Origin of the sequence: Sphingomonas zeae (assembly GCF_014197135.1) — a bacterium.
GTDB lineage: Bacteria > Pseudomonadota > Alphaproteobacteria > Sphingomonadales > Sphingomonadaceae > Sphingomonas > Sphingomonas zeae.
Genome location: NZ_JACIFA010000004.1, coordinates 1 through 115,343, shown reverse-complemented (window position 1 = coordinate 115,343; position 115,343 = coordinate 1). Strand labels below are relative to the sequence as shown.

General features: G+C 66.3%; 101 protein-coding genes (1 of these 101 running past the window's edge). 45 read left to right on the top strand and 56 right to left on the bottom strand.

The genetic code is table 11. The features are described from left to right. From GGR45_RS07570 to queF, 5 genes are all read right to left on the bottom strand, one after another. On the bottom strand, positions 1-463 hold the 5' portion of the coding sequence (locus GGR45_RS07570; protein WP_175311691.1) for a glycoside hydrolase family 130 protein. The gene continues 821 nt to the left of window position 1, outside the view; the window shows 463 of its 1,284 coding nt (coding positions 1-463); its start codon is at positions 461-463; its stop codon lies beyond the left edge, outside the window. Positions 464-523: 60 nt separating this feature from the next. Then, entirely contained in the window at positions 524-2,794 is a 2,271-nt protein-coding gene (locus GGR45_RS07565) for a glycosyltransferase family 4 protein (protein ID WP_175311692.1), read from the bottom strand. 211 nt (positions 2,795-3,005) lie between these two features. Beyond that, positions 3,006-3,893, bottom strand: a complete 888-nt coding sequence (locus tag GGR45_RS07560; protein WP_175311693.1) for a SurA N-terminal domain-containing protein — start codon at positions 3,891-3,893, stop codon at positions 3,006-3,008. Between the two features lie 222 nt (positions 3,894-4,115). Beyond that, positions 4,116-4,889 (bottom strand): PEPxxWA-CTERM sorting domain-containing protein, encoded by a 774-nt coding sequence (locus tag GGR45_RS19895; protein ID WP_285138735.1) that lies wholly within the window; start codon positions 4,887-4,889, stop codon positions 4,116-4,118. A 118-nt stretch (positions 4,890-5,007) separates the two neighbouring features. After that, positions 5,008-5,448: a preQ(1) synthase gene (queF, locus tag GGR45_RS07550; protein WP_175311694.1), complete on the bottom strand. Its 441-nt coding sequence runs from the start codon at positions 5,446-5,448 to the stop codon at positions 5,008-5,010. 21 nt (positions 5,449-5,469) lie between these two features. On the opposite strand from queF, the gene GGR45_RS07545 reads away from it, so the two are divergent. From GGR45_RS07545 to GGR45_RS07520, 6 genes are all read left to right on the top strand, one after another. Beyond that, positions 5,470-7,002, top strand: coding sequence for a cryptochrome/photolyase family protein (locus GGR45_RS07545; RefSeq protein WP_175311695.1), 1,533 nt, complete (start codon positions 5,470-5,472; stop codon positions 7,000-7,002). 207 nt (positions 7,003-7,209) lie between these two features. After that, a complete protein-coding gene (locus GGR45_RS07540) occupies positions 7,210-8,055 on the top strand; it encodes a sulfurtransferase (RefSeq protein WP_175311696.1) in 846 nt (281 codons plus the stop codon). A gap of 4 nt (positions 8,056-8,059) precedes the next feature. Beyond that, complete coding sequence (metC, locus tag GGR45_RS07535) at positions 8,060-9,256, top strand: cystathionine beta-lyase (RefSeq protein ID WP_175311697.1); 1,197 nt, start codon at positions 8,060-8,062, stop codon at positions 9,254-9,256. After that, on the top strand, positions 9,253-10,545 hold the full coding sequence (locus GGR45_RS07530) for a mechanosensitive ion channel family protein (RefSeq protein WP_175311698.1): 1,293 nt from the start codon (positions 9,253-9,255) through the stop codon (positions 10,543-10,545). Before metC ends, GGR45_RS07530 begins: the two co-directional genes overlap by 4 nt. 197 nt (positions 10,546-10,742) lie before the next feature. Next, a complete protein-coding gene (locus GGR45_RS07525; protein WP_175311699.1) occupies positions 10,743-11,579 on the top strand; it encodes a TorF family putative porin in 837 nt (278 codons plus the stop codon). A 136-nt stretch (positions 11,580-11,715) separates the two neighbouring features. Further along, on the top strand, positions 11,716-12,867 hold the full coding sequence (locus tag GGR45_RS07520) for an energy transducer TonB (protein WP_217497971.1): 1,152 nt from the start codon (positions 11,716-11,718) through the stop codon (positions 12,865-12,867). 204 nt (positions 12,868-13,071) lie between these two features. Here the strand turns inward: GGR45_RS07520 and GGR45_RS07515 are convergent, their stop codons facing one another. From GGR45_RS07515 to GGR45_RS07485, 7 genes are all read right to left on the bottom strand, one after another. Beyond that, positions 13,072-13,485, bottom strand: a complete 414-nt coding sequence (locus GGR45_RS07515; RefSeq protein WP_175311700.1) for a DUF3035 domain-containing protein — start codon at positions 13,483-13,485, stop codon at positions 13,072-13,074. After that, entirely contained in the window at positions 13,478-13,984 is a 507-nt protein-coding gene (lspA, locus tag GGR45_RS07510; protein WP_175311701.1) for a signal peptidase II, read from the bottom strand. The genes GGR45_RS07515 and lspA overlap by 8 nt, the downstream gene beginning before the upstream one ends. Next, positions 13,977-16,808: an isoleucine--tRNA ligase gene (gene ileS / locus GGR45_RS07505; protein WP_175311702.1), complete on the bottom strand. Its 2,832-nt coding sequence runs from the start codon at positions 16,806-16,808 to the stop codon at positions 13,977-13,979. Before ileS ends, lspA begins: the two co-directional genes overlap by 8 nt. A 35-nt stretch (positions 16,809-16,843) precedes the next feature. Beyond that, on the bottom strand, positions 16,844-17,782 hold the full coding sequence (locus GGR45_RS07500; protein WP_175311703.1) for a bifunctional riboflavin kinase/FAD synthetase: 939 nt from the start codon (positions 17,780-17,782) through the stop codon (positions 16,844-16,846). 33 nt (positions 17,783-17,815) lie between these two features. Next, positions 17,816-18,880, bottom strand: a complete 1,065-nt coding sequence (locus GGR45_RS07495) for a GGDEF domain-containing protein (RefSeq protein WP_175311704.1) — start codon at positions 18,878-18,880, stop codon at positions 17,816-17,818. Positions 18,881-19,020: 140 nt separating this feature from the next. After that, the gene (locus tag GGR45_RS07490) at positions 19,021-19,488 is read right to left on the bottom strand and encodes a dihydrofolate reductase (RefSeq protein ID WP_175311705.1); all 468 of its coding nucleotides are present in this window, start codon (positions 19,486-19,488) and stop codon (positions 19,021-19,023) included. Continuing rightward, entirely contained in the window at positions 19,485-20,279 is a 795-nt protein-coding gene (locus GGR45_RS07485; protein WP_175311706.1) for a thymidylate synthase, read from the bottom strand. The genes GGR45_RS07490 and GGR45_RS07485 overlap by 4 nt, the downstream gene beginning before the upstream one ends. Positions 20,280-20,380: 101 nt before the next feature. On the opposite strand from GGR45_RS07485, the gene GGR45_RS07480 reads away from it, so the two are divergent. Then, on the top strand, positions 20,381-20,773 hold the full coding sequence (locus tag GGR45_RS07480; RefSeq protein WP_175311707.1) for a JAB domain-containing protein: 393 nt from the start codon (positions 20,381-20,383) through the stop codon (positions 20,771-20,773). Between the two features lie 149 nt (positions 20,774-20,922). Here GGR45_RS07480 and GGR45_RS07475 read toward each other — a convergent pair whose 3' ends face one another. The 7 genes from GGR45_RS07475 to GGR45_RS07445 all read right to left on the bottom strand — a co-directional run bounded on the left by GGR45_RS07475 (position 20,923) and on the right by GGR45_RS07445 (position 29,422). Continuing rightward, complete coding sequence (locus GGR45_RS07475; protein WP_175311708.1) at positions 20,923-21,663, bottom strand: TorF family putative porin; 741 nt, start codon at positions 21,661-21,663, stop codon at positions 20,923-20,925. Continuing rightward, positions 21,660-22,106 carry a hypothetical protein gene (locus GGR45_RS07470; protein ID WP_175311709.1) on the bottom strand — a complete coding sequence of 149 codons (447 nt, stop codon included), beginning with the start codon at positions 22,104-22,106 and terminating at the stop codon, positions 21,660-21,662. Before GGR45_RS07470 ends, GGR45_RS07475 begins: the two co-directional genes overlap by 4 nt. Before the next feature lie 125 nt (positions 22,107-22,231). Then, positions 22,232-22,966 carry a class I SAM-dependent methyltransferase gene (locus tag GGR45_RS07465; RefSeq protein ID WP_246358109.1) on the bottom strand — a complete coding sequence of 245 codons (735 nt, stop codon included), beginning with the start codon at positions 22,964-22,966 and terminating at the stop codon, positions 22,232-22,234. Between the two features lie 28 nt (positions 22,967-22,994). Continuing rightward, positions 22,995-24,122: a peptide chain release factor 2 gene (gene prfB, locus GGR45_RS07460; protein WP_175311711.1), complete on the bottom strand. Its 1,128-nt coding sequence runs from the start codon at positions 24,120-24,122 to the stop codon at positions 22,995-22,997. 64 nt (positions 24,123-24,186) lie between these two features. After that, a complete protein-coding gene (locus GGR45_RS07455; RefSeq protein ID WP_246358108.1) occupies positions 24,187-26,676 on the bottom strand; it encodes a penicillin-binding protein 1A in 2,490 nt (829 codons plus the stop codon). 66 nt (positions 26,677-26,742) lie between these two features. Then, complete coding sequence (trhO, locus tag GGR45_RS07450) at positions 26,743-27,696, bottom strand: oxygen-dependent tRNA uridine(34) hydroxylase TrhO (protein ID WP_175311712.1); 954 nt, start codon at positions 27,694-27,696, stop codon at positions 26,743-26,745. A gap of 490 nt (positions 27,697-28,186) precedes the next feature. Continuing rightward, positions 28,187-29,422, bottom strand: a complete 1,236-nt coding sequence (locus GGR45_RS07445) for an N-acetylmuramoyl-L-alanine amidase family protein (RefSeq protein WP_175311713.1) — start codon at positions 29,420-29,422, stop codon at positions 28,187-28,189. A 484-nt stretch (positions 29,423-29,906) separates the two neighbouring features. Here GGR45_RS07445 and GGR45_RS07440 point away from each other — a divergent pair, with 484 nt between their 5' ends. Continuing rightward, a complete protein-coding gene (locus tag GGR45_RS07440) occupies positions 29,907-32,573 on the top strand; it encodes an Rne/Rng family ribonuclease (protein WP_246358107.1) in 2,667 nt (888 codons plus the stop codon). Positions 32,574-32,781: 208 nt separating this feature from the next. Here the strand turns inward: GGR45_RS07440 and GGR45_RS07435 are convergent, their stop codons facing one another. Then, positions 32,782-33,237: an Lrp/AsnC family transcriptional regulator gene (locus tag GGR45_RS07435; protein ID WP_042489617.1), complete on the bottom strand. Its 456-nt coding sequence runs from the start codon at positions 33,235-33,237 to the stop codon at positions 32,782-32,784. A gap of 113 nt (positions 33,238-33,350) precedes the next feature. Between GGR45_RS07435 and GGR45_RS07430 the strand changes: the two genes are divergently transcribed. After that, positions 33,351-34,565 carry a methionine gamma-lyase gene (locus GGR45_RS07430; RefSeq protein ID WP_175311714.1) on the top strand — a complete coding sequence of 405 codons (1,215 nt, stop codon included), beginning with the start codon at positions 33,351-33,353 and terminating at the stop codon, positions 34,563-34,565. 394 nt (positions 34,566-34,959) lie between these two features. Here GGR45_RS07430 and uvrA read toward each other — a convergent pair whose 3' ends face one another. Then, positions 34,960-37,860 carry an excinuclease ABC subunit UvrA gene (uvrA, locus tag GGR45_RS07425; protein WP_175311715.1) on the bottom strand — a complete coding sequence of 967 codons (2,901 nt, stop codon included), beginning with the start codon at positions 37,858-37,860 and terminating at the stop codon, positions 34,960-34,962. Between the two features lie 149 nt (positions 37,861-38,009). Between uvrA and GGR45_RS07420 the strand changes: the two genes are divergently transcribed. Next, a complete protein-coding gene (locus GGR45_RS07420; RefSeq protein ID WP_175311716.1) occupies positions 38,010-39,518 on the top strand; it encodes a S10 family peptidase in 1,509 nt (502 codons plus the stop codon). Between the two features lie 82 nt (positions 39,519-39,600). Next, positions 39,601-40,803, top strand: a complete 1,203-nt coding sequence (locus GGR45_RS07415; protein ID WP_175311717.1) for a M24 family metallopeptidase — start codon at positions 39,601-39,603, stop codon at positions 40,801-40,803. Positions 40,804-41,041: 238 nt separating this feature from the next. On the opposite strand, the gene GGR45_RS07410 is transcribed toward GGR45_RS07415, so the two are convergent. After that, positions 41,042-42,055: a 4-hydroxyproline epimerase gene (locus tag GGR45_RS07410; RefSeq protein ID WP_217497973.1), complete on the bottom strand. Its 1,014-nt coding sequence runs from the start codon at positions 42,053-42,055 to the stop codon at positions 41,042-41,044. A gap of 45 nt (positions 42,056-42,100) precedes the next feature. Between GGR45_RS07410 and GGR45_RS07405 the strand changes: the two genes are divergently transcribed. Continuing rightward, the gene (locus GGR45_RS07405) at positions 42,101-43,366 is read left to right on the top strand and encodes an NAD(P)/FAD-dependent oxidoreductase (protein ID WP_175311718.1); all 1,266 of its coding nucleotides are present in this window, start codon (positions 42,101-42,103) and stop codon (positions 43,364-43,366) included. Between the two features lie 45 nt (positions 43,367-43,411). Here the strand turns inward: GGR45_RS07405 and GGR45_RS07400 are convergent, their stop codons facing one another. Both GGR45_RS07400 and GGR45_RS07395 read right to left on the bottom strand, forming a co-directional pair. Then, entirely contained in the window at positions 43,412-43,612 is a 201-nt protein-coding gene (locus GGR45_RS07400) for a hypothetical protein (protein ID WP_175311719.1), read from the bottom strand. Positions 43,613-43,767: 155 nt separating this feature from the next. Further along, a complete protein-coding gene (locus tag GGR45_RS07395; protein ID WP_175311720.1) occupies positions 43,768-44,238 on the bottom strand; it encodes a hypothetical protein in 471 nt (156 codons plus the stop codon). A gap of 151 nt (positions 44,239-44,389) precedes the next feature. On the opposite strand from GGR45_RS07395, the gene GGR45_RS07390 reads away from it, so the two are divergent. Further along, the gene (locus GGR45_RS07390) at positions 44,390-47,776 is read left to right on the top strand and encodes a chromosome segregation SMC family protein (RefSeq protein WP_175311721.1); all 3,387 of its coding nucleotides are present in this window, start codon (positions 44,390-44,392) and stop codon (positions 47,774-47,776) included. Positions 47,777-47,815: 39 nt separating this feature from the next. Here GGR45_RS07390 and GGR45_RS07385 read toward each other — a convergent pair whose 3' ends face one another. The 3 genes from GGR45_RS07385 to pdxH are packed head-to-tail and all read right to left on the bottom strand — an operon-like array spanning position 47,816 to position 50,150. Further along, positions 47,816-48,619 (bottom strand): PhzF family phenazine biosynthesis protein, encoded by an 804-nt coding sequence (locus GGR45_RS07385; protein WP_175311722.1) that lies wholly within the window; start codon positions 48,617-48,619, stop codon positions 47,816-47,818. Beyond that, positions 48,619-49,572, bottom strand: coding sequence for a cation diffusion facilitator family transporter (locus GGR45_RS07380; RefSeq protein WP_175311723.1), 954 nt, complete (start codon positions 49,570-49,572; stop codon positions 48,619-48,621). Before GGR45_RS07380 ends, GGR45_RS07385 begins: the two co-directional genes overlap by 1 nt. Continuing rightward, positions 49,569-50,150 carry a pyridoxamine 5'-phosphate oxidase gene (gene pdxH / locus GGR45_RS07375; RefSeq protein WP_175311724.1) on the bottom strand — a complete coding sequence of 194 codons (582 nt, stop codon included), beginning with the start codon at positions 50,148-50,150 and terminating at the stop codon, positions 49,569-49,571. Before pdxH ends, GGR45_RS07380 begins: the two co-directional genes overlap by 4 nt. 96 nt (positions 50,151-50,246) lie before the next feature. Between pdxH and ku the strand changes: the two genes are divergently transcribed. From ku to GGR45_RS07355, 4 genes are read left to right on the top strand one after another with little or no spacing between them, the layout of a single operon-like run. Beyond that, complete coding sequence (gene ku, locus GGR45_RS07370) at positions 50,247-51,134, top strand: non-homologous end joining protein Ku (RefSeq protein WP_175311725.1); 888 nt, start codon at positions 50,247-50,249, stop codon at positions 51,132-51,134. Continuing rightward, positions 51,127-53,565 carry a DNA ligase D gene (gene ligD, locus GGR45_RS07365; RefSeq protein WP_175311726.1) on the top strand — a complete coding sequence of 813 codons (2,439 nt, stop codon included), beginning with the start codon at positions 51,127-51,129 and terminating at the stop codon, positions 53,563-53,565. The genes ku and ligD overlap by 8 nt, the downstream gene beginning before the upstream one ends. Before the next feature lie 23 nt (positions 53,566-53,588). After that, entirely contained in the window at positions 53,589-56,069 is a 2,481-nt protein-coding gene (locus GGR45_RS07360) for a circularly permuted type 2 ATP-grasp protein (RefSeq protein WP_175311727.1), read from the top strand. Beyond that, positions 56,066-56,959: a transglutaminase family protein gene (locus tag GGR45_RS07355; protein WP_175311728.1), complete on the top strand. Its 894-nt coding sequence runs from the start codon at positions 56,066-56,068 to the stop codon at positions 56,957-56,959. Before GGR45_RS07360 ends, GGR45_RS07355 begins: the two co-directional genes overlap by 4 nt. A 109-nt stretch (positions 56,960-57,068) precedes the next feature. On the opposite strand, the gene GGR45_RS07350 is transcribed toward GGR45_RS07355, so the two are convergent. After that, positions 57,069-57,299 carry a hypothetical protein gene (locus tag GGR45_RS07350; RefSeq protein WP_175311729.1) on the bottom strand — a complete coding sequence of 77 codons (231 nt, stop codon included), beginning with the start codon at positions 57,297-57,299 and terminating at the stop codon, positions 57,069-57,071. A 100-nt stretch (positions 57,300-57,399) separates the two neighbouring features. On the opposite strand from GGR45_RS07350, the gene GGR45_RS07345 reads away from it, so the two are divergent. The 6 genes from GGR45_RS07345 (at position 57,400) to GGR45_RS07320 (ending at position 62,410) form a co-directional block, all read left to right on the top strand. Continuing rightward, positions 57,400-58,350, top strand: coding sequence for a DnaJ C-terminal domain-containing protein (locus tag GGR45_RS07345; RefSeq protein WP_175311730.1), 951 nt, complete (start codon positions 57,400-57,402; stop codon positions 58,348-58,350). A 7-nt stretch (positions 58,351-58,357) separates the two neighbouring features. Beyond that, on the top strand, positions 58,358-59,329 hold the full coding sequence (locus GGR45_RS07340) for a YihY/virulence factor BrkB family protein (protein ID WP_175311731.1): 972 nt from the start codon (positions 58,358-58,360) through the stop codon (positions 59,327-59,329). A gap of 8 nt (positions 59,330-59,337) precedes the next feature. Then, entirely contained in the window at positions 59,338-60,129 is a 792-nt protein-coding gene (fabI, locus tag GGR45_RS07335; protein WP_175311805.1) for an enoyl-ACP reductase FabI, read from the top strand. 186 nt (positions 60,130-60,315) lie between these two features. Beyond that, a complete protein-coding gene (locus GGR45_RS07330) occupies positions 60,316-60,861 on the top strand; it encodes a GNAT family N-acetyltransferase (RefSeq protein ID WP_175311732.1) in 546 nt (181 codons plus the stop codon). After that, a complete protein-coding gene (gene aroC / locus GGR45_RS07325; RefSeq protein WP_175311733.1) occupies positions 60,858-61,925 on the top strand; it encodes a chorismate synthase in 1,068 nt (355 codons plus the stop codon). The genes GGR45_RS07330 and aroC overlap by 4 nt, the downstream gene beginning before the upstream one ends. A gap of 62 nt (positions 61,926-61,987) precedes the next feature. Continuing rightward, positions 61,988-62,410 carry a hypothetical protein gene (locus tag GGR45_RS07320; RefSeq protein ID WP_175311734.1) on the top strand — a complete coding sequence of 141 codons (423 nt, stop codon included), beginning with the start codon at positions 61,988-61,990 and terminating at the stop codon, positions 62,408-62,410. A gap of 131 nt (positions 62,411-62,541) precedes the next feature. On the opposite strand, the gene GGR45_RS07315 is transcribed toward GGR45_RS07320, so the two are convergent. After that, entirely contained in the window at positions 62,542-63,831 is a 1,290-nt protein-coding gene (locus tag GGR45_RS07315; RefSeq protein ID WP_175311735.1) for an adenylosuccinate synthase, read from the bottom strand. 112 nt (positions 63,832-63,943) lie between these two features. Continuing rightward, a complete protein-coding gene (locus tag GGR45_RS07310) occupies positions 63,944-65,050 on the bottom strand; it encodes an ATP phosphoribosyltransferase regulatory subunit (protein WP_175311736.1) in 1,107 nt (368 codons plus the stop codon). A 234-nt stretch (positions 65,051-65,284) separates the two neighbouring features. Between GGR45_RS07310 and GGR45_RS07305 the strand changes: the two genes are divergently transcribed. Further along, positions 65,285-66,130: a hypothetical protein gene (locus GGR45_RS07305; protein ID WP_175311737.1), complete on the top strand. Its 846-nt coding sequence runs from the start codon at positions 65,285-65,287 to the stop codon at positions 66,128-66,130. 233 nt (positions 66,131-66,363) lie between these two features. On the opposite strand, the gene serA is transcribed toward GGR45_RS07305, so the two are convergent. Continuing rightward, positions 66,364-67,941, bottom strand: a complete 1,578-nt coding sequence (serA, locus tag GGR45_RS07300; protein ID WP_175311738.1) for a phosphoglycerate dehydrogenase — start codon at positions 67,939-67,941, stop codon at positions 66,364-66,366. Between the two features lie 81 nt (positions 67,942-68,022). Continuing rightward, positions 68,023-69,180 (bottom strand): phosphoserine transaminase, encoded by a 1,158-nt coding sequence (locus tag GGR45_RS07295; protein WP_175311739.1) that lies wholly within the window; start codon positions 69,178-69,180, stop codon positions 68,023-68,025. A gap of 305 nt (positions 69,181-69,485) precedes the next feature. Here GGR45_RS07295 and GGR45_RS07290 point away from each other — a divergent pair, with 305 nt between their 5' ends. Genes GGR45_RS07290 through GGR45_RS07275 form a run of 4 tightly spaced genes read left to right on the top strand, consistent with a single transcriptional unit; the run spans position 69,486 to position 71,839 of the window. Then, positions 69,486-69,992: a DUF2975 domain-containing protein gene (locus tag GGR45_RS07290; RefSeq protein WP_175311740.1), complete on the top strand. Its 507-nt coding sequence runs from the start codon at positions 69,486-69,488 to the stop codon at positions 69,990-69,992. Then, positions 69,992-70,213, top strand: coding sequence for a helix-turn-helix domain-containing protein (locus GGR45_RS07285; protein ID WP_175311741.1), 222 nt, complete (start codon positions 69,992-69,994; stop codon positions 70,211-70,213). Before GGR45_RS07290 ends, GGR45_RS07285 begins: the two co-directional genes overlap by 1 nt. A gap of 42 nt (positions 70,214-70,255) precedes the next feature. Continuing rightward, positions 70,256-70,918 (top strand): extensin-like domain-containing protein, encoded by a 663-nt coding sequence (locus GGR45_RS07280; protein WP_175311742.1) that lies wholly within the window; start codon positions 70,256-70,258, stop codon positions 70,916-70,918. Positions 70,919-70,951: 33 nt separating this feature from the next. Beyond that, on the top strand, positions 70,952-71,839 hold the full coding sequence (locus tag GGR45_RS07275; protein ID WP_175311743.1) for an LOG family protein: 888 nt from the start codon (positions 70,952-70,954) through the stop codon (positions 71,837-71,839). Between the two features lie 112 nt (positions 71,840-71,951). Here GGR45_RS07275 and GGR45_RS07270 read toward each other — a convergent pair whose 3' ends face one another. Beyond that, positions 71,952-72,350 carry a hypothetical protein gene (locus GGR45_RS07270; RefSeq protein WP_175311744.1) on the bottom strand — a complete coding sequence of 133 codons (399 nt, stop codon included), beginning with the start codon at positions 72,348-72,350 and terminating at the stop codon, positions 71,952-71,954. 114 nt (positions 72,351-72,464) lie between these two features. On the opposite strand from GGR45_RS07270, the gene GGR45_RS07265 reads away from it, so the two are divergent. From GGR45_RS07265 to GGR45_RS07250, 4 genes are read left to right on the top strand one after another with little or no spacing between them, the layout of a single operon-like run. Next, positions 72,465-73,811 carry a M48 family metalloprotease gene (locus GGR45_RS07265; protein ID WP_175311745.1) on the top strand — a complete coding sequence of 449 codons (1,347 nt, stop codon included), beginning with the start codon at positions 72,465-72,467 and terminating at the stop codon, positions 73,809-73,811. Next, the gene (locus tag GGR45_RS07260; protein WP_175311746.1) at positions 73,811-74,518 is read left to right on the top strand and encodes a DsbA family protein; all 708 of its coding nucleotides are present in this window, start codon (positions 73,811-73,813) and stop codon (positions 74,516-74,518) included. Before GGR45_RS07265 ends, GGR45_RS07260 begins: the two co-directional genes overlap by 1 nt. A gap of 35 nt (positions 74,519-74,553) precedes the next feature. Then, positions 74,554-75,486, top strand: coding sequence for an ABC transporter ATP-binding protein (locus GGR45_RS07255; RefSeq protein ID WP_175311747.1), 933 nt, complete (start codon positions 74,554-74,556; stop codon positions 75,484-75,486). Next, positions 75,483-76,244, top strand: coding sequence for an ABC transporter permease (locus tag GGR45_RS07250; protein WP_175311748.1), 762 nt, complete (start codon positions 75,483-75,485; stop codon positions 76,242-76,244). The genes GGR45_RS07255 and GGR45_RS07250 overlap by 4 nt, the downstream gene beginning before the upstream one ends. Before the next feature lie 99 nt (positions 76,245-76,343). On the opposite strand, the gene GGR45_RS07245 is transcribed toward GGR45_RS07250, so the two are convergent. Next, complete coding sequence (locus GGR45_RS07245) at positions 76,344-77,093, bottom strand: CPBP family intramembrane glutamic endopeptidase (protein WP_175311749.1); 750 nt, start codon at positions 77,091-77,093, stop codon at positions 76,344-76,346. Between the two features lie 133 nt (positions 77,094-77,226). Beyond that, complete coding sequence (gene glpX, locus GGR45_RS07240) at positions 77,227-78,189, bottom strand: class II fructose-bisphosphatase (protein WP_175311750.1); 963 nt, start codon at positions 78,187-78,189, stop codon at positions 77,227-77,229. Between the two features lie 153 nt (positions 78,190-78,342). On the opposite strand from glpX, the gene GGR45_RS07235 reads away from it, so the two are divergent. Beyond that, the gene (locus GGR45_RS07235) at positions 78,343-79,086 is read left to right on the top strand and encodes an ATP-binding cassette domain-containing protein (protein WP_175311806.1); all 744 of its coding nucleotides are present in this window, start codon (positions 78,343-78,345) and stop codon (positions 79,084-79,086) included. After that, positions 79,083-80,624 (top strand): glycine betaine ABC transporter substrate-binding protein, encoded by a 1,542-nt coding sequence (locus tag GGR45_RS07230; RefSeq protein WP_175311751.1) that lies wholly within the window; start codon positions 79,083-79,085, stop codon positions 80,622-80,624. The genes GGR45_RS07235 and GGR45_RS07230 overlap by 4 nt, the downstream gene beginning before the upstream one ends. Before the next feature lie 390 nt (positions 80,625-81,014). On the opposite strand, the gene dapD is transcribed toward GGR45_RS07230, so the two are convergent. Together dapD and GGR45_RS07220 are read right to left on the bottom strand one after the other, a co-directional pair. Next, positions 81,015-81,842, bottom strand: coding sequence for a 2,3,4,5-tetrahydropyridine-2,6-dicarboxylate N-succinyltransferase (dapD, locus tag GGR45_RS07225; RefSeq protein ID WP_175311752.1), 828 nt, complete (start codon positions 81,840-81,842; stop codon positions 81,015-81,017). Between the two features lie 2 nt (positions 81,843-81,844). Continuing rightward, complete coding sequence (locus tag GGR45_RS07220; protein ID WP_175311753.1) at positions 81,845-82,507, bottom strand: pyrimidine 5'-nucleotidase; 663 nt, start codon at positions 82,505-82,507, stop codon at positions 81,845-81,847. Between the two features lie 167 nt (positions 82,508-82,674). On the opposite strand from GGR45_RS07220, the gene GGR45_RS07215 reads away from it, so the two are divergent. Continuing rightward, positions 82,675-84,960, top strand: coding sequence for a S8 family peptidase (locus GGR45_RS07215; RefSeq protein ID WP_246358106.1), 2,286 nt, complete (start codon positions 82,675-82,677; stop codon positions 84,958-84,960). A 49-nt stretch (positions 84,961-85,009) separates the two neighbouring features. Continuing rightward, positions 85,010-86,011: an LLM class flavin-dependent oxidoreductase gene (locus GGR45_RS07210; protein WP_175311754.1), complete on the top strand. Its 1,002-nt coding sequence runs from the start codon at positions 85,010-85,012 to the stop codon at positions 86,009-86,011. A gap of 231 nt (positions 86,012-86,242) precedes the next feature. On the opposite strand, the gene GGR45_RS07205 is transcribed toward GGR45_RS07210, so the two are convergent. The 3 genes from GGR45_RS07205 to GGR45_RS07195 all read right to left on the bottom strand — a co-directional run bounded on the left by GGR45_RS07205 (position 86,243) and on the right by GGR45_RS07195 (position 88,680). Beyond that, complete coding sequence (locus GGR45_RS07205; protein ID WP_175311808.1) at positions 86,243-87,553, bottom strand: sensor histidine kinase; 1,311 nt, start codon at positions 87,551-87,553, stop codon at positions 86,243-86,245. A 70-nt stretch (positions 87,554-87,623) separates the two neighbouring features. Then, complete coding sequence (locus GGR45_RS07200) at positions 87,624-88,316, bottom strand: response regulator transcription factor (RefSeq protein ID WP_175311755.1); 693 nt, start codon at positions 88,314-88,316, stop codon at positions 87,624-87,626. 46 nt (positions 88,317-88,362) lie between these two features. Next, the gene (locus GGR45_RS07195; RefSeq protein ID WP_175311756.1) at positions 88,363-88,680 is read right to left on the bottom strand and encodes a PepSY domain-containing protein; all 318 of its coding nucleotides are present in this window, start codon (positions 88,678-88,680) and stop codon (positions 88,363-88,365) included. 113 nt (positions 88,681-88,793) lie between these two features. Between GGR45_RS07195 and GGR45_RS07190 the strand changes: the two genes are divergently transcribed. Then, on the top strand, positions 88,794-90,578 hold the full coding sequence (locus GGR45_RS07190; protein WP_175311757.1) for an ABC-F family ATP-binding cassette domain-containing protein: 1,785 nt from the start codon (positions 88,794-88,796) through the stop codon (positions 90,576-90,578). 15 nt (positions 90,579-90,593) lie between these two features. Here GGR45_RS07190 and GGR45_RS07185 read toward each other — a convergent pair whose 3' ends face one another. The 4 genes from GGR45_RS07185 to GGR45_RS07170 form a co-directional block, all read right to left on the bottom strand. Continuing rightward, a complete protein-coding gene (locus tag GGR45_RS07185) occupies positions 90,594-91,913 on the bottom strand; it encodes a TadE/TadG family type IV pilus assembly protein (protein ID WP_246358105.1) in 1,320 nt (439 codons plus the stop codon). A 5-nt stretch (positions 91,914-91,918) separates the two neighbouring features. Continuing rightward, a complete protein-coding gene (locus GGR45_RS07180) occupies positions 91,919-92,461 on the bottom strand; it encodes a TadE/TadG family type IV pilus assembly protein (protein ID WP_285138743.1) in 543 nt (180 codons plus the stop codon). Next, positions 92,458-93,036: a TadE/TadG family type IV pilus assembly protein gene (locus GGR45_RS07175; protein ID WP_175311758.1), complete on the bottom strand. Its 579-nt coding sequence runs from the start codon at positions 93,034-93,036 to the stop codon at positions 92,458-92,460. The genes GGR45_RS07180 and GGR45_RS07175 overlap by 4 nt, the downstream gene beginning before the upstream one ends. A 63-nt stretch (positions 93,037-93,099) precedes the next feature. Further along, entirely contained in the window at positions 93,100-93,843 is a 744-nt protein-coding gene (locus tag GGR45_RS07170; protein ID WP_175311759.1) for a dienelactone hydrolase family protein, read from the bottom strand. A 190-nt stretch (positions 93,844-94,033) separates the two neighbouring features. Between GGR45_RS07170 and GGR45_RS07165 the strand changes: the two genes are divergently transcribed. Both GGR45_RS07165 and GGR45_RS07160 read left to right on the top strand, forming a co-directional pair. Continuing rightward, positions 94,034-94,813, top strand: coding sequence for an SDR family oxidoreductase (locus GGR45_RS07165; protein WP_175311760.1), 780 nt, complete (start codon positions 94,034-94,036; stop codon positions 94,811-94,813). Between the two features lie 40 nt (positions 94,814-94,853). Then, positions 94,854-96,077 (top strand): threonine synthase, encoded by a 1,224-nt coding sequence (locus tag GGR45_RS07160; protein WP_175311761.1) that lies wholly within the window; start codon positions 94,854-94,856, stop codon positions 96,075-96,077. 40 nt (positions 96,078-96,117) lie between these two features. On the opposite strand, the gene GGR45_RS07155 is transcribed toward GGR45_RS07160, so the two are convergent. The 3 genes from GGR45_RS07155 to GGR45_RS07145 are packed head-to-tail and all read right to left on the bottom strand — an operon-like array spanning position 96,118 to position 99,754. After that, positions 96,118-97,368 (bottom strand): arsenic transporter, encoded by a 1,251-nt coding sequence (locus tag GGR45_RS07155; protein ID WP_285138750.1) that lies wholly within the window; start codon positions 97,366-97,368, stop codon positions 96,118-96,120. Next, positions 97,365-98,471 carry a metallophosphoesterase family protein gene (locus tag GGR45_RS07150; RefSeq protein ID WP_175311763.1) on the bottom strand — a complete coding sequence of 369 codons (1,107 nt, stop codon included), beginning with the start codon at positions 98,469-98,471 and terminating at the stop codon, positions 97,365-97,367. Before GGR45_RS07150 ends, GGR45_RS07155 begins: the two co-directional genes overlap by 4 nt. Further along, positions 98,468-99,754 (bottom strand): MFS transporter, encoded by a 1,287-nt coding sequence (locus GGR45_RS07145; protein WP_175311764.1) that lies wholly within the window; start codon positions 99,752-99,754, stop codon positions 98,468-98,470. The genes GGR45_RS07150 and GGR45_RS07145 overlap by 4 nt, the downstream gene beginning before the upstream one ends. Positions 99,755-100,019: 265 nt before the next feature. Here GGR45_RS07145 and GGR45_RS07140 point away from each other — a divergent pair, with 265 nt between their 5' ends. Beyond that, the gene (locus GGR45_RS07140) at positions 100,020-100,370 is read left to right on the top strand and encodes a VOC family protein (protein ID WP_175311765.1); all 351 of its coding nucleotides are present in this window, start codon (positions 100,020-100,022) and stop codon (positions 100,368-100,370) included. A gap of 78 nt (positions 100,371-100,448) precedes the next feature. After that, positions 100,449-101,015, top strand: coding sequence for a phosphoribosyltransferase (locus GGR45_RS07135; protein WP_175311811.1), 567 nt, complete (start codon positions 100,449-100,451; stop codon positions 101,013-101,015). A 30-nt stretch (positions 101,016-101,045) separates the two neighbouring features. On the opposite strand, the gene GGR45_RS07130 is transcribed toward GGR45_RS07135, so the two are convergent. Further along, complete coding sequence (locus GGR45_RS07130) at positions 101,046-101,225, bottom strand: hypothetical protein (protein ID WP_175311766.1); 180 nt, start codon at positions 101,223-101,225, stop codon at positions 101,046-101,048. Positions 101,226-101,404: 179 nt separating this feature from the next. Between GGR45_RS07130 and GGR45_RS07125 the strand changes: the two genes are divergently transcribed. After that, a complete protein-coding gene (locus tag GGR45_RS07125; protein ID WP_175311767.1) occupies positions 101,405-103,549 on the top strand; it encodes a TonB-dependent receptor in 2,145 nt (714 codons plus the stop codon). 134 nt (positions 103,550-103,683) lie between these two features. Here the strand turns inward: GGR45_RS07125 and GGR45_RS07120 are convergent, their stop codons facing one another. Continuing rightward, on the bottom strand, positions 103,684-105,450 hold the full coding sequence (locus GGR45_RS07120; RefSeq protein ID WP_175311768.1) for an aspartyl protease family protein: 1,767 nt from the start codon (positions 105,448-105,450) through the stop codon (positions 103,684-103,686). Between the two features lie 180 nt (positions 105,451-105,630). After that, positions 105,631-106,485: an MBL fold metallo-hydrolase gene (locus tag GGR45_RS07115; RefSeq protein WP_175311769.1), complete on the bottom strand. Its 855-nt coding sequence runs from the start codon at positions 106,483-106,485 to the stop codon at positions 105,631-105,633. 140 nt (positions 106,486-106,625) lie between these two features. Here GGR45_RS07115 and GGR45_RS07110 point away from each other — a divergent pair, with 140 nt between their 5' ends. Then, the gene (locus tag GGR45_RS07110) at positions 106,626-107,045 is read left to right on the top strand and encodes a DUF4383 domain-containing protein (protein ID WP_175311770.1); all 420 of its coding nucleotides are present in this window, start codon (positions 106,626-106,628) and stop codon (positions 107,043-107,045) included. Positions 107,046-107,066: 21 nt separating this feature from the next. Here GGR45_RS07110 and GGR45_RS07105 read toward each other — a convergent pair whose 3' ends face one another. The 3 genes from GGR45_RS07105 to pncB form a co-directional block, all read right to left on the bottom strand. After that, a complete protein-coding gene (locus GGR45_RS07105; RefSeq protein WP_175311771.1) occupies positions 107,067-108,161 on the bottom strand; it encodes a Gfo/Idh/MocA family protein in 1,095 nt (364 codons plus the stop codon). Between the two features lie 94 nt (positions 108,162-108,255). After that, a complete protein-coding gene (locus GGR45_RS07100) occupies positions 108,256-108,762 on the bottom strand; it encodes a hypothetical protein (RefSeq protein ID WP_175311772.1) in 507 nt (168 codons plus the stop codon). A 95-nt stretch (positions 108,763-108,857) separates the two neighbouring features. Further along, positions 108,858-110,162: a nicotinate phosphoribosyltransferase gene (gene pncB / locus GGR45_RS07095; RefSeq protein ID WP_175311773.1), complete on the bottom strand. Its 1,305-nt coding sequence runs from the start codon at positions 110,160-110,162 to the stop codon at positions 108,858-108,860. Between the two features lie 124 nt (positions 110,163-110,286). Between pncB and GGR45_RS07090 the strand changes: the two genes are divergently transcribed. Continuing rightward, positions 110,287-112,374 (top strand): DUF3857 domain-containing protein, encoded by a 2,088-nt coding sequence (locus GGR45_RS07090; protein ID WP_246358104.1) that lies wholly within the window; start codon positions 110,287-110,289, stop codon positions 112,372-112,374. 80 nt (positions 112,375-112,454) lie between these two features. Then, positions 112,455-113,045, top strand: coding sequence for an NADPH-dependent FMN reductase (locus GGR45_RS07085; RefSeq protein WP_175311774.1), 591 nt, complete (start codon positions 112,455-112,457; stop codon positions 113,043-113,045). On the opposite strand, the gene GGR45_RS07080 is transcribed toward GGR45_RS07085, so the two are convergent. The 3 genes from GGR45_RS07080 to GGR45_RS07070 form a co-directional block, all read right to left on the bottom strand. Continuing rightward, the gene (locus GGR45_RS07080) at positions 113,042-113,752 is read right to left on the bottom strand and encodes a VIT1/CCC1 transporter family protein (protein WP_175311775.1); all 711 of its coding nucleotides are present in this window, start codon (positions 113,750-113,752) and stop codon (positions 113,042-113,044) included. The genes GGR45_RS07085 and GGR45_RS07080 overlap by 4 nt on opposite strands. 476 nt (positions 113,753-114,228) lie before the next feature. Beyond that, positions 114,229-114,555, bottom strand: coding sequence for a hypothetical protein (locus tag GGR45_RS07075; protein ID WP_175311776.1), 327 nt, complete (start codon positions 114,553-114,555; stop codon positions 114,229-114,231). A 217-nt stretch (positions 114,556-114,772) separates the two neighbouring features. Then, a partial coding sequence (locus GGR45_RS07070; RefSeq protein ID WP_221235828.1) for a hypothetical protein occupies positions 114,773-115,343 on the bottom strand: 571 nt, incomplete at its 5' end.

Here is a 115,343-nt window from a genome sequence, read left to right as displayed (position 1 = left end):
CGCGAAAGGCGACCGAGGAGATATGCCCCTCCCCCACCGCGCGCATCGACATCAGGATACGCTGCGACCCCGGCTGGATGCCGGTCTGATCGAAATGCGGCACCGCCGACGGGTTCATCAGTGCGGCGGCGGCATAGCTATACTCGTGACAGAAATAGGCGCCGATCAGTTGGCGCTTCTCGTCGCCGATCTTTGAGCCGTCGAGCTTCAGCAGATCCTCGATCTGGTCGTAGCGGGTCATGAAGACACGCCGCGTCTGCCAGTGCCGTGCCTCGAAATCCTTCAGCACGGTTTCCAGCTGGTCGCGGGCTTCCTGCGGGGTCATGGCGAGCACCTCGCCGACCAGCCGCTCGGTCCGGCTGGGCGGTGCGCCGTTGCCGCCGCCCCAGGCGATATGAAAGGGCCGCACCACGACACGCGAAGGATCGGCATGAAGCCGCAGCCGGTGGTTAAACAGATCCATCGCGCTACCGTCTCACCACTTTACCAAAACGCTCATCACACCCCCGAACATGACAGCATGTCAGGCAATGTGACGATCGGCTCCTGCCATGGATGACGCGGAATGGCAAAGCCTAGCGATCGCGCAATTGGCGAGTTGCAGCGCCAGGATCGATTCGGCACCCTGATTTCGGTTGAGGCCGGTCGGCATCAGCCCGTCGAAACAGCCGCCGTCCTGCGCCGTCGCCAGCGGCAGGTCGAGGTCGTTGGCTCCCAGGAACCAGCCATAGGCCCGCTCACCCTCCGCGATCCAGCGCGGGTCGCGGGTCGCGACATAGGCCGAATGGCACGCTTCGACGGTGGCCTGCGCTTCCAGCGGCTGCTGGTCGAACTGCAACGGCTCGGCATAGGGACGACCGAAGCTTTCGCTGCCGACGGCGCGGAAGCGACCCTCGGGCGAGGTTTGCTTGCCGACGATCCATTCCAGCGTCGAGATACCGCAATCGATCAGGTCCTGCCGGCCCAGCGCACGCCCCGCCTCGATCAACGCCTGCGGCACGCGGGCATTGTCATAGGCGAGCACGATCTCGAACCATTGCCATTCGGGCCGCCGCGCTTCCTCCAGCAGGGCCAGATGCAGCGGGGGCAGCTTTTCGAGAATGGCGCGCGCCAACTGATGCCCCGGCCGCGCCTCCAGCATCGCCGCCGCACCCAGCATCGCAAAACCCTGTGCACGAAGCGACCCCAGGTCGAGTGCCAGAGACGCGGTGGCGTCGAACCACATCTGCGCCCAGTCGCGATGCTTGGCCATCTGCGCGTCGCGGGCGGTCACACCCAACGCCCAGAGCGTGCGGCCGTTGGAGTCCTCCGACCCCACATCCTCGCACCAGCTACGGTCGAAGTGCATGAAGTTGCGATAGCGCCGCGCCTCCGGGTTCCAGGCATATTGCAGGAACGAGGCGTAGATGGTCGTCCACTTGTCGCGCGTGACCGGATCGATGTCGGGTGCCTGCGTCATGAAGATCAGCGCGCGGGCATTGTCGTCGATGCAATAGCCATGGCGACGATCGGGGATCGAATAGATGGCGTGCTGTAACATGCCGGTCGAGTCGCTCATCCGTTCGACGGCGGCCATGTCGGGCTTGAGCGGCTTGATGCTGCTCTGGGGGGCGCCCGCAATTCGGCGCGGACGCGCGGTGATCGCAGCCGCCATCTGGACCAGCGCGGCCTCGGCCAGACGCGGCCAGATCATGGTGCGGCCACGGGCATAGGCCCGCTGCGACAGGTGATTGCGCGCCGCCTCATCGGAGAGCAGCCGGTCGATCTCACGCGCAAAGGCCCCGGCATCGCAAAAATCGACCAGGACACCGTGGTCGTCCGCCAGGATCTCGGCGGCATGGACATAAGGGGTGGAGATCACCGCCTTGCCCACGCCAACCGCATAGGACAATGTTCCGCTCGTGATCTGGGCGGGGTTCGTATAGGGCGTGGCATAGATGTCGGCTGCCTGGAGATAGTCGAGCAGTTCGTCATGCTCGACAAAGGCGTCGACGAAGGCGACATTGTCCGCGACGCCGCGCGTCTCGGCCAGCGCCTTCAGCCGGTCACGATAGGCCTCACCCTCATGCGCGATGAGGTTGGGGTGGCTGGCGCCCAACACGACATAAAGCAGTTCGGGATGATTCACGGCGACGGCGGGCAGCGCCTCGATGATCGTCTCGATCCCCTTGTTCGGCGCGAGCAGGCCAAAGGTCAGCACGACCTTGCGCCCCTCCCAACCGAAACGCGGCTTCAGCGCGTCGGGCGCGATGAGTTCGCGGTCGGGCACGCCATGCGGGATCATCGCGATCTGTCGCGGGTCGGCCCCATAGACGCGCTGAAGGATATCGCGCCCCTTGTCCGCCATGACGATGATCCGGGCGCAGCGCCGCAACAGCCCCTCCATCACCCGGCGCTCGTCCGTCGAGGGCTTTTCGAGAACCGTGTGGAGTGTGGCGATCACGGGCAATGTGGTGCGATCGAGCAGCGCCAGCAGATGCTCGCCCGCAGCGCCGCCATAGATGCCATATTCATGCTGCACCCAGATCGCCTGCGCGCCGCTCGCCTCGATCCGGCGGGCCATGTCGACATAGGCGCCGCGGTCGTTCTGCGGGATCGCAGCCGTTACCGCCGGGGGATAGGCATAGCGGCCGGGATGGTCGTCCATCGCATAGACGTCGACTGCCAGGTCGGGAAAGCGATTGCGCAACGCGGAATAAACATCGGTGGTGAAGGTCGCGAGCCCGCATTGACGAGGCAGGAAATTGCCGATCAGCGCCAATCGTTCGATCACGGTTCCGTTCGCATCCACCATATCGCATGTCCTTGCAAGCGCGAGGAAAGCGGCAGATCCGCAATTCCCCTCGCGTACCACTCAACACCTTGGGGCGGGGAAGGTTGCAGGGCGTGTTACATATTTGCTGCACTGCAAACATGGATGAGCGAAAGGTGACGCTACGGAATGGTCGATCGCGAGAGGGGTGGCGCGGTGCCCGGCCCAAGGGCCGACGGCACCGCGCGGCGGTTCAGCGGGCCGCGCCCGAGGTTGCCGCACCGCCCGTGCGACTCGTGGCATCCTGGATCGCCTTGCTATCGGCGGGGGTCTTGCTGTCGGGCTTGTATCCGGCCTGATAAGTGATCGTGGCGTCCTGGCGCGCCTTTTTCAGCGTTTGGCCCATGGCATCGGCGATCGCCTTGCGCCGCAGGATCTCGCCCGCCAGGTTGCGTGCGGCGTTGCCCGTCATCGGTGTCGGAATGCGCTGGATGATCGCATTGGCGGTATAGAGCCCGTTATAGGGCAGCAGGATGGGATCGCCCGAGGGCTGCTTGGCGATCTGCCCCGCCACCGCGGGATCGAGGAAGGCCGAGTCGATCAGCACATGGTCGCGGGTGAAGGGCGTGGCATTGTTGGTCAACGCGGCCGCTAGGGCATCCAGTGTCTTGTTCTGGCCGAGCTGCAGCAACGCCTCGGTGCTCGCGGGCTTCGCGAACCGGATCTGGTCGACATAGAATTTCTGGCGCTGGGCGAATTCATACGGATGTGCCGCGATATAGCGATCCACCGCCTCGACCGTCGGCAAGGGCACGGAATTGGCGAGCTTCTTTGCCAGCAACTCGACCAGCAGCCTCTGCTCCTCCCGATCGCGCTGCACGCCGAATTCGGGAGACTTGTCGATCCCCATCTTCTTGGCCGCCTGGGCCAGCAGGGTGCGGTCGACGATCTGCGGCAGGATCGTCTTGCGATAGGCCACATGATCGACGTCCGAGGGAGCATCGGTCAGTTCGGCATCCAGCCCCTGGGTCGTGATCGCCTGGCCATCAACCGTGGCGACCGCCTGACCCTCAGGTTTGGACTGGCAACCCGACAGCGCCAGCATGGCGAGAGGGACAGCGCCCCAGAGCAGATGTTTCACGCGACGACTCCATTATTCACGACTGCGCCCGCTCCATACAGAATGCGATTTCGACGATCGGCCGACTGGCGGCCAAGTGCCGCCGTTCCTGCCGCCCAAGCGGTTTCGATAGTGTTAGCCAAGGGGGCGATTTTGGATTTCCAACAGAAAAACCGGCCGCCCATCGGGCGACCGGTTTTTCTGTTTTCGCAAAGGCGCCTTTCGGTGCCCGCGTGGGATCGATCAGGCCATCACGGCGCGCGGGGCGTTGCCGCGGCGACGCAGGGCATAACCCACCAGCACCAAGCCGAGCAGCATCATCGCCCAGGTCGCGGGCTCCGGCACCGCGACCGGAACCGAGGCCGCGCCGTTGCTGCCGTGGCCGGTATAGGTGGCCACCGCTGTGCCGACGCCGGTCGTCGGATCGATGGAATAGATGCTGGTGCCCTTGACACCGAATAGCGCGTCGGCGGTCGACGCCAGGCCGAACGCGTCGGTCAGGCCACCGATCACGCTGGCCGCGCCGGTCGTGGGATTGACCAGTGCCAGACCCAGATTGCTGGCGAGATACAGCTGGCCCTTGAAGAAGGCGAGGTCACCCGCGGATTGGGCAATGCCCATCGACCCGATCAGGCTGGCCTGACCGCTCGTCGTATTGATCTTGTAGAGCTTGTTGTCGCCCGAGCCATACAGCGTGCCGTCCGGACCGAAGACCAGACCGTTCACGAACGATCCCAGCGAACCCAGCGTCGCGGTCGCGCCGGTCGATTGCGAAATCTTGAACAGCGTGCCGCCGTCGACGCCGAACAGGTCGCCGCCCGCGTTCAGCGCGATGTCGAACATCGTGGTGTTGGTCTTGCTCAAAAAGGTCGAAGACTTGGTCACCGTGTCATAGGACACCAGGCTGCCGTCCGAATCGTTGATCAAAATGGTCGGATTGGCACTCGCGGTACCGGCCGCCCCCAGACCAACCAAAGTAGCCGCCATCATCGCGATGTATTTGACGAACTTTTTCACAGCCCTGTTCCCTATACGCATCGCAAGGATGCCGTCACGGCCCGCCGACTATCCTGACCGACGATCGCCTTCAAATATTTCTGATGTTCCATTTAGGGATCGTGGCGACGCCCAGCCGTCATCCCCGGCCGCGATAACCAGGAACCCCTTGATCGGGCAGCCAAAGATCGGCGGGCGGAGCGGACGACTGCCAGAACACGTCGATCGGGATTCCCCCGCGCGGATACCAATAACCGCCAATGCGCAGCCAGACCGGCCTCATTTCCTCGAACAGACGCTCGCCGATGCCGACGGTGCAGTCTTCATGGAAACCGGCATGATTGCGAAAGCTGCCCAGGAACAGCTTCAGCGATTTCGACTCGACGATCGTCTCGCCGGGCACATAGTCGATCACCAGATGCGCAAAATCCGGCTGGCCCGTCACCGGGCAAAGCGAGGTGAACTCGGGGGCCGCGAACCGGATCAGATAGGTGCGCCCCGGGCGGGGGTTGGGAACATAATCGAGCACCGCCTCTTCCGGGGAAGCGGGCAGTGCGCTGGTCTGGCCGAGATGCTTCATGAAAGGCCATGTAGGACAGCCATGCCGAAAGCGCCAACGCTGATCCCCATTCTCGGCGATCAACTGTCGACGAATCTCTCGTCGCTGGAGGGCGCGGACCGCAAGACCACCGTCCTCCTGATGATGGAGGTGGCGGACGAGACGGCCTATGTCCGCCACCATAAGGCCAAGATCGCCTATATCCTGTCCGCGATGCGTCACCATGCCATGGCCCTGCGCCAGGCGGGCTGGACAGTCGACTACGTCAATCTTGACGACCCGGACAATGCCGGCAGCTTCACCGGCGAGGTTGCTCGCGCGGTCGAACGCCACGCCCCCGAGCGCATCGTCGTGACCCAGGCGGGCGAATGGCGGGTCGCCGCGATGCTGGAGGCGTGGGAGACGATGTTCGGCATCCCCGTCGACATCCGCCCCGACACCCGCTTCATCGCCAGCCTGGCCGAGTTTGAGGACTGGGCGAAGGACCGCCAGGAACTTCGCATGGAGTATTTCTACCGGCTGATGCGGCGCAAGACCGGCCTGCTCATGAAGGGCGACAGGCCGGAGGGCGGCAAATGGAATTACGATGCCGACAACCGCAAGCCCGCGCCCAGGAAGGACACACCGCCCGAGCCGTTGAGGTTCGCGCCGGATGCCACCACTCGCGAGGTGCTGGAACTGGTCGCGAGTCGCTTCGACAACCATCCCGGCTCGCTCGACGGTTTCGCCTATGCCGTGACCGCCGAAGAGGCGCGAGCCCAGGCCGAGGCGTTCATGGCGCATGGCCTGCCCAGGTTCGGCGACTATCAGGATGCTATGCTGACCGGCCAGCACCAGCTCTGGCATTCGGTCCTGTCGCCCTACATCAATTCGGGGCTGCTCGACCCGCTCGACCTCTGCCGGATGGCGGAGGGGGAATATGAGGACGGCCATGCCAGCCTCAATTCGGTCGAGGGCTATATCCGCCAGATCATCGGCTGGCGCGAATATGTGCGTGGGCTCTATTGGCACGTCGGGCCGGACTATGTGGAGCGCAACTTCCTGCGCGCGCACCGGCCGCTGCCCGGCTTTTACTGGACGGGCGACACCGACATGCACTGCATGGCGCAGGCGCTGGGCCAGACGCTCGAAACCGCCCACGCCCATCATATCCAGCGGCTGATGGTGACGGGCAATTTCGCCATATTGATCGGCGCCGACCCGGTCGAGGTGCACCGCTGGTATCTGGAAATCTATATCGACGCCTATGAATGGGTCGAACTGCCCAATGTCGTCGGCATGAGCCAGTTTGCCGATGGCGGGATCATCGCGTCCAAGCCCTATGTCTCGTCGGGAGCCTATATCAACCGCATGTCGGATTATTGCAGGCACTGCCGATACGACGTGAAGAAGCGGGTCGGCGAGGATGCCTGCCCGTTCAACGCGCTCTATTGGGATTTCCTGGCGCGGCATGAGGCGCGGTTCGAGGGGAATGTCCGGATGGCGATGGCGTATCGGAACTGGAACCGGATGGCGGAGGACGACCGTAAGGCGGTGCGAGCGCAGGCGGCGGCGTATTTGGAGGGGTTGGAATAGCCGGATTCCCGTGGCCCCACCCTCACCTCTAGCCGCTCCCCTCCCGTAAACGGGAGGGGATGGGGGAGGGCGCGGAGTCTCACAGAGAACTATCGCCTGCGGCCCTCGCCCCTCCCCAACCCCTCCCCCTGCCGGAAGAGGGGCTTAAGCTTGCGACCCCGCCCCCATCGCGCCTAGGTACGGACCCACCGACCGAGGAGCCTGCCCATGCCGCCCATCCTAACCCCGGACGAACTGGCCGCGATCGCGGGCGAGGCGGATGTGCGCATCCTCGACGTCACCTATTTCCTGGACGATCCGACCGGCCAGACCGCGCGGCGCGGGTTCGAGGACGCGCATATCCCCGGCGCGCGCTTCGTCGCGCTGAGCGGCTTGGCCGATCCCGACAGCGATCTGCCGATGACGCTGCCGCAGCCCGAGCATTTCGCCCATGCGATGAGCGAGGTTGGTGTAGGCCATGCCGACCGGATCGTCCTGTACGATCGCTCGCCGCTGCATAGCTCTGCGCGGGTCTGGTGGCTGCTGAGCCTGTTCGGCGCAAAGTCGGTGGCGCTGCTCGACGGCGGGCTGGAGGCATGGCGCGCCGCCGGTCATCCGGTGATGGTCGGCCCCGTGGGAGCACCTGAAGCGCCCGGCCTGTTCGTCGCCACCGCCGATCTCACCCGTGTACGCAGCCTTCGCGAAGTCCGCACCCATGTCGAGGCGGGCGATGCGCAGATCGTCGACGCCCGCTCCCCCGGCCGCTTCGCGGGCGCAGAGCCGGAACCACGCCCCGGTGTCGAGCCCGGCCATATCCCCGGAGCGCTGAACCTGCCCTATTCCAAGCTGTTCGAGGGGGACGGCCGCTGGAAATCGCCGCAAGCCATTGCCGAAGCCTTTGCCGCCGCCGGGGTCGATCCGGCCAGGCCCATGGTCGCCACCTGCGGTTCGGGCATCACCGCCTGCGTGCTCGCCTTCGCGGCGGAGCGGATCGGCGGGACGATGCCGGTCTATGACGGCAGCTGGACCGAATGGGGCTCCGACCCCAGCACCCCCAAAGCGAAAGACGCTTGAAACGATGACCGACGACGATCTGCCCATCAAGCCTGCCACCCGTCTGGTCCAGGCGGGCCGCCGCGCGGAATGGACCAAGGGCGTGGTCAACGTTCCCGTCTGGCGCGGCTCGACGGTGCTGTACGACAATGTCGCGCATATGCGCGCCACGGGCGCGGGCGATCTGCACGAAAAGCTGTTCTACGGCCGCAAGGGGCTGCCGACCCAGTGGTCGCTGGCCGATGCGCTGACCAGCCTGGAGCCGGGCGCTGAGGCGACGTTCCTCTATCCTTCCGGCGTGGCGGCGATCGCGGCGGCGCTGCTGTCGGTCCTGTCACCGGGCGACGAGCTGTTGCTGGTCGACAGCGCCTATGACCCGACGCGCGGGCTGGCGACCGGCCTGCTGACGCGGATGGGAGTCACGACGCGCTTTTACGATCCGCTGGTCGGCGCGGGGATCGCCGAGCTGATCGGCCCTGCGACCAAGGCCATCTTTCTCGAAAGCCCCGGCTCGCTCAGCTTCGAGGTGCAGGACATTCCCGCCATCGTCGAAATCGCCAAGGCACGCGGGATTACGACGATCCTCGACAATACCTGGGCGACGCCGCTGTTCTTCCCGGCAATCGAGAAGGGCGTCGATCTGACGGTGCTGGCCTGCACCAAATATGTCGTCGGCCATTCGGACGCGATGCTCGGCTCGGTGACGGCTGCCCCGTCGCACTGGGCGGCCTTGCGCGACACGAGTTTTCAGCTCGGCCAGGTCGCCAGCCCCGACGACGCCTATCTGGGCAGCCGGGGGCTTCGCACCATGGGCGTCCGCCTTGCCCAGCATCAGCAGAGCGCACTGGCCATCGCCAAATGGCTCGCCGAGCAGCCGGGCGTGGCGCAGGTGCTGCACCCCGCTCTCCCCTCCTGCCCCGGCCATGACATCTTCGCGCGCGATTTCCTGGGGTCGAGCGGGCTGTTCGCCTTCGTCCTCGACGGCGGCAACGACGCCGCGCGTACCGCGATGCTCGATGGCCTCGCGCATTTCGGTCTTGGATTCAGCTGGGGCGGCTATGAGAGCCTGGCCATCCCCGCCGACCCGCACCGCTATCGCAGCGTGACCAAGCGCGACTTCGCCGGGCCGCTGATCCGGCTACAGATCGGGCTGGAAGATACGGACGACCTGATCGCCGACCTCGATCGTGGGCTCGCCCGGTTTCGCGCGGCACGCGGATGACGCTGTTCGAATGGCTTCAGGCGAGCGGTATCGAGTTACCGACGCGCAGGGAGGCCATGGAAGCCGGGGTCGCCGGCGTCCTGACGCTGGCGATGCTGGCGGGCGGCGTGGTCGCGGGGCGCAAGCTCGGTCCGCATGTCGCCGCGCTGGTCCAGCGTTTCGCTGCGTCGCATGGCGAGGCGCTGCAGGTCCGCATCTGCGCGATCACCCGGCATCTGGCCGCCGCCATCCTGTTGATGACGCTGGGTGCGCTCTGGCCTTGGGATTCCCTGGCGGGCGTGCCGATCGGGCTGGCGCTGGGGGCGTCGGTGGCGCGGGCGGGGTTCCAGCTGCTGCGCGGGCTGGGCCTGCCCCGCTGGCTGGCCTGGATCTTCGCCACCGTCTGTTTCGTCGCGCTGTTCAGCCGCGAGATCGGCGGGCTGGAGCCGGTCAGCCGCCTGGCCGAGCAGATCGGTTTCACCGTGGGGTCGCGGCGATTCTCGGTCATGCTGCTCGTCACGATGCTGGTCACGGTGGTCGCGATCCTCGCCGTCACCCGCGCCGTCACCCGGATCACCGAGCAATGGATCGGCCATGCGCGCGGCCTGGACCCGACCCAGAAGCTGCTGGCGCAGAAGCTCGCCAGCATCGCCATCGTCGTCATCGCCTTCTTCTTCGCGATGGATTTGCTGGAAATCGACCTGACCAGCCTGGCGCTGTTCTCGGGCGGCTTTGGCCTGGCGATCGGTTTCGGACTTCAGAAGACGATCGGCAATCTGATCGCCGGGATCATCCTGCTGATGGACCGCTCGATCAAGCCGGGCGACGTCATCGCGCTTCAGAACGAGATCGGCTGGGTCAACAAGATCGGCGTGCGTGCCGTCTCGATCATCACCCGCGACGGCAAGGAGCATCTGATTCCCAACGAGAATCTGATGACGCAGGAGGTGGAGAACTGGTCCTATTCCGACCGCAACGTCCGCGTCCGCATTCCCGTATCGATCGCCTATGACAACGACCTCCGCCTCGCGCAGGAGCTGATGCTGCGCGCCGCACGCGAATCGCCGCGTGTCCTGAAAAGCCCCAAGCCGACCGTCTGGCTGATGAGCTTTGGCGATCATGCCCTTCAGCACGAGATATTGGCATGGATCAGCGACCCCGAAAGCGGCGTCGGCAATGTCCGCTCGGACGTGCTCAACCGGTTATGGTTCCTGTTCAAGGAACATGGCATCGGCCTGCCCTATCCGCAACGCGACATCCATATCCGCTCGCTGCCCGGCGACCCGCGCCATGAGAATCTTGACACCTGATCTGTGTTATTCGCGCAACATCCCGTTACGCGAAAGCCATGAGGCGTTCGATTATACTTGTGCAGCGCATCATGCCCTGCCAATCTTTCAGACCTCGCAACGGCAGACGGCTCGCCGGGTTCGACCCGACACGATAGAAGCCGCACCGGTGTGAGATTGCAGGTGAGAACATCGAATTTCCGTTTGAAAGGGAAACGATGCGCTTCTCCACGATCCTCCTTGGTGGCCTCTCGCTGGTCGCCGCGACGCCCGCCTTTGCGCAGGATAGCAGTGCGGACACCGCGCCGCCCTCGCCGATCACAATCAGCGGCAGCGCCGCGATCCTGACCGATTATCGCCTTCGCGGCGTGTCGCAAACCAACAAGAATGCCGCCGTCCAGGCCGCGCTGACCGTCGCGCACGAAAGCGGCTTTTACATCGGCACCTTCGCATCGAACCTGGCGGGCTGGGGCACGTTCGGCGGCGCGAACATGGAACTGGACGGCATTGTCGGCTACAAGCACAGCTACGGTACCGCGACCGCCGATGTCGGCGTGACCTGGTACACCTATCCGGGTGGTGCGTCCGAGACCGATGTGGTCGAGTTCTTCGGCCGTCTGTCGGGCACGGCGGGGCCTGCGACGCTGACCGCCGGCGCCTATTACGCGCCCAAGCAGACCTCGCTCGGCAATTTTTCCAACACCTCGTACAGCCGGGGCCAGCGCTGGGATAATATCTATCTGACCGGCGACGGGGCGGCTGGCATTCCCGGCACGCCGATCACCGCCAAGGCGCATATCGGCTATTCCAAGGGCAATCCGGGCCTCGGCCCCAACGGGACCAGCCTGTCGCCGACCGGCAGCTATTGGGACTGGTCGCTGGGCGCCGATGTCGCGGCGTACAAGAACCTGACCTTCAACGTGTCGTACATCGACACCGACATCACCAAGTCCAAGGCGGCCTATATCCAGCCGAACTTCTCGCAGGGTCAGGTGCCGGGGGGCGCTTCGATCTCGGATGCGACGGTGGTGTTCTCGCTGACCGCCGCTTTCTAAGGCGCCATGGCTTTTCGGGGGTAAACGGGCGGTGCCGGTCTCGGCGCCGCCCTTTTCCATGGGTGGCGGAGAAGCCCACTCGCCTCGGGCCAACGCCGCGCCTAAGCTGATGCTCTCTTGCCGTGGAGTGCGTCCGATGATCCGATTCCGCCACCCCGCCTTCTCGCTCGGCCTGCTGGGCGCCATTGCCATTCCCTCCGCCTCGGCCTGGTCGCTTCAGACCGTGCCTCCCATCGTGCAGGTGAAGCCCGGTGCCTCCGGGCGCGTGCTGGTCCAGTGGGAGCCGGGCGAGATACGCTGCAACGGGACGCCGATCACGGGGCAACCGATTCGGCGACCATGGAATCAACTTGGCTGGGCCGGCAATCAGGCGCAGCGCGCCGTGACCATCCGCTTCGCGATCGATGCGACGGGGCGTCCCGTCTCGCTGGCACGTGAGACGACCAGCTTTGTGCCGCTGTCCGAGGATGTCGAGCCCGCGCTCGCCGCCAGCCGCTTCGCCGCGCAGAAGCCGCAACAAGGCTGCACCGTCACCTATGTGATGCGCAGCAGCCCGCTGGCGGAGGCACAGGTGCCCGAACTCATGTCCTACACCGTGCATCCGCTGTCCGGGCGCCTGCCGGAGGAGGGATGGCAGCGGATACGCGATGCGGGCGGCACCTGTCTGAACGAGCCGCAGCCGCAACCGCTCGAGCGCCATTTCCCCGACTTCGCGACGATTCCAGCCACGCCCGGCGTGCGGGACTGGTCGATGATCCGCTACGACATCGACGCAGCAGGCCGGACGCGCGGGGCGGCGGTGCTGGTCGGGACCGGCAATCGCGCGCTGGATGGGGCGGGCGTGAAGGCGATCCGCGAATCGCGCTTTACCAAGGGCGCCCGGACGGGGTGTTTCTATCCCTATTGGCGCGCGGCGGCGAAGCTGCCCGCGCCCGACATGCCCGAATCGATCCGCACCACCAAGGTCGAGGGCAACTGCCCCGACGAGCATGGCTGGTCCGTCCCGCCGCAGCTTCGCTTCCCCGAACCCTATCGCCGCCGCTCGATCGAGGGCTGGGCGGTCATCAGCTATGACGTCGCACCTTGGGGCCAGACGGGCAATTTGAAAGTAATCGCGTCCCAGCCCTCCGACGAATTCGGGACGCAGGCGATGGCGATGATCCGCAGCGCCAAGCTGCCGAGCAGCCAACAGGGCTATACCGGCTGCGTCGACCGGGTCCGCTTCAACATGGGGCCGGAGGTGTCGCCCGGTGTCGGCGGCGAAGGCGCGCCGGTACCTGCGGTGTAACCAGATCCTCCCCGGTACGGGGAGGTGGCAGGCCGAAGGCCTGACGGAGGGGGGCTTCGGCAAAGGTCGTACCTTGCCGCACGCCCCCTCCACCATGCTGCGCATGGTCCCCCTCCCCTTGCAGGGGAGGAATTGAACAGCCCAACGAAAAAGGGCCGGGAAGGCGATCCGCCCCCCGGCCCTTTTCCTAACCCTTGTACGGCGTCACTTGGTCGCGGCGCGCGCGTCCTGGCCATCGCCTTCGGGGGCGGCGACGATGTCGCGGGTGGTCGCGCCCTTGTCGACGACATTGGTGCCGGGATCGCCGACCGAGGAGCGGATGCCCGCATCGGCGCTGTCCGCCCCGGCATTCTGCACCAGACCATATTCCGACTGGCTGCGCGCCGCCTGACCGCCGAACAGCGCGTCGAGCGTCTGCTGCTGACCACCGCGCGTCTGCACGGGCGCGGCACCCGGCTGCGGCGGGACCAGCGCGAAATCGGGCGGGATCACCAGCGAGGGCTGGCGCGCGACGGCGAATTCGTCGGGACGCGCCCGGTCCAGGCCACGACCGGCCCCACATCCCGTCAGCAACGCGGCGCAGGACAGACCTGCGATGACGGGCACCAACTTACGCATTGCTCTTCTCCACGGGAGCGGGCCGGTCGCGCACGAGAAGCGCGCGCGCCAGCAGAACCAGAACGCCTATCGTAATCGCTGCGTCAGCGACATTGAAGACCAAAAACGGACGCCACTCGCCGAAGTGCAGATCGGCGAAGTCCACGACATAGCCGAAGCGCACCCGGTCGAGAATATTGCCCAGCGCACCGCCCAGCACGCAGCCCAGCGCAACCTGATCGACCGGATTGCGCTCGCGCGTCATCCAGAAGGCCACGGCCAGTGCGATCGCGCCGGTCATCGCGACCAGCGCCCAGCGCGAGGCATTGCTGTCGGCGGTCAGCAACCCCAGCGAAATGCCGTAATTGGGCACGAAGCGCAGGTTGAAGATGCTTACCACCTCGCGGACATCGCCGAGCGACCGCAGGCCCATCGGCCCGGTAATCGCCCATTTGATGACCTGATCGAGCAGGAACAGCGCGAGCGCCGTCACCAGCCCCAACTTCGGGAGTTTACCCATGCGCGACCACCTCGGCACAACGGCCGCATAGCTCGCGGTCGACCGCCACGTCGGGCAGGTGACGCCAGCAGCGACCGCATTTGTGCTTGTCCGTCCGGGTCACGGAAACCGTCTCGGCCAGGCTTACGTCCGCCACGATGAACGCCTCGGCCAGCGCGTGCGGCTCCAGCGGCAGGGACGGCACCGTCACCTCCGCCTCGTTGGACGAACGCACGGTCTTTTCGCGGCGCAGCGGCTCGATCGCCTCGGTCACTTGCGCGCGAAGCCCCCGGATCTCGGTCCAGCGCGCCATCAGCGCCTCGTCCTCGCCCAGCTGCGGCAGCTCAGGCCATTCGAGCAGATGGACCGAGCCATCCTCCGACGGGAAGCGCGACTGCCACACTTCCTCGGCGGTGAAGCACAGGATCGGCGCGGCATAACGCACCAGCGCGTGGAACAGGATGTCGAGCACGGTGCGATAGCTGCGACGCTTGGGATCGGTCGCGGCGTCGCAATAAAGCGAGTCCTTGCGGATATCGAAGAAGAAGGCCGACAGGTCTTCGTTCGCAAAATCGGTCAGCGCGCGCAAATAGCGGTTGAACTCGAAAGCCTCGGCCGCACGGCGCAGCTCGGTGTCGAGCGCGGTCAGACGTGCCAGGACATAACGCTCCAGCTCGGGCATCGCGTCGAACGAGCTACGCTCTTCCTCGGTAAACCCGTCGAGCGCGCCGAGCAGATAGCGGAAGGTGTTGCGCAGCTTGCGATAGCTGTCCGATGCGGTGGCGAGCACCTCCTTGGCGATGCGGACATCCTCGAAATAATCGGTCGAGGCGGTCCAGATGCGCAGGATGTCGGCACCCGACTCGCCGATGATCTTCAGCGGATCGACGACATTGCCCAGCGACTTGGACATCTTGCGCCCCTGCCCGTCGAGCGCGAAGCCGTGGGTCAGCACCGCGTCGTAGGGCGCACGGCCACGCGTACCGCACGACTCCAGCAGCGACGACTGGAACCAGCCCCGATGCTGGTCCGAACCTTCGAGATACAGGTTCGCGCGTGTGCCCTCGCCGTACCGCGCCTCGATCACGAAGGCATGGGTCGAACCGGAGTCGAACCACACGTCGAGAATGTCGTTGACCGGCTCGAAATCGGCGAGGTTGTAGTCGGCCCCGAGCAACGCCTGATGGTCGGCGGTAAACCACGCATCCGCCCCGCCTTCGCGGAAGGCGGCGAGGATGCGCGCGTTGACGTCCTTGTCGGCGAGATATTCGCCGGTCTGACGGTTGACATAGAGTGCGATCGGCACGCCCCAGGCGCGCTGGCGGCTGATGACCCAGTCGGGACGCCCCTCGACCATCGCACGGATGCGGTTGCGGCTACGCTCGGGCACCCAGCGGGTCCGCTCGATCGCGTCGAGCGCGGTCTGGCGCAGCGTCGCGCCATTGCCCAGCGGCACGGTGAGCAGCGGCGTCACGCCCGAGATCGGGTCGACATTGGCCATCGCCATCTCTGGGATCAGCGACGTGTCGGCGCGGTCCATCGGGATGAACCATTGCGGCGTGGCGCGGAAGATCACCTTCGCCTTGGAGCGCCAGCTATGCGGATAGCTGTGCTGGAAATCGTCCGAGGCGGACAGCAGCGCGCCGACTTCGCGCAGGTCCGAACAGATCGGGCCGTCGGCGGCGACGAACTTCTTGTTGATGACGCTGCCCTGGCCGCCCAGCCACGCCCAGTCCGGGCGATAGGTGCCATCGCCCTGCACCGCGAAGACCGGATCGAGCCCATGCGCCTTGCACAGCAGGAAGTCGTCCTCTCCGTGATCGGGGGCCATATGGACCAGGCCCGTACCCGCGTCAATGGTGACGAACTCGCCCGCCAGGAACGGCCGGGGCTTGGCGAAGAACCCGCCCAGCTTGTGCATCGGGTGAAGCGCGGTCGCGCCCTCCAGCACCGGGCCTTTCGCCAGCGCGATAAAGCCCTTCATCGTGATGCCGGTGCGCTTGGTGAAGGCGGGCAGCAGCGGCTCGGCGACGAGGTAACGGCGGCCATCGCACTCGAAATGCAGATAGTCGATCGCCTCGCCATAGCTCAGCGCCTGGTTGACCGGGATCGTCCAGGGCGTGGTCGTCCAGATCACCGCCAGCGCGCCGACCAGGTCGGGATATTCGGGGCAGGATGCAACCTCGAAGCCCACATCGATCTGGGTCGAGACGATGTCCTCATATTCGACCTCGGCCTCGGCCAGCGCGGTCTTTTCGACCGGCGACCACATGACCGGCTTGGCGCCGCGATAGAGCTGGCCCGATTCGGCGAACTTCAGCAGCTCGCCCGCAATCACCGCCTCGGCGTCATAGGTCATGGTCAGATAGGGGTTGGCCCAGTCGCCCATGATGCCCAGACGCTCGAACTGCGCCTTTTGCGTGCCGACCCAGGTGTCGGCATAGGCGCGGCACTCGGCGCGGAACTGCGCGACCGGCACCTCGTCCTTGTTCAGCTTCTTGGCGCGATAGGCTTCCTCGACCTTCCACTCGATCGGCAGGCCGTGACAGTCCCAGCCCGGGACATAGGGCGCGTCCTTGCCCATCAAAGTCTGCGACCGGACGATGATGTCCTTCAGCACCTTGTTGAGCGCATGGCCCATGTGAATGTCGCCATTCGCATAAGGCGGGCCATCATGCAGGATGAACCGTTCCCGCCCCTCACGCTCACGGCGCAGGCGGTCGTACAGCCCCATTTTGGCCCAGCGATCGAGGATCGCCGGTTCCTTGGCGGCAAGCCCCGCCTTCATGGGGAAATCGGTCTTCGGCAGGAAGACGGTGTCGCGGTAATCGGGCGCGTCGGTCATAGAGGACACGCCCTTAACGACTTTAGGTTAACACGTCATGCCGGATTATGCGATGCCAGGATTTGGCGGGCACGGGCGCAGTCCTGGTCCATCTGCGCGACCAGCGCGTCGAGCGAGTCGAATTTCGCCTCGGGCCGCAGATAGTCGATCAGTTCGACCGACAGACGCTGTCCGTACAGATCACCGCTAAAGTCGAAGAAATACGGCTCCAGCAATTCCTTGGACGGGTCGAAACTAGGCCGGATGCCCAGATTGGCCGCACCGTCCAGCACCCGTCCGTCGTCCAGCCGCCCACGCACCGCATAGATGCCATAAGCGGGACGGAGATAGGAGCCCATGTCGAGATTGGCGGTCGGATAGCCGATGGTGCGGCCCAGCTTGTCACCATGCTGCACCACGCCCTGAATCGTGAAGGACCGGGTCAGCAACCGCGCCGCCGTCTCCGGGTCTCCGGCCGCCAGGGCGGCGCGAATACGGCTGGACGAAATCGTCTCCCCGTCCAGCATCACCGGCGCGACGGCGTCGGTCGAAAAGCCATGCGTCCGCCCCCAGGCGCGCAAGGCACTCACGTCGCCACTGCGCGCGCGGCCGAAGGTGAAGTCCGCGCCCGTCACCACCCCACCGACCCGCAGGGCGGCAAGCAGGCGCTGCTCGACGAAATCCGCCGCCGACAGCGCAGCCAGCTCGGCATCGAAGCGGAACACCACCATCGCATCGGCCCCGGCAGCGGCGAACAGTCGCTCGCGCTGGTCGAGCGTGGTCAGGCGAAAGGGGGCCGCATCGGGCTTGAAATAGCGGATGGGATGCGGATCGAAGGTCGCGACCAGCGCGGGCCGCCCCTCGGCGCGCGCACGCGCGACGGCCGCACCGACCACCGCCTGATGCCCGAGATGGAAACCGTCGAAATTGCCCAGCGCGACGATTCCGCCCGCCAGATGCGCTGGGATCGGTCCCGCGCCGTCAACACGCTGCATGGCCGTGCGCTATAGCAGGCCGCGCCGAAATGGCTAGGCGCGGGACAGGATACGGTTGCCCACGCCCCGGCTCGCCATCTCGCGCAGCGCATCGGCGCGGGCAAAGGCGTCATCCACCGCCGGACCGATCCCGGTCGCGATCCCGCCCGACATGGTCACCAGGCCAATCGGCTCACCCGATCCGCGCAGCCGTAGCGTGCGCCCCTGCATCGCCGACCGCGCATCCTCCATCATCCGGGTGATCGCCGACATCGGCCCGCCGCGCAGGATTACCGCGAAGACATCGTCCTGCCAGCGAACGATTTCCGCCCCCTCGCACATCTGGCGTAGCGTGGTGGCAAAGGCGCGCAGCACATTGCCGGCGACGGTCCGGCCATAGCGCTCCTGGATATCGTCCAGATCGTCCAGCCCACATGCCGCGATGATATAGCCATGGGCCTCATCGGCCATCTGTTCGATCAGCGGTTGCGCGCCGGTGCGGGTCATCAGGCCGGTCAGCCGATCGATATCGCCGTCCTGCGGCGTCTGTTCGATACGGGTGCGCAGGGTGGCGATATTGCCCGACAGCGCCTCCAGCGCGCTTTCCGTCCGCGCGATCCGCGCGATCAATTCTTGCAGGAGTTGCGTGATCGCGCCGGATTCGGCGGATCCGCCCTGTTGCTGGTGATGGGCTAGGGACAGGGCAGCGACATCGCTGGTGAAGGCGTTGGTGATCTCACGCGCATCGGTCGTCAGCGCCTCCAACTGTTCGGCATGATCGCCCAGATCACGCTCCAGCTGCGCCTGCGCCGCGCCCGGACGGCGATCCGCGGCGACGGCTTGTTGCTCGCGGACCAGCGGCATCAATTGACCGACGTCGTTGCTGGTCAAGCGGACGCCCCCATCGGTTCGCCGCGCGACCTCCTGCCCCAACGGGCCATAAGGATGGAGCACCGCCTGCAAGGCCAGCGCATAGCTGTCTGGCGTGCGCGCCAGGCAATGGTCTTCGAGAAAAGCGAGCGCATCCTGGTCAGCACCGGAAAAGCCCGGATCATCAACGCCCCTGTCGTCGCGATCAGAGTCGAACCCAATCCTGCCCCTGTCCATGGTCATCGACATGATCTGCCCAAATGATCATGCGGCGCTTGCCGCATCTCCTCCTGGCAGATCGTTTACGCTGGCGATGACGACAAATGAAGCCATGACGCCTACAAAATTGATGGTTAATTCGTTAACCAGTTCTTTTAATCATATGAGCATCAGCGGATCAGGGTCACGAAGGAATAGGATGGCCGACCATTTTCGGCGGGCCAATATTTCCGATCGACTTCGCGCCATCCGATGAAATCTGGAACGACCGTGTCCCCATCGGGTTCGCAGTCCACCTCGGTCAGTTCGACCCGGTCGGCCCCGTCCCGAAAAAGATCGAAGACTTGCGCGCCGCCGATCACCGCGACATCGCCCTGCCCCGCCAGCGCCAGCGCGCCAGCAACGTCATGCGCCACCTCGGCTCCGGGTGCCGCCCAGTCGCGGTCCCTGGTCAGGACGATGTGCCGCCGCCCGGGCAAGGGCGCAGGAAAGCTCTGGAAGGTCTTGCGGCCCATGATCATCGGCTTGCCCATGGTCATCGCCTTGAAGTGCTTGAGATCGGCGGGCAGATGCCAGGGCAGCCCCCCGTCGCGCCCGATCACCCCGTTGCGCGCGCGGGCGAGGACCAGCGTTATCATATCGCGACCGGCGCCTTGATATGGGGTTGCGCGACATAGTCGTGCAGCACGAAATCCTCCGGCTCATAGCCGTTGATCGCATCGGGCCGACGCAGGATTTCCAACCGGGGCAGCGCCCCCGGCTCGCGGCCCAGCTGCGTCTTCGCCTGTTCCAGGTGGTTGAGGTACAGGTGGCAATCGCCACCGGTCCAGATGAACTCGCCCACCTCCAGATCGCATTGCTGCGCCAGCATATGGGTCAGCAGCGCATAGGAGGCGATGTTGAACGGCACGCCCAGAAAGATATCCGCCGAACGCTGATAGAGTTGCAGCGACAGGCGGCCGTTCGCGACATGGGTCTGGAACAGGCAGTGGCAGGGCGCCAGCGCCATGGCGTGGAGATCGCCGGGGTTCCACGCCGACACGATCTGACGCCGCGAGGCGGGCTGGGTACGGATCTGCTCCACCAGCTCGGCGATCTGGTCGATATGGCGGCCATCGGCGGTCGCCCAGTCGCGCCATTGCTTGCCATAGACGGGGCCGAGATCGCCCTGCTCGTCGGCCCATTCGTCCCAGATGCTCACCCGGCGCTCCTGCAACCAGCGGACGTTGGTGTCGCCGCGCAGGAACCAGAGCAGCTCTACGATGATCGAGCGCAGATGCAGCTTCTTGGTGGTCAGGACCGGAAAGCCCTTGGCCAGATCGAACCGCATCTGGTGGCCGAAAACCGACAGCGTGCCGGTGCCGGTCCGGTCCATCTGCTGCACGCCCTGGGTCAGGACCCGGTCCATAAGATCAAGATATTGCCGCATGGCGGTAGGCGTAGCGCTGTGCGTGGCCCGAGCCAAGCCGCCGTATCGGAATCGGATGGAACCAGGCGTGCATCCCGTCGCGACGTTCGACAGGGCTGGAGGTGTCCCGCTTAGCCCGCCCTCTCCCTCGCATCGCCACGCGCCAGGATATGCTGGCGCTGTTCAACTCGCTGGACCGCGAGGACAAAGAGGCGATGGGGATCGCTTATCTGGGTTCGGAACGGATGCTGTTGGGCTTGCGCCATGTCGCGGGCTTTGGCGATTCGGTGGCAGTCCCGGTCGCCCGGATTGCCCGAGATGCGATCATGCTCGGGGCGAGCGCGGTGGTGATGGCGCACAATCACCCCGATGGCGACACTCGCCCCAGCGCCGCCGACCTGTCGCTGACCCGGCGGCTGGCACGAGGACTGGCGGCGCTCGACGTCATGCTGCTGGATCACCTGATTTTGGGATGCGGTTCCGTCCTAAGCCTGCGGGAACAGGGAATGCTCTGAAAGCCTTCCTCCGGTGAAAGCCCCTCCTCCCGGCAGGGGGGGGGTGGGGTGGGGGCTAGGCCACGGGCGACATCGCTTGGGGCATTTCCCTCCCCCACCCCCTCCCGCTTGCGGGAGGGGAGCGGCTTTGGCCGAGCGCCTGGAATGACTTAGAAGCCGAAGCGCACCCGCCCGACGATCCGATCCCCCGAATGCCGCGCATCGGCCAGCGGATAGATCGACGCCGCCCGCTCCGACACATCGGTCCCGACATAGTCCAGGCCCAGCGTCACCGGCCCGGTGACATGCTGCACCCCGATCCGCCAGTCGCTATAATCGCCACCGGGGCGAAGCCGCGCGGCGCGGAAAGGATCGTCGGTCTTGCCGGTCGAATGGCCGACACCCGCCAGCACCGTCCAGGGCGTGCCGGGTATCCCCGCCTGCGCGCCCGCATGAAGATAGAGATTGTCGCCACCGATCGCGCTTTGCGACGGCGCATAGTCCGCACCCACGTCCACCTGCACCGGACCCAGCGTATAGGCTGCCGAGCCGCCCAGTTCGACATAATCGGCGTTGAAACCCGCCCCGCCGAACAGATGCCCGGTCACGCGCCCGCGCATCGTCACAGGGCCGAACATCGTCGACGCGCCGATGCTCAGGTCTCCCACCACGCCCGCACCGCCATGCCGGGCCGATTCACGAAGCGCCACGATACGACCGCTCGCCTCGAACGGCCCTTGGGTCGCGAAGATATCGGCGGAGGGCGACACACGCCCCCCGCTCCAGCTCAGGCCCCGGCGATTTTCGTCGCTATTCAACTCCACGCCGATGGCGGGACGCTCCTGCGCCCAGAGGGGCAAGGCCGGCGTCGCCGCCAGAAGCACGCCCAAAGTCAGTCTTTTCAAAGTCATCCGGTACGCGTCTCGCTATGAAGTCCATCCAGTTCGCGGCGCAGCTGGCCATGGTCTTCCTGAACCACCGCCTGAAGGTGATCGCGTACAGCATCGCGGCGGGCGGCGACTTCCTGGGCGATCGCCGCACGGTTGGCGCTGCACCAGCCGGGGCGGCTGCCCTCGATCACGCCATCGCGGCCGGCGCTGCGCGCCAGGGTCGTACCGCTGCTGCCGCGCGCTTCACGGTGGATCGTGACATTGGCGCTCCACACACAGCGCAGCGTCGAGGGTCGACCGCCGGTCGTCACCGCGCCGATCTGCTTATGGGCCACGCCGACATCGGCGCTGTAGCGAACCGCGACCGGCCCCGAATGATGGTCGAGCTGTACGCGATGTTCGAGCGCCCCGTCCGAAGCGACGGCGCCGCCGAGCGCGAGCCCGGCGATCAATAGCATGTTCATCATCATCTCCTTCTGCGGGACCCCGGCTTATTCTGGCCGGTAGCCTATCGGCACCCTTCGGGGCCGATACCGGATCAATGCATGACAAAGCTGTCAGGTTGCAAATGCGTCGCCGCCGCGCCGACTTAATTGCCCTGCAGACGGCAGGGACGAATGGCCTTGGGATCGGGACGCGGACCGGTGGCGCGGAAGGTCGCCAGATAGCCCCCTGCCGAGGGCATGTTCTCGAACGAGACCTGGGTGAAGCCGACCGCCTCGAACTCGCATTTCAGCAGGGCAGGCGGGGTGCCGTGCGCCTTGGTGCGGCGATTGGCGTCGACCACCACGACCAGCCCGTCGGGCTTCAGCGCGGGGAACAACCGCCACAGGAATTCATAGGGCTGATCGATCTCGTGATACATATGGACCATGAGGACGCGGTCGAAGCTGCTCGGCGGCAGCTTGGGATCGGCAGGCTCGCCCAGGCGGACGCTGACATTGTCCAGCCGCTCGCGCGAGACACGCTCGGCCAGACGGTCGCGCCAAGCGGCGACGATGTCCTCGGCCAGTACGCGGCCGTTCTTCCCGACCCGCTGCGCCAGGCGAACGGTATAATAGCCCTCGCCCGCGCCGATATCGGCGACGGTCATGCCGCGGCGGATCTTCGCCCGGTCCATGACCTGATCCGCCTCGCGCAGCCGGTCACGCGCATCTTCGCTGGACCAGCGCGACGAGACGACATCGGCGACCGGACGATCCGCCGCCGGAAAGGGGCCGACCTTGTCGTCGTCGGCATCGTCATGCTGCTGGATGAGCGGCTTGGAACCGTCGCACGCCGCCACCGCGCCCCCCAGCGCGATGACGAGGGCTACCGCCGCCATGATGGGTCCCGCCCCCCGGACACGCATGTTAGTCGACATCCTCCACCGCGACCGCTTCACCGGTCACGCGCTGCGACAGCGCCGCCGCCATGAAGGCGTCGAGATCGCCGTCCAGCACGTCGCCCGGCGCGGTCGAGGTGGTGCCCGTGCGCAGGTCCTTCACCAGCTGATAGGGCTGGAGCACGTACGAGCGGATCTGATGGCCCCAGCCGATATCGGTCTTGGTCGCATTCTCGGCATTGGCCACCGCCTCGCGCTCGGCCAGTTCACGCTCGTACAGGCGTGCGCGAAGCTGGTTATACGCCTCGGCCTTGTTCTTGTGCTGCGACCGCTGGTTCTGGCACTGCACCACGATGCCGGTGGGCAAGTGGGTGATGCGGACCGCCGAGTCGGTGGTGTTGATGTGCTGACCGCCCGCACCCGACGCCCGGTAGGTGTCGATGCGCAGCTCGCTTTCGTTGATCTCGACCTCGATATTGTCGTCGATCACCGGATAGACCCACACGCTCGAAAAGCTGGTGTGGCGACGCGCAGCCGAGTCGTAGGGGCTGATCCGCACCAGCCGGTGCACGCCCGATTCGACCTTGGCATAGCCATAGGCGTTTTCGCCCTTGACCAGCAGGGTCGCGCTCTTGATTCCGGCCTGTTCGCCCGCATGATAGTCGATCAGCTCGACCTTCATGCCATGGCGTTCGGCCCAGCGCGTGTACATCCGCTGGAGCATCCCGGCCCAGTCCTGACTCTCGGTCCCGCCTGCGCCCGCGTTGATCTCGATATAGCTGTCATTGGCGTCGGCTTCACCGGCCAGCAGCGCCTTGATCTTGTCGGCCTCGGCGCGTCTGGCAAGCTCTCCCAGGCTGGCGACGGCCTCCTTCTCGAGTTCCTCGTCGCCTTCCATCTCGGCCAGCTCGATCAGTTCGACCGTGCCCGACAACTCGTTCTCGATCGCGCGGGTGGCGGTGATGGCTTCGTCCAGGCGACGACGCTCGCGCATCACCGCCTGGGCCTGTTTGGGGTCGTTCCACAGCGCCTGGTCCTCGACGCGCGCGTTCAGCTCGTCCAGGCGGCGCAGCGCGCGGTCCCAGTCGAGGAAGCGGCGCAGCAGCTCCAGGGCATCCTTGATCGTGTCGACATGAGCCTGCGCTTCAGCGCGCATGAATATTCTCCGAATCGGTCGTGCGTCCGCCCGGCGGGCGGAAAAATGCTATATGGGAAGCGGGCTAGTAGATTCCGCCTTCCCTTTGCAAGAAATCGCTGTCGCGCGGCGGCGCGGGCTTGGCCGGGCCGGTCGGCGTGCCCGGCGCTTCGGCGGCGGCGCGGCGCGCGCGGCGGCGCGGTTCGCTCTCGGGCTTGAACGCTTCCCAGATCACGGCGGGCTTGGGATCGTCGCCGGTCGGGAAGGTGCCATAGACCGGTCGGCCGCTCGCGCGGTCGATGCGGACCATACGGATGCCGGGCGGGGCGCGGAAGGGCAGCTTGTCGAGCCCTTCATAGGCCTTTTCGGCAAATTGGCGGAAGATCGGCACAGCGATCGTCCCGCCCTGCGCATAACCGCCCAGCGAGCGCGGATGGTCGTAGCCGATATACAGGCCGCCGACGAACTGCGGCGTGCCGCCGACGAACCAGACATCGGTGGGGCCGTTATTGGTGCCGGTCTTGCCGAACATCGGGCGGTTCAGGTCGCGCAGGCCCGTGGCGGTGCCGCGCTGGACCACGCCCTCGGTGATATGGACCATCTGATAGGCGGTCATCGCGTCGAGCACCTGGCGCTGATGCGGCACCGGGCGCGGCATCGGCTTGCCGTCATAATCGGCGGCGTTGCAGCGGTCGCAGGCGCGCCAATTCTCCGGCCAGATCACCTTGCCATGCCGGTCCTGCACGAAGTCGATCAGCGAGGGATCCCCGCCGCGCCCGTTATTGGCGAGAATCGCATAGGCGTTGACCATCTGCCCCACCGTCGTCTCGCCCGCGCCCAGCGAATAAGCGAGATAGGGCGGGAAGTCGCCGATCCCCATCTGCTTGATCATGGCGACGACATTCTTCATGCCAACGGTCGATGCCGTCCGCACGGTCATCAGGTTGCGTGACTGCTCGATACCCCAGCGCATCGTGTGCGGCCCGGCGCCCGCCGAATTGCCGAAGTTGCGGAAGCACTTCGTCCCCAGCCCCGCGCCCTGGTCGACGCAGAACGGCCCGTCGACGATGATCGAGGCGGGCGTCATGCCATGGTCGAGCGCAGCGGAATAGACGATCGGCTTGATCGTCGAGCCCGGCTGGCGCTGCGCCTGGGTGGCGCGATTGAAATCGCTGAGGCGGAGATCGAAGCCGCCCTGCATCGCCAGCACACGTCCCGTCGCGGGCTCCTCGACGACGAAGCCGCCCGAGATACGCGGGATGGAGCGCAGCTGGAACTGGTCGCCCGCAGGCGACACGGCGATGATGTCGCCGACCTTCATCGCGCTGAACGCGGTCGCCGCCGTGCCCCGGCGCGGCATCTGCGCGAAACTGCGCGGCAAGATGCCAGTGCGGCCATTGGCGAAGCCGATGGTTGCCTCGCCTGCGTCCTTGGCAATCACGATCCCCACGCGCCAATCGCGATAGTCGAGCCCGATATTGGTGTTGAGCAGCACCTGTTGCCAGTTGTCGTCGCCGATAGCCTCGTGCCGGATCGGCCCCGACCACCCGCGCCCGCCCTCGAATCGGACCAGTCCGTCGCGCAGCGCCTCGGCCGCCAGATCCTGGAGCCGGGTGTCGAGCGAACTGCGCACCCACAGTCCGCCCTCATAGACGCTGTTTGGCCCGCTCTCCGCCTTTTCGCCGTAACGCTTGATGAGCTGGCGACGCAGCTCCTCGACGAAATAGCCGCCGACCTGCGCATATTTGGGCGTGCGGCGCAGCACCGTTCCCAGCGGCTCGGCCATCGCCGCATCATATTGCGCGCGCGTGATGAAGCTGTTGCGCAGCATCTCGCGCAGCACATAGGCGCGGCGCTCCAGCGCGCGGTCGGGGTGGCGGACGGGGTCGTAATTGGCCGGTCCCTTGGGCAACAGCGCCAGATAGGCCATCTGCCCCAGCGTCAGTTCGTCCAGTTCCTTGTCGAAATAGGCATGGGCCGCCGCCTCGACGCCGAACGCGTTCCGACCCAGCGCGATCTGGTTGAGATACAGCTCCAGGATCTGCGGCTTGGTCAGCGTATCCTCGATCTTATAGGCGAGGATCGCCTCCTTGATCTTGCGGGTCGGCGAATAGGCGTCGCCGATCAGCAGGTTCTTGGCGACCTGCTGGGTGATGGTCGAGCCGCCGCGCGCGCGCCGCCCGGTGCCCCATTTCTTGGCATAGTCGAGGACCGCACCCGCCAGGCCCGGATAATCGACGCCGCCATGTTCGAAAAAGCTCTTGTCCTCGGCGGCCAGGAAGGCGCGGACGAGCAGCGGCGGATATTCGTTGAACGACAGCTCGACCCGCCGTTCGCGCGCATAGGACTGGATCGGGGCGCCATCGATTCCGCGCACATGCGTGGGCAGCGGCGGCTCATAGGCCTTGAGCGCATCGACCGAGGGCAGGTCGCGGATGAACACGAACCAGAATACGCCGCCGCCGATCGCCGCCAGCAGTGCAAGGACGACAAACAGCCGCACCCACCAGCGGCGCCAGAGCGGGCGGCGCGGCGTTTCGGCGGGTTCGGAAGGGGAAAAGGTTTCGACGGCCATGGCTTTGCGGGGCTTCGTGTAGCAGGTTCGCCCCGGCTTGCCACCCGCCTGGGAATGCGTTGCGCGTCAGAGAGGCTGCGGTTCGTCGCGCATATCGTCGTCGGAGGTATAGCGCGCGCCGACATGCGCCTGTCCGCGCGCCGCCGCCAGCTGCTCCTGCCGATGGCGTTCGGCATAGGCGGCCAGCCGCTCCGCGTCGCGCGTGCCGTGGCAGGCGGGACAACTCACCCCCTCGACATAAAGCGGCGAGGCGCGATCTTCGGGGCTGACCGGCATCCGGCAGCCATGGCACAAGCCGTGAGAGCCCTGCGCCAGCCCATGCCCGACCGCGACACGCGCATCGAAGACGAAGCATTCGCCGTTCCAGCGGCTACGCTCCTCGGGCATCGTCTCCAGATATTTCAGGATGCCGCCGTCGAGGTGAAAGACATCCGCAACCCCTTCGGCCTTGAGGAACGCTGTTGCCTTTTCGCAGCGTATGCCGCCGGTGCAGAACATCGCGACCTTCGACTTGCCCGCCATCAATTCGTCGCGATTCTCGCGGAACCACCCGGGGAAGTCGCGAAAACTCTTCGTCCCCGGATCGATCGCGCCGTCGAAACTGCCGATCGCGACCTCGTAATCATTGCGCGTGTCGATCAGGAGGGTGTCGGGGTCGGCGATCAGCGCATTCCATTCCTCGCCCGCGACATAGGTGCCGACCTCGCGGGTGGGATCGATGCCCTCGACGCCCATCGACACGATCTCGCGCTTCAGCCGCACCTTCATCCGGTGGAACGGCATCGTCTCGGCGGTGGAGTCCTTGTAATCCAGATCGGTACAGCCGGGCAGCGTGCGGATATGCCCGAGCAGCGCCTCGATCGCGTCGTGCGTGCCTGCCACCGTGCCGTTGATCCCTTCCTTTGCCAGCAGCAGCGTGCCGCGAATGCCATTCGCCTCGGCAACGTCCAGCAGGGGTTGGCGCAGCGCGGCGGGGTCGGGGAAGGACGCAAAACGGTAAAGGGCACAGACGCGGATCATGCAGCCGCCATTACGCCGATCTGCCAGATGCTACCAGACGTGAACATACGCACTTGACGATTACACCCATCAAACGACCGACCACAAAAGCATGCGAAATGGCGGCATGGCGAACATTGAGCAACGCCCTATTTTGCGATACGCGTTACACGTCGATCATAAAGAATGATTCGACATATTATCATGACCATTGGACATTTGGAGGCGACATGAAAATACCAAAGCTTGCCATTCTAGCCGCCGCCATGACGAGCACCATTGCAGCTGCACAGTATACAGACTACGCATATGTCAAAGTTTATTATACCGATGCAACACGCCAACACGTAGCTGGTAGAGAGACAGCTTATTGCAGCGGGGACACAGAATATTCGGGTAGCGCAACCCCTTATTACCGCTATTATAACGGTACGTGCCCCTGACGGTGATCCCGCGCGGCAAATAGGGTATCTGCCGCGCATTGCGTCAAATATCAGCGTGAATAATGCTCCTACCGCGCCGCCATCCGCCGCGCGAAGTGCACCTCGACAGCCTGCAGGACCGCCTTGGCGATCCGGTCGCGGCCCTCTGCGCTGTCGAGGAATTCGGCGTCCTGCATGTTCGAGATATAGCCCGTCTCGAACAGGATCGACGGCATGTCGGGCGCCTTGAGCACCATCAGCGAGGCCATGCGGTGGAAGACCGGCTTGACCGGGATCAGCGGTTGCGCTTCGCGGCCCAGCAGCCGGGCAAAGCTGGCCGAGGCGTTCATCGTCTCGCGCTGGGTCAGGTCGATCAGGATCGAGGACACGTCGCTGTTGCCGCCCAGATCGACACCCGAGATCAGGTCCGCCTTGTTCTCGCGCGCGGCCAGCCGCGCGGCTTCCTTGTCTGACGCGACGTCGGACAGGGTATAGGCGGTCGCTCCGCGCGCTTCGCCCGCTCCGGCGCTGTCGCAATGGATCGAGATGAACAGATCGGCATGCAACCGCCGCGCGATGCCGTAACGCTCACGGTGGAGGATATAGCGGTCATCCTCACGGGTCAGCGCCGCGCGCACCCGGCCGCTGGCGACCAGCGTGTCGCGAATCTCCTTCGCGATGGCCAGCGTCACATCCTTTTCGCGCAAGCCCGTCTGCGGATTGATCGCACCGGGATCGACGCCGCCATGTCCCGCATCGATCACCACCAACGGGCGATGCTCCGCGCCCTTGACGCGCGGCAACGGCAGCGAGCGTGACGGATTGGGCACCGGCACGGTCAGCGTGTAGGCGGGCTTGCGCTGAAAATGGAACGGGAAGAAATCGAGCGCGCCGGCAAAGCTCGCTTCGGCATAGCGGCCGTTCACCGGCTTGAGCGTCAGTGCCAGGGTCTTGCCGTCATCGTCGAAGCCGCCGTCGAAGATCGTCGCATCCTGCGCCAGCGCGAAACTCAACCGGGTGACGCCGGGCTTGATCCGGGTCTGGGTCAGCCCGCGCACCACGCCGTCGCGGATCGTGGCGGGGCCGGGCGAGACCCCGGTCACGTCGATCGCGACCCGGCGCTGTTCGTTCAGCATGACGCTGCGCGCGCGCTTGACCGGCGTGTCGAACCGGATGATGAGCCGCGCGCCGCGCACGACGACCTTCTGTACCGTTGCGGCCATCGCGCTCATCGGCGCGAACAGCCCGACCAGGAATGTGAACAGCATCAGCACGACCCGGCGACCATGCCGCGCCCGTGCATCACTGGTCCAGCGAAAAGCCATTACGCCCTACCCTTTTCAACGATCCGGAGATCGATATTCGGGCATAGGAGGACGCCCCTGACGCAGGGCTTTCAGCCATTGGTTAACCCAAAATTCGGCATGTTTTGGCCGCCAAACCGGCAGATTTCCGCCTGTTGCGCAAACGTTCCTATGATGCTAGCACTCCAGCGGACCCCGGCCTCGATCACCTCTCCCACGATCGGGACGGGGCCATCTCTAAAAGGGCTGGGACTGCGAGGATTTCGCGCCCGGGCCAACCAGGTTGACGCTCGCATGACGCATATGATCCACCCCGCTGACCGACCGGCCTTTGCCGGCGGGATCGCGGTGTCGTGGGTCCGCACCGGCCCCGTTGCCGGCGCTGCGGCTGCGACCGGCACGCTTTCCGTTTTTTCCAGCGGACCGGCGCCCCGCGCCGCCGCCCACCTTATTTACCGCGCGCGACGGCTGCCACCAGGCCCGTCGCGCGCGTGGAGACTTCACAATGACCACGCGTATGCTGATCGACGCACGCCACCGGGAAGAAACCCGCGTGGCCGTCGTCAAGGGTAACCGGATCGAGGAATTCGACTTCGAGTCGGCCGAGCGCAAGCAGCTCAAGGGCAATATCTATCTCGCCAAGGTGACCCGCGTCGAACCGTCGCTGCAGGCGGCGTTCGTCGATTACGGCGGCAACCGTCACGGCTTCCTGGCCTTTTCGGAAATCCACCCCGACTATTACCAGATCCCGAAGGAAGATCGCGAAGCCCTGCTGCGCGAAGAGGCCGAACATGCCGCCGAAGAGGCCGCCCTTCGCGCCGAACTCGACGCCGAGGATGACGACGATCATGGCGATCATGACGACGACGATCATGACGATCACGCCGACGATCATCACGACGACGAGGATGGCGAGGCCGCGCCGCGCCCCAAGAAGTCGACCGTCAATGACGACCAGGTCGAGGCGCTGCGCCAGCGTCGCCAGAATCTGCGCCGCCGCTACAAGATCCAGGACGTCATCCATCGCCGCCAGGTGCTGCTGGTCCAGATCGTCAAGGAAGAGCGCGGCAACAAGGGCGCGGCGCTGACGACCTATCTGTCGCTCGCCGGCCGTTACTGCGTCCTGATGCCCAACACATCGCATGGCGGCGGCATCAGCCGGAAGATCTCGAACGCGGCCGACCGCAAGCGGTTGAAGACCATCATGGCCGAGATGGCGCTGCCCTCGACCATGGGCTGCATCGTCCGCACCGCCGGGCTGCAGCGCACCAAGACCGAGATCAAGCGCGACTTCGACTATCTGGCACGCCTGTGGGACGGCATTCGCGAAAAGACACTGCACAGCTCGGCGCCCGCGCTGATCTATGGCGACAGCGACCTGATCAAGCGTGCGATCCGCGACATCTATAATCGCGAGATCGAGGAAGTGATCGTCGAGGGCGAGGAAGGCTATCGCCAGGCGAAGGACTTCATGCGCCTGCTGATGCCCGCGCATGCCCGCCGGGTGAAGCAATATGCCGACGCGGTGCCGCTCTTCCAGCGCGCGCATGTCGAGGATCAGCTGGCCGCGATGTACAATCCGGTCGTCCAGCTGAAGTCGGGCGGCTATCTGGTCATCAACCCGACCGAGGCGCTCGTCTCGATCGACATCAACTCGGGACGTTCGACCCGCGAGCATAATATCGAGCAGACGGCGACCGCGACCAACCTGGAAGCCGCGCAGGAAATCGCGCGCCAGCTGCGTCTGCGCGACATGGCGGGTCTGGTCGTGATCGACTTCATCGACATGGATAACAATTCCAATGTCCGAAAGGTCGAGAAGGCGATGAAGGAGGCGCTCAAGAACGATCGCGCCCGCATCCAGGTCGGCCGCATCTCGTCCTTCGGCCTGATGGAGATGAGCCGCCAGCGGCTGCGCACTGGCGTGCTGGAAGCGTCCACCCGCCCCTGCCCGCATTGCGAGGGCACTGGCCTGGTCCGCACCGCCTCGTCGTCGGGCCTGTCGGCGCTGCGCCTGATCGAAGACGAGGCCGCACGCGGTCGCGGCTCGATCCTGACGCTGCGTGCCAGCCAGGAAGCCGCCATCTATGTGCTGAACCGCAAGCGCGCCGACATCGCCGAGATCGAGGATCGCTACGGCGTGACCGTCGAGATCATCCCCGACCGCGAGGAAGAGGGCGCACGCATGACGGTCGAGGCCTCCGGCCCGCCGCCCGCCTATGCGCCCAAGATCGACATGCTCCTTCCCGTCGAGGAAGATGAGGATGATCTGATCGACGAGATCGAGGAGGAAGAAGAGGACGAGGTCGAGGAGGAAGCGACCGAAGCCCCCAAGCCTCGCGAGTCGCGTGGCGAGGGTGACGGCAATGGCCGCAAGCGCCGTCGCCGCCGTCGCGGTCGCCGCAACCGTGGCGAAGGTGAAGGCGCCGAGCAGGCCGAGGGCGAGGATCACGCCGACGCCGAGCAGGACGGGGCCGAGCAGGACGAAACCGACGCCGAGGAATCGGCCGAGGACGAAACCGCCGATTCGGTCGACGCCGGTGAGGCCGAGCCGCGTGAAGGCGGACGCCGCCGTCGTGGGCGTCGCGGCCGCCGTGGCGGTCGTCGTGGCGAGGGTGCCGCGAACGACACGGCCGAGGCCGCGAACGATGCCGCATCGGATGACGATGCGTCGGACGCGCCGTTGCCGATCGTCGAGCCGATCGAGGCGGGCGATGCCGCGCCGGTGACGACCCCGCTCGCGGTGGCCGAGGCAGAGACGAGCGACGCGCCCAAGACCCGCCGCCGTCCGCGCGCCCGCAAGGCCGCACCGGTCGCCAGCGAAGCGGTCGAGACGCCGGTGGTCGAGGAAGCGCCGGCTCCGGTCGCGCCGGTGGCGGAAGTCGAGGCGGAAGCCCCGGTCAAGCCCAAGCGCGTCCGTAAGAAGGCCGCTCCCAAGGTCGCCGAGCCTGCCGCCGAGGAAGCGGCGCCTGTCGCCGAGGCGGAGGCACCGGCCAAGCCCAAGCGCGTCCGCAAGAAGGCCGCGCCCAAGGTCGCCGCCGAGCCGGTCGCCGAGGAAGCCTCCGCAGCGCCCGAGCCGACTCCGGCCGAGGAACCGGCTACGGCCGATACCGAAAGCGCTACCGGGGAAACTCCGCGTCGCGGTTGGTGGCAGCGCACCTTCGGCGCCTGATCGCCCGAACAACGGCTGACAAGACGCCCTCCTTCCCCAGCGGAAGGAGGGCGTTTTTCGTTGGAGGGGCTTCCCACCCCACTATGCGCCATCCCGGCGGAGGCCGGCATCCAGTTGGGGTGAAGGCAGTAAGTGCCTCCCATTGTGCCGCAGCTGGACCCCGGCCTTCGCCGGGGAGGCGGCCGCAGCAGGTGGATGATCGAAGGGGTCAGTCGGCCGGAAAGGTCCGGCTGCTCTTCACCACGCCATAAGCGAAGGTCGTGTCCAGGCTGGCGATACCGGCAATGGCGTGCATCTTGCGCCGAATGAACCGCTCATAGGATTCCAGATCGGCGACGATGACGCGCAACAGATAGTCGGCGTCCCCGGTCAAGAGGTGACAGTCCATCACCTCGTCCAACTGGCGGATCGCCTCCTCGAATTGCTGGACCAGGTCGCGGGCATGACGCTCCAGCCGCACCCGGATAAAGGCCGTCACGGGCAGGCCGTAGCGTTGCTGGTCGACGATCGCGCCATAGCCCTGAATCACGCCCGCCTGTTCAAGCAGCCGCACCCGACGCAGACAGGGTGATGGTGACAGCCCGACGCGCTCGGCCAGGTCCTGATTGGTGAGGCGGCCGTCCTGCTGGAGCAGGCGGACGATCTGACGATCCTTGGTGTCCATACCCTTTGTTAGCAGATTCTGCCAATCCAGCATCCATGTTTGGCAAACAACGCAATTTCAGCGAGTAAATTCCGGCTTAGAATGGCGGCATCACGCAAAGAAAGCCGCCTGCCATGTCGACCCCCGCCCCCTTCGGTTTCGCCACCGCCGCTATCCATCATGGCTATGATCCCCAGGATCATGAGGGCGCACTGACCCCGCCGCTGCACCTGACCTCCACCTTCGCGTTCGAAAGTGCGGAGGACGGCGCGGCGCGCTTCTCCGGCGAGCAGCCGGGCCATGTCTATAGCCGCATCTCCAACCCGACGCTCGACCTGCTGGAGCGACGTATCGCGCATCTGGAGGGGGCCGAGGCGGCGCTGGGGACGGCATCGGGGATGGGCGCGATCACGGCTACGCTCTGGACGCTGCTGCGCCCCGGCGACGAGATCCTGACCGACATGACGCTCTATGGCTGCACCTTCGCCTTCATGCAGCACGGGCTGGGCCGGTTCGGCATCCGCGTCACCCATGTCGACATGACCGACCTTGCGTCGGTCGAGGCGGCGTTCGGGCCGGACACCAGGCTCGTCTATTTCGAGACGCCCGCCAATCCCAACATGCGGCTGGTCGACATCCAGGCCGTCTGCGCGCTCGCCAAGGCACACGGCGCGTGGAGCGTGGTCGACAACACCTATGCCACGCCGGTCATCACCCGCCCGATCGCGCTGGGCGCGGACCTCGTCGTCCATTCGGCCACCAAATATCTGGGCGGGCATGGCGATCTGGTCGCTGGCATGGTGCTGGGCCGCGCGGCGGACATCCAGCAGATCCGGCTGTTCGGCGTGAAGGACATGACCGGTGCGGTGCTGTCCCCCTTCAACGCCATGCTGATCCTGCGCGGGCTGAAGACGCTGGAATTGCGCGTCCAGCGTCATGCCGCCTCGGCGCACGTCGTCGCCGAGCGGCTTCAGGCGCATCCGGCGGTGCATGCGGTCCATTATCCGGGGCTGGAAAGCTTTGCCCAGCATGACCTCGCCCAGCGCCAGATGGCGCTGCCCGGCGGCATGATCGCGTTCCAGGTGCGCGGCGGGTATGAGGCGGGCAAGCGGGTGATGAACCGGCTCAAGCTGATCCAGCGCGCCGTGTCGTTGGGCGATGCCGAAACGCTGATCCAGCATCCCGCGAGCATGACCCATTCCACCTATCCCGTCGAACAGTTGATCGCGCACGGGATCATGCCCGATCTGGTGCGGCTGTCGGTCGGGCTGGAGGACGTTCGGGATATCTGGACCGACCTGGGCGCGGCGCTCGATGCGGAGTTGGATACGCTGTCGCACGCGGCGTGACGGCCAATGGGGCCGGCAGTCGACCGCGCCCCGATCCCCACCCCCGTTCGGCTTCGTCTGATCGATGTGGCGTAAGATGGATTGCCGTGTCGGATGCGGTGCCAGGCCGGGGACGGCCACTTGGGCCGGCGGCCGGCTGTCCGATCGGGTTCATCCGGTTCCGCAAGGGCAAGCGGCTGGGCAGAATTGCAGCCGGCCTTTTTCATCGGGTCCTTATTGTTGGCGGCGCTGCACGCAGCCAGCATCGAGGTGGCGGTGCCGCAACCGCGCCACGTCCGCGCCTTTGCCCTGTTCGGCCTGAAGCTGGCGCGACAGGCTCGATGCCGCTGATCGCGCGCCGCACGGCCGAACTCGATAGCGTGCGCGAAGCCCCTCCCCATACCGGGGAGGATCGTCACTCCGCCGCCTGCGCCTGTCCCCTGTCGAGTAGCGGCTTCAGATATTTGCCGGTAAAGCTACGCGGTTCGGCGGCGACGACTTCGGGAGTACCCACCGCAACGATCTCGCCGCCCTTCACGCCGCCTTCGGGACCCAGATCGACGATCCAGTCGGCGGTCTTGATGACGTCAAGATTATGCTCGATCACCACCACCGTATTGCCCTGTTCGACCAGCGCGTGCAGCACCTCGAGCAATTTGCGAACATCCTCAAAGTGAAGCCCGGTGGTCGGCTCGTCCAGGATGTAGAGCGTGTTGCCCGTTGCGCGACGCGACAATTCCTTGGCCAGCTTCACCCGCTGCGCCTCGCCGCCCGACAGGGTCGTCGCCTGCTGGCCGACCTTCACGTAACCCAGACCGACCTCGACCAGCATCGCCATCTTGTCGCGGATCGGCGGCACCGCCTGGAAGAACTCGGCCGCATCCTCGACGGTCATGTCGAGCACGTCGGCGATCGAGTGGCCCTTGAACTTCACCTCCAGCGTCTCGCGATTGTAGCGCGCGCCGTGGCACACGTCGCAGGTGACATAGACATCCGGAAGGAAGTGCATCTCGATCTTGAGTACGCCATCGCCCTGGCACGCCTCGCACCGGCCGCCCTTGACGTTGAACGAGAACCGGCCCGGCTTGTAACCGCGCGCCTGCGCCTCGGGCAGCCCGGCGAACCAGTCGCGGATCTGCGTGAAGGCACCGGTATAGGTCGCCGGGTTCGACCGTGGCGTGCGGCCGATCGGCGATTGGTCGATGTCGATCACCTTGTCGAGATGCTCGAGCCCAGTGATCTTCTCATGCTTGCCCGCCAGAATGCGCGCACCGTTCAACGAACGCGCGGCGGCGGCATAGAGGGTGTCGATGGTGAAGCTCGACTTGCCCGATCCCGACACGCCGGTGATGCAGGTGAAGGTGCCGAGCGGAATGCTGGCGGTCACGCCCTGGAGGTTGTTGGCGGTCGCCTTGTGCACGGTCAGCTTCTTGCCCGACCCCTTGCGGCGTTTGGCGGGGACCGCGACCTCGCGCGTGCCGTTGAGATAATCGGCGGTCACGCTGGTCTTGGACTTGAGCAGTTGCTTGAGCGTCCCGTGCGCGACGATCTGGCCGCCATGCACGCCCGCGCCCGGCCCCATGTCGATCACATAATCGGCGGTGCGGATCGCATCCTCGTCATGCTCGACCACCAGCACGGTGTTGCCCAGGTCGCGCAACCGCCGCAGCGTCGCGAGCAGCATGTCGTTGTCGCGCTGGTGAAGCCCGATCGACGGCTCATCGAGCACGTACAATACGCCCGACAGGCCAGAGCCGATCTGCGACGCCAGCCGAATCCGCTGGCTCTCGCCGCCCGACAGCGTGCCGCTGGTCCGGTCGAGATTCAGGTAATCGAGCCCGACATTGTTAAGGAAGCCCAGCCGCTCGACAATCTCTTTCAAAATCGGCTGCGCGATGGCGCGCTGCTGGTCGGTCAGATGCTCAGGGAGTCCGGTGAAGAAAGCGAGCGCATCGACCACCGACAGGTGCGTCGCATAGCTGATGTCCTGCATGGCGATCTTCACCGCCAGCGCCTCGGGCTTCAGCCGCGCGCCGTGGCAGACTTCGCAGGGCTGCGAGGATTGATAGTTGGACAGTTCCTCGCGCATCCAGGCGCTCTCGGTCTGGAGCATCCGGCGATTGAGGTTGCCGATCACGCCCTCGAACGGCTTCTTCACATCGTAGGACTTTTTGCCATCGACGAAGGTCAGCGTGACCGCCTTGCCCTTGGTCCCATGCAGGATCGCGTCGCGGACCTTGTCTTCCAGATCCTTCCACGGCGTCTCCAGCGAGAAGCCGAACTCGCGCGCCAGGCTGCCCAGCACCTGCATATAATAGGGGCTGGGCGGGTTGGACTTGGCCCAGGGCACGACCGCGCCCTTCTTGATCGACAGCTCGTGATTGGGGACGACGAGGTCTTCGTCGAAGATCAGCTTTTCGCCCAGCCCGTCACAGGCCGGGCAGGCCCCCTGCGGCGCATTGAACGAGAACAGGCGCGGCTCGATCTCGGAAATGGTGAAGCCGCTGATCGGGCAGGCGAATTTCTCGGAGAAGACGATCCGGCCATCGGGCGCATTGTTGCCCAGCACGGCGGATTTGGGCGTCGCGGGCTCGACCGGATCGGCGGGGTCGACATAGGCCAGCCCGTCCGCCAGCTTCAGCGCGGTCTCGAAACTGTCGGCCAGGCGCGTGGCGATATCCTCGCGCACGACCAGGCGGTCGACCACGACCTCGATGTCGTGCTTGAACTTCTTGTCGAGCGCCGGCGCCTCGTCGATCTCATAGAGCTGGCCGTCGATGCGAACACGGGTGAAGCCCGCCTTCTGCCACTCCGCCATTTCCTTGCGATATTCGCCCTTGCGGCCGCGCACCACGGGGGCGAGCAGGTACAGGCGCGTGCCCTCGGGCAGCGTCATCACCCGGTCGACCATCTGGCTGACCGTCTGCGCCGCGATCGGCTCGCCGGTCGCGGGCGAATAGGGAATGCCGACCCGCGCCCAGAGCAAGCGCATATAGTCGTAGATTTCGGTGACCGTCGCCACGGTCGATCGCGGATTGCGGCTGGTCGTCTTCTGCTCGATCGAGATGGCGGGCGACAGCCCCTCGATATGGTCGACGTCCGGCTTCTGCATCATCTCCAGGAACTGGCGCGCATAGGCCGACAGCGACTCGACGTAACGCCGCTGCCCCTCGGCATAGATCGTGTCGAACGCCAGCGAAGACTTGCCCGACCCCGACAGGCCGGTGATGACCGTCAGCGTGTCACGGGGAATGTCGATATCGACATCCTTGAGATTATGCTCGCGCGCGCCGCGGACGGAAATCTTGGTCAGCATGAGGCAGGTTCTACTTCTGTTCCGGGAGGAATGCCAGAGGCGAGATAGGAAGCGGGACGGCTGGTTTCGAGAGGGGCGGGCTTGCGGGAACGCGAAAGTCCGGCGCATGATCCCTTCCGATCGCCGTTCGAGGGGGAGTAGTTTCCAACGTGTCGAAGACCTTGCACCTGACCGCCCTGTTGCTGCTGGCCAGCAGCGCCGCCACTCCCGCCTTCGCGCAAAAGGCCGAGAAGACCGAAACCAAGACCACCACCGAGACCAAGGACGACGACAGCAAGCGCCCGCCGCTCCCCGCCGACAAGACGATCAGCCAGAGCGCGCGGATCGGCGGCCGGGTCGTCAATTACAAGGCGACGGTGGGCAAGATCGCGGTGCGCGACGACAAGGGCAAGGAAATCGGGCAGGTCGTCTATACTGCCTATACCGTGCCCGGCGGCGATGCACGGCGGCCCGTTACTTTCGCGTTCAACGGCGGGCCTGGCGCGGCCTCGGTCTATCTGAACATGGGCGCAGTCGGCCCGAAGCGCGTGCCGTTCGGTGCGCAGGGCGACGCCCCCTCCGACGCGCCGGTGACGACCGACAACCCGAACAGCTGGCTGGACTTCACCGACCTGGTCTTCATCGATCCCATCGGCACCGGCTTCAGCCGCAGCCTGGTCGACGAGGCGGAGACCAAGAAGGCCTTCTACGCCAACGACCCGGATATCAAATATCTGTCGAAGGTCGTCTATGACTGGCTGGTCAAGGAAGGGCGGTTGCGCTCGCCCAAGTACATTATGGGCGAAAGCTATGGTGGCTACCGGGCGCCGCGCATCGCCTATGAGCTTCAGTCGCAGATCGGCGTCGGGGTCAATGGGCTGGTGATGGTGTCGCCCTATCTCGATCCCGCTTCTGGCGACGATGCCACCGCGCTGTCGCCCTTGCCGTGGATGATCGACCTGCCCTCGATGGCCGCCGCGCAGCTGGAGCGGCAGGGCAAGCTGACCCCGGAAGCGATGGCGGGGGTCGAGGCCTATGCGCGCGGCGATTACCTGCGCGACCTGATGCGCGGGCGCTCGGACACGCAAGCCGTCGACAGGATGGTCAGCCGTGTGACCGAGCTGACCGGGCTGGACCCGGCGCTGGTCCGCAGGCTGGGCGGCCGGATCGATACCCGCACCTATCTGCGCGAAATCCACCGCAACGATGCGACGATCGGCAGCATCTATGACTCGAACGTCACCGCCTTCGACCCCTTCCCCTGGTCGTCGCAGCAGCGGTCGAACGATCCGCTGCTCGACTCGCTGATCGCTCCGACGACCAGCGCGATGGTCGATTTCGTGACGCGCGAAGTGGGATGGAAGACCGACGCCCGCTATCATGCGCTGTCCTATGAGGTGAACAGCGCCTGGGATCGCGGCAAGCCCGACGACACCCCCGTCACCGACCTGCGCAAGGCGATCGCCAACGATCCCAAGATGAAGGTGATGATCGTGCATGGCTGGGACGACCTGTCCTGCCCCTATTTCGCCTCACGGCTGATCGTCGACCAGATGCCGAGTTACGGGGTGGCGCAGCGGGTGCATCTGAACGTCTATCCGGGCGGGCACATGTTCTACAGCCGCACCGACAGCGGCGCGGCGTTCCGGCGCGATGCGATGGCGATGTACGGGGGGTAAGCGCAACGGAGCGCCACACCGGCTGGTGCGGCGCTCCAACGCGCGCTACAGGCCGAACCGTATACGAAACGGAGCATAGGGCATGGCAGGAATGATCGGCGGATCGACGGCGGAGCGCGAGCTGGCGAGCCTGTCGCCCTGGGCCAATCCGGCATCGGTCATCACCGCGCAGGAACGGGCACAGCGGCTGACCCGCGCCCGCGCGCTGATGGGCCAGATGGGCGCCGACGCGCTGCTGATCGGGGCGGGCGCCAGCTTGCGCTATTTCACCGGCGTCGCCTGGGGCGCGACCGAGCGGCTGGTGGCGATGCTGCTGCCGATCGCGGGCGAGCCCGTGTTCATCTGCCCCGGTTTCGAGCTGGGATCGTTCGAGGCGAGCCTGTCCATCCCCGCCACCGACATCCGACTGTGGGAAGAGGATGAAAGCCCCTCAGCGCTGGTCGCCGACGCACTGAAGGCGGCGGGTGCCAGAACGCTGGCGATCGACCCGGCCATGGCTTTCCTGTTCGTGGAGCGTATCCGCGCCGCCGCGCCGGGCGTCGCGCCGGTCGATGCCGGGCCGGTCGTCGATGGCTGCCGCCAGATCAAATCACTCGCCGAGATCGCGCTGATGCAACAGGCGATGGACATCACGCTGGAGGTCCAACGCCGCGCCGCCCGCATCCTCCACGAAGGCATCCGCGCCTCCGAAGTGATCCGTTTCATCGATGCCGCCCACCGCGCGCTGGGCGCATCGACCGGCAATTATTTCTGCGCGGTGCAGTTCGGCCGCTCGACCGCCTTCCCGCATGGCCTGCCCCAGGACGATGTGCTGCGTGACGGCGACGTGGTGCTGGTCGATACCGGTACGCTGATCGACGGCTATCACAGCGACATCACGCGCACCTATGCGTTCGGCGATGTCGGCGACGAGGTGCGCCGCATCTGGGATATTGAGAAGGAAGCACAGGCTGCGGCTTTCGCCGCCGTCCGGCCGGGCGCGCCCTGCGAGGTGGTCGATGCCGCCGCGCGCGCGGTACTGGAACGCGCGGGCCTTGGCCCCGATTACCGCCTGCCCGGCCTGCCGCACCGCACCGGGCACGGCATCGGCCTATCGATCCACGAGCCCGCCTATCTGGTACGCGGCGACAAGACCCCGCTGACGCCGGGCATGTGCTTTTCGAACGAGCCGATGATCGTCGTGCCGGAGCGCTTCGGCGTGCGGCTGGAGGATCATTTCTACGTGACCGAAACGGGCGCTGCCTGGTTCACCCAGCCGCAGCCCGCCATCGACGATCTGGGGTGAAGCATCGCCCCGGCGGAAGCCGGGCAACAGGTTCACGCGAAGCCGCGACGACGCGAAGTATGGAGGTTCGCGCAGAGGCGCAGAAGACGCAGAGAAGTCGTGCCTGCCGCGTGAGCGGCCTTTCTAGCTCGGCGGATCGAGAATGTCGTTCGCTGCCTTAAGCGATGTCTCTCCGCGCCCTCCGCGCCTCTGCGCGAACAAACATCTTCGCGTCATCGTGGCTTCGCGTGAAAATGAATCACACCACCGTGAACCCCGCCCAGAACGGGTCCTCGCGGTCGATCCAGATCGTGTTGTAGCCCGTCGCGATCGCCGAGCCCTGGATCGAGGGCACGATCGCCGCCTGGCCGCCCAGCTCCGTTTCGGCCTCGACCCGGCCGATGAAGCGGCTGCGGATATAGCTTTCGTGGACGAAGCAGTCGCCGACGCTCAAGCGCCCCTTCGCCGCCAGATGGGCGAGTCGCGCCGAGGTGCCGGTGCCGCATGGGGAACGGTCGATCGCGCGCTCGCCATAGAAGACCGCGTTGCGCCCGTCCGCATCCTCCCCCGAGGGCTTGTCGGCCCAGAGCACATGGCTGACCCCCCGGATCGAGGGTTCCAGCGGATGAACCGGCTCGAACTTTTTGCGCACCAGTTCGCGGATCGTGCGGCTGAGTTCGACCAGCTTCGACGCGCCCAGATCGTTCAGCCCGGTATAGGCCCCCTGCGGCTCGATGATCGCGTAGTAATTGCCACCATAAGCGACATCCAGCGTCAGCGGGCCGAAGCCCGGCACGTCGATCTGGATCCCCTCGGCCGCCAGATAGGCGGGCACGTTGCGGATGCGGACCGCCGTGACCTTGGCGCCGTCCTTCTCATATTCGATATGGATGGTGCCCGCGGGCACCTCGACCTTCAGCTTTCCGGGTTCGCGCGGGGTGATGAGGCCGTTTTCCAAGCCGAAGGTGATCATCCCGATCGTGCCATGCCCGCACATGGGCAGGCAGCCGCTCGTCTCGATGAACAGGATCGCGGCATCGCTGTCCGGTTCGCACGGCGGATAGAGGAAGCCGCCCGACATCATGTCATGCCCGCGCGGCTCGAAGCACAGGCCGGTGCGGATCCAGTCGAACCGATCTAGGAAATCCAGCCGCCGCTCGGCCATGCTGGACCCGCGCAGCAGCGGCGCACCGCCCGCCACCAGCCGGACGGGATTGCCCGCCGTATGGCCGTCGATGCAGAAAAAGGTATGGCGGATCGTGGGTGACGTCATCGGGATTCCCTTGCTGTAAAATCCGTATACGATATGACGAGGCTCATGCCCAAGCCGGAAAATCACGCCAGCCCCTCGGATCGTCGCAGCGCCATTGTCGTGGGGGGCGGCGTCATCGGCACGACGACCGCGCTTGTCCTGCAACGCGCGGGTTGGACCGTCACGCTGATCGAGGCGGAGGACACCCCGCGCGCCGCCTCCTGGGGCAATGCGGGCCATATCGCCACCGAACAGGCCGAGCCGATCGCCTCGCCCGCGATGGTGCGCTGCTTTGCCAAGCGGCTGTTCTTTCGCGGCGGCGCGCTGGCCTTGCCCCCGCGCGAGATCGCGACCTGGCTGCCCTTCTCGCTCCGCCTGCTGAAGGCTGCCCGCCCTGCTCGGTACGAGCGGGCGCATGAGGCATTGGCGGGCCTGCTCGCCCAGGCCATGCCCGCGTGGCAGCGGCACGTCACGGCCTTGGGCGCGCCCGATCTGCTGCGTCCCGACGGCCACATCGTGCTGTGGGAAACGGCCGAGAGCGCCGCGCACGGGCTGGCGAACTGGCAGGCTGCCGATACCGGCACCGCGCGCTTCCGCCCGCTGACCGAAGTGGAACTGGACGACTGGCGGACCCGCGTCCGCAGCCCTATCGCGGGTGGCATCCGCTTCGAGGGCAGCGGCCAGATCGCCGACCCGACGCGACTGGCGGAAACGACGACGGCGCGTTTTCTGGCAGACGGCGGCACCCGCATCGTCGCGCGGGTCGAGGCGGTCGGCGACGGAGAGGTCCGCCTGACCGACGACCGCCGCCTGACCGCCGACCAGATCGTCGTGACGGCGGGCGTGGCGAGCGCGGCGCTGCTCCGCCCCTTCGGCCTGAAGGCCCCGATTATCGCCGAGCGCGGCTATCATCTCCAGACCGGCCCCGACGTCGACTGGCCCGCCGACCTGCCGCCGGTGGTGTTCGAGGACCGCTCGATGATCGTCACCCGCTTTGCCGGGGGCTTACGCGCCGCCAGCATCGTCGAGTTCGCCCGCGCCGAAGCCAGACCCGACCCCGCCAAATGGAATCGCCTGCGCCACCACATCGCCGCGCTGGGCCTGCCCATCGGGAAGGACGCCGAACCCTGGATGGGCGCGCGGCCGACCCTGCCGGATTATCTGCCCGCGATCGGGCGAGTGCCGGGGACGCGGGGGGTCTCCTATGCTTTCGGCCACAACCATCTGGGCCTGACGCTCGCACCGATTACGGGGGAGTTGGTGGCGGGGATGCTGCATGGAGGCGAGACGGCGGTGCCGATGACGCCGTTCGGCTTGGCCCGGTTCGGATGACCGTTAGCCTGTCCCACCCTACAAATGGATGACAGGAATTGGTGGTTAGCTGCCGTTATGCCAACGGCTGATGATGGCGTTGATCGCGGCGCGGCTACCGAAGCCAACAATGGCGGCAACCGCCAGTGCGGCGGCGATAAGCAGCCAATCAAGATCGTGGTGGCAGGGTGCTTCGGGAACGCAGTCCCCCAGCGCGCTGAATAGGATCACGAACCCAAGCAGTGGCAAACCAACCAGCGCCGCCACCCCGCAACCCCATTTGCCTCCCGGTGTGCCACCGGATCGATAACCGTCAGCCATCCGTATAGACTAGCAATGATGGATTCGTCCGCAACTGGGCGCGAGGAGACGCGACTGACCGTCAATCATTGCAGCAAGCGCTGCTGATCGAGGCGCTGCCCCTAGGGAACCGGGACGATACCAAAATAATCTGATCCCATGCCGGCCGCCATGCATGGGCCTAAGCCGCGGGCATCAGCTGATCCCTGATCTCTATAAACACCTTCACAATAATTGCGAATACGTTGAAAAGCCTCTTTGTTTCGCTGATGAGCTGCAACAAACCCTTCAATTGGCGGCTTTTCCTCTCGAAACATTTGAACCAAGCTGAAAGAATTGGAATAGCCAAAAATGGATCGATTTTGGTCAACATAGCAGATTCGATCGTCATTTTTAATATCACGGCAAAAATGATAGGCTCTATCGCGCATTTTCTGTATATTTGCGGTGTTTAGTGCTGGATCAATGTGCCATGTATTCGTTGCACCGAAACCGGATGCGGATTGCGCCCTTGAAAACTGGTTGAACTCTGGCTTTTCGGCATTGCATCCGACAAGCAGTAGGATAGCGATGGTAAGGCAAGAGCTGCGCATTGATACATCTTTGAGCAAATTTGGAATGACCGCAAGCGAGCGGAAGCCGCCATATCACAATGCCGCGCTCTGATAGCTCACCCCCCTCGACAATACCCACCCATTCGCTATCGGTTAACCACAGCGTATCGGGGGAGCAGCGACCGGGTCCGTGCAGATCAAGCGGCTTCGCATTTCGGGTTTCAAGAGCTTCGTCGATCCGGCCGATCTGGTCATCGAACCGGGGCTGACCGGCGTTGTCGGGCCGAATGGCTGTGGCAAGTCGAACCTGCTCGAAGCGCTGCGCTGGACGATGGGCGAGAATAGCGCGCGGTCGATGCGCGGCGCCGGCATGGAAGACGTGATCTTCGCGGGCACCGCCACCCGCCCGCCACGCGATTTCGCCGAGGTCACGATCCTGGCCGAGCGCGAGGGTGAGGAGACCGAGATCGTCCGCCGGATCGAGCGGGGCGCGGGCTCGGCCTACCGGATCGACGGGCGCGACGTGCGCGCCAAGGACGTGGCCCTCCTCTTCGCCGATGCCGCGACCGGCGCGCACTCGCCAGCCCTGGTCAGCCAGAACCGGATCGGCGCGGTCATCGCCGCCAAGCCCGCCGAGCGTCGCGCGATGCTGGAGGAGGCAGCCGGGATCGCGGGCCTACATGTCCGCCGCCGCGATGCCGAAGCCAAGCTGCGCGCGACCGAGACGAACCTGACCCGGCTGGACGAAGCGATCGCCGACCAGGATGCGCGCATCGCCACGCTGCGGCGACAGGCGCGGGCGGCGGAGCGCTACCGCTTGATTTCCGAGCAAATCCGCGTGGCCGAGGCGCGGATGATCTTCGCCCGCTGGCGCGACGCGGCCGAGGCGGCGGGCGCGGCCAAGATCGAGGCCGAGGCCGCCGAGCGCCGCGTCACCGAAACCACCGCCGCCGAATGCGAAGCCGCCGCCGCGCAGGAACAAGCGGTTGCCCGCGCCGCGCGGACCCGCGCCGCCTCGCTCGCCGCGCGCGATACGCTGAGCGAGGCGGGCCATGCCCTGTCGCGCACCCGCGACCGCCGCCATGGGCTGCAACGGCGGATCGAGGAACTGGCCGCCGCGCGCACCCGGATCGATGAGGACCGCGCGCGCGAGGATGCGCTGGCGCATGACGCGGCGGCGGCGATCCGGCGGCTGGCCGAGGAGCGCGAGGATCTGGAGGCGCGCATCGCCCATGCGGTGCAGGCGATGCCCCGGCTCGACGCCCTGCTGGCCGAGGCCGAGACGAAGAACCGCAACGCCGAAGTGGCGCTCGCCCGCGCGCTGTCGGCCCAGGCTGCGGAAGCCGCCGAGCGGCGCATCGCCGAGGCCGCGCTGACCGCCGCCCGCGCGCGCCATGCCCGTGCCGAACGCGATGCCCGCGCCGTCGCCTCGGCGATCGAGGCGCTGCCCGACATGGCCGAGCAGGAAGCGGCGCGCGAAGCCGCGGTTGCGGCGCAGGCCGCCGCCAGGGTCGATGCCGACAAGGCGCGCGCGGCGTTGGGCTGGGCCGAGGAAAGCGAGTTGACCGCCGCCGCCGAACGCGACTCGGCCGAGGCGGCGCGCGCCCGCGCCATCGCCTCGCTCGCCGCGCTGGAAGCCGAGGCGGCGACGCTGACCCGCGCGACCGCGAGCAAGGGCGGCGACCGGCTGCTCGACGAAGTGCAGGCCGAACCGGGATTCGAGCGTGCTCTGGCCGCAGCCCTAGGCGACGAACTGGAGACGCCCTTGGTCGACTGGCATGGCTCGCCCATAGCCCCGGACGACCCCGCCGCGCCGGTGGGCACGTTGCGGCTGGGCGAGCGGATCAAGGCGCCGCCGACGCTCGCCCGGCGGCTGTCACAGATCTTCCTGGTCGAGGCGGATTCGGGCCAGCAGCTCAGCGTCGGGCAGCGGCTGGTGACGCGCGAGGGGCGGCTGCGGCGCTGGGACGGCTATATCGGCGAGGGCGGCGGCGCGGCGGCGGCCGAGCGGATGGAGCGGCGCAACCGCCTCGCCGCGCTGGAGGCCGAACGTCCGGCGGCCGAGGCTGCGGTGCAGACTGCCACCGAAGCACGCGCCGCCATCGAGGATCGGATCGCCCGCGCCCGCGCCGCCGCCGCCAGCGCGCGCAACCTCCATGCCACCGCCGAGGCGGCTCTGCGCAATGCCCAGCGCGCCGAGGACCGGGCGCAGGCGGTGATCGAGCGGCTTTCCGCGCAGCGCACCGACCTCGCCACCCGCGCCGAACGGATCGCCGCCGAGATGGACGAGGCGCTGGCTGAATGCGACCGCGCCCAGGCGACGCTGGCCGGACTGCCCGACGGCACGGCCAGCGCGGCGGAAACGGCGCGGCTCCAGCAGGAGACGCAACTGGCGCGCTCGGCGGTGGCGCTGGCGCGATCGGAGCGGACGACGCTGGAGCGCAGCCTGACCCAGACCCGCGACCGCCTGTCCGCGGCGATCGCGGAGGCGCAGGGCTGGGATCAGCGCGCGGGGCAAGCGGCGGGCCGGATCGCCGAGATGGACGACCGCGCCGCGACGCTCGACCGTGACGCCGCCGCGCTCGCCGACCAGCCGACGTTACTGGCCGACGAGATCGCCAAACTCGCCGCCGCGCATGACGCCGCCAAGGCCGAGGCGGAACGCACCCAGATCGCGGAGGCCGACGCCGAACGCGCGCTGCGCGCCATCGAGGCGGCCCATGCCGAAACCCATGCGCTGCTCTCGGCGGCGCGCGAGGCCCGCGCGGGGGCGCTGGCGCGGGTCGAAAATCACGAACTCCGCCGGGTCGAGCTGGGCCGCGTGTCGGGCGAACGCTTCGCCTGCCCCGCGCCGGTGCTCCCCGAGAAGCTGGCCTTCTACAGCGCCAGCGTCGGCTCGCCCCAGGCCGAGGCTGCCGCGCATGACAAGCTGTCCGCCGACCGCGAACGCATCGGCCCGGTCAATCTGGTCGCCGAACAGGAACTCACCGAACTGGAAGCGAGCGGCGCGGCCAGTGCGGCCGAGCGCGAGGATCTGGTCCAGGCGGTCGCGCGGCTGCGCAGCTCGATCGGGCTGCTCAACCGCGAGGGGCGGCAGCGGCTGTTGGAGGCGTTCGAGGCGGTGAACGGGCATTTCCAGACGCTGTTCGCGACGCTGTTCGACGGCGGCTCTGCGCATCTGGCGCTGATCGATTCGGACGATCCGCTGGAGGCGGGCCTAGAGATCATGGCGCAACCGCCGGGCAAGCGCCTTCAGTCGCTGACGCTGTTGTCGGGAGGCGAACAGGCGCTGACCGCGGTGGCGCTGATCTTCGGGTTGTTCCTGACCAACCCGGCGCCGATCTGCGTGCTGGACGAGGTCGACGCTCCGCTGGACGACGCCAATATCGATCGTTTCTGCGGGCTGCTCGACCGGATGACGCGCGAGACGGATACGCGCTATCTTATCGTCACCCATAACGCCGTGACGATGAGCCGGATGCACAGGCTGTTCGGTGTGACGATGATCGAACGCGGCGTCAGTCGGCTGGTATCGGTGGACTTGCAGGCGGCGGAGACATTGCTGGCGGCGGAGTGAGCAATTCCTCCCCATCTCCGACGGGGAGGAATGCGTGTATCACGGCAGCAGGAACGTCCCCTCGATCACCGTCACGCATCCGCCGCGCAGGATCACGCGGTCGCCGTCCAGCCGACAGGTCAACCGCCCGCCGCGCGCACTCGCTTGCTCCGCCACGAAGGAATCGCGGCCCAGCTTCTGCGTCCAATATGGCGTCAGCACCGCATGCGCCGCGCCCGTCACCGGGTCCTCATCGATGGCAAAGGCGGGCACGAAGACGCGACTGACCACATCGGCCTCCCCCGCCCCGCCCCGCGCGGTCAGGATGACGACATAGCGCCCGGCCTTGGCCAGCGCGGCGAAGTCGGGCGTGCAGGCCCGCACTGTCTGGGCGGCATCCACGACGACCACGGCATAGCCCGCCGGATGGCGCAGCGTTTCCACCACGCCGTCCACGCCCAGCGCCTCGACCATTCCCGGCAGCGCTTCGGGCGATGGCGTGCGTTCGGGCAGGGACATGCTGTAACCCAGCCCGTCGCGCGCCACCTCCAGCACCCCGGCATGACGCGTCGCGAACCGTACCCGCTGACACATGGTGTCGGACGACAGCACGACATGCCCGCTTGCCAGCGTGGCGTGGCCGCACATTTCCACCTCGTCACCAGGCGTGAACCAACGCAGCTCGAAATCCGCCTCCGCGCCGTCCAGCGGAACGAGAAAGGCGGTTTCCGACAGGTTGTTCTCCTGCGCGATGGCGAGCAGCGTGGCATCGTCCAACCACGACCCCAGCATCATCACCGCCGCCGGATTTCCCGTGAATGCCGCATCGGCAAAAGCGTCGACCTGGGTGAAGGGAATGCGCATCAATATCCCACGCGCTTGCCGAACCAGTGCGGAGTCACGTCCGCCTCGACCAGCGGATTGTCGGTGTCGACATGGCCTTCGGGATCGAGATGGATCAGAACTTCGACCTTGGGAAAGGCACGGCGCAGCGCACGCTCGACCCCCTCGACCACGTCATGCGCGGCGGCCACCGTCATGTCGCGGTCGACCTCCATATGGAATTGCGCAAAGTCGTGGCTTCCCGAACGGCGCGTGCGGAAATCGTGAATGCCCTTCAGCCCCGGCTGGCGTGCAGCGACATCCAGGAACGCGGCGCGCTGGTCGTCGGACCATTCCTTGTCCATCAACTGGTCGATCGCGGTCGAGGACGCCTGGAACGCGCCCCAGGCGAGCCACAGCGCGATGGCGATGCCGAAGATCGGGTCCGCGCCGTGCCAGCCGAAATACTGGTCCAGCACCATCGCGACGATCACCGATCCGTTGAGCAGCACGTCCGACTGGTAATGGACGTTATCCGCCAGGATCGCGACCGATCCGGTGCGGCGGATGACGCTGCGCTGATAGGCGAGCAGCAGCATCGTCGCCAGGATCGCCACCACCGAGATGCCGATGCCGAACTCCGCGTCCGAGGTGGGATTGTCCGCCCCCAGCGCCATGACCGCGCGCCAGGCGATTCCCGCCGCCGAGGCGGTGATGAGCGCGACCTGAAACAGCGCCGCCAACGCCTCCGCCTTGCCATGGCCGAAACGATGGTCATGGTCCGCCGGAGTGGCCGCCAGCCGGACGCCGTACAGCGTCACCAGGCTGGCGAGCAGGTCGAGCGCGGTGTCGGCGAGCGACCCCAGCATCGCGACCGATCCCGTCCGCCAGGCGGCAAAGCCCTTCAACGCCAGCAGGAACAGCGCCATCGCGACGCTGGCCAGCGCCGCCTTGGTGGCGAGCGGAATGACCTTCTTTCGTTCGTCCTGGGTCACGGGAACAGCAGTCCCTCGTCCCAACCGCCCTCGCCGGTGCGGATGAAGACACGCCGCTCATGCAGGCGGTGTTCGCGATCCAGCCAGAATTCGATCCGCTGCGGCGTCACGCGGTATCCGCCCCAATGCGGCGGACGCGGCACTTCGCCGCCCTCGAACCGGGCGCGCACCTCTTCGAACCGCGCCTCGAACGTCTCGCGACGGTCGAGCGGGCGAGACTGGTCCGACGCCCAGGCACCCAGTTGCGAATCCCGGTGCCGGCTGGCGAAATAGGCGTCCGACTCGGCGTCGGTGACGCGGGACACCGGTCCCTCGATCCGGATTTGCCGACGCAGCGACTTCCAGTGAAACAGGAGCGCGGCCTTGCTGCCCTCGCCAAGGTCTTGCGCCTTGCGACTCTCGCGATTGGTGTAGAACACGAATCCGCGGGCATCATGCCCCTTCAACAGAACCATGCGGACCGAGGGCTGTCCGGTCGCATCGACCGTCGCAAGTGCCATCGCGTTGGAATCGTTGATTTCGCTCAGACGCGCTTCGGCAAACCAGGTGTCGAACAGGGCAAAGGGATCGTCGGCCATGCGCGCGTCCATACGCCTGTGGGATCGGAAAACCAATGTCGGGAACGGAAACGCTGAGTCCGTCATTGGACCATCAACGCAACGGAGAAATTTCGAATGCCCGCACGCGCTTACTGGCAGGGTCAGATACGCCTCGCGCTGGTGTCGATTCCGGTTGAGCTCTACCCCGCCACCAAGAGCGGCGCGACCATCCAGTTCAAGCAGATCCACGAACCCAGCGGCAAGCCGATCCATTACGAAAAGGTGGTCAACGACATTGGCCCGGTCGATACTGACGAGATCGTAAAGGGCTACCAGGTTGCCAAGGGCGATTATGTCCTGCTCGACCAGGACGAGATCGACGCGGTCAAGCTGGAGTCGAAGAAGACGCTCGAGCTGACCCGCTTCGTCGACGCCAGTGAGATCAACGTCCTCTATTATGAACGCCCCTATTTCGTCGTCCCCGCCGACGACCTGGCCGAGGAAGCCTTTATCGTCCTGCGCGAGGCATTGAAGCGGACGGGCAAGGTCGGGCTGGGCCAGCTGGCGCTCAGGGGCCGCGAATATATCGTCTCGCTTCGGCCGTGCGGGCGCGGGCTGATCCTGGAGACGCTGCGCTACGCCGATGAGGTGAACAAGGCGCAAGGGTATTTCAGCGACATCGGCGATGCCAAGCCCGATGCCGAATTGCTCGATCTGGCCGAGGCGCTGATCGAGAAGAAGTCCGGTCCCTTCGACCCCAAGCAGTTCCACGATCATTATGTCGAGGCGCTGCACCGCCTGATCGAGCGCAAGCGCAAGGCCAAGGGCAAGAAGATCATCGAGGAGGAGGATGACGCGCCGTCCAAGTCGGGCGGCAATGTCGCCGACCTGATGGCCGCGCTGAAACAGTCGATGGAGACCGGCGAAACGCGCAGCCGTTCGCGCAAGGCTCCGGTTAAGGCTGCTCGCAAAACGCCCGCGAAGAAGACCACCCGCAAAGCCCCGGCGCGCAAACATGGCTGACCCGCTCGAACGCTATAACGCCAAGCGCGACTTCACCCGCACCGCCGAGCCGGCGGGCACGCTCGAGCCCGGCCAGGGCAACAGCTTCATGGTGCAGAAGCATGACGCCACCCGGCTGCACTGGGATTTCCGGCTGGAAGTGGACGGCGTGCTCAAAAGCTGGGCCGTCACGCGCGGGCCGAGCCTGGACCCCGACGAAAAGCGGCTGGCGGTGCGGACCGAGGATCATCCGCTGTCCTATGCGACGTTCGAGGGGACCATTCCGGCGGGCGAATATGGCGGCGGGACGGTGATGCTGTGGGATCGCGGCACCTGGTCGCCGGTCGCGGGCAAGAGCGCCAAAGACCTTGAGGACGGGCATCTCCATTTCATTCTGGATGGCGAGCGGATGAAGGGCGAATGGCTGCTCGTCCGCATGAAACCCAGGGGCAAGGAGAAGCGCGAGAACTGGCTGCTCCGCAAGGTCGCGGATGCCCATGCCGGGGGCACCGACACGCTGACCGATCAGGCGCTGACCAGCGTCTCGACCGGGCGGACCATGGCGCAGATCGCGGAGGGGAAGCCGGCGAAGAAGGCGCCCGCCAAAAAGGCGAAGGCGCCGCCGCGCAAGGCAAAGGCGGCGAAGGGCGCGCTACCGGAGTTTCACCCCCCGGCGCTATGCACTTTGGTCGATCAGGTTCCCGCGGGAAATGGCTGGCTGCACGAGATCAAATATGACGGCTATCGCGCGCTGATCGCGGTCGGCGGCGGCAAGGCGCAGGTCTTCACCCGCAGCGGGCTGGACTGGAGCGAGAAATTCCCCGGCATCGTCGCGGCGGCCGCCGAACTGCCCGTCACCGCCGCGCTGATCGACGGCGAGATCGTCGCATTCAAGGATGGGCGACCCGACTTTTCGACCCTGAAGGACGCGATCGGCAGCGACCGGCCAATGAGCCTGTTCGCCTTCGACCTGCTATCGCTCGACGGCGAAGACCTGACCGACCTGCCGCTGGTCCAGCGCAAGGAGCGACTGCGCGCGATCATCCCCAAGGGCGACGAGACGATCCAGTTCGCCGAGCATATCACCGGGTCGGGTGAGGCGCTGTTCGACAAGCTATGCGCCGAGGGGCTCGAGGGCGTCGTCTCCAAACGCGCCGACAGCCGCTATCCGTCAGCGCGCAGTCGCGACTGGTTGAAGATCAAATGCCTGAAGCGGCAGGAATTCGTGATCGTCGGCTGGCTCCCCTCCGACAAGGCGCGACGCGGGTTGAAGTCGCTCCTGCTGGGCGTGAATCGCGACGGCAAGCTGGCCTATGTCGGCAAGGTCGGCACCGGCTTCACCCAAGACCGCATGGCCGAGCTACGGCAGCTCCTCGACGCCCGCGCACGCAAGACCGCACCCGTCGAGGCGCCGCGCGCGATGGTACGCGGCGCGCATTGGGTGCGCCCCGATCTGGTCGCCGAAATCGCCTTTACCGAGACGACACCCGACGGCCTGCTCCGCCATCCCAGCTTCATCGGCCTGCGCGAGGACAAACCCGCCGAGCAGGTGGTCGAGGAACGCCCTGCCCCCGCGCCCCCCGCCAAGGACAGCGACGTCGCCATCTCCCATCCCGAGCGGGTGATCTTCCCCGACAGCACGCTGACCAAGGGCGATCTGGCCGATTATGTCGCGACGGTCGCCCCGCTGATGCTGCCCTGGGTCGCGCACCGGCCGGTAAGTCTGGTCCGCTGTCCGCAGGGTCGGGCGCGGGCGTGCTTCTTCCAGAAGCATGACGCGGGCAGCTTCGGGCCGCATGTCCACTCCGTGCCCATCAAGGAAAAGGACGGCGGCACCGAGCCCTATCTCTATGTCGAGGATGCCGATGGCCTGCGCGCCTGCATCCAGATGGGGTCGATCGAGTTCCACGGCTGGGGTTCGTCCATCGCGACGTTGGAACAGCCAGACCGGATGATCTTCGACCTCGATCCCGACCCGTCGGTGACCTTCTACGATGTGAAGCGCGCCGCCGTCCATATCCATGACCAGCTCGCCGAACTGGGGCTCACCAGCTTTGCGATGCTGTCGGGGGGCAAGGGCGTGCATGTCGTCGTGCCGCTGACTCCGGATGCGGCATGGCCGGCCGTGTCGAATTTCGCCGAGCGCTTCGCCAAGGCACTGGCACAAGGCGATTCTGACCGCTTCGTCGCGGTGGCGACCAAGGCCAAGCGCAAGGGGCGCATCTTCGTCGACTGGCTGCGCAACCAGCGCGGTGCGACCGCCGTCATGCCCTATTCGGCGCGCGCGCGGGCGGGTGCGCCGGTTGCGGCCCCGGTGGCATGGCGCGAGCTGGACGGGATCGATACGGCGGCGCGCTGGACGATCCGCGACGGCGACGAACTGGTCACGCGCGCGGGCAGCGCCGCCATGCGCGGTTGGGGCGTTGCCGACCAAATCCTGCCCGACCTGTAATCGCCTGTTGCAACCTGGGGCCGATGCGGCGATTTTCCGCCGCGATGGACCCCTCCGAGGACAGCCCCGCACAGGCCGCCGCCTGGATCGACGCCTATCGCGACGCCGCCGCGGGGGCGGACGTGCTGGCGGGATCGCATGATCCGGCGGCCTGGGCCGCGATGCTGGAGGAGCTGGCTGCCGTCGCTAGCAACCTGGCCCATGCGCGCGAGCGGGTGCAACGCCATGCGGCCGACATCGGCACCGGCTTTCGCATCATCGGCGAAACCGACGAGCGACCCTGGCCCGTATCCCCCGTCCCGCTGCTGATCGACACCGCCGAATGGGCGGGGATCGAGGCGGGCGTGACCCAGCGCGCCGCGCTGCTCGAAACGATCCTGGCCGATCTCTACGGCCCCGGCGATCTGGTCGCGCAGGGGCATGTTCCCGCCGCCTTGGCGACCGGCAGCCCCTATTTCCTACGCCCCATGGTCGGGGTGACGCCGCCGGGCGGCCATCATTTGAGCTTCGTCGCCTTCGATCTGGCGCGCGGGCCGGACGGCGAATGGCGGGTGCTGGCCGACCACCTGCGCAACCCGGCGGGCGCGGGCTATGCGCTGGAGAACAGGCTGGCGGTCAGCCGGACGCTGGGCGGCCTGCAAAATCGGTTGAACGTGCAGCGGCACGCGCCCTTTTTCGCCGCCTTTCGCGCCGGACTCGCCTCTCAGTGCCGCCGCGCCGATCCGCGCATCGGCCTCCTCACGCCCGGCCGCTTCAACCCCAGCTATCCCGAACAGGCGCATCTGGCGCGCTATCTGGGGCTGTTGCTCGTTGAGGGCGCCGACCTCGCCGCGATCGAGGGGCAAGTCTATGTCCGCACCGTCGCGGGGCTCAAGCGGATCGATGCGCTGTGGCGGCGGCTCGATCCGCGGATGCTCGACCCGCTGGCCTTCGACAGCCATTCGCAGATCGGGGTGCCCGGCCTGATCGACGCTTATGTCGGGGGGCAGGTGGTGATCGCCAATGCGCCGGGTGCAGGCGCGCTGGAAAGCCCGGCTTTTTCCGCCTTCCTGCCGGTGCTGGCCAATCAGTTGCTCGGCGAGCCGCTCAAGCTGCCCAATATCGCGACCTGGTGGTGCGGCGGCTCGACGCAGGCCGCGCATGTCGCCGAGCATCTCGACCAGTTGCTGATCGCCCCCGCCTTCGGCCCCACGCCGCTGGGGCTGCCCGATGGCGCGCGGCCGGGATCGAGCCTGTCGCCCGGCGAGCGCGCCGCGCTGCTGGACGACATGGCCAAGCGCCCGCAGGATTATGTCGGGCAGGAGATGGTGCGCCTGTCGACGATGCCCGTCGTCATCGGGGACCGGCTGGAGCCGCGCCCCTTCACCTTGCGCGTTTTCGCTGCGCGCGATGGCGAGGGGCAATGGGGCGTCTTGCCCGGCGGCTTCGGTCGGATCGGCGACCATCCGGAGGCGACCGCCGCCATGATCGGCGAAGGGCTATGGTCGGCCGATGTCTGCATCCATGGGCCGGAGCCGGTTTCGCCCGTGTCGCTCCTCGCCGACCCCGATTCGCTGCATGTCCGGCGCAATCCGGGGACGCTGCCCAGCCGGGTGGCGGACAATTTCTACTGGCTGGGCCGTTATTTGGAGCGGGGCGAGGCGCTGCTCGCCGCGATCCGCGTCATGCTGGGCAATTCGATCGACGTGGACGGCGGCGCCGCGCTGGACACGCGCACCGTCGGACGGCTGGTCGGCCTCATCACCGGGGGGGGCGCCGCCCCGCATCCCGACAGCCTGCACCGCGCCGCCCTGACCCAGTTCGCGCGCACCGCGATGGAGGATGAAGGCTGGCACTCGGTCGCCCGCATCAACCGGCTGGCACGCGGGATCAGCGAGGGGTCGCGCGACCGCCTGTCCGCCGACATGGTGCGGTTGCTGGAGGCCCCCTTCCCCAGCCATGCCGGGATGCTCGATCGCGCGGGCTCGCTCCAGCGCCGCTACGCCGCCATTGCCGGGCTGTCGGCCGAACATATGGTGCGCACCGCCGCCTGGCGCTTTCACGATCTCGGTCGCCGGGTGGAGCGCGCCATCGCCGTCGCGCGTGCGACCCGGCTGTTCGGCATGGCGGGCGCGTCGGCGGATGACCTGTCCACCCTGCTCGACCTCGCCAACAGCCAGATCAGCTATCGCCAGCGTTATCCGACCGGCCTGGCTCGCATCGCGGTGGTCGACCTCGTCGCGCTCGATCCCAACAATCCGCGCGCGCTGGCCTATCAGGCCGCGCGCATCGCCGATTGCCTGTCGCGCCTGCCGGTCCTGTCCGACGACGACATGGCCGAGCCGCAACAGGCGCAGGCGATCGCGATCCGCGCCGCGATCGAGACGGCGGACGCGCGCACGCTCGATGCTGACACGCTGGGCGATGTCGAACGGCGGCTGGGCCTGCTGTCCGAGGCGATTGCACGCCGCTATTTCCTGCAAGGGGCAGAACCTTTGCGCGCTGGCGGATTGACGCTCGCATGATCTACGACATCCGCCACATCACCCGCTTCGATTACGGCGCGCAGGTTAAATATGCGCGCTGCAATCTGCGACTGAAACCCATCGACTGGCCCGGCCAGAGGCTGGAGGCTTACGACCTGATCGTCGAGCCGGTCGGCCGCACCCGTTCGGCCCATGCCGAGGCGGGGCTGGCGCATGTCACCAGGCTGGTGGTCGACCGGCCGGTGCGCAGCCTGACCATCGAGAGCCGCGCACGCATGGTCGTCGACCGGCCGGTGCCGATGCCCTCGCCGAACGACCCGACGCTGGCCGAGGTCTCCGCGCTCGCCCGGTCGAGCCGCGACCTGTCGGCGGCGGGACCAGCCAATTACATTTTCCCATCACCGCTGATCCCGCTCGACCCCGCCATCGCCGAATGGTGCGCCGCCGACCTGTCGCCCGAGCGCGGCGCACTGGAGGCCGGGTTCGCGCTCGCCAACCGCATCCAGCGCGAATTCGCCTTCGACCCCGCCGCCACCTTGGTCGACACGCCCCCGGCGGAGGCTTTTCGCCAGCGGCGCGGCGTCTGCCAAGACTTCGCGCAGATCATGATTACGGGTTTGCGCGCCGCGGGCATCCCGGCGGCCTATGCCTCGGGCTATATCCGCACCCTGCCGCCTCCGGGCCAGGCGCGGCTGGTCGGGGCGGACGCGACCCATGCCTGGGTGCTGATCTGGGGCGGGCCGGACCATGGCTGGGTCGGCGTCGATCCGACCAACGGCATCTGGATGGCGGGCGACCATATCATCGTCGCGGTGGGGCGCGACTATGCCGAGATCGCGCCGGTCGACGGCGTGGTGCTGGGCTCGGGCGCGCAGAAGATGGAGGTCAGCGTCGATGTCGCGCCGATGGAGGAGATGGTGGCGGGGTAGCTCGCCACCCTCCGTTCGCACTGAGCGAAGTCGAAATGCACGCTCTGCGCTTCGCCGCAAGCGTTTTCCCCTGGCCTTCGCCTTCGCTCAGGCTGAACGGGGGGTGGGGTTAGCCCTCTTCCGTCACCGCATTGGGATTGTCCTTGTCCGGGTCCGGGTGCCCGCCTTTCCCATGATAGGCCGCCCCGCTCTGACCGCCGTGGAAATCGCCTTCGCGCTCGGGCACGCCCTCGTAACCGCCACCCTGGCTTTCGCCGCCATGTTTGCCGGGCGCGTCCGACACGCCATCGGGAGCGCCCTTCTTGCCGTCGTTTCCGGTCGCCTGCATCGGCTGGGTCATGATCCGTCTCCTTCTGTCGGCTCAACGCATGGGGAACGGATTGCGCTCCGGCACGGACTTCCCCACATAGATCGGTAATACACTGCCAACGGGGAACAGAGTGGCCGATCCATATCAGACGCTGGGCGTGAGCCGCACGGCCAGCGAAGCCGATATCAAGAAAGCCTATCGCAAGCTGGCGAAGGAACTGCATCCCGATCGCAACAAGGACAATCCGAAAGCGGCGGAGAAGTTCAGCCAGGTCACCAACGCCTATGACCTGCTGAACGACAAGGACAAGCGCGCCCGGTTCGACCGGGGCGAGATCGATGGCGACGGCAACCCCAGCTCGCCCTTCGGCTATGGCGGCGGCTTCGGCGGGGCCACGGGTCCGCGTCCCGGCGCCGGCGGCAGCGGCGGCTTTCGTCAGCAATTCGATTTCGGCGGTGAGGGCGCCGATATGTCCGATATCTTCGAAGGGATGTTCGGCGGTGCCGGGCGTGGCGGTTTCTCAGGGAGCTTTGGCGGGTTCGGACGGGGCCGCTCCGCCGCCAAGGGTGCGAACACCGCTTATGCCCTGCGCGTGCCCTTTGTCGACGCCGCGACGCTCAGTCCGCAGCGTATCACCCTGGGCGATGGCAAGACGATCGATCTGAAACTGCCCGCCGGGGTGGAAAGCGGCACGCAGATGCGGCTGGGCGGCAAGGGCGAGCCAGGCCCGGGCGGGGCCGGTGATGCGATCATCACCATCGAGGTCGTCCCCCATGCCTTTTTCACGCGCGACGGCGATGATGTCCGCCTCGACCTGCCGATCAGCCTGACCGAGGCGGTGCTGGGCGGGCAGGTGAAGGCGCCGACCGTCGAGCGCCCGGTCATGCTGACCGTGCCCAAGGGCACCAGCTCGGGCAAGACGCTGCGCCTGAAGGGCAAGGGCTTTCACAAGAAGGATGGCGGGCGCGGCGATCAGCTTATCACGCTGATCATCGACATCCCCGCCGATGATGCCGCATTGCAACGCTTCGCCACCGAATGGACCGACGGCAGGAACCCGAGAGCCGCCATGGGCGTCTGATCGCTTCATGAGCGATGCGAACGGCCTGACCCCAGAAGAACGCGCACACCATCGGGGCAAGGCCCGTACCCGGCTGGATCGGCAGTTCGCCAAGGTCCGGCCGGGCTCCTATGCCTTCGAGGTCCTGAAACGAACCAGCCTGGGCGTGTTCAACGATGGATTCATCCATGCCGGGAACCTCGCCTATCTGGCGTTGATGACGCTGTTTCCCTTCTTCATCACCACCGCCGCGCTGCTGTCGCTGTTTGGGCAGAGCAACGAGACGCAACATGCGGTGGAGAGCTTCCTCCACGTCCTGCCCCCCGATGTCAGCGACCTGTTGCGCAAGCCGATCGGCGACGTGCTGGCGGCGCGTACCGGATCGCTGCTCTGGCTGGGTGGTTTGGTGGGCCTGTGGACGGTGGGAGGCTTCATCGAGACGATCCGCGACATCTTCCACCGCGCTTACGGCGTGAAGGCGACGGCCGCCTTCTGGAAATCGCGGCTGTCCTCGACGCTGGTCATGATCGCGTCGGTAATCGTCGCGCTGCTGTCCTTCCTGGCGGCCGGTATCCTGACGGCGGCCGAGCAGTTCATCTATCGCCTCGTCCCCTTCTCGCAGGACGTGGCGGGCTGGGTCGGCCTGTCGCGGATGATCCCCGGCGTCGTCATGTTCGGCGCGCTCTACCTGCTCTTCTATTCGGTCACGCCCGGCAAATATCGCGAGAGCGACTGCCCGAAATGGCCCGGCGCGCTGTTCACCGCTGCGTGGTGGGTCAGCATGACCGCGCTCCTGCCCTGGGCATTGTCGCAACTGGGCGGGTACGACCTGACCTATGGCAGCCTGGCGGGTGTCGTCGTCATGCTGTTGTTCTTCTATCTGATCGGTTTGGGCCTGGTTTTCGGCGCGCATTTGAACGCGGCACTGGCGGAACCCCCCGAACCGGCGCTAGAGAGGGCGATTGATGGAAGTGAACCGGCAGGAGCGGTAACGGCGTGAACGGATTGATGGCAGGCAAGCGGGGGCTCATCATGGGCCTGGCCAATGACAAATCGCTGGCCTGGGGCATCGCCAAGCAGCTTTCGGAGGCGGGCGCGGAGCTCGCCTTTTCGTATCAGGGCGCGGCGATGGAAAAGCGGGTCCGCCCGCTGGCCGAACAGCTGGGCGTGGCGCGCCTGTTCGACTGCGATGTGGCCGAGATGGAGTCGCTCGATAAGCTGTTCGCCGATCTGAAGGCGGAATGGCCGACGATCGACTTCGTCGTCCATGCCATCGGTTTCTCGGACAAGTCACAGCTGCGCGGGCGTTATTACGACACCACGCTCGACAATTTCCTGATGACCATGAACATCTCGGCCTATTCGCTGGTCGCCGTCGCCCAGCGCGCGCGCCAGATGATGCCCGAGGGTGGCTCGATCCTGACGCTGACCTATTACGGCGCGGAAAAGGTCATCCCGCACTACAACGTCATGGGCGTGGCCAAGGCGGCGCTGGAAACCAGCGTGAAGTATCTCGCGGTCGACCTCGGCCCCGAGAATATCCGCATCAACGCCATCTCGGCTGGCCCGATCCAGACGCTGGCCGCGCGCGGCATCGGCGACTTCAACTATATCCTCAAGTGGAACGAGCTGAACTCGCCGCTGCGTCGCACCGTGACGATCGAGGATGTGGGTGGCGCGGGCCTGTACATGCTGTCCGACCTGTCGTCGGGCGTCACGGGTGAGATTCACCATGTCGACGCCGGGTATAACGTCATCGGCATGAAGGCCGAGGACGCGCCGGACATCGCGCTGGCGTAAGGCAAAATCCTCCCCGGCACGGGGAGGTGGCAGCGCGCAGCGCTGACGGAGGGGGGCTTCCTCATAGGACTTGCCCAGCGGCGCCCCCCCTCCACCACCGCTTTGCGGTGGTCCCCCTCCCCGTACCGGGGAGGATACAACATTATCTATCGCGCCTTGCGCCCCGGCGACGCTAAAGACGAGCCCATGTCCGACCAGCCTATCGCCGCCATCACCATCCGCCCAGCCCGCGGCGAAGACGTCGCCGCGCTCGACGCGCTGCTTGTCGCCAGCTTCCCCGCCCCCGCCGAAGCCACTTTGGTCCGCGACCTGTGCGTGGAAGGCAACATGGTGCTGATGCTGGTCGCGATCGACGAGGGCACGGACGGCCTGATCGGCGCGATCGCGTTCAGTCGGATGGCCGTCGAAATCGGCGGCAAGCCGATCAACGCCGTCGCCCTCGCCCCCATCGCCATTGCGCGCGACTGGCGGCAGCAGGGCGTCGGCGAGGCTTTGGTCGCGGCCGGGCTCGAACGGCTGGAGAAGGAAGGCGTCGTCTTGTGCTTCGCGCTGGGCGATCCGGCCTTTTACGGCCGCTTCGGCTTTGCCGCCGATGTGGCGAGCGGTTTCGACAGTCCTTATGCGGGCGCGTATTTCCTTGCCGCCCCGCTGCAGGGCGGCCTGATCCCCTGCGGCGTGCGCGGGGCCGCCACACATGCGCCGGCCTTTGCCCGGCTGGGAGATGCTGCGTGAGCTTCAATACGTTCGGCCGCCTGTTCCGCTTCACCACCTGGGGCGAGAGCCACGGCCCGGCGCTGGGCGCGGTCGTCGACGGGTGCCCGCCGGGGATCGCGCTGTCGGAGCAGGACATCCAGCCCTGGCTCGACAAGCGCCGCCCCGGCACCAGCCGCTTCACCACCCAACGCCGCGAGCCCGATCAGGTCCGCATCCTGTCCGGCGTATTCGAAGGCCGCACCACCGGCACCCCGATCAGCCTGATGATCGAGAATGTCGACCAGCGGTCCAAGGACTATGGCAACGTCGCGCTCGCCTATCGCCCCGGCCATGCCGATTATGCCTATGACGCCAAATACGGCTTTCGCGATTATCGCGGCGGCGGGCGTTCCTCGGCGCGCGAGACGGCGGCGCGGGTCGCGGCAGGCGCGGTGGCCCGCGCGGTGATCCCCCAGGTCCGGATTCGCGCCTGGGTCGAGTCGATCGCCGGCGACCGGATCGATTATGAGGCGTTCGACGATGCGCAGATCGACGCTAACCCCTTCTTCTGCCCCGACCGCGCCGCCGCGCAGCGCTGGGAAGCGATCGTCGACGGCGCGCGCAAGTCCGGCTCGTCGGTCGGCGCGGTCGTCGCCTGCGAGGCGACCGGGGTGCCCGCAGGTTGGGGGGCGCCGCTTTATGCCAAGCTGGACAGCGAACTCGCCTCGGCCTGTATGAGCATCAATGCGGTCAAGGGCTTCGAAATCGGCGATGGTTTTGCCGCCGCCGCGCTGACCGGCGAGCAGAATGCCGACCCGATGCGCGCTGGCAATGGCGGCCCGCGCTTTCTGGCCAACCATGCGGGCGGCATCGCGGGCGGCATCGCCACCGGCCAGCCCGTCACGATGCGCGTCGCCTTCAAGCCGACCAGCTCGATCCTGACCCCCGTCGACACCATCACCCGCACCGGCGAGGAAACCCAGATCGCCACCAAGGGCCGCCACGACCCCTGCGTCGGCATTCGCGGCGTTCCCGTGGTTGAAGCGATGGTCGCATGGGTTTTAGCCGATCAGGCGTTGCTTCATCGCGGTCAATGTGGTTGACTGACGGAACGGACGTTCTCCTGCCTCGTTAACCATTGCGAGAATAAAGCAGGAGAGAATCAATGCGTTACATTCATGTGATCGCAGCCGCCGCCCTTGTCATCCCCGCTGCGGGCTTTGCCCAGGTATCGGGCGGCACGACTGGCGGCATGTCGGGACAGACCACCACGCCGGGCCAGACGATGCCGGGGCAGATGCCGGGCCAGACGGGCACCATGCCCGGTCAGACCATGGGCCAGCCGGGTGACACGATGAGCACGACGCCGAGCACGACGACCCGCTCGACGACGCGCAGCAAGAGCCGCAGCCGGACGACCACGCCGGACAGCACGGTCAACACTCCCTCGACCACGCCGGACGCTACCGGGTCCTCGACCACGACCGGCAGCGGCACGCTGGGCAGCGATCCCACGACCAGCGGTTCGATGGGCAGCGGCACCACCGGCGGCACCACGACCCCGCCGGGCAGCAGCGGCGGCATGTAATCCCTTTCGGGTTCGTCACGACGGGAAAGGCCCGGTCGCGAAAGCGGCCGGGCCTTTTGCGTGTCGCGATGAAAGGGCCAAGGGAAACCCGCCAACGAAAAAGGCCCCGACTCTCGCCGGGGCCTCCATGATCAGTCCGCAAACGGATCGCGAACCAGGATCGTATCCTCGCGCTCCGGGCTGGTCGACACCAGCGCCACGGGGCAGCGGATCAACTCCTCGATCCGCCGGATATATTTGATCGCCTGTGCGGGCAGATCGGCCCAGCTGCGCGCACCCGCCGTCGACTCCTGCCAGCCCTCCATCGTCTCATAGACGGGGACGACCTTGGCCTGATCCGCCGCATGGGTCGGGTAATAGTCGAGCGTCTCGTCGCCCAGCTTATAGCCGACGCAGATCTTAACCTCGTCGAACCCGTCGAGCACGTCGATCTTGGTCAGTGCGATACCGGTGATGCCGCCGACCGCCGCCGACTGGCGCACCAGCACCGAGTCGAACCAGCCGCAGCGGCGCTTGCGGCCGGTGACGGTGCCGAACTCATGACCGCGCTCGCCCAGACGCTGGCCGGTCTCGTCCTCCAGCTCGGTCGGGAACGGACCCGAGCCGACGCGGGTGGTATAGGCCTTGGCGATGCCCAGCACGAAGCCGACGCCCGACGGCCCCAGCCCCGAACCGCCCGCCGCCGCACCCGCGATGGTGTTGGACGAGGTAACGAAGGGATAGGTGCCGTGATCGATGTCGAGCAGCACGCCCTGCGCGCCCTCGAACAGGATGCGCTTGCCGCTGGCGCGCGCTTCGTTCAGGTCGCGCCATACCGGCTTGGCGAAGGGCAGTACGAAATCCGCGATTTCGCGCAGATCGGCCAGCAGGCGCTCGCGATCAATCGGCGGCTCGCCGAACCCGGCGCGCAGCGCGTCATGGTGTGCGCACAGGCGGTCGAGTTGCGGCCCCAGATCATCCAGATGCGCCAGATCGCACACGCGGATCGCGCGACGGCCGACCTTGTCCTCATAGGCCGGGCCGATGCCGCGCCGCGTGGTGCCGATCTTGCCCGCGCCGCTGGCATCCTCGCGCAGACCGTCCAGGTCGCGGTGGATCGGCAGGATCAGCGGGCAGTTGTCGGCGATGCGCAGCGTCTCAGGGGACGCCTGGACACCCTGTTCGCCAAGACGCTCGATCTCGGCCTTCAGCGCCCAGGGGTCGAGGACGACGCCGTTGCCGATGACGCTGGGGGTGCCGCGCACGATGCCCGAGGGAAGCAGCGACAGCTTGTAGACATTCTCGCCGACGACCAGCGTGTGACCGGCATTATGCCCGCCCTGGAAGCGCACGACCATGTCGGCGCGCTCGGCCAGCCAGTCGACGATCTTGCCCTTGCCCTCGTCGCCCCATTGCGCGCCGATGACTGCTACATTTGCCATGGATGCTATGCTCCGCCTGCCGGACGGACCCCATGCGCCCTTCGACAGGACTCGGCGGATGGGGGTTTCCAATAATGTGCGGGGCGCGCCTAGCGGGACGCGCCCCCGTATGTCAACCGGCGATGGCCGTTGGCTGGCCGTCGCTAAGGATATGGGTGCAGAGCTGCGCCTGGGGCGTGTCGCCCGCCTCCAACGCCTGCACCGTCACCCAGCCCTGCGCACGAAGCGACGCACCGGTTTCCGGCGCGGTGCCATGGGGCAGGAACAACCGCCGCCGCTCGGTCGGCGGGGCGGTCGCGACGATGGCGTCGGCATAGAGCGAGAAGCCGGTGGCCTTCTCCTCCGCGCCATTCTCGTGGAAAATGGTATAGGTGCCGCCCCGCCCGACCTCGCGCGGGGGGCCGGCGACGAACAGCGAGAAGCCCAGCCAGCTCTGGAACTCGAAGCCATGCCGCTCGGTCGGGTCGAGCGTCATCGCCACCCCCTCGCCCAGCGCGGCGGCGATCGCCTCCAGCGCGTCGAGACGACTGGCCAGCACGCCCTGACGGTCAAAGGCGCGCAGCCGTTCCATGGCGGTCGCGAACGGCCCGGCCGCCTCGACCAGCGGGAGGTATTCGGGCGCGATCGCCGCGACCCCGCCCGCATCCTTGGCGTCCAGCCTATCGCGTAAGGCAGTCACCTGCTCGGCGGCGACGGGCAGCGGCCCGGCGGCGAGCAGGTCCACCAGATCGGGCAGCGTGAAGTCGATCGAGATGCCGGTCGTCCCTGCCGCGACCAAAGCCTCGACCGCGACGCGCACCACTTCGGTGGCGGCCGCCGTCGAATCGAGCCCGATCAGTTCGGCGCCGATCTGCCGCCACTCACGCGCAGGCGCCAGTTCGGAGCCGCGCAGGCGGACGACGGTGCCAGCATAGGACAGCCGAACCGGGCGCGGGTGATGCCCCATGCGGGTAGCCGCGATGCGCGCCACCTGCGCGGTCAGGTCGGGCCTGATGGCAAGCGTGCGCTGCGACACCGGATCGACGAAGCGTACCGCATCATGCAGGCCGCCCGCCTTCAACCGCGAACCCAGCGCCTCGGCGAACTCGATCGACGGCGGATCGGCGCGCTCATAGCCATGCAGCCGCGCCGCCTCCAGCACCCGCGCCTCGACCGACGCGGCGGCGTCGGCATAGGGGGGAAGACGGTCGTGATAGCCTTCGGGAAGGAGCGCGGTCATCGGGTCTTCTCCAAAAGGCCGGCGCGGACGATGGACGAGCGGATCACGCGGTAAAGGCCCTACTGTTCGTTTTGCCGCCCGCGGGCAGGCGCGGTGCGTGATTGGTCATTCATGGTATCGCCGTCAACCTCGTTCACGGTCCGGCAGGCACGGCAGGAACCTTCCGGAGGCGCAACGACTTTACATCCCAATTATCATACTCATGGCGACATTTGAGAAACAGGGATCATTATCTTGAAAACGCATTCGGATTACGCGCTGCCCGATCCATCGGGGCTCCTTCCCGATCGGCCGATCGCGGTCCGGCATCCGGGTTTTGCCGATCATCGGAAGATGCCGTTCCTAGGCCTCATCTTCCTGGCCTTCTTTCTGGGCGTCGGGATTTCGGCGCTGCCCGGCCTCTATTCCGATTACCGCATCCTGCGCGCGCCGGTCGAGGTCAGCGACGCCGAGATCAGCAACGCCGGATGTCGTTCGCGCAAGCTCAGCATCAATTGTAAGGCGGATATCCTTTATCGCCGGGACGGCACGAGCCAGACCCGGTCAGTGTCCTTCTCCTTCGTCGAGCCGGGCTTCCGCGAATATGAAAGCGTGGTCCTCGCGGAGCGGGGCAATCCGGACAATCTTACCCTGTCGCTGGCTATCGAGAAGTTCTGGAATCGGCTCACCGGCGCGCTGGGCATGATGGCCCTGTTCGGCATCCTGGGCGTCTACATGCTACGTCGCTATGGTCAGCTTTCGGCAACGATAAAGGCATTCAAGCAGCCCGCCATCCTGCAACCCGTCTGGGCGCGCGTCACCCACCGTGCCGACAAACGCGGCACTTCGCGCATTACCTACGCGGCGATCGGAACCCCTAACAATGCTGCCGTTGTCAGTGACATCGGCAAGACCGAGACGGCATGGATCCATTACGATCCGGTCCAGGATGAGACCTTCACCCTGGCGGCGGTGCATCCACATGCGCCCTTCCCCGCCCTGCTGGATGAACAGATGGAGCGACTCGACCTCAACTTGGACGAGGCGGCCAAGGCCCGCGCGCGCCGAGACGCGCTGCTTTCACCAGAACCGGTAGAGTAACGGACGGGGGGCCTAGCGCCTCATTTCTTATCGAGTTGGGTCAGCCCATCACTGCTTTCCGCCTGCAGATAGCACTTCGCTCCTGGCGGGCATCACGGCGTCAGCCCAAGCCCTTCGCGCCATTCGCCAAGCCATGCTTGGTGCAGGCGAAGCGCCTCGACTGAAACCCAAGACAAAGGAGCCGGATGCCTTACGCACCCGGCCCCTCGGCCAAACTTTCCGACCCTATCGGATCAGAACGCCAACCCCATCGCGGTCTTCACGCCCGGCAGCGCCTTGACCTTGGCCAGCAGCTCCGCGTCCACCGCCTCGTCGACCGAGAGCAGCAGCACCGCCTCGCCGCCCGCCGAGCGGCGGCCGAGGTGGAAGGTGCCGATATTGACGCCCGCCTCGCCCAGCGTGGTGCCCAGGCGGCCGATGAAGCCCGGCGCGTCCTCGTTGACGACGTACAGCATCGGCCCGGCCAGATCGGCCTCGACCTTGATGCCGAACAGCTCGACCAGACGCGGGGCCTGATCGCCGAACAGCGTACCCGCGACCGAACGCTCGCCGTCCGCGGTCGTCACCGTGACGCGGACCAGCGTGTGGTAATCACCCTCCCGGTCATGGCGCACTTCGCGTACGTCGAGCCCGCGCTCCTTGGCCAGGAACGGCGCGTTGACCATGTTCACCGTGTCCGAATGGACGCGCATGAAACCCGCCAGCACGGCGCCCGTGATCGGCTTGAGGTTCAGCGCGGCGGCGGCACCCTCCGCCTCGATCGCGATGCCCGTCACCGCGCCGTGCGCCAGCTGGCCGACCAGCGAGCCGAGCTTTTCGGCCAGCGCCATATACGGCTTGAGCTTGGGGGCTTCCTCGGCGGTGAGGCTGGGCATGTTGAGCGCGTTGGTGACGCCGCCCGAGACCAGGAAGTCGGCCAGCTGCTCGGCGACCTGGATCGCGACATTGACCTGCGCTTCGGTGGTCGACGCGCCGAGATGCGGCGTCGAGATGAAGTTCGGCGTGCCGAACAGCGGGCTTTCCTTGGCTGGCTCCACCTTGAACACGTCGAGCGCCGCGCCGCCGATATGACCCGAATCGAGGCCCGCCTTCAACGCGTCCTCGTCGATCAGGCCGCCACGCGCGCAGTTGATGATGCGCACGCCCTTCTTGGTCTTGGCGAGGTTCTCGGCCGACAGGATGTTGCGGGTCTGGTCGGTCAAGGGCGTGTGCAGCGTGATGAAGTCGGCACGCGCCAGCAGTTCGTCCAGCGTCACCTTATCGACGCCCATTTCCAGCGCGCGTTCGGGCGTCAGGAACGGGTCGAAGGCGACGACCTTCATCCGCAAGCCCAACGCGCGGTCGGCGACGATCGAGCCGATATTGCCCGCACCGATCAGGCCAAGCGTCTTCGACGTCAGCTCGACGCCCATGAAGCGGTTCTTCTCCCACTTGCCCGCTTGCGTCGAGGCATCGGCCTCGGGCAGCTGGCGGGCAAGCGCGAACATCAGCGCGATGGCGTGTTCGGCAGTGGTGATCGAGTTGCCGAACGGCGTGTTCATCACCACCACGCCCTTGGCGCTGGCGGCGGGAATGTCGACGTTATCGACACCGATCCCGGCGCGGCCGACGACCTTCAAATTGGTCGCGTGCTCGAGGATGTCCTTGGTCACCTTGGTCGAGCTGCGGATCGCCAGGCCGTCATACTGGCCGATGATCGCCTTCAGCTCTTCGGGCGTCTTGCCGGTGATTTCGTCCACCTCGACCCCGCGCTCGCGGAAGATCTGGGCGGCCTTGGGGTCCATTTTGTCGCTGATGAGAACTTTGGGCATGGTGCACCTCGTCACCCCGGCACGGCCGGGGATGTGGAATGGGGAAGGTCCCCGGCACGCTGGCCGGGGCAGGTATAAGGATCAGGCCGCCTTGGCGGTCGCGTAGGCCCAGTCGAGCCATGGGCCGAGCGCCTCGATATCGGCGGTCTCGACCGTGGCGCCGCACCAGATGCGCAGGCCAGCGGGCGCGTCGCGATAACCCGCCACGTCATAGGCCGCGCCTTCGGCTTCGAGCAGCGAGGCCATCTTCTTGATGACCGCCTCATCCGCGCCCTCGACCGTCAGGCAGACGCTGGTGGTCGAGCGGATCGCCGGATCGGCGGCGAGATGACCGAGCCAATCGCGCTCCTCGACGATCTTGTTCAGCGCCGCCGCATTGGCATCCGACCGCTTGATGAGCCCCTCGGCGCCGCCAAGGCCCTTGCCCCATTCGAGCGCGAAGATCGCGTCTTCGACCGCGAGCATCGAGGGCGTGTTGATCGTCTCGCCCTTGAATACGCCCTCGGCCAGCTTGCCCTTCGACACCAGGCGGAACACCTTGGGCAGCGGCCAGGCGGGGGTATAGGTCTCCAGTCGCTCGACCGCGCGCGGGCCGAGGATCAGGACGCCGTGCGCGCCCTCGCCGCCCAGCACCTTCTGCCACGAGAAGGTCGCGACATCGATCTTGTCCCAGGGCAGGTCATAGGCGAACACCGCGCTGGTCGCGTCGGCGAAGGACAGGCCTTCGCGGTCGTCGGCGATCCAGTCGCCGTTCGGCACGCGCACGCCCGAGGTGGTGCCGTTCCAGGTGAATAGCACGTCGTTCGACCAGTCGACCGCGTTCAGGTCCGCGATCTGGCCGTAATCGGCGCGCAGGACCGTGGGATCGAGCTTCAACTGCTTGACCGCGTCGGTCACCCAGCCCTCACCGAAGCTTTCCCAGGCTAGCGTCGTGACGGGCCGCGCGCCCAACATGGTCCACATCGCCATCTCGAACGCGCCGGTGTCGGAGCCGGGGACAATGCCGATGCGGTGGGTGTCGGGAAGCTTGAGCAGCTCGCGCATCAGGTCGATGCAATATTGCAGCCGCTGCTTGCCCAGCTTCGAGCGATGCGAACGGCCAAGGCTGTCCGTCGCGAGCTTGGCGGCATCCCATCCGGGAGGCTTGGCGCAGGGGCCACTGGAAAAATAGGGACGCGCCGGTTTGGTGGCGGGCTTCGCAGGCGCAAGCGTGGCGTCGGCGGCAGTCATATCAGTCATTTAAGACTCTCCTCACAGAGAGCACGCGCGGCGTTGGGACCGCGTGGCCCGTCGACGGCCCTAACGATGTCGATCGAAGATGACAACCACAATCGTTGTGACGCAATTTTGCATTCGCGACACGGCTGGTTGCGGCGATTTCGCAACGTCCGGTCGCTTCACACTGCGCCCCCCATAGGCGCACCTTCGGCCTAGATTGAGGGCTCAAGCGGCGGAGCATATCGTTTTTCAATAATTATATTGCATGACATTCGATACGGATTTATCGAATAACAATATTCGCAAGAAATGGAGGACCGACGGTCATGACACGCTTTGCCAGTCACATCAGTACGCTGCTCTACACGGTCCTGCTCGCCATTCTGGCCTTCGTCACGGCGGTCCTCCTGGCGGCGGTCGGGGTGCTGATCGTGAATGCGATCTCGCCCGGCGCGCTGGGGGCGGTGCATGTCAACCCACAGGCGCTGGACGTGAAGACGCCCAGCGTGGTCGCCGCAGCACTGGCGGTCATGCTGATCGCGCTGGGCCTCGCCTGGGCCGCGCTGCTTCCGCTGATCCAGATGCTGCGCAGCACGGCGGCGGGCGCGCCCTTCACCCTCGCCAATGTCAAGCGGCTGAACTGGATCGCGGGCACCATAGCGGTCGCCTATCTGCTGCAATTCGCGCTGCCCCCTATCCTGCCCTTCGATGCGCAGGGCATGGTCAAGCCGATGGGCGTGGACGGCGTGTTCGCCATCCTGCTGACGCTGGTGCTGGCGCAGATTTTCCGTGAGGGCGTGCGGCTGCGCGAGGATGCCGAAGGAACGATCTGATGGCGATCCGCATCAATCTCGACCGGCTGTTGCTCGACCGCCGCATGTCGCTGACCGAACTGGCTGAGCGGGTCGACCTGACGCTCGCCAACCTGTCGATCCTGAAGACCGGCAAGGCACGGGCGATCCGCTTCACCACGCTGGATGCGATCTGCACCGCGCTCGATTGCCAGCCGGGCGACATATTGGAGCATGTCGCAGACACGCCTCCGCATGACTGATCGGGGCTGACAAAAGCGAAGCGGCGAGGAACAAGGGGGCATATGGTTCGCGTCCCCCTGTTCTTGATCGTCCCGATTCTGGGGGCCGCGCTGCTCTCGGCATGCGGCCGTCCCGACCGACCCGTCCAGCAGGCCTCGCGCCCCGAACCCTATCGCCCGCCAGTGCGCGAGACAGCCCAATGCGAAGCCGATCTGCGGCGCGAGGGGGTGGATTATCGCCGCCTGCCCGACAAGGATCTTGGCCCCGGCTGCGGCCTGTACGGCGCAGTGCAACTGACCGACATCGGCGTGCCGGTCACCGGCGTCACCGCGATGCGGTGCGGCAATGCGCGGGCTTTTGCAGGATGGGTGCGCAACGCCGTCGCCCCTGCCGCGTGGCAGATTCTCGGTTCGCCGCTGGTCAAGGTCGAGGGGATGGGCACCTATGCCTGTCGCAATATCGTCGGCAGCGCGCGGATCGGCGACCGGCGTTCGGGCCATGCGCTGGCCAATGCGGTGGATATCGGCGGCTTCGTGCTGAAGGACGGGCGGCGGATCACGCTGCTGGGCGACTGGTATTCGAGCGACCCGCAGATCCGGCAATTCTGGACCACCATCCGCGCCTCAGCGTGTCGGCGGTTCGGCACGGTGCTGAGCCCCGACTATAACGCGGCACACCGCAACCACCTGCATCTGGAGGATGATGCGGCGCATTTTTGCCGGTAGCGCGAGCGACAACGATACCCTACATCACCCAAAATGACCGATAAAACCCAAGTACCGAACCGCGTCTTCCCCAATGCCAGCCAGGACGCCGAGAGCGCCAAGACGATCGTCTCGACGCCGCAGACCGAAAGCCCGGCCTATACGCTGGCCTTTCAGGACATGGACTTCCTGCTGCGCGAAGACCTTCGCCCCGTGCGTTTCCAGCTGGAACTGCTGAAGGCGCAGCTTCTGCTTGAAGAGGCCAAGATCGCCTCGACCTTCGTCTTCTATGGCTCGGCCCGCATCCCGGAGCCCGCCAAGGCCGAGGCGTTGCTGGCGCTGGCGCATGACGACAAGTCGCGCAAGATCGCCGAGAACCTCGTCGCCAAGAGCAAATATTACGACATCGCGCGCGAACTGGCCCAGATCACCAGCCGCCTGCCCCGTGATGATCGCGGGATGCGCCAGTTCGTGGTCTGCTCGGGGGGCGGCCCCTCGATCATGGAAGCCGCCAATCGCGGTGCCCATGACGTCGGCGCCGAGTCGGTCGGGCTCAACATCGTCCTGCCGCACGAGCAGGCACCCAATCCGTACGTCACGCCGTCGCTGTCCTTGCAGTTCCACTATTTCGCGCTGCGTAAGATGCACTTCCTGCTCCACGCGCGCGCACTGGCGGCCTTCCCGGGCGGCTTCGGCACGTTCGACGAGCTGTTCGAGCTGCTGACCCTGATCCAGACGGGCAAAATCCAGCCCATTCCCGTCCTGCTGTTCGGCCGCGCCTTCTGGGAACGCGTCGTCAATTTCGAGGCGCTGGTCGAGGAAGGCGTGGTGTCCGAGCGGGATCTCGGCATCTTCACCTATGTCGAAACCGCCGAGGAAGCCTGGGACGTGGTCCGCAACTTCTACGAAGAGCGCGCCCGCAAGGAAGCCGAGCAGGCGTAACGCCGGTCGGTTGGCCAATATAGCCCCTCCCCTTCAGGGGAGGGGTTGGGGTGGGGCCTATCCCCCGACGAAGCGCTTGCGGAAGCGCCCACCCCTGAAGGGGAGGAGAGGCTTAAACCTTCGCCATCGCCCGCGACGCGGTGCACAGGTTACGGCCCGCCCCTCGCGGGACTGGCACGGCGACGCTCACCCCCTTTGCCGCATCGCGAAAACCGAGCAGGCGGAAGTCGTGGCCGATGCCGCCCTGTTCGATCCAGACCAGCCACAGGTCGCGCACCCGATACGCCCGCAGGAACCGCACGCGCGGCGGCGAGTGGGGGGCCACGACATCCGATGGGTTGAACGGCGCGCCCGCGTCGGCAATGGGGCGGCCGATCGCCGCCAGCAGCGCGTCGTGCACCGGCTTGGGCAAATCCGCCATCCGCCGGATCTCAGGCCGGGCACCCGCGATGGTGCAGTCGGCAAGTTTGGGCATGGGATAAGCCGGCCCGGACTCGATCATCACCATCATCACGACACCCTTTCGTTCGCCAGGCGTTCAGCCGCCCTATGCCAGAGCCCATCCACCCCGTCATATCCTGCATAGCAGGTTGTGTACCGCAACCGACCCGTGGATAGAGGAAGCATGAAGCGTCTGATCGCCGCCTTTGCCGTTACGGTCCTGGTCTGGGCGCAACCGGCCGCCGCGCAATCGATCCTGCGCGATGCCGAAACCGAATCGCTGTTCGCCGACATGGCTGCACCGATGATCAAGGCCGCCGGGCTGTCGCCTCGCGACGTGAAGATCGTGCTCATCAACGACGATTCGATCAACGCCTTCGTCGCGGGCGGACAGATCGTCTATGTCCATTCGGGGCTGCTCCAGGCGGCGGACAATGTGAACGAGGTGCAGGGCGTCGTCGCGCACGAGTTGGGCCATATCGCCGATGGCCATGTCATCCTGGGCGAGCAGGCGATGAAGCCCGCGATGAAGATGCAGCTGCTGTCGATGGTACTGGGGCTGGCGACCCTCGCGATGGGCGGCGGTGCGGCGGGCATGGGCGTCATGGCGGCGGGGCAGCAGGCGGCGATGGGCCAGGTCCTCGCCTTCAGCCGCAACCAGGAATCGGCCGCCGACGCGGCGGGTGCGCGCTATCTGACGACGGCCGGCGTCACCGGCAAGGGGATGCTGAGCTTCTTCAAGAAGCTCCAGAACCAGCAATATCGTTATGGCTACACCAATATCGACCCGTTCGCGCAGACCCATCCGCTGTCGTCGGTGCGCATCCAGTCGCTGACCGCCGATCTCCAGGCCTCGCCCGCCTGGAACAAGCCGATCGACGCCAAACTCCAGGAGCGGTTCCTGCGGGTAAAGGCCAAGCTGTTCGGCTATGTCTCGCCGCCCGAGACGACGCTGAGCAAATATCCGGACAGCGACCAATCGATCTATGCGCACTATGCCCGGGCCTATGCCTATCACAAGGCCGCCTATCCCGACAAAGCCGAGGCCGAGGCCGCCGCGCTGATCGCCAAGGACCCCAAGGATCCTTATTTCGAGGAAATCCAGGGCCAGATCCTGCTCGAATCGGGCAAGCCGCAGGAGGCGCTGGCCCCCTTGCGCGCCGCGACCATGGGGTCGGGCCAGAATGCGCTGATCGCCACGACCTTTGGCCATGCCCTCATCGCGACCGAGGACAAGCGCAACCTGCCCGAAGCGGTGAAGGTGCTGAAGGTCGCGGTCCAGCGCGACGAGGACAACCCCTTTGCCTGGGTCCAGCTGGGCACCGCTTATGAGCAGCTGGGCGACGAGCCACGGGCTGCGCTCGCCACGGCCGAGCGGGCCAGCATGATGGGCGACAACCGTACGGCCATCCAGAGCGCGCGCTATGCGATGGCCAATCTCACCCCCAACACGTCCGAATGGATTCGGGCGCAGGATATCGCCATGACCTCTGCCGACGCCGCCGCCAGTTCGAAGAAGAAGCGCCGCTGATGGGGGTGAAGACACTGGCCGCCGTCGCGGTTCTGGGTGGCCTGGTCGGCGGCGGCGCCGCTATGGCGCTCGCCCCCCTCGTCGCGCCGAATGCCGCATCGGGCGACACGATCCGTGCCTATCTGCTCGACCATCCCGAGGTTATCCCGGAGGCGATGCAGCGCCTGCAGGACCGCGAACAGGGCAAGGCGGTGGCCGCGATCGGCGGCGACCTGACCAAGCCGTTCGGCAATGCCTATACCGGCAACCCCAAGGGCGATGTCACGCTGGTCGAGTTCTACGACTATAATTGCGGATATTGCCGGGCCAGCCTGCCGCTGCTGAAAGCGCTGACCCAGGCCGATCCGAAATTGCGCATCGTCTATCGCGAGCTGCCAATCCTGGCGCCATCGAGCAAGGCGGCGGCGCGCGCCAGCCTGCTTGCCGCGTCCCAGGGCAAGTTCGCCGCCTTCCACGACGCGCTCTATGCCGGTGGTCCCGTCAGCGACGCGACCATTGCCGCCGCCGCCGCCAAGGCCGGGGTCGACATGAGCAAGATGGCCGCGTTCCAGCCCCAGGCGGATGCCGAGATCCGGCGCAATCTGGAGGCCGCCGGTCGCCTGGGCCTGACCGGCACGCCGAGCTGGATCGTCGGCAACCGCGTCCTGTCGGGTGCGCTGCCGATCGAGGAGTTGCAAAAGGCCATCGCCGCCGCGCGAAACGGTTGATAAAGCGGCGGTCTTCCAACGGGGGACTCTGCCGCATGACCGACCCGATCCTGTCCGTCGAGGGCGTGACCAAGACCTATAAGGGCGGCGTCACCGCCCTCCAACCCGTCGACCTGGAGATAAGGCGCGGAGAAATCTTCGCTTTGCTGGGTCCGAACGGGGCGGGCAAGACGACGCTGATCTCGATCGTCTGCGGCATTGTCACGCCCTCTGCGGGCACGATCCGCGTCGACGGGCATGATGCGCTTCGCGACTATAAGGGCGCGCGACGCAAGATCGGGCTGGTGCCGCAGGAACTGTCGGTCGACATGTTCGAGCGGGTCATCGACACGGTCAATTTCAGCCGGGGCCTCTTCGGCCGCGCACCCGATCCGGCCTATGTCGAGCAGGTCCTGCGCGACCTGTCGCTGTGGGACAAGCGCCATGCCAAGCTGATGGAGCTGTCGGGCGGCATGAAGCGCCGCGTGCTGATCGCCAAGGCGCTGTCCCACGAACCCGATCTGCTGTTCCTCGACGAACCCACGGCGGGCGTCGACGTCGAACTGCGCCGCGACATGTGGAAACTGGTCCACCGGCTTCGCGAGCGGGGCGTCACCATCATCCTGACCACCCATTATATCGAGGAGGCCGAGGAGATGGCCGACCGGGTGGGCGTGATCGCCAAGGGCAAGCTGCTGCTGGTCGAGGAAAAGGCCGAGATGATGAAGAAGCTCGGCAAGCGCGAGATGGTGCTGACGCTGGCCGAGCCGATGACGGCGATCCCGGCGGAACTGGGCGAGTGGAATCTGACGCTGGAGGATGAGGGCAAGCGCCTGCGGTATATCTTCGACGCGCGTGCCGAGCGGACCGGCATCCCTTCGCTGCTGCGCCAGCTGGGCGACATGGATATCGGCTTCAACGATCTGGAAACCTACAAATCCTCGCTGGAGGATATCTTCGTCGATCTGGTCGAGGGGACGCGCGCATGAACCTGCATGGCATATGGTCGATCTATCGCTTCGAAATGGCGCGGTTCCGGCGGACGGTGTGGACCAGTCTGATGGTGCCGGTCATCACCACCACTCTGTATTTCGTGGTGTTCGGCACCGCGATCGGATCGGCGATGAACCAGGTCTCCGGCGTGCCCTATGGCGCGTTCATCGTGCCGGGGCTCATGCTGCTGTCGATCTTTTCGGAGAGCATCCTGAACGCCAGTCTGGGCATCTACATGCCCAAATTCACCGGGACCATGTACGAGATATTGTCGGCGCCCTTGTCGCCGATCGAGACGGTGCTGGGCTATGTCGGTGCCGCGGCGAGCAAGTCGATGGTGATCGGGCTGGTGATCCTGGCCACCGCCTATCTGTTCGTCGACCTGTCGATCCTGCATCCGGTGGCGATGCTCTTCTACCTGTTGCTGGTCGCCGTGACCTTCTCACTGTTCGGCTTCGCCATCGGCATCTGGGCGCGCGGGTTCGAACAGTTGCAGGTCATTCCGCTGCTGATCGTCACGCCGCTGACCTTCCTCGGCGGCGCTTTCTACTCGGTGACGATCCTGCCCGAACCGTGGCGCACCGTGACGCTGTTCAACCCGGTCGTGTATCTCATCAACGGCTTTCGCTGGACCTTCTTCGGCACCTCGGACGTGACGCCGGGGGTGAGCCTGGGGGTGACGGCGCTGTTCCTGCTGGCGTGCCTGGCATGGATCGGTTGGATCTTCCGCACCGGCTGGCGGCTGAAGAACTAAAAGGATTTTTCCCCTGCGAGGGGAGGTGGCAGGGCGCAAGCCCTGACGGAGGGGGCTTGCCATAAAGGTCGTCCTTTGCGGCACGCCCCCTCCACCAGCCTATGGCTGGTCCCCCTCCCCGTGCCGGGGAGGATTTTTGCTGAGCGCCCCGCTCAGCAACGGCGTCACGACCAGACCGTTCAGGTCGACCAGCACATGGACCAGCATCACCACCCACAGCGCGCCGGTCATCAGATACAGTCCGGTCATCACCGCCCCCAAGGCGGTGGTGACCAGGATACCGACCCAGCCCTGATAGCGGTGCATCGCCCCGAACAGGATCAGCGACGCGGCAAAGCCGATGCCCGCCTGCCCCGTCGCCATCGCGACCAGCAGCGGCAGGTAAAGGCGGAAGAACGCCTCCTCCGTCACCCCCGCCATGACGCTGAGCGCCGCGGTATATTTCAGTTCGCGCCGTTCGCGCGGCAGCAGCGCGGAGACGTCGCCGAGTGGCTTGCGCCCCCTCACCCGCGCCAGCAACGCACCGGCGACCAGTCCACCGATCGCGCCACCGATCAGCATCCCCTGCATGGCTTCGCCACTGTCGAAGATCGGCGGCATGATGCGCGCGATGGCGGCGAACTCGTCCGGCATCACCACCAACGCGTCGATTCGGCCGAGCAGCACCAGCCCGACCACCACCGGCAACAGGAACGCCAACGCCGCCCGCACCAGCCACAGCCGAAACCGCATCCGCCGCGAATGGCCGTCGTTCAGCGTCTTGAACTGCCGATATTCGCCCAGATCGCCTTTGTGGAACCACCAGACACCGCCAAGGGCCGCGAGCAGCAACAGGGCGGCGGCTACCATCCACCCCTCCCCTTCAGGGGAGGGGCAGGGGCAGGGGGTGGCGCGCTTGCGCAAGCACCGGGTGCGAGGCGAGACCCCACCCCAACCCCTCCCCTGAAGGGGAGGGGCTTAGTCAAGACACATCCTTCACGCATCAAAGCCGATGCTGCCCCTTGACCCAGCGGACCGTGCCCGACGAAGCGCGCATCACCACGCTCTCGGTCGTCATGACCTTGGCGTGCCGTTTCACGCCCGCCAGCAGCGAACCGTCGGTCACGCCGGTCGCCGCGAAGATACAGTCGCCCTGCGCCAGTTCGGTCAGGTCATATTGCTTGTCGAGATCGGTCACGCCCCATTTGTGCGCCCGCGCCCGCTCGGCATCGTTGCGGAACAGCAGCCGCCCCTTGAACTGCCCGCCGACACAACGCAGCGCCGCGCAGGCCAACACGCCCTCGGGCGCGCCACCCGAGCCCATATAGACGTCGATCGTCGTATCCGGGTCGGTGGTCGCGATCACCCCCGCCACGTCGCCGTCACCGATCAGCACCACGCCGCAGCCCAGGCCGCGCAATTCGGCGATCAGCCCTTCATGCCGGGGCCGGTCGAGCACGCATACGACGATGTCCTTAGCCTGAACCCCCTTGGCCTCGGCGATGGCGCGGATATTGTCGCTGGGGCTGCGGTCCAGATCGATGACGCCCGCCGGATAGCCGGGGCCGACCGCGATCTTGTCCATATAGACGTCGGGCGCGTTGAGGAGATGCCCCTTCTCCGCGATCGCCAGCACCGCCAGGCTGTTGGGTCCGGCCTTGGCGCAGATGGTGGTGCCCTCCAGCGGGTCGAGCGCGATGTCGATCTCGGGGCCTTTGCCGGTGCCGACCTTCTCGCCGATGAACAGCATCGGCGCCTCATCGCGCTCGCCCTCGCCGATGACGACGGTGCCGTCCATGTCGAGTTCGTTGAGCGCGGCGCGCATCGCCTCGACCGCCGCCGCGTCCGCCGCCTTTTCGTCGCCGCGTCCGACCAGGGTCGAGGCCGCGATAGCCGCCGCCTCGGTCACGCGGACCATTTCGAGGACGAGGACACGGTCGAGAACCTGGCTGGCGGTCTGGGTCATCTTACTCTCCTGACGGTTCAAATGAGCCGCCATGTTGAACATGTTTTACGCGCCTTATCGTCTGGCACGGGCGCGGTATAGCCCCGAAACATGACGGGATGAGGCGGAATGCGCCTATCCCGCGTTGGGTCTGCCGTGAATTCCGCTTCCCCCATGATCGCGCTCGATCGCGTGCGCCGCCGCTATGGCATGGTCACGGCGATCGACGATGTCTCGCTGACCATCGCGCCCGGCGCGTTCGTCGCGCTGGTCGGCGCGTCGGGCTCGGGCAAGTCGACCCTGCTGCGCATGATCAACCGGCTGGAGGAACCCGATTCGGGTTCGGTGACGATCGATGGCCGGGATGTCACCGATCAGCCTGCCCATCGCCTGCGCCGCCGGATCGGCTATGTGTTTCAACAGCATGGCCTGTTCCCCCATATGACGGTCGCCGCCAATATCGCGATCGGCCTGACGCTGGCGGGGCGACCGGTGGGCGACCGCGTCGGCGAGATGCTCGATCTGGTCGAACTGCCGCGCGACGTGGCGACGCGCACGCCAGACGCGCTGTCCGGCGGGCAGCGTCAGCGCGTCGCCATCGCCCGCGCATTGGCGACCGCGCCGCCGATCCTGTTGCTGGACGAAGCGCTGGGCGCGCTCGATCCCGTCACGCGCGATGCGGTGGCGGGGCGGCTGGTCGATCTGCACGCGCGGCTGGGGCTGACCACCCTGCTGGTAACCCATGACATGGCCGAAGCCTTGCTCACCGCCTCGCGCGTGCTGGTGATGGACGAGGGGCGGATCGTGGCGGATGCCACGCCCGCCCAATTGGTGGCGGGTCAAGGCGGCCCGGTCGCGGAAGGGCTGATGGCGGTGCCTCGGCATCAGGCCGAACGGCTCGCGGCGCTCGCCCGATGAGCGCCTTTCTCGACGCGCTGACGCGCGTGCCGCCGCTCCTCGCGCAGCATGTGCTGGTCAGCATGGCGGCGCTGCTGCTGGGCATCGCCATCGCGATGCCGCTGGCCTTTGCCTGTGCGCGACGGCCGGCGCTGGCGCGGATCGCGCTGGGGCTGGCCAGCCTGGTGCAGACCATTCCCGCACTGGCGCTGCTCGCGCTATTCTATCCGCTGTTGCTGACCCTGTCGGGGCTGGTCGGCGGCGGGATACCGGCGCTGGGCTTTCTGCCCTCGCTGCTGGCGCTGACGCTCTATGCGCTGCTGCCGATCCTGCGCAATGGCGTGACGGGGCTGGTCGGGCTCGACCCGGCGGTGTTGCAGGCTGCCGATGCGGTGGGGATGACGCGCGGGCAAAAGCTGCGGCTGGTCGAGGCGCCGCTCGTCGCGCCGGTGCTGGCGGCGGGCATCCGCACCGCGGCGGTCTGGACGATCGGGGCGGCGACGCTGTCGACCACGGTGGGCCAGCCAAGCTTGGGTGACCTGATCTTCGCGGGGCTCCAGACCCAGGCCTGGGCGCTGGTGCTGGCGGGATGCTTCGCCGCCGCCGCGCTGGCGCTGGCGGTCGATGCGCTGATCGGGCTGATCGAGCGCGGGCTGGCGGCACGGCGGAAAGCCATGTGGCTGGGCGGGCTCATCGCACTGGCGCTGGGGATTGCGTTGGCGACGCAGCCACTCTGGCCGCGGGGTGGCGATGCACGGCGGCAGGTGGTGATAGGGGCGAAGAATTTTTCCGAGCAATATATATTGGCGCGACTCATCGGCGACCGGCTGACGCAAGCGGGATATGACGTCAGCTATCGTGACGGGCTGGGATCGACCGTGGCGTTCGAGGCGACGGCGGGGGGGCGCGTCGACGTCTATGTCGATTATGCCGGGACCTTGTGGACGACGGCGATGCACCGGCATGACGCCCCGCCCCGTGCCGCGATGCTGGGCGCGCTGAAGGATTGGACGGCAACCCGCGACGTGGTGATGCTGGGGCCGCTGGGGTTCGAGAATGCCTATGCCTTTGCGATGAAGACGCCGCTGGCGCAGCGGCTGGGCGTGCGCTCGCTCACCGATCTGGCGAGCTGGGCGCCGCGGCTGAAGCTGGGCAGCGACCTGGAGTTTCTCGACCGGCCCGAATGGGCGGCGGTGCGCGATGCTTACGGCCTGCGTTTTGCCAGCATGACGCCGTACAGCCCGACCTTCATGTACCGCGCGCTCGAGAGCGGACGGGCGGATGTGATCTCCGCCTTTTCCTCCGATGGCCGGATCGCAGCGGAGCGGCTGACCGTACTGAGCGATCCGAAGCGGGCGATCCCCGGCTATGACGCGGTGCTGCTGATGGCGAAGGACCGCGCGGGGGATGCCAAGTTCGTGCAGGCACTGCGGCCGATGGTGAACCGGATTCCCGTCGAGGCGATGCGCGAGGCGAACTACCGGGTCGACCGCGACGATGCGGCGAAGGAAAGCCCCGAGGCGGCGGCGCGGTGGCTGGCGAAGCGGGTCGGATTGTAGTTCTGGTTCACGCGAAGCCGCGAGGACGCGAAGCAGAAGGATTTTTGATTCACGCGGAGGCGCGGAGAACGCGGAGGTGGGTCGCCTTTGGCGAACGTCCCGTTTTCATCGCAGGCTGGAGAGGCAGGATGAAGGCTGCCGCCGGGCACCACACCTCCGCGTTCTCCGCGCCTCCGCGCGAACCTCATTCTACTTCACGGCTTTGCGGCTTCGCGTGAACCTTAAACCCCTCCGCAGACGTGAGGGTTTTGGAGGGCAAGGAGTCTCACCCAGAGCAGCTCCTGTGGCTTTCCCTCCCCCATCCCCTCCCGCGTGCGGGAGGGGCGTGCCTAGAATGGAGGTCACCCCTTTATCGAACGGGGCGTACCAATGTTCAGGCGTCGCGCGCCATCAATCCCGCAGCAGGTCGTTGATGCTGGTCTTCGACCGAGTCTGCGCATCGACGCGCTTGACGATCACCGCGCAGTAAAGCCCCGGCTTGCCGTCGACCGACGGGGTCGTGCCGGGCACCACCACCGAGTAAGGCGGCACATGGCCCCGGAAGACTTCGCCCGTCTCGCGGTCGATGATCTTGGTCGAGGCGCCCAGATAGACCCCCATCGACAGCACCGCGCCCTCGCCGACGCGGACGCCCTCGGCCACTTCGGCGCGCGCACCGATGAACGCACCATCCTCGATGATGACGGGGTCGGCCTGCAGCGGCTCCAGCACGCCGCCGATGCCCGCACCACCCGACAGGTGCACGTTCTTGCCGATCTGCGCACAGCTGCCCACGGTCGCCCAGGTGTCGACCATCGTGCCCTCACCGACATGGGCGCCGATATTGACGAAGCTCGGCATCAGGATTGCGCCCTTGGCGACATGCGCGCCGCGCCGCACGACGGAGCCCGGCACCGCGCGGAAACCGGCGGCACGGAAGTCGGCTTCCGACCAGCCGCTGAACTTCGACGGCACCTTGTCGAACCAGTGGCCCGCACCCGGACCATTGTCGATCAGGACGTTGTCGTTCAGCCGGAACGACAGGAGGACGGCCTTTTTCAGCCACTGGTTGACGGTCCAGCCGCCATGGCCGTCGGGCTCGGCCACGCGCGCCTCGCCGCTGTCGAGCAGCGCCAGCGCGCGGTCGACCGCGATCCGCTCCTCGCCTTGCGTCGCGAAGGTCAGTTCGGCCCGGTTTTCCCAGGCGGCGTCGATGGTGGCGGCCAGTTCATGTGCCATCGTCAGTCCTCCAATATGCTCGTCAGCCACGGCGTCAGCGCGTGGACGGTATAGTCGATATGGTCGCGGGCGGCTTCCGGCCCCTGTTCCGAGCCGTTGTCGACCCACACGGTCGTCATCCCGATCGCCTTGGCGGGGACCAGGTTGCGCGCCATGTCCTCGAAGAAGATCGCGCGGGTCGGATCGATGTCGAATGCCGCGCACAGCCCCGCATAGGCGGAGGGCTGCGGCTTGGGGACCAGGCCCATGGCGGTGATGTCGTGCACCGCCTCGAAATGGCTGCCCAACCCCAGCCGGTCGAGGACCTTGAGCGCATAGGGCTTGTCGCCATTGGTGAAGACCAGCTTGCGCCCCGGCAGCTTCGCCAACGCGGCGGCCAGCGGCGCGTCCTGCTCCAGCACATCCATCTCGATATCATGGACATAGGCCAGGAAGGCGGCGGGATCGACGTCATGCTTGGCCATCAGACCGGCCAGCGTGGTGCCGTGCGCATGGAAATATTCCTTCTGCACCCGGAACGCCTCGGCCGGGTCCAGGCCCAGCAGGTCGCCGACGAACTGCGTCATCCGCCGGTCGATATGCGTGAACAGATTCGCGCTCGCCGGATACAGCGTATTGTCCAGATCGAAGATCCAGGCGTCGATATGGGCGAGCGCGGGCAACATGGCGGCAGCGTGTAGGCGCGAGGCCCCATGGCCGCAAGCCGCCCGATCGAGAACGCAACCGTCCCAGCTCCGGCCACTGGCTGCAAAAATCCCGCTTTCCCGGCGCGGCGGCCCACTCCTATGACAATGCGCAAAGGCAGGACGTAAAAGGGATGAGGGGGCTGGGGTTGCGGGGGCGGAATGCGCGCGGTGCGGGGGGTATCGCGGCCATCTGGTGCATGGTCGTCGGCGCGGGCACGATGGTGGCGGCTTGCGGGGGCAGCGGCACCGGTGTGCAGTCGATGCCGACCCCGATCGCCAGCCCCACGCCGACCGCGACGTCCGCTCCGACGCCCACCCCTGCCCCAGTCCCGAATTACGATACCCCAGGCTACCGCGCCACCGCGGGGGCAGTCGCGATGAACGCGCTGGCGGCGTATCAGCGCGGGGCGACGGGCGCGGGCATCGCGCTGGGCGTGATCGATTCCGGCGTGGACGATCGCACCGGCGCGTTCACCGGGCGGATCTCGGCCGCCTCCACCGATGTCGCAGGGACGCGCGGGATCGGGGACGAAGACGGGCATGGCACCGCCGTCGCCTTCACCGCGCTCGGCGGACGGAGCGGCAACCGGGCGCAGGGCGTGGCGTTCGAGGCGACCCTGGTCGCTTTGCGTGCCGACAAGCCCGGCAGTTGCACCGACACCGCGGCCCAGGGCGGGCTGGGCGGCAATTGCAGCTTTTCCTCGGACGCGATCGCGCTGGGGCTGGACACCGCGCGCAAGGCGGGCGTGCGGGTCGTCAACATCTCGCTGGGATCCAACGACACGCCGCCCAACGCCCTACTCGCGGCGATCGGACGGGCGACGGCGGCCGGCATGGTGATCGTCATCGCGGCGGGCAATGACGGCGAATCCAACCCGACGCTGATGGCGCAGATTGCCAACAACAATGCGGTCGCGCGCGGACAGGTCATCATCGCCGGTTCGGTGGGCGCGAACGGCACCATCTCGTCGTTCAGCAACCGCGCGGGCCAGTCGGCCGCGCATTACCTGACCGCGCTGGGCGAACGGGTGGAGGCCCCCGATGCCGCCGGGACCCGGATGCTCTGGTCGGGCACCTCCTTTGCGGCACCGCAGATCAGCGGCGCCGCCGCGCTGCTGGCGCAGGCTTTTCCCAACCTGACCGGCGCGCAAATCGTCGACCTGCTGCTGCGCACCGCGCGCGAAGTCGGGACGAGCGGCACAGATGACGTCTATGGCCGGGGCGCGCTGGACTTGACCGCCGCGTTCCAGCCGGTCGGCGGGACCAGCGTCGCGGGCACTGGCGCGGCCATATCGATGGGGGTGAATGCGCGGCTGTCTCCGGCCATGGGCGACGCGCGGGCCGAGGGGCTGAACCTCGTCGCGCTCGATGGCTATGCCCGCGCCTACCGCGTCGATGTGTCCGCCACCCTGGCGCAGGCTGCGCCGCGCCCGATGCTCGCGCCCTCGCTGCTCGGCCGGATCGAGGGATCGGTGGTCAGCGATGGCACCCGCACGATCGCACTGACCCGCGCCGTCGCGATGCCCGGCGAAGCCCGGCTGCGCGCCATCGTTCCTGCCGACGCGACGAACGCGGTACAGCGGATCGTCGCGGGCAGCGTCACCCAGCGCCTGTCGCCCGACACCACGATCGGATTCGGCTTTGCCAGCAGCGGCGACGCGATGGTCGCCGGGTGGACCGGCCAGTCCGGCCCCGCTTACCTGATGACCGATCCCGGCGCGGGCATGGACCGCGTGCCGCGCACCGCCGCCGCGCTGCATCATGTCATGGGCCGATGGGGGCTCAGCGTCACGGCGGAGACGGGGCGCTTCGCCGCACCGATGCCCGGCATGGTCGCGCCGGGCTATGACCAGCTGGCGGTGACGTTCGACCGGCAGATCGGGCCGGTCGCCGCGACCTTCGGCGCCACACGGCTGGACGAGCGGTCGACCGTGCTGGGCGGCTGGTTCGGCGGCGCCTTGGGACAGGCGCGCGGGCTCAGCTGGTTCGCCGACGGTGCCGCGCGCTGGCAGGATGACGGCGGCTGGACGCTGGGCGCACGCTGGCGCAGCGGCTGGACCCACGCGACGGGCGCCCTGGGCGGCGGCCTGCTGGCCAGCCGGTCCTGGTCGGTCGAGGCAGGCAAGGCCGGGTTGTTCGGCGGCGACCGGATCGACCTGCGCCTGTCACGACCCTTGCGGATCAGCGGCGGCGGGCTGAACCTGCGGCTGCCCGATCATTGGGACTATGCCAGCGGACAGGTCGATGGCTGGACGATCAACCGCTTATCGCTCGCCCCGACAGGTCAGGAGACGCTGGTCGAGCTGCGCCACGGCATCCGCCTTGGCGGCGGCGAGTGGTCGACGCATCTGTTCTGGCGACGCGACCCCGGTAATATCGCGATGCTGCCACCCGAACGGGGCATGGCGGTGAAGTATGGCTTGACCTTCTGATACCCGCTCTTGGCTGGCGGGGACGGTGGATCGTCCCCATCTTGCTCACATGACACGTTACTCGCTGCTCGATCTGGTGCCCGTCGTCGAGGGCGGCACCGTGGCCCAGGCACTGGCCAACGCCGCCGACCTGGCCGCCCATGCCGAAGCGGTCGGCTTTCATCGCTACTGGACCGCCGAGCATCATGGCATGGCCGGCATCGCGTCCGCCGCGACCGCCGTCGTGCTGGCGCATGTCGGGCAGGCGACAAAGACCATCCGCATCGGTGCGGGCGGCATCATGCTGCCCAACCATGCGCCGCTGACCATCGCCGAGCAGTTCGGTACGCTGGATGCGCTGTTTCCCGGGCGGATCGACCTGGGGCTGGGCCGTGCGCCGGGATCGGACCAACGCGTCGCCCGCGCGCTGCGCCGGACACTCGACAGCGATCCCAATGCCTTTCCGCGCGACGTGATGGAGCTGCAAAGCTATTTCGCGGACGATGGCCAGACTGGCATCGTCGCGACGCCGGGCGCGGGCGCCCGCCCGCAGATGTGGATATTGGGATCGAGCCTCTATGGCGCGCAGCTCGCCGCCGCCTTGGGGCTGCCTTACGCTTTCGCCTCGCACTTCGCGCCCGATGCGCTGGACGATGCGCTGGCCATCTATCGCCGCGACTTCCGCCCTTCGGCGGTGCTGGACAAGCCCTATGCGATGGCGGGCTTCAACGTCTTTGCCGCCGATACCGATGCGGAAGCGGAACTATTGGCGAGTTCGCAGCAACAGGCCTTCGTGGCCCTTCGCACCGGCCGTCCGGGCAAGCTGCCCCCGCCCGTTCCCGGTTATCGCGAGAGCCTGGGTGTGCAGGGATCGGCGATCCTCGACCATGTCCTGTCCTGCTCGGCGATCGGCGCACCGGCGACGGTTGAGCGGCAACTCGCGGCGTTCGTCGAGCGGACCAAGGTGGACGAGGTGATGATCGTCAGCGCGATCTTCGACCATGACGCGCGCAAGCGTTCGATCGGAATCGCAGCGAAGGCGATGGATGCCTTGGAGACGGTGCCCGCCTGATTTTTTGGGTTCGCGCGACGCCGCGATGACGCGAAGGAAATGTATTCGCGCGGAGGCGCGGAGAATGCGGAGGGGGCGTGTCGAATGGCACGCTCGATATTTCCTCACGAGCTGGTGAAAATGAAGGAATGGCGGTGCCGCCAAGTACGACACCTCCGCGTTCTCCGCGCCTCCGCGCGAACCATCCTTCTGCTTCTCTCTTAGCGTCATCGCGGCTTCGCGTGAGCCACCTTACCCCACCGCCGCCGGAAGCCTGAGCCGCACCAGCAACCCGCCCAGATCCTCGCTCTCCTCCAGCGCGACCGTGCCACCGTAAATTTCCGCCACGTCGCGCACGATCGCCAGGCCCAGCCCGGTGCCCGGCTTGCCGGTGTCCAGCCGGACACCGCGATCGAAGATACGGACGCGTTCGTTCTCGGGAATGCCGGTGCCGTCGTCCTCGACCAGAATCTCGACGAACCCGGCCTGCGCTGCAACCGTCACGAAGACGCTGCCGCCGCCATATTTGGCCGCGTTCTCGACCAGATTGCCCAGCATCTCGTCCAGGTCCTGTCGCTCGACATGGACGACCAGGTCCTTCGGCCCGTCCACATCGATGCGGACATGGCGATAGAGGCGGCCGACCGCGCGCTCGACCGATTGCAGGCTGGGCCAGACCTCGGCCCGGCTGTGCGCCGAGCCCCGCCGCCCGACCGCACGGGCGCGCGCCAGATGGTGGTCGACCTGACGGCGCATCGTCCGCGCTTCGCGGATGACGGTCTCGGCCAGATCCTCGGACTGGGCGGTCGCGGCGTTCATGATGACGGTCAGTGGGGTCTTGAGCGCGTGCGCCAGATTGCCCGCATGGCGCCGCGCTTCCTCGGCCTGTTTCTCGTTATGCTCGATGAGCGCGTTCAACTCCTCGACCATCGGCGCGACCTCGTTGGGCATCGCATCCGAAATCCGGTCGGCTTTCCCGGCGCGCATCGCCGCGATCTCCTCCCGCACGCGGCGCAACGGGTAGAGTCCGTAAAAGGTCTGCATCGCCGCCATCAGGAGCAGGCCGACGCCCAGCAGCGCGAAGCTGCGGATCAGGATGCGACGCAGCGCCCCGATCTGCGCGTCGAGCTCGGTCGTACGCTGTGCCACCTGGAAGCGCCAGCGGACGTCCGATCCGGGCAGTTTGACGTCACGCTCGACGATGCGCAGCTTTTCGTCCGCGAACTGTGTGCTGGTATAGACATGGATATCGTCGTCGTTGCGCACCGGGCCATAAGCGAGCCGTCGATCCCAGAGCGACCGCGAAGGAAAGGGGTCATGCCCCTTGCCCGACACCTGCCAGTATACGCCCGAGCCCGGCTCCAGAAATCCCTGATCGGCTGGCTCCCGGTTAAACCAGACCTCGCCCTGCGAATCGATCCCGGCGGACACCAGCAGCGACTTCAGCACATAGGCCTGGCGATCATCGAAATTCTGGGTGACGGCGGACACCAGAACCCTATCGAGCGCAAAGCCGCCGCCGGTCAGCAGGACCAGGATCCACCCCGCGGCGATCAGGATCATGCGCCGCGACAGCGATCCCGTCCGCAGCGTCGGGCGCGTGGTGTTTCCGTCCGTCACGGGAAAGGCCGGATCAGGCCGCCGGATCCGCCGCCGCAGCCCCCGCCGCCGGATCGTCCAGGCTGTAGCCCAGACCCCGGATCGTGGTGATGACATCCTGGCCCAGCTTCTTGCGGATACGCGTCACGAACACCTCGATCGTGTTGGAATCGCGATCGAAATCCTGGTCGTAGATATGTTCGATCAGCTCGGTGCGGCTGACCACCTTGCCCTTGTGGTGGAGCAGATAGCTGAGCAGCTTATATTCCTGCGCGGTCAGCTTCACCGGCTCGCCCGCGCGCGTGACCTTGCCCGACCGGGTGTCGAGGCGCACGTCACCGGCGGTCAGCTCGGACGAGGCGTTGCCGCTGGCGCGCCGGATCAGCGCGCGCAGCCGAGCGATCAGTTCCTCGGTCTGGAAGGGCTTGGCGACGTAATCGTCGGCGCCCGCGTCCAGCCCGGCAACCTTGTCCGACCAGCTGTCGCGCGCGGTCAGCACCAGGACGGGCGTGGTCTTGCCTTCCTTCCGCCAGCGATCAAGCACGGTCAGCCCGTCGATCTCCGGCAGGCCCAGGTCGAGGACGATCGCGTCATAGCTTTCGGTCGAGCCCAGAAAATGCCCTTCCTCGCCATCGGTGGCCAGGTCGATGGCATAGCCTGCACCTTCCAGCGTGGCCTTCAACTGCTGGCCGAGATTGGGCTCGTCCTCGACGATCAGAACGCGCATCGCAAAACTCCCTGTAATTTCATGGAATTAGCCAATAGGCCGGTCATCAGCCGTCGGTTCGGCCGATGACCTTGCCGGTGCGGCCGTCCACCTCCACCCAGATAACCGTGCCATTGCGCAGGAATTTGAGCGTGTAAACCGCCGCCGAGGCATCATAATCGAAGCCGATATATTGCGAATCGCGCATGGTAGGCACCACCCGCGCCTCGATCTCGCGCAGCGACAGATTGCCTTCCTTGCGCTGTTGATAGGCGCGGATCTGGTCCCCGCGACGCTGGTCGAGCCCCGTTCCCATCGGGGATCCGGCCATCAGCGGCGAACCCATTGGTGCGGCGAGCAGAGCCAGAAGGACGGTCATCGACATGAAAGTGGCATAGCGGTCAACCGTTGAACAGCCTCTGAATGGATCGTGCAGGCCCGGGACAGCGCGCGAGGCGCTTGCCGGGTTCCGCCCGCGCCCCTAACTGCATCGTCATCATGGCAGCACCCGTTCTTTCCTACGAAGACCTGGGCCTTGTACAAGGCTCGGGCTGGCTCTTCCGGCATCTCGACATCCATGTCGGTCCACGCGACCGGCTGGCGCTGATCGGGCGCAACGGGGCAGGCAAATCGACGCTTCTGAAGCTGATGGCCGGCATCATCGATTCGGACGAGGGCCGCCGGGTGATCGTGCCGGGCACCCATGTGGTGTATCTGGAACAGGACCCCGACCTGACCGGCTGCGCCACGCTGGCCGACTATGTCCTGTCAGGCGAGGATGCGCCGGAGGGATATGAGGCCGATGCCATCGCCGGACAGCTGGGCATCGACCTGACCCGTGACGCCGCGACCGCCAGCGGCGGCGAGCGGCGCCGCGCGGCGATCGTGCGCGCGCTGGCGATGAACCCCGACGTACTGCTGCTCGACGAGCCGACCAACCATCTCGACCTCGCCGCCATCGAATGGCTGGAGGACTGGCTGAAGCGGTTCACCGGCGCGTTCGTGGTCATCAGCCACGACCGCACCTTCCTGACGCGCCTGACCAAGTCGACGCTCTGGCTGGATCGCGGCCAGATGCGCCGCAACGAGGTCGGCTTCGGTGGCTTCGATGCGTGGACCGAACAGGTCTATGCCGAGGAACAGCGCGCCGCCGAGAAGCTGGACGCGAAACTCAAGATCGAGGAGCATTGGCTCCATCGCGGCGTCACCGCGCGGCGCAAGCGCAACCAGGGCCGTCTGGAAAAGTTACACCAGATGCGCGCCACTCGCGCCGCGATGATCGGCCCGCAGGGCGCCGCCAAGCTCGGCATCGCCTCGGACGATGTGAAGACCAAGGAGGTCATCAAGGCCGAGCATGTCACCAAGCGGTACGGCGACCGCACGATCATCAAGGACCTGAGCCTGAAGGTCACGCGCGGCGACAGGATCGGCATCGTCGGCTCGAACGGGGCGGGCAAGACGACGCTGCTCCGCCTGCTGACCGGCGAGATCGAGCCCGACGAGGGTAGCGTCTTCCTGGCCAAGACGCTGGACGGCGTCATCATCGATCAGCAACGCAAGCTGATGGCACCCGAAAAGCGGGTGCGCGAGGTGCTGGCGGACGGCGGCGACTGGATCGACGTGCGGGGAACGCGCAAGCATATCCACGGCTATCTGAAGGAGTTCCTGTTCGATCCCTCGCTGACCGAAGCGAAAATCGGCACCCTGTCGGGCGGCGAGCGTTCGCGGCTGCTGCTCGCCCGCGAGTTTGCACGCGAGTCCAATCTGCTGGTCCTCGACGAACCGACCAACGATCTCGACCTGGAGACGCTCGACCTGTTGCAGGAGGTGATCGGCGATTATGAAGGTACCGTCCTGATCGTCAGCCACGATCGCGACTTCCTCGACCGCACGGTGACGGTGACGCTGGGGCTCGACGGGTCGGGCAATGTCGATGTCGTTGCGGGCGGCTATGCCGACTGGGTCGCCAAGCGTAAGCCGCCGGCGGAGGCGAAGAAGGCTCCCGTCAAGGCCGCCCCCTCCCCCGCTGCGCCCTTGCAGGCGAAGACCAAGCTCAGCTACAAGGACCAGCGCGACTACGAACTGCTGCCCAAGCGGATCGAAGAACTGGAGGCCGCCATCGCGCGCGACGAAGCCAAGCTCGCCGACCCCGATCTCTATGCCAAGGACCCAGGGCAATTCGACCGGCTGATGAAGGCGATCGAAAAGGCACGCGGCGAAAAGGACGAGGCCGAGATGCGCTGGCTGGAACTGGCCGAGCAGGTCGAGGCGCTGGCGGGGTGATACGCCCCCGCCCGGTTACTGGGTGATGCGTGCGGTCGCCACGGCGTTCTGGAACAGCGCGGCCATGGCGGCCGAAATGTCCTGATCGGTAGACACCTTGGTGTAGAGGCCGGGTGACGAGCAGGCCTGAAGCGCGGGTTCGACCTTGTAGAGATAGGGCGCGATATTCGTTTGCGACCAATCGTCGCCGGTCAGCGATTCGGGCAGATATTCGGTGTAGAGCACCGCGATCCGCACGCCGCGCGCCTTGATCGTGCTGCACGGCACAGTGTCGATCGCGATTTCCGGCTTGCCGTTGCTGCGCAACTCGTCGCGCATCCCGTCGGTGACGAGGAACAGCACCGCCTGGGGCGCGGCATTATTGATGCCGTTGCCTGGCGGATTGATCAGCTTGTTGACCTGCGTCATCGCGTCGCTGGTGCCGGTATCGGTGTCGTTATAGCCCACTTCGGTCGACTGGCAGGCGGAGGTCGGGCAACCGTTCCGGTCATATTTGAACGGCGCCAGGTTCGCGGTCGCCTTGGCGGCCAGGGCCATGTCCGACGTGAGTTTCTGAAGCAGCGTGAACCCGCCGCGTCCGCGGAACGTCGCGATGGCGATCTGATAGCTTGCGCCCGTCTTGCTCGACGTGCTGGTCGCGTTCGCCGTCAACCGCGACACCGCCGTCCCCTCGTCGTCGATGCGCAGCGTCAGGCCATAGGATTTGGCCACGTCGTATAGGTCGACCATTTTGCCCTGGGCATTCCGCCCCTTTAGGTCGTTGGCCGCATGGCAGGCGAACTGGCAATTGCGCGAATTGCTCGCCGCGACCTTGGCCAACCCCTTGCTGGTGGTCGGCAGTGCCATCGAACTGGACACGTCGAGCAGCATGTAGAAATTGATGTCGGGCGCGACGGCGTTCGTCGTCTGCGACCGACCCTTGATGGTCAATGTATTCAGCCCCAGAATCCGGGCAAAGACATTGTTCGATACGCCCGTATAGCTGACCGTGGCATTGCGGCGGCCATTGGCGTCGGTCGGCGCGTTGATCGTTACGTTGGAGACAGCGATATCGCCGGCATTGACGAGCGACAGCGCCTGCGCATCGAAGATTTTGCGGGCATAGGCCACCGCATCGCTGTCGGACATCCCCATCGCGACCTTGCTGACCGCCGACAGCGCGGCAGAGTCGGCTACCGCATTCATCTTGGTCTGCGCCTTCATCGCGCGGGCATAATCGATGCCCATGCCGATCGCGAAGGTCAGGACGGGCAGCGCCATGGCGAACATCATCATCACCGCGCCACGACGCTGGCGCAGCACCCCGACCGTGGAGCGATAGAAAGAAAGGATCATGGGCATCAGCAATCCGGGCAGGCGATCTGGTCGGTGTTGCGCGGGACCATCCACAGCATATCGCTGAGCGTCATCGGGCCGAACTGACCGAAACTCGTGGGGGGGCGATAGGGGTAGCTGACCTGCGCGACCAGGAAGGTCGCGTTCGGCGTTTTCATCGCAGGCGGAATGTCCATGGCCTGCCCAGGGGAATATGCCGTGACGTTGAGGCCCCGGCTCCATACCACGCTGGTTTTTCCGTTCGCGTCCGTCGCCACTTCGGTCACGCGGATCTGCGCATCCTGCGCGGCATAGGGCTGCATCACCTGTGCGGCAGCCATCAGGTTCGACTGGACTTCCGCGCCCGACATCTGACCGGTCGTGTTCTGGGCGATCAGATCGACCGCCGCGCGCGTGGTGATCGTCACCTTGCGCTTGCAGGCCATCGCGTCCTGCAACTGCACCCCGCCCAGATACAGCACCAGCATGACCGGCAGGATGATCGCGAACTCGACCAGTGCGACGCCGCGCCGATCGCCGCGGAGATCTTGGAAAAGGTGAACCGTCACAGATAGGCCTCGGTCTTCGACACCGATGTCGCGACCAGCACGGTCGGCTTGCGGCTGAGCGGCGACAGGTCGGCGGCGGGCGCGATCGGCAACGGCCAGAGATAGATGAAGCGCACCGTGACGAGCGAGCCTTGCGACCCAGTATCATAGGACGGATTGATGGGCTTGCCCGTCGCATCAAAGGTCAATGGCGGGGGGCCGGAGCTCGGAACCGCGGTGCCCGCGGCCACGCTCTGCACATCGACGAACAGGCGCGAGCAGGACAGGAAACTGGGGAGCGACTGGCAGCCCTTGCTGCGGAACCGCTCGGCCAGCTGCGCCTTGGTCATGCCGGTGCCGCTGCCCTGCAGGTCGGCGGCCTGGGTCTGGCCGGTGACGATGCCGCGCGCAGCCACCTCGACCGCGCTCTCCAGTGCTTCCTGCGCCAGATAGGCGAGGCTCGACTGGAGGATGGCCAGCAACAGTGCAATGAAGGGCGCCGCGACCAGCGCAAACTCGACGAGCACCGCCCCCCGCCGATCGGTCAGGATCGCTGGTCGAGCGCCATGACGGCGGGCGGGTGGAAATATGAACATGGGCAGGCGGATATCCTTCCCGCCCATATTGATGGGAATCGGTTAATCTTCGGCAAACGCCGCCTAGCGCAGCGCGCGGGCGTAGAGCGCCAGCGTCCAGGCCATCGCCTGAAGGAACAGCGCCGGATCGTAGCGTGGCCCCTCGTCGCGCAGAAAGGCGTGCTGCCCGGCCACCTCATGCCATTCATAAGCGGCGCCCACCTCTTCCAGCCGCGCACGGATCGCCTCGCGTCCGGCAAAGGGCACATGCGGATCCTGTCGTCCCCAGACGAACATCACCTCGGCCTTCAGTTCGTCCATCCGCGCGAGACTGTCGTCGCTCCGTCCCTCGCCCAGCGTGCCCGAATGGATGTCGGTCGCATAGAAACAGGCCGCCGCCGATACGCGAGGGTCGAGCGCGGCGCGGTATGCCAGATGCCCGCCCAGGCAAACGCCGAACGTGCCCAGCCGCCCGTTGCATGCCGGATGCGCCGCCAACGCGCCCAGCCCTGCCTTCGCATCGGCATCATAGGCCGCCACCGGCTTGGTGAATTTCAGGTCGTTGCCGCGATCGGTGCCCGGCTTGTCATAGGCGAGCACGGTCCCGGCAGGCTCATATTCGTGATAGACTTCCGGAACCGCGACGACATAGCCCTGCCCCGCCAGCATCGTAGCCAGCCGCCGGATAGGCGCCGTCACCTGATAGATTTCCGAAAACAGCAGAATGCCGGGAAAGCGCCCCTCGATCGCAGGGCGGAACAGGTGCATCCGCATCGTGCCGCTGCCGGGCACTTGGACATCCTGGGTTTCGTCGCTGATGATAATCATGGGCGCGCTCCTTTGCTGGCGCCCGCCCTTCGCACTCTGGCACGGGGGGTGCAACCGGCCCGCTATCATGATAGGATGGGAGCACCCAATTCGCAGGGAGTTCTCGAGATGATCCAGCGGCACCGCTGACGCGGCACAGAGAGTAAGGCGGCACCAGCCGTCGCTTTTGCCCCTCCATTTCGAGAGATTTATGTCACGTTTGTCCATGAAGACGTGCGTCGTCACCGGTGCCGCGCGCGGGATCGGCCACGCCATCGCCCGGCGCTTTCACGAGGAAAGCGCCACCGTCATCCTGACCGACCGCGATGCCGAAGACGGGCAGGCCGCCGCCGATGCGCTGGGCTGTCGTTTCGAGCCGCTGAACGTCGCCGAGGAAGCCGACTGGTCACGCCTCGCCCAAGTCATTCCCACCGTCGATGTTGTCGTCAACAATGCCGGGATCACCGGCTTCGAGGACGGCTTCGTGCCCCATGACCCGGAACACGCCGCGCTGGAGGACTGGCGCGCGGTGCACCGGGTCAATCTAGACGGCACCTTCCTGGGGTGTCGCTATGCCATCGGCGCGATGAAGGCGGCGGGCGCGGGTTCGATCATCAACATCTCGTCGCGCTCGGGGCTGGTCGGCATTCCGGGTGCGGCCGCCTATGCCTCGTCCAAGGCGGCGATCCGCAACCATAGCAAGACGGTGGCGCTCTATTGCGCGCAAAAGGGGTGGAAGATTCGCTGCAACTCCATCCACCCCGCCGCGATCCTGACCCCCATCTGGGAGCCGATGCTGGGCGACGGCCCCGACCGTGCGGCGAAGATGGCGGCTTTGGTCGCCGACACCCCGCTCAAGCGCTTCGGCGAGCCGGACGAAGTGGCGGCGATCGCGGTCATGCTGGCCTCCGACGAGGCGACCTACATCACCGGGTCGGAGTTCAATATCGACGGCGGCCTGCTCGCCGGATCGGCGGCAAGCCCCGGCTGAACCTATGGCATTGGGCGGTTTCGGCCGATAGGCTGGCCGCATGAATCGCAACCTCACCGAAGACCGCCCGACCTTCGTCACCCATCTGGAATGCTCGCTGACTGGCGAACGCTACGAAGCGGACCAGCTTCACGGCCTGTCGCGCGCGGGGCGGCCATTGCTCGTTCGTTACGATCTGGAGGCGCTGGGCCGGGCCGTGTCGCGCGACACCATCGCCGCACGCGAGACCGATTTGTGGCGCTGGCGCGAACTGCTGCCCGTGCGGCGTACGACAAGCATCGTGTCGCTGGGCGAGATCGAGACGCCGCTGGTCCCCATCCCGCGCTCGGGCGGCGGATCGGTGCTGGTCAAGGACGAGGGACGGCTGCCGACCGGATCGTTCAAGGCGCGCGGCCTGGTCATGGCGGTGGCGATGGCGCGTGAATTGGGCGTCACCCGGATTGCGATGCCGACCAACGGCAATGCGGGTGCCGCGCTCGCCGCCTATGCGGCGCGCTGCGGGATCGAGACGGTGATCCTCTGCCCGGAAGAGACTCCGGAAGTAAACGTCCGCGAGATCGCCGCGCAGGGTGCGCGGGTCTGGCGGGTCAACGGCCAGATTGACGAATGCGGCGCGATCGTCGGGCGCGGTGCGGCCGAGGGGCGCTGGTTCGACTTCTCGACGCTGAAGGAGCCTTACCGGATCGAGGGCAAGAAGACGATGGGCCTGGAGCTGGCCGCCCAGCTGGGCTGGGAACTGCCCGATGCGATTTTCTATCCGACCGGCGGCGGCACCGGCCTGATCGGGATGTGGAAGGCATTCGACGAGATGGAGCGGCTGGGCTGGATCGGCGCCAAGCGCCCGCGCATGTATGCGGTGCAGGCCAGCGGATGCGCGCCCATCGTCCGCGCGTTCGAGGCGGGCGAAGAACATGCCGAACGCTGGGAGGATGCCGCGACGGTGGCGGCGGGCATCCGCGTGCCGAAGGCGGTCGGCGACTTTCTGATCCTGCGCGCGGTGCGCGAGTCCGGTGGCGCGGCGCTGGCGGTGGGCGATCCGGCGATCCTGAAAGCGGTCGAGGACTGTGCGAAGAAGGACGGCCTGCTGCTATGCCCGGAGGGCGGGGCGACGCTGGCGGCGTATAAACAGGCGGTGCGCGACAATCTGGTCGATGAGGATGAGCGGGTGGTGCTGTTCAACTGCGCCACCGGGCTGAAATACCCGATGCCCGAGGCGGGTCAGTGGCTGGACAAGAACGCGGCGATCGATCTGGCGGCGCTGTAATCGCCAACCTCCGCTCAGTGCGAACGGAGGTTGGCGAAGCTCACCCGATCAACAACCGCATCCCCAACGCCGCCACCAAGGCCAGCGGCATCGCCACCGCGCCGACCTTGAGGAACGCAAGGAAGCTGACATCCTCCCCCTCGCGCCGGATCGCCTGTAGCCACAGGATCGTCGCTAGCGATCCCGTCACCGACAGGTTCGGGCCGAGATCGACACCGATCAGCAGCGCGTCGGTCACGATCTGCGGCGGATGCGCCTGCGCGATGGCGCTGCTGGCGACCAGTCCGGCGGGCAGGTTGTTCATCGCATTGCTGACAAAGGCGAGCATGGTGCCCGACACCGCCGCCGCGCGCGTCGGATCGACCAGCATGTCGCGCAGCCCGCGCGCCACCCAGGCGATCACGCCCGTCCGGTCGAGCGCCTCGACCAGTACGAACAGCCCGGCGGCCAGCGGCAGCACGCCCCAGCTCACCGACTTCGCCAGCGTCACCGGCGAGCGCCCCGCCAGCAGCGACACGATCACCGCCGTCGCGATCCCCGCCAGCGCGGTGGGCAGGCCGAGTTCGATATCCAGCGCCGATACGATGAGGAGCAGCAGCGCGGTCAGCCCGATCCCTGCCATCGCCAGCTTGCCGCCGTTCGACAGAGTGTCGCGCGTCACATCACATTCGCAACTCCCCGCGATCCGCGCCCGCTGGGTGAAGCGCAGCACTGCGAAAGTGACGAGGATCGACGCGAGCGACGGCAGCGCGAATGCCGCCATCCACGCCCCCAGCGGCGGCATGTGCCCACCGTACAGGACGAGGTTGGCGGGGTTGGAGATGGGCAGCACGAAGCTCGCCGCATTGGCGATGAGCGCGCAGGCGAACAGCAGCGGCAACGGATCGGCCTTGGCCTTCTTCGCCGCGACGAACACGGCCGGAGTCAGCACCACGGCGGTCGCGTCGTTGGACATGAAGGTCGTCACCACCACGCCCGTCGCATAAACGAGCGCGAACAGCTTGGCGCGCGACCGTCCCGCCATGTTGACGGCGGTCGCGGCGATCCAGTCGAACGCGCCATGCTCGCGCGCCGTCTCGCTCAGCAGCATCATGCCGATCAGGAACAGATAGACATCGGTGCCCTTGGCCACCGCCTGCCCGGCTTCGCCCAGCGGCATCAGGCCCAGCACGATCAGCAGCACCGCGCCCGCCACCGCCCATATCCATTCGGGCCAGCGCATCGGCCGCGCGATCACGCCCGCGGTCGACAGCCCCGCAATCGCCCAAGTGGCTCCATAAGCCAGCGTCACCATCCGCACCCATTCTTGTTCGGCCCGAGCCGGCCCCCGTCGATCCCGGCGATAGGCCAGGCGCCGATCGCGTGGCAATCCTCGCCCGGAGCGACGGGCAAGCGACGCTTCGGTATGGCATGCGCCTCGCGGACGAGGCAGTCGATGCGGTCGTATGCCTTGCCGCAATGAACTTCGATCGCGGTCAACCCCGCCGCCAACGTCACGGTCGCACGCCACAAGCCATCCCTGCCCCGCGTCATCGGCGTATCACTATCGCCAACCCGCGCGACGGGCGGCGTGTCCGCCCCGAACAGCCGCGCCACCACGTCGACCGCGCCGGGGCGGGGCACCTGATGCGGGTCGGTCGGGCGGGTGATGAGCCGGACATCGCCCGGCGAGACGATCTGGACATGCGGCCAGGGGGCATCCAGACGCCGGAAGCGCCAGCTGACCACCCGGTCCTCGACACAGACGATGGTGAAGCCCGGTGCCCCGCCATCCTCCTCGATCTGCGCGGTCGAGCGGGTCGCGCCATAGAGGACGCGGCCGTCGTTCAGCAGCTCGTTATAATGGGTATGACCGGTATCGACGAAGGCGACCTCGCCATCGATGAACTGGCGCGCTACCGACTCGCCATCCGCCGCCAGATCGCCGGGATAGGCGTGCATGAAGACCAATGGCACTTCGTCCGACGCCTTGGCCCGCGCCAGCTCCTCGGCCAGCTTGTTGCGATGATGCATGGTCAGCCGGAAGTCGGGACCGCCCGCCCCCGCCGACACCATGTCGAGGAACAGGCAGCGATGGCGTGCGATCACCTCCGTCTCGGGCCGGTTGGCCTTGGGGATCGCCGCTTCGTAATTGGACAGGTCGCCCGGCTCGAAATCATGGTCGCCGGGGATGATCCGCCATGGCATCGACAGCGGTGCGAGCGCGTCCATCATCCGGGCATATTGCTCGGGCGTGCCGTGATTGGCGTTGTCGCCGGGCACGAAGACGAAGTCCGCATCGCCCATGTGGCGGTTCACCTGCGCGACGATGGTCTTCAGCCGGTCGAGGCCCTGCCAGTCATCGGCTTCGTCCAGATGCAGGTCACCGATATGCACCCAGCAAATGCCGCTCATGCCCGCGCCTCCTCGGGCTGGGCTCCGCCGGAGCAGGCGGGGCGCAACGTGCCCGCAAAGCCGATCCACAGGCCCAGGCTCGCCACTGCGAAACCGCCCAGAATATAGAAGGCGACATGATAGCCCAGCTCCTGCGCCAGCCAGCCGCCGATCGCGGGCGACAGCGAGGCGCCGACGCCCTGGATGGTCATCACCGCACCCTGCCCTACATTGACCCGGCCCGTGCCGTTCAGCAGGCAGGCGACGAGGCCGGGCACCGCCACGCTCTGCAGCCCCGCGCCGATGCCGTCGAGCGCCTGGACCGGCCACACGCCCCAATGCTCGATGAACGTGCCCGCCAGGAACCCGCGCAACGGGAGTGCAGCGAAGGAGATCAGCAGCACCAGCCAGTAACCGCGCCCGGCGGCGACCTTCATCGCGACCAGGCTGGCGATAATCATCACCGCCTGCGCGACCATCACGGTCGTCGCGGTGAACATCGCCGCATCGCCCTTGCCCGCGCCCACCACCGCCATGCCATAGAGCGGCAGCATCGCACCGTTGCCGAGATGGAAACAGGCCAATGCCGCCGCCAGGATCAGCATCGGCTTGTTGGACAGCAGCGCCTTGAAACCCTCGGCCTGACCGCTTTCCTGATCCTCGCCCCTGTCATCCTCCAGCCCGCGCGCGGCGCGGTGGTCGATCGCGCGTTCGGGGATCGACAGGACCGAGATGATCGCCAGCACGCCGAACGCCGCCGCCAGGAAGAAGATGGCGGCCATCCCGAACTTCCAGCCGAGAAAGCCCGACAACCCCGCGCCGACCATATTGCCCGCATGGTTCCACGCCTGGTTGCGGCCATTCTGTGCGTTGAAGCCCTTTTGCCGGACGACGCCCAAAGTCATGCCGGTCACGGCGGGGCCGATCGCCGCGCCGGCGATCGCGGTCGCCACCTGGCTGACCCCGACGACGACGCCCGCCTGCGACCAGAGGATCAAAAAGGACGCCAGCACCGTGCAGATGCCGGTGATGACCACTACCCAGCGCTTCTTGTCGGTATGGTCGATAAAGGCGCCCGCCGGCACGGTCATCACCATGCCCGCCACGCCGCCCAGCGTCATGACCGATCCGATCGGCCCGGTCTGCCACCCGCGCTGTTGCAGGAAGACGCCCAGGAACGGCCCGATCCCCGCCTGCATGTCCGCCATGAAGAAATTGAGTGCCTGCAACCAGCGCGTCGCGCGGCGGCGGTCGCCATCGGATGCGCTGGGTGATCGGGAATCGGGCAATGCCGCTGTGGCCATGACGAGGTCTCCGCGAGATGCGGGGCCAAACCCGGCAATAGTTTGAAATATCCGTCTATTTTATGATTTATGCTTGGTAGACAGCGGACCGGAAGGTTATCCCCTTGCCGCAAAAGGATAAAGTCGGCTTTGCTTGAAACGAAGCCCGACCCGACATGACGTTAACTTCATGATATGGTGGCGGAACTTTTCACTGTCACGTCGAACAGGACTTCCCTCGCTCCACCATTGCGGGGCATCCTGTCGGGGACAAGGAGGAATATTCATGAACCATCACTGCGTCGCCATCGTCCCCGCCGATGATCTGGATGCCAGCACCGCCTTCTACCGACTGCTCGGTTTCGAGGTCGCCGCCGATTTCGGCAGCTATCGCATCCTGGCGGACGAACGCGGCTGGCACCTCCACCTCAATCACATGCCCGGCTGGCCGAAGCGTACGGAAGACAATCCGTTCGGCCTCTACCTCTATGTCGAGGATGTCGACGCGGTCGCCGACCGGGTGCGCGATCGCATCATCGAGCGCGGCGCGCCTAACGCCAAGCCCTGGGGCACCTATGAATTCGCGGTCAGCGATCCGACGGGCGTGCTGGTGCGGATCGGGCGGATCATCGCATGACGCGGTTGCCCTGTCGGCCGGAGAACGCCAAATAGCCGGCCTGTCCGGGCGCATAGCTTCGTGCCCCGCTCCGCAACGATGATGGACGATGTCGTGACCACCAAAATCTACCTGTCCGCCGATCGCCTGCTGGAGGATTCCTTCCGCCTCGCCAATCTGGTCTTCGACTCCGGCTTTCGTCCGACCCATATCGTCGGCATCTGGCGCGGGGGTGCGCCCGTCGGCATCGCGGTTCAGGAACTGCTCGAATATCGCGGGGTGCAGAGCGATCACATCGCGATCCGCACCGCCTCTTACACGGGCATCGACCAGCAGGAGCCGCAGGTGCGCATTTATGGCCTCGGCCATCTGGTCGACGTGCTCAACCCCGAGGATCGCCTGCTGCTGATCGACGATGTCTTCGATTCGGGGCGTTCGATCCGCGCCTTGCTGAAGGAACTGAAGCAACGGTGCCGCAACAACATCCCGAACGAGGTGAAGGTCGCGACCGTCTATTACAAGCCATCGCGCAACGTGACCGACCTCAAGCCCGACTTCTTCGTCCACGAGACGAATGACTGGCTGATCTTCCCGCACGAGATCAACGGCCTGAGCGAGGAGGAAATCCGGGCACACAAGCACGGTGCCGCCCTCATCCTGCGCTGATCACGCGGGCGTTCCCGCCCATCCCGAGCCTCAGTGCAGCTTGGCGATTGCCAGCCCGTCTTCCTTCGCCCGCGCCTTGACCGACTCCTCGCTGCGGGTCAGCGCCTTGGCGATGGCCTTCAGCGCCATGCCCTTCTTGGCGAGCGTGTGCAGCTTTTGGATCTCGTCGGGGCGCCAAGGCTGGCGGTGTCTTTCGAAGCGTTCGGCCATTTCCGTATCTTAGCTGCTTGGGCCGCCCCTGACCATCATCTTCCCGCGCCGGCAACACGATGGAGGGCAGATGAGGCTCTTCTTACAAATGCGTCACGAACACTGTCGTGACTTGCCATTCCCCCGGCGGGCGGCAATTCCCCGCGCATCAAGAGACTATGTATCATAGGAGTCTGCTTATGCGTGTCTATGCCCTTTTGTGCTGCGTGGCGTCGTCCGCGCTGGCCGTACCGGCCGTTGCGCAAGTCAGAGGGGTACCGACACCCGATGCCGACCAGACGACCGCCGATACCAGCAGCAGCACGCCGTCCGACATCGTCGTGACCGCCAAGCGGCTCGACACCGCGCGCGCGCATATCCAACCGAGCCTGGGCGCCTCCAATTACGAAATCACCAGCGAGACGATCAAGGCGCTGCCCGGCGGCGAGAACCAGCAGTTCAACCAGATCCTGCTCCAGGCCCCCGGCGTCGTGCAGGACGGTTTCGGCCAGTTCCATGTCCGCGACGACCATAACGGCCTGCAATATCGCATCAACGGCACCATTCTTCCTGAGGGGTTGGCGGTGTTCGGCCAGACCCTGTCGCCGCGCCTGGTCGACAAGGTCAACATCCTGACCGGCGCGCTGCCCGCGCAATATGGCCTGCGCACGGCGGGCGTGATCGACATCACGACCAAGAGCGGCCTGTTCGACAATGGCGGCACCGCGTCGATTTACGGCGGCAGCCACAACACCATCCAGCCCAGCCTGACCTATGGCGGCTCCACCGGCAGCACCAATTACTTCGTCTCGGGCGACTATCGGCATAGCGGCCTGGGCATCGAGAGCGTCGATGGCCGCTCCAACCCGGTGCATGACGATACCGACCAGTATCAGGGCTTTGCCTATATCGACCATATCCTGGACGACCAGAACCGCGTGTCCTTCGTCGGCGGCTATTCGAACCAGTGGTTCCAGATCCCCAACCCCGTCGGCCAGCAGCCGAGCGCCGGGTGGAGCGTCGGCGGCCAGACCGCCTTCCCCAGCGAGAAGCTGAACGAGACGCAGCTGGAAAAGACCGGCTTCGGCCAGCTCGCCTTCCTCCACGATGCCGAGCCGCTGACCGTGCAGGCCTCGCTGTTCGCGCGCTATTCGTCGCTGCGCTATCGCCCCGATGTGCTGGGCGAGTTGCTCTACAACGGGCAGGCGCAGCAGGCGTATAAGCAGGACTTCGCGATCGGCGGGCAGGTCGATGCGGTCTATCATGTCGGCACCGCCCACACGCTGCGCGGCGGCTTGCTGGTAACGCGCGACCGTTCGACCAGCGCGACCACGACCAATGTCTTCCCCGTCGACGCCAGCGGTGCCCAGGCGGGCGAGCCGATCGCGATCGTCGACAATAGCGGCAAGACCGCGACCAGCTTCAGCGCCTATCTGCAGGACGAATGGAAGCTGCTGCCCCGGCTGACGCTCAACTATGGCGCGCGCTACGACCTGTATAACGGCTATCGGCGCGAGGGGCAGTTGTCGCCGCGCGTCAACCTGGTCTGGCAGCCGGGCAGCATCTATACGCTGCACGCGGGCTATTCGCGCTATTTCGTGCCGCCGCCCTTCGAGCTGGTCGGCAATACCAGCATCGCCAAGTTCGTCGGCACCAGCGCCTATCCGTCCGTCACCGTCAACGACGTGCCCTTTGCCGAGCGGCAGGATTATTTCGACGTCGGCTTCCAGGCCAAGCTCAGCCGCTACTTCACCTATGGCATCGACGCCTATTACCGCATCTCGAAGAACCTGATCGACGAAGGACAGTTCGGCGCGCCGATCATCCTGACCCCGTTCAACTACAGGCAGGGGCGCATCGGCGGGATCGAGGCGAATATGAGCTATCAGCGCGGTGGCCTGCTCGCCTATGCCAATTTCGCCGCCGCCAAGGCCAAGGGGCGCGATATCGTGTCCAGCCAGTTCAGCTTCGGCCAGGACGATCTCGACTATATTTCGCGGCATTACATCTATCTGGATCACGACCAGAGTTTCACCGGATCGGCGGGCCTGTCCTATGCTTTCGACCAAGGTACCAAGCTGGGCGGCAGCATGATCTATGGCTCGGGGCTTCGTCGCGACGACGATGTGAACAGCATCCCCAACGGCGCCAAGCTGTCACCCTATGCGCAAGTGAACCTGACGGCGAGCCAACATCTGGCCGGGCCGAACCTCGACATCCGGTTCGACGTCATCAATGTGCTCGACCACAAATACGAAATCCGCGACGGGACCGGCGTGCGTGTCGGCGCCCCGCAATATGGCCCGCGTCGCGGCTTCTTCGTCGGCGTGTCGAAGGCGTTCTAAAAACTCCTCCCCGGCACGGGGAGGGGGACCAGCGTAGCTGGTGGAGGGGGCGGGCCGCACAGGATGTCCTTTGTGGCCCGCCCCCTCCGTCAGCGCTGACGCGCTGCCACCTCCCCGCGCCGGGGAGGATTGCATCAACCGATCCCGTATTTCTGGATCCGCTCGGGCATCCGCTTGTCCAACGCCACCGCCAGCGTCCGATCGCGCGCGGCCTCGGTGGTCATGCCCAGATGCGTCTCGGCGAGCGAACGCCCGTACAGTGCCCAGGCCCGCTTCGGATCGATCGCCAGCGCGGCGTTGAAATCCGCGAGCGCGGCGCGGTCGTCCTTCTGGCAGAGATGGATGAAGGCCCGGCTGTCGAGGAAGCTCGGATCGTTGGGGATTGCGTGGACGGCGGCGTTGCAGTCGCCCAGTGCCTTGTCGAGGTCCTTGTTGGCCAGCATCCGCGACCAGCACCGGCCGTTCTGCGCGGTGCTGCGGCGCGAATCGTCATGGTGGGCGGCCATCCACAGATCATATTGCGCTACGCCCGCGTCGAAGGCGTCCGCGCCCGAATAGAGCCGCGCCATCTGCAGCCGCACCGCATCCTCGCGCGGCAACTGCCCGTTCAGCAGGTCGAGATCGGTGATAGCCCCCGCCGGATTGCCCGCACGCAGCCGTAACTCGGCACGGATCAGCCGCGCCTGCGTATCGGCCGGATCGAGCGTCAGCGTGGTGTTGAGATCGTCGATCGCCAGCACCGGCCTATGCTGATCCAGATAGGCGAGCGCGCGCTGGCGGGGAAAGCGCGGGTCCTTGGGCGCTATGGCGATCGCGTGCGAAAAGGCGTCGATCGCATGGGGCAGGTCGTGCTGGGTCACGAACATCGCCCCGCGCCGACTATAGCCCTCGGCATCGGTCGGGTTCGCGGTCTCGCCGGCCTTTTGCGCCACCACCGCCACCGCCGCGCCCGGATCGACATGGGCCACCGCATCGAACAGCCGCCCGCCGCTATAGGTGAAATAGATACGGTGCTGAGAATTGGAGACATAGAGCCGGTGCGACACGAAAAAGTCCGCGCCCAGCAGCATGTCGGTGTCCAGCGGCCCCAGATCGGCGATGTGAAGCCGCACATTATGCAGTTCCTCATTGCCGATCTTCAGCAGCTTGAACCGCGCGGTCCAGCCTTGGACGACATGGCGGCCGAGGCCCTGTTCCCAACCCGCCACCTCGACACCCAGATCGCCCGGATGGACACCCGCGCGGGCAGCGGCGCGCAAGGTCAGGACGGTTTGTGCAGCGCCGGTGTCGAAGGTCGCATTCAGCTTCGCGCCGTCCAGCTCGACGGTGCCGATCGTGTGGTTGTGCGCCAATTCCCTGGTCTCGATCGGAATCTCGAAATAGGGCTTTCCCTCGGTCCAATAGGCCATGGAGGCGTGGGCGCAGCCGCTCGGGCGGAACAGCCGAACCATGCCGCCGGGCAGGTCATATTCGACATCGGCCAGCCCCAGCACATTCTGACCGAGCAGGCCGGTCTGGCCGACATCGCTGCCGCTGACGACGAACTCGACATTGGGAATGTCGGTCCCGGCCAGCGTAAAATGCCGGACCGTCGCGAGCATGGCGTCGGAGCTGCCGCCGATCCCGTTCACCCGGAAGCCAAAGGGCAAGGGCTGTGTCGGCAGCCCCAGTTCGCGTGCGACGGGCGGCGAGATGTTGCTGTAAAAGGCGCCACTGTCGAGGATGAAGGGGGCGGGCTTGCCATTGATCCGGGTCTCGACCACCGGGCGCAGCCCCTGCATCGTGACCGGGATCGCCGCCATCTGCCCGACCTTGCATGTCTCCGCCATCGCCGGACCCGCCGTCGCCGCCACCAATAGCGCCGCGATCGACACCCGCTTGGCTTTCGTCCCGATCCCCATGCCACCATCCCCATGCCAGCTTCAGGGGGCGAGCATATCAACGCGACACACGGGCCAAGATGACGTGCGGCTGACATTCTTGAAATGCGGGCATTCGTCCCCGGCCGCGGGGGGCTTGCCACACAAGGCACCTTTTGACGCGGTTCCTCCCTGGCCCCCCTCCCCCGCGGGAGGATTTCGCTAAAGCGGATTTCCGTCGCGGCAGCGTTCCCATTCCACCGGGTCATGCGCGCATGCGATGGTGACGCTCTCGCGCCGTTCGACCGAAAGCGCGCGCAGCCGCGCCTGGTTGGCCATGCGTGCGGTCGCATCGACCTCCATCAACCGCTGATAGGCGCGCAGGCCCGGCGTGCAGTGGCGCCGGGCGCTCCGCATCTCGCCACGGTAGAAATAGGCGTCGCCCGCATGGAGTAGCCAGCGCCCGCCCGGCTGGCGGATCGCAACCCCGGCATGGCCCCATGTGTGGCCGGGCAGCGGCACCATCAGGATTTCGGGCGGCAACCCGTCCAGATCGCGCACCACATCGAAGCCGAACCAGGATTCCCCACTCGCGCCATAGCGGCACCAGCGATCGACCTCGTTCCACTGCGGCGCGCGCCAGCGATTGCGCGCGACGACTCCCCTATGGGGGCCGGTCGCATCGTCATATTCGCGGCGCATGACATGGACGGTGGCGTCGGGGAAATCCTCCAGCCCGCCAGCATGATCGAAGTCGAGATGGGTCAGCACGATATGCCGAACATCCCGCGCGGTATAGCCCAGCGCCTCGATCTGGCGGATCGCGGTTTCCTCCTCGCGCAGTCGGATGTTGAGCATGGCGCGCCAGGCGAGCGGGATGCGCGGATCGGGGCGACGATGAGGATGCGCCACGTCGCGCAGGCCAAAGCCGGTATCGACCAGTACCAGCCCATTCGTGTCGGTTTCGATCAGCAGGCAATGGCAGACGAGTTGGCCGATCGGCCCCCGGCTGCGGCCGTCGAAAAGCGCCCCGCCCAGCGGGCAGTCGGTACCGCAGTTGAGATGGTGAATCCGCATGGCACCTCAACCGGGCGAAACGACGCACGGTTCCTTATTTCTTTTTCTTACAATCGGTTAAACAGATACATCTGGATCAGAATCGGGGAACAAGCCGCCCGTCCGATACGCTGGGACGGCAACGCCACAGGAGCAACGCCATGTCGGCCAGAGCCTTTGCGACGGTCTTCGGTATCGTCTTTCTCGTCGCGGGCGCCGCCGGCTTCGTGCCCGGCCTTTCGCCCACCCATGCCCATCCGGGGGTCAGCGTCACCGCCTCGTCCCGGCTGGCGCTGGGATTGTTTCCGGTGAATATCCTGCACAATCTGGTCCACCTTGCCTTCGGCCTGTGGGGCGTACTGGCGGCGCGCAGCGTGACCGCCGCCTTCGGCTATGCCAAGGGTGTGGCGATTATCTATGCCGTGCTGACGGTGATGGGCCTGATCCCGCTGACCGCCACGACTTTTGGACTGGTGCCGCTTTATGGCAACGACATATGGCTGCACGCGCTGCTGGCCCTGGTCGCGGGTTATTTCGGTTTTGTCCATCGCGAGGCCGTCACCGATACGCCCCTGCGGTAATGACAGGGGCGGTCGAGGCGGTCAGGCCAGGCTGATCCGCCGCCCCTCCAGCGCCGAGCGATAGATCGCCTCGATCACGCGCATATCGGCAAGCCCTTCCTCGCCGGGCACCAAGGGATCGGTGCCGTTCGCGATGCACTCGGCGAAATGGTCGAGTTGCCCAGCATGTTGGCCCTTGCCCGCCGGAACCTGCTGTTCCTCGGTCCGGCCGTTGCGACGGACCCACATCTTCTGTCCCTCATAGGATGTGGCAGGTTCCAGCTCGATCCAGCCATCGGTACCCGACACGCGGTACATATTGTGGTTGGAGCTGTAGCTCGACACGCAGGTCGCCTCGATCCCTGAGGGAAAGCGCAGCAGGAAGCTGATCCGGTCCTCGACGGTGCGGAAACGCGGGTCGCTGCGGTCGGTCGACTCGATCGCGCTGACCTCGACCGGCTCCTCGCCGGTCAGATAGCGCGTGGCATTCAGGCTGTAGATGCCGATGTCCATCAGCGAGCCGCCGCCCGACAATTTCCGGTCGAGCCGCCACTGGTTGGGTTGCGCGTTGAAGCCATGGTCGGCCGTGATGATCCGCGTTTGCCCGACGAACCCCTTCTTCGCCAGGTCGATCGCCAGCCGGTTGTGCGGCTCGAACCGCGATCGGTATCCGATCATCAGCTTGCGCCCCGCCGCCCGGCACGCCGCGATCATCGTGCGGCATTCCGCGACCGACACCGCCATCGGCTTTTCGCACATGACATGCTTGCCCGCCCTGGCCGCACGCACCGTATATTCGGCGTGCATCGCATTGGGCAGGATCACATAGACGATGTCGACATCCGGGTTGTCGCGGATGCGGTCGAAATCAGCATAAGAATAACGATGGCTCTCGGGCACGCCATATTTCTCGCCGAAGCGCGCCAGCTTTTCGGGTGTGCCGCTGACCAGCGCGACGAGGCGCGACTGGTCGCATTCGGCAAATTTCGACATGATCAGCTCGGCATAGCGTCCCAGCCCGACAATGGCGTACCCCGCCTTGCGCCCGCGCGGCGCGGCACAGGCCCCGCCCGCCGCCGCGATGGCGAGCCCCGCGCCCAACCCTGCGACAATGGTCCGACGATCGGCGTCCGGCATGATGCTCTCCCGTGTTCGCCAGGCACGTTTGCCCGTTCGATCAGAGGGTTATCATGAACGACACCATCCAATGCTGGCAAGGGTGCCGCAAAGGTCAGTTGGCGACTTTCTGCGCCTCGACGATTCCGGCGTCGCTGCCCAGCGCATAGAGATAGGCTTTGCGCTGCTCGGTGCCGGGGCGATAGCGCTTGAGCGTCCGCGCCTGTTCGCGGGTCAGCGTGAAGCGGACATAGCCCGCCTTGACGAGGCACTGGTCGACTTCGGATTGCAACGTGGTCTGGAGTGCATCGACCTGTTTGTCGGGATTGTACATCCGGCGAAGCAGCACCTGCCTTTCGCTCTGGGTGAAGATGTCGTCGGTTGGGACTCTCGGGGGCGTATTGGCTTCGCGCTCCAGCACACGCGCGCCGCGCACGTAACGTTGCGTCGACCCATCGCCGGTCACATCGCGCCGGGCAGCTTGCAACATGCAGGCGCGGCTGCCCCCGTCAAACGCCTCGCGCGACGCGCCGGGCTTGCCCCAGCTATAGGTGTCGGCCCCCTTGGCATGGGCGGACGTCGCCGCACACAACAAGGCAAGCACAAGGCCGATCTTCGGCATGATCTCTCCTCGGGTTCCTGTCGGCGAGGCTATCCGAAACATCCCCTCACGTCATGTCTTTCCCAATTCCTCCCCTGCAAGGGGAGGAATAAAGCTCACACACTCACCGCCTTGGCCTGGCGTCCGTCCTCGCCGAAGATGCGCAGATAGCGCTGGATCTCCGATGGCTCGCCCGTCGCCTTGGCGGGATTGTCGGAGAGTTTGACCGCCGGATGCCCATCGGCGCTGATGACCTTGGCGACCAGCGAGATCGGCTCCAACCCGGCCGCGCCCGCCGGATCGCAGTCACGAAAATCATTGGTCAGGTTGGTGCCCCAGCCGAAGCTCATCCGCACCCGGCCGTGGAAATGGCGATAGGTCGCCTCGATGCTGTCGACGTCCATCCCATCGGAAAAGATCAGCAGCTTTTGGCGCGGATCGCGACCATGGGCCTGCCACCAGGCGATGATCTGTTCACCCCCCTCGATCGGCGGCATGGAATCGGGGCGAAAGCCGGTCCAGTCGCCGAGCCAGTCGGGCGCGTCGCGCAGGAAGGCGGTGGTCCCGAACGCATCGGGCAGCGCGATCAGCAGATTGCCGTCATACAGCGCCTGCCACTCCTCCAGCACCCGGTACGGCGCCGCCGCGACGCCCGCGTCGTCGGGGGCGAGCGCAGCCATCACCATCGGCAGTTCATGCGCGTTGGTGCCGATCGCCTCCAGATCGTTGTCCATCGCCAGCAGCACGTTGGACGAACCGATGAACCGATCCCCCAGCCCTTCCTTCAACGCCTCGACGCACCAGCGCTGCCACAGGAAGCCATGCCGCCGCCGCGTCCCGAAATCGGAAAGAACCAGATCGGGCAACTCGCGCAAGCGTTCGACCTTGTTCCACAGCTTGGCCTTGGCGCGCGCATAGAGGATATCGAGTTCGAACCGCCCCTTGCCCTTCAGCGCGGCGCGCGAGCGCAGTTCGTTGACGATGGCGAGCGCGGGGATTTCCCACATCGTCGTCTCGGCCCAGGGGCCGTCGAAATGCAGCTCGAACTGCCCGTCGACCGTGCGCAGCTCGTAATCGGGCAGCTGGAAATGCACGAGCCAGTCGAGAAACTCGGGCGAGAACATCCGCTGCTTGCCATAGAAGCTGTTGCCCGCCAGCCAGATCAGCTCCTTCTTGCCGAACCGCAGCGAGCGCGCATGGTCGAGCTGTTCGCGAAGCTCGGCCTCGTCGATCACCTCGGCCAGCCGAACATGCGTGCTGCGGTTGATGAGCGAGAAGGTCGCCGTCACGTCCGGGTGAAGTCGCCGGATCATCTGGAGCATCAGCAGCTTGTAGAAATCGGTATCGAGCAGGCTGCGCACGACCGGATCGAGCCGCCAGCCGTGATTATAGACGCGGGTGGCGATGTCGGTGACGGGCATGGATGCTCCCTGGGCCGTGGACGGCAGGCGATGCACCATCACCCGCGCAGGGGCAAGCGCACCGCGCTTTGCACCGCCGTTCCTTTTTGCCACTATGGCCGCCTTCCGGGGAGGAGGGGGGACTATGACGGTGCGTGGAGTGATGGCGTTCGCCTTGGTGTCGGTGCTGGCGGCCGGAGGCGCCGAGGCACAGACCGGGCGCACGCAGACCGGAAAAGCGGCGGGTCAGCCTGCGGAGGCGGAGCGCGGCCCGATAACCGGGCCGACGCCTGCCTGGGTCACGCGCTCGGCGCCGCTAACGGTGCCCGACAATGTCGGCGGGCCGCTCTTCATGCGCCGCCAGGACGTCGTGGCGCACATCACCGACCAGGGGCAGGCCCAATATATGGGCTATCAGGTCAGGATCCTGCAATCCAACGCGCTTCAGATCGGCAATATCGCCATCGCCTGGGACCCGGCGGCGGGGCCACCGATCGTGCATGGCATCCATGTCCTGCGCGACGGCCAGACGATCGACGTGATGAAGGCCGCCGCGTTCGAGGTGTTGCGCCGCGAGGACAAGCTGGAAGAGGCGATGCTCGACGGCACGCTGACCGCCGTGCTGCGCGTGCCCGACCTGCGGGTCGGCGACGAGCTGGACGTCGAATGGACGACCTTCTCCAAGGACCCGACGATGGGCGGCCAGGCATCGGGGCTGCTGGTCCTGGCCGCCAGCCCCGCGCCGGGCCGCTATCATCTGGGGCTGAACTGGGATGCCGGGCAAAAGCCGCAGCTGAAGATCAGCCCGGACATGACCGCCGCGCTCAAGCCCCAAGCCAATGGCGTGGATTTCGACTTCGACAACCCCGCGACGCTCACCCCGCCTAAGGACGCGCCGCCGCGCTACCAGTGGCAGCGGATCGTGGAATATAGCGATTTCGGCGACTGGCCCTCGGTATCACGCCACTTCGCCCCCCTCTATGTCAAGGCGGCGGCGCTCCCCCCGGCCTCTCCGCTGCGTCAGGAAGCGGCGAAGATCGCTGCGGCGCATGGCAGGCCGCTCGACCGCGCAGCCGCCGCGTTGAAGCTCGTCCAGCAGGATGTCCGCTATATCTATGTCGGGCTGAACGGGGGCAACCTGACCCCCGCCTCCGCCGACGAGACGTGGCAGCGCCGCTATGGCGACTGCAAGGGCAAGACCGCCCTGCTCCTCGCCCTGCTGCGCGAACTGGGGATAGAGGCGGAGCCGGTGCTCATCAATTCCAGCGGCACGGATGACGGGTTCGACCAGCGCTTGGCCGGGCCGCAGCTGTTCGACCATGTGCTGGTCCGCGCGCATATCGAAGGGGCAACCTATTGGCTGGACGGGACGATGCCCGCCGTCGTGCCGCCCGCCGCACGGCCGGTATTTCCGGTGCAGTGGGTGCTGCCGCTGACGACACGGGGAGAAGCGCTGGAAAAGCTGGACTGGCAGGTCGCCAGCGTCCCCGACGATACGACGCTGTTCGACATCGACGCGCGCGCCGGATTCGACAAGCCTGCCAGGATCACCTCGACCACCATCACGCGCGGCGTGGCCGGGCTTCAGCAGCAGATGCAGTTCTCGGCAGTGACGCCGGGGCAGATGCTGGACGCTTTCCGCCAGCAGATGACCGGCGATTTCTGGCAGGCGATCGACAATGTTCAGTGGCGCTTCGACCAGAAGGCGCAGGCGAGCATCCTGACGATCGCGGGGACCGGCACGGTCGACTGGGACAAGGATGATGATGGCGGTCGATCGTTCGCGCTGCCCGGCGGCGGCTTCAGCCCGCCCGACCGCCGCGTCCGCAGCGCCGACCAGCCGCGCGACGTGCCCTTTTACGCCAAGCCGGAATATAGCTGTCACGTCACCACCGTCCGCCTGCCCGCAGGCACCGAGGCGAGGCAATGGTCGTCCAAGCCCAGCTTCGACACGATGATGTTCGGTCGCCATTACCGCCGCGCCTGGGAGATGCGCGACGGCACCATCCGCATGGTGCGGGGGGCCAGGGTCGAACGGCCCGAGATCGATGCGGCCGCCGCCGAGCGCGACAATGGTCGCATCGCCGCCTTCGACAACAGCATGGCCTATATCTTCTATGCCCCGAAGGGAAAGAAGCCCGCCGTGGGCCGGGGCGAGACGGTGCCCGCGACCGACGGGCATGACTGGATCGCCGATCCCTCGCCCTGCATGCCCTCCACCGGCGGAGCATGATCGAGCGGCGGCGCGATTAGGATCGGATCGACCCCGCCCGCGTCGCGTTGAGCGGAAACCAGCCGAAGGATGGGATGCAGATGGCCGACCGGATATTGATCTTTTACGGCTCCTACCGATCCGATCGGCAGGGCATCCGGCTGGCCGATTATCTGGTTCGGTCCTTTCGCGACCGGGGTGCCGAACCCGAACTGATCGACGCCAAGGCGGTCGGGCTGCCCATGCTCGACCGGATGTACAAGGAATATCCCGCCGGGGAAGCGCCCGAGGCGATGGAGGTGCTGGCCGCCAAGATCCGCACCGCCGACGCCTTCGTCTTCGTGACCGGCGAATATAATTGGGGGCAGCAGCCGGGGCTGAAGAACCTGACCGACCATTTCCTGGAGGAATGGTATTGGCGTCCCGCCGCCGTCGCCAGTTATTCGGCCGGGCGGCTGGCGGGGGCGCATGCCAGCGTCGCCTGGCATGGGACGCTCAGCGAAATGGGCATGGTCGTGGTGTCGAGCACGCTGACCCTCGGTGGCATCGGCCAGACGTTGGATGCCGAAGGGCGGCCGACCGGCGATGGCGGTGCCGCGCTGTCCCGGAGCTTCCCGCGCTTCGCCGACGATCTCGCCTGGTGGACCCAGGCCGCGCGCGAGCAGCGGGCGCGGGTCGCCCCGCCCTATTAAACGACGGTACCGGTCAGCGTTCCGATCAGCGCCGTCACTCCCATCGCCAGCGCGCCCAGCAGGACGACGCGCATCATGCCACGCCCCACCGGCGCCCCGCCCGCTCGCGCGCCCAGCGCCCCCAGCATCGCGAGCAGGACGAGCGCGGTGGCGGGCGTCACATAGAGCACCCAAGCGCGCGGCGACAGCGCGGCGGTCAGTACCGGCAGGATGGCGCCCGCGCTGAACGCGCCGGCAGAAAACAGCGCCGCCTGCACCGGATCGGCGCCGCTGTCATCGGCCAAACCCAATTCGTCGCGACGATGCGCGCCCAGCGCGTCATGGGCCATCATCTGCTCGGCCACCTGCCGCGCCAGCTCTGCTTCCACCCCGCGCTGTTCGTAGATGGCGGCCAGCTCGCGCGTTTCGGCCAGCGGCGCGCGGACGATCTCGGCCGCCTCGCGGGCCAGATCCGCTCCTTCGGTATCGGCCTGCGAACTGACCGAGACATATTCCCCCGCCGCCATCGACAGCGCGCCACCGACCAGCGCAGCAATCCCCGCAACCAGCACCGCCCCCGCCGTCGCACCCGGCGCCGCCGCGACGCCGACGATCAGGCTGGAAACCGAGATGATGCCGTCATTGGCCCCCAGCACGGCGGCGCGCAGCCAGCCGGTACGGTGGACCAGATGCTGTTCGCCCATGGCATGGATGGTGGTCTGGCTCATCTGGGGTTTCTCCGGCAGCTTCAACGGTCGGCGGCGACGCTCTCCAAAGCGTCACTCCGGCCACTGCAACGCACGACCGCGCGATGGCGCTCCTGTATCTGCCAGGCCGATTGTCGGGAAGCGGCGCGCCATGGCGGAGACGGAGGAATGTCTACCTCCCCGACAAAATATTGAATTTAAATAAGTTTTTTAGCAACACAGCAAATCATCCCACATTTTTCCCCACACTCGATGTGATAATATTTGTAGAGGCGGGAGGTGGATCGTCTGTTCTGCGCCCTCCCTCTACGGGCGTTTGGTTGCGAGAGTTTTCCGTAAAAATGAAGCTCACGATCGGGTTGAAGGACCCAATTACGGACGTTCACACGTGCCTTGTCGGTTCCGGAAAGCTGCCGCTCGTTCATATAAGCGGATCGGCTGCTTGAGCGACCCCGCTCAGCCACTTGGAACAGCGGAGATTGGGCGGATAGCTGCCATTAAAGATGAGCGAGACTGGCGAGCGTAGCCCAGACCATCGACACCATAGCAAGGACCGATCCGGACAACGCCATTGCGCCCCATGCTATCTCGGCTTTCCGAGCATGGCGCACATCCGCCATGGTGCGTTTTCCGCAATAAGCGAGATTGCATACCAGCAGTCCCATTGTCGCGATGAGCAAGCTTACCATCTGCATAACCGGATCATCTCTCAGCCAGCGAATGCCCGCAACTGGACGGAAGCCGCCCTGCCCTGTCGCCGAGGAGACCCAGAAGCGGTCGTTCGCACGTGCCTTCTCGCTTCCCGAAAGCGGCCGCTCGTTCATATAAGTGGATTAGCTGCTTGAGCGGTAAGCGCGGTCTGGAGACCGCCTTGCGGTAGCGCCGGTAGCGGGGATGCTTATCGTCTTTGACGAGGGCGCGGGCGGTGCGGGAAGTTGCAGGTTCTACGACCAGTCATATGAGCACTCGTATGACTGGTCGGATGGAGGTGGTCGGCCTTGAGCGAGCCGCTCGGCCACTCGGAACGGCGGAGATGGGTGGTTAGCTGACGTTCCGCCCCAGCAGCACAGCATTATGTCGCTGCCTGCCCATCACCGCCCTCAACTCGCTCGCGAAATTCGCCGTATCAGGGTAGTTCGCGCGGAACACGGCCTGACATTGTCGCCGCGTATCGATGTGATCCGCTATTTTGACGATCACATCTAGGTCGCCGGTTTTGTTCGCAGGCAAAATCGAAATACCGACGATAACTTCATAGTTGGAGCCGTCGCTGTCGCAATGCCCCCATTCCTCTACGAACGGGTGCTCGGACGAAAATGGATAGGCGTCCAACTTCGGAGCCATTTCAGTAACGTCCTGCCATTGCACCCAAAATCCGCCGCGACCGGTGAACCGATCCGTTTCGACCGCTAGCGCTAGCCAGCCAAAATCGTCGTTGGGATCAGAACTAAACTCGTAACGCAATGTCAGCTTAGCGGTCATTGCGCGTTTATACGCGACCGAAGCCATGTCCGCTATTGGGCGATTGTGTTGAAGAAGTCGGCGTCTGGCGCGGAGATAATCGGCGGCTGGTCTGCGCTGAAAGCCGCTGACTGGCTCAGGCAGGTAGCGG

Bases quoted from the DNA above. Each gene is read 5' to 3' on its own strand.
- GGR45_RS07080 (WP_175311775.1), bottom strand. From the start codon at position 113,752: ATGAGCCAGACCACCATCCATGCCATGGGCGAACAGCATCTGGTCCAC.
- GGR45_RS07295 (WP_175311739.1), bottom strand. From the start codon at position 69,180: ATGACTGATATGACTGCCGCCGACGCCACGCTTGCGCCTGCGAAGCCC.
- GGR45_RS07395 (WP_175311720.1), bottom strand. From the start codon at position 44,238: ATGCGCAGCTCTTGCCTTACCATCGCTATCCTACTGCTTGTCGGATGC.
- GGR45_RS07085 (WP_175311774.1), top strand. From the start codon at position 112,455: ATGGCCGACCGGATATTGATCTTTTACGGCTCCTACCGATCCGATCGG.
- GGR45_RS07115 (WP_175311769.1), bottom strand. From the start codon at position 106,485: ATGCGGATTCACCATCTCAACTGCGGTACCGACTGCCCGCTGGGCGGG.
- glpX (WP_175311750.1), bottom strand. From the start codon at position 78,189: ATGACCCAGACCGCCAGCCAGGTTCTCGACCGTGTCCTCGTCCTCGAA.
- GGR45_RS07285 (WP_175311741.1), top strand. From the start codon at position 69,992: ATGGCGATCCGCATCAATCTCGACCGGCTGTTGCTCGACCGCCGCATG.
- GGR45_RS07170 (WP_175311759.1), bottom strand. From the start codon at position 93,843: ATGATTATCATCAGCGACGAAACCCAGGATGTCCAAGTGCCCGGCAGC.
- GGR45_RS07260 (WP_175311746.1), top strand. From the start codon at position 73,811: ATGGGGGTGAAGACACTGGCCGCCGTCGCGGTTCTGGGTGGCCTGGTC.
- GGR45_RS07265 (WP_175311745.1), top strand. From the start codon at position 72,465: ATGAAGCGTCTGATCGCCGCCTTTGCCGTTACGGTCCTGGTCTGGGCG.
- GGR45_RS07540 (WP_175311696.1), top strand. From the start codon at position 7,210: ATGCCGCCCATCCTAACCCCGGACGAACTGGCCGCGATCGCGGGCGAG.
- trhO (WP_175311712.1), bottom strand. From the start codon at position 27,696: ATGATCCGCGTCTGTGCCCTTTACCGTTTTGCGTCCTTCCCCGACCCC.
- GGR45_RS07200 (WP_175311755.1), bottom strand. From the start codon at position 88,316: ATGCGCGTTCTGATCGTCGAGGACGAGCCCAATCTCGGCCAGCAGTTG.
- serA (WP_175311738.1), bottom strand. From the start codon at position 67,941: ATGCCCAAAGTTCTCATCAGCGACAAAATGGACCCCAAGGCCGCCCAG.
- GGR45_RS07075 (WP_175311776.1), bottom strand. From the start codon at position 114,555: ATGAACGAGCGGCCGCTTTCGGGAAGCGAGAAGGCACGTGCGAACGAC.
- GGR45_RS07435 (WP_042489617.1), bottom strand. From the start codon at position 33,237: ATGGACACCAAGGATCGTCAGATCGTCCGCCTGCTCCAGCAGGACGGC.
- pncB (WP_175311773.1), bottom strand. From the start codon at position 110,162: ATGCCCGTCACCGACATCGCCACCCGCGTCTATAATCACGGCTGGCGG.
- GGR45_RS07175 (WP_175311758.1), bottom strand. From the start codon at position 93,036: ATGTTCATATTTCCACCCGCCCGCCGTCATGGCGCTCGACCAGCGATC.
- GGR45_RS07445 (WP_175311713.1), bottom strand. From the start codon at position 29,422: ATGGCTTTTCGCTGGACCAGTGATGCACGGGCGCGGCATGGTCGCCGG.
- GGR45_RS07355 (WP_175311728.1), top strand. From the start codon at position 56,066: ATGATCTACGACATCCGCCACATCACCCGCTTCGATTACGGCGCGCAG.
- ku (WP_175311725.1), top strand. From the start codon at position 50,247: ATGCCCGCACGCGCTTACTGGCAGGGTCAGATACGCCTCGCGCTGGTG.
- GGR45_RS07110 (WP_175311770.1), top strand. From the start codon at position 106,626: ATGTCGGCCAGAGCCTTTGCGACGGTCTTCGGTATCGTCTTTCTCGTC.
- GGR45_RS07485 (WP_175311706.1), bottom strand. From the start codon at position 20,279: ATGCGGCAATATCTTGATCTTATGGACCGGGTCCTGACCCAGGGCGTG.
- fabI (WP_175311805.1), top strand. From the start codon at position 59,338: ATGGCAGGCAAGCGGGGGCTCATCATGGGCCTGGCCAATGACAAATCG.
- GGR45_RS07330 (WP_175311732.1), top strand. From the start codon at position 60,316: ATGTCCGACCAGCCTATCGCCGCCATCACCATCCGCCCAGCCCGCGGC.
- GGR45_RS07310 (WP_175311736.1), bottom strand. From the start codon at position 65,050: ATGACCGCGCTCCTTCCCGAAGGCTATCACGACCGTCTTCCCCCCTAT.
- GGR45_RS07270 (WP_175311744.1), bottom strand. From the start codon at position 72,350: ATGATGGTGATGATCGAGTCCGGGCCGGCTTATCCCATGCCCAAACTT.
- GGR45_RS07290 (WP_175311740.1), top strand. From the start codon at position 69,486: ATGACACGCTTTGCCAGTCACATCAGTACGCTGCTCTACACGGTCCTG.
- dapD (WP_175311752.1), bottom strand. From the start codon at position 81,842: ATGGCACATGAACTGGCCGCCACCATCGACGCCGCCTGGGAAAACCGG.
- GGR45_RS07160 (WP_175311761.1), top strand. From the start codon at position 94,854: ATGAATCGCAACCTCACCGAAGACCGCCCGACCTTCGTCACCCATCTG.
- GGR45_RS07545 (WP_175311695.1), top strand. From the start codon at position 5,470: ATGCCGAAAGCGCCAACGCTGATCCCCATTCTCGGCGATCAACTGTCG.
- GGR45_RS07130 (WP_175311766.1), bottom strand. From the start codon at position 101,225: ATGGCCGAACGCTTCGAAAGACACCGCCAGCCTTGGCGCCCCGACGAG.
- GGR45_RS07235 (WP_175311806.1), top strand. From the start codon at position 78,343: ATGATCGCGCTCGATCGCGTGCGCCGCCGCTATGGCATGGTCACGGCG.
- queF (WP_175311694.1), bottom strand. From the start codon at position 5,448: ATGAAGCATCTCGGCCAGACCAGCGCACTGCCCGCTTCCCCGGAAGAG.
- GGR45_RS07340 (WP_175311731.1), top strand. From the start codon at position 58,358: ATGAGCGATGCGAACGGCCTGACCCCAGAAGAACGCGCACACCATCGG.
- GGR45_RS07230 (WP_175311751.1), top strand. From the start codon at position 79,083: ATGAGCGCCTTTCTCGACGCGCTGACGCGCGTGCCGCCGCTCCTCGCG.
- GGR45_RS07565 (WP_175311692.1), bottom strand. From the start codon at position 2,794: ATGGTGGATGCGAACGGAACCGTGATCGAACGATTGGCGCTGATCGGC.
- GGR45_RS07120 (WP_175311768.1), bottom strand. From the start codon at position 105,450: ATGGGGATCGGGACGAAAGCCAAGCGGGTGTCGATCGCGGCGCTATTG.
- uvrA (WP_175311715.1), bottom strand. From the start codon at position 37,860: ATGCTGACCAAGATTTCCGTCCGCGGCGCGCGCGAGCATAATCTCAAG.
- GGR45_RS07105 (WP_175311771.1), bottom strand. From the start codon at position 108,161: ATGCCGGACGCCGATCGTCGGACCATTGTCGCAGGGTTGGGCGCGGGG.
- GGR45_RS07185 (WP_246358105.1), bottom strand. From the start codon at position 91,913: ATGATCCTTTCTTTCTATCGCTCCACGGTCGGGGTGCTGCGCCAGCGT.
- GGR45_RS07145 (WP_175311764.1), bottom strand. From the start codon at position 99,754: ATGGCCACAGCGGCATTGCCCGATTCCCGATCACCCAGCGCATCCGAT.
- GGR45_RS07410 (WP_217497973.1), bottom strand. From the start codon at position 42,055: ATGACGTCACCCACGATCCGCCATACCTTTTTCTGCATCGACGGCCAT.
- GGR45_RS07515 (WP_175311700.1), bottom strand. From the start codon at position 13,485: ATGCGTAAGTTGGTGCCCGTCATCGCAGGTCTGTCCTGCGCCGCGTTG.
- GGR45_RS07150 (WP_175311763.1), bottom strand. From the start codon at position 98,471: ATGAGCGGCATTTGCTGGGTGCATATCGGTGACCTGCATCTGGACGAA.
- GGR45_RS07465 (WP_246358109.1), bottom strand. From the start codon at position 22,966: ATGGCGGCGGTAGCCCTCGTCATCGCGCTGGGGGGCGCGGTGGCGGCG.
- prfB (WP_175311711.1), bottom strand. From the start codon at position 24,122: ATGCGCGCTGAAGCGCAGGCTCATGTCGACACGATCAAGGATGCCCTG.
- GGR45_RS07440 (WP_246358107.1), top strand. From the start codon at position 29,907: ATGACCACGCGTATGCTGATCGACGCACGCCACCGGGAAGAAACCCGC.
- GGR45_RS07210 (WP_175311754.1), top strand. From the start codon at position 85,010: ATGACACGTTACTCGCTGCTCGATCTGGTGCCCGTCGTCGAGGGCGGC.
- GGR45_RS07090 (WP_246358104.1), top strand. From the start codon at position 110,287: ATGACGGTGCGTGGAGTGATGGCGTTCGCCTTGGTGTCGGTGCTGGCG.
- GGR45_RS07250 (WP_175311748.1), top strand. From the start codon at position 75,483: ATGAACCTGCATGGCATATGGTCGATCTATCGCTTCGAAATGGCGCGG.
- GGR45_RS07360 (WP_175311727.1), top strand. From the start codon at position 53,589: ATGCGGCGATTTTCCGCCGCGATGGACCCCTCCGAGGACAGCCCCGCA.
- GGR45_RS07280 (WP_175311742.1), top strand. From the start codon at position 70,256: ATGGTTCGCGTCCCCCTGTTCTTGATCGTCCCGATTCTGGGGGCCGCG.
- GGR45_RS07140 (WP_175311765.1), top strand. From the start codon at position 100,020: ATGAACCATCACTGCGTCGCCATCGTCCCCGCCGATGATCTGGATGCC.
- GGR45_RS07245 (WP_175311749.1), bottom strand. From the start codon at position 77,093: ATGGTAGCCGCCGCCCTGTTGCTGCTCGCGGCCCTTGGCGGTGTCTGG.
- GGR45_RS07495 (WP_175311704.1), bottom strand. From the start codon at position 18,880: ATGTCGATGACCATGGACAGGGGCAGGATTGGGTTCGACTCTGATCGC.
- GGR45_RS07500 (WP_175311703.1), bottom strand. From the start codon at position 17,782: ATGCAGCGTGTTGACGGCGCGGGACCGATCCCAGCGCATCTGGCGGGC.
- GGR45_RS07125 (WP_175311767.1), top strand. From the start codon at position 101,405: ATGCGTGTCTATGCCCTTTTGTGCTGCGTGGCGTCGTCCGCGCTGGCC.
- GGR45_RS07275 (WP_175311743.1), top strand. From the start codon at position 70,952: ATGACCGATAAAACCCAAGTACCGAACCGCGTCTTCCCCAATGCCAGC.
- GGR45_RS07165 (WP_175311760.1), top strand. From the start codon at position 94,034: ATGTCACGTTTGTCCATGAAGACGTGCGTCGTCACCGGTGCCGCGCGC.
- GGR45_RS07405 (WP_175311718.1), top strand. From the start codon at position 42,101: ATGCCCAAGCCGGAAAATCACGCCAGCCCCTCGGATCGTCGCAGCGCC.
- GGR45_RS07100 (WP_175311772.1), bottom strand. From the start codon at position 108,762: ATGCCGAAGATCGGCCTTGTGCTTGCCTTGTTGTGTGCGGCGACGTCC.
- GGR45_RS07350 (WP_175311729.1), bottom strand. From the start codon at position 57,299: ATGACCCAGCCGATGCAGGCGACCGGAAACGACGGCAAGAAGGGCGCT.
- GGR45_RS07520 (WP_217497971.1), top strand. From the start codon at position 11,716: ATGATCCGATTCCGCCACCCCGCCTTCTCGCTCGGCCTGCTGGGCGCC.
- GGR45_RS07255 (WP_175311747.1), top strand. From the start codon at position 74,554: ATGACCGACCCGATCCTGTCCGTCGAGGGCGTGACCAAGACCTATAAG.
- GGR45_RS07195 (WP_175311756.1), bottom strand. From the start codon at position 88,680: ATGTCGATGACCGTCCTTCTGGCTCTGCTCGCCGCACCAATGGGTTCG.
- GGR45_RS07475 (WP_175311708.1), bottom strand. From the start codon at position 21,663: ATGACTTTGAAAAGACTGACTTTGGGCGTGCTTCTGGCGGCGACGCCG.
- ileS (WP_175311702.1), bottom strand. From the start codon at position 16,808: ATGACCGACGCGCCCGATTACCGCGACACCGTCTTCCTGCCGAAGACC.
- GGR45_RS07190 (WP_175311757.1), top strand. From the start codon at position 88,794: ATGGCAGCACCCGTTCTTTCCTACGAAGACCTGGGCCTTGTACAAGGC.
- GGR45_RS07415 (WP_175311717.1), top strand. From the start codon at position 39,601: ATGGCAGGAATGATCGGCGGATCGACGGCGGAGCGCGAGCTGGCGAGC.
- GGR45_RS07320 (WP_175311734.1), top strand. From the start codon at position 61,988: ATGCGTTACATTCATGTGATCGCAGCCGCCGCCCTTGTCATCCCCGCT.
- GGR45_RS07455 (WP_246358108.1), bottom strand. From the start codon at position 26,676: ATGGCCGTCGAAACCTTTTCCCCTTCCGAACCCGCCGAAACGCCGCGC.
- GGR45_RS07205 (WP_175311808.1), bottom strand. From the start codon at position 87,553: ATGATCCTGATCGCCGCGGGGTGGATCCTGGTCCTGCTGACCGGCGGC.
- lspA (WP_175311701.1), bottom strand. From the start codon at position 13,984: ATGGGTAAACTCCCGAAGTTGGGGCTGGTGACGGCGCTCGCGCTGTTC.
- GGR45_RS07385 (WP_175311722.1), bottom strand. From the start codon at position 48,619: ATGCGCATTCCCTTCACCCAGGTCGACGCTTTTGCCGATGCGGCATTC.
- GGR45_RS07135 (WP_175311811.1), top strand. From the start codon at position 100,449: ATGATGGACGATGTCGTGACCACCAAAATCTACCTGTCCGCCGATCGC.
- GGR45_RS07530 (WP_175311698.1), top strand. From the start codon at position 9,253: ATGACGCTGTTCGAATGGCTTCAGGCGAGCGGTATCGAGTTACCGACG.
- GGR45_RS07220 (WP_175311753.1), bottom strand. From the start codon at position 82,507: ATGTTGCCCGCGCTCGCCCATATCGACGCCTGGATCTTCGATCTGGAC.
- GGR45_RS07525 (WP_175311699.1), top strand. From the start codon at position 10,743: ATGCGCTTCTCCACGATCCTCCTTGGTGGCCTCTCGCTGGTCGCCGCG.
- GGR45_RS07490 (WP_175311705.1), bottom strand. From the start codon at position 19,488: ATGATAACGCTGGTCCTCGCCCGCGCGCGCAACGGGGTGATCGGGCGC.
- metC (WP_175311697.1), top strand. From the start codon at position 8,060: ATGACCGACGACGATCTGCCCATCAAGCCTGCCACCCGTCTGGTCCAG.
- GGR45_RS07315 (WP_175311735.1), bottom strand. From the start codon at position 63,831: ATGGCAAATGTAGCAGTCATCGGCGCGCAATGGGGCGACGAGGGCAAG.
- ligD (WP_175311726.1), top strand. From the start codon at position 51,127: ATGGCTGACCCGCTCGAACGCTATAACGCCAAGCGCGACTTCACCCGC.
- pdxH (WP_175311724.1), bottom strand. From the start codon at position 50,150: ATGGCCGACGATCCCTTTGCCCTGTTCGACACCTGGTTTGCCGAAGCG.
- GGR45_RS07470 (WP_175311709.1), bottom strand. From the start codon at position 22,106: ATGAACATGCTATTGATCGCCGGGCTCGCGCTCGGCGGCGCCGTCGCT.
- GGR45_RS07430 (WP_175311714.1), top strand. From the start codon at position 33,351: ATGTCGACCCCCGCCCCCTTCGGTTTCGCCACCGCCGCTATCCATCAT.